108 protein-coding genes, 1 tRNA gene, 1 pseudogene and 1 riboswitch are annotated in these 109,097 nt (G+C 70.0%); of the genes and pseudogenes, 56 read left to right on the top strand and 54 right to left on the bottom strand.

Annotated elements, in window-relative coordinates:
• Nucleotides 1-29 precede the first annotated feature (29 nt).
• Both VFQ84_RS08730 and VFQ84_RS08725 read right to left on the bottom strand, forming a co-directional pair.
• Nucleotides 30-1,811, bottom strand: coding sequence for an acyl-CoA dehydrogenase C-terminal domain-containing protein (locus tag VFQ84_RS08730; RefSeq protein ID WP_325131241.1), 1,782 nt, complete (start codon nt 1,809-1,811; stop codon nt 30-32).
• A 176-nt stretch (nt 1,812-1,987) separates the two neighbouring features.
• Entirely contained in the window at nt 1,988-3,172 is a 1,185-nt protein-coding gene (locus VFQ84_RS08725; RefSeq protein WP_325131240.1) for an NAD(P)/FAD-dependent oxidoreductase, read from the bottom strand.
• A 110-nt stretch (nt 3,173-3,282) separates the two neighbouring features.
• On the opposite strand from VFQ84_RS08725, the gene VFQ84_RS08720 reads away from it, so the two are divergent.
• Nucleotides 3,283-4,089, top strand: a complete 807-nt coding sequence (locus tag VFQ84_RS08720) for a DUF4349 domain-containing protein (RefSeq protein WP_325131239.1) — start codon at nt 3,283-3,285, stop codon at nt 4,087-4,089.
• Between the two features lie 12 nt (nt 4,090-4,101).
• Nucleotides 4,102-4,758 (top strand): hypothetical protein, encoded by a 657-nt coding sequence (locus VFQ84_RS08715; RefSeq protein ID WP_325131238.1) that lies wholly within the window; start codon nt 4,102-4,104, stop codon nt 4,756-4,758.
• A 61-nt stretch (nt 4,759-4,819) separates the two neighbouring features.
• Here the strand turns inward: VFQ84_RS08715 and VFQ84_RS08710 are convergent, their stop codons facing one another.
• A complete protein-coding gene (locus VFQ84_RS08710) occupies nt 4,820-6,718 on the bottom strand; it encodes a DEAD/DEAH box helicase (protein ID WP_325131237.1) in 1,899 nt (632 codons plus the stop codon).
• A gap of 181 nt (nt 6,719-6,899) precedes the next feature.
• On the opposite strand from VFQ84_RS08710, the gene VFQ84_RS08705 reads away from it, so the two are divergent.
• Together VFQ84_RS08705 and VFQ84_RS08700 are read left to right on the top strand one after the other, a co-directional pair.
• On the top strand, nt 6,900-7,694 hold the full coding sequence (locus VFQ84_RS08705; RefSeq protein ID WP_325131236.1) for a M48 family metallopeptidase: 795 nt from the start codon (nt 6,900-6,902) through the stop codon (nt 7,692-7,694).
• Between the two features lie 57 nt (nt 7,695-7,751).
• Nucleotides 7,752-8,171, top strand: a complete 420-nt coding sequence (locus VFQ84_RS08700) for a CopD family protein (RefSeq protein ID WP_325131235.1) — start codon at nt 7,752-7,754, stop codon at nt 8,169-8,171.
• Nucleotides 8,172-8,174: 3 nt separating this feature from the next.
• Here the strand turns inward: VFQ84_RS08700 and VFQ84_RS08695 are convergent, their stop codons facing one another.
• A complete protein-coding gene (locus tag VFQ84_RS08695) occupies nt 8,175-9,245 on the bottom strand; it encodes a calcium/sodium antiporter (protein ID WP_325131234.1) in 1,071 nt (356 codons plus the stop codon).
• Nucleotides 9,246-9,367: 122 nt separating this feature from the next.
• On the opposite strand from VFQ84_RS08695, the gene VFQ84_RS08690 reads away from it, so the two are divergent.
• On the top strand, nt 9,368-10,642 hold the full coding sequence (locus tag VFQ84_RS08690) for a dicarboxylate/amino acid:cation symporter (RefSeq protein ID WP_325131233.1): 1,275 nt from the start codon (nt 9,368-9,370) through the stop codon (nt 10,640-10,642).
• The gene (locus VFQ84_RS08685) at nt 10,642-11,526 is read left to right on the top strand and encodes a DMT family transporter (RefSeq protein ID WP_325131232.1); all 885 of its coding nucleotides are present in this window, start codon (nt 10,642-10,644) and stop codon (nt 11,524-11,526) included. Before VFQ84_RS08690 ends, VFQ84_RS08685 begins: the two co-directional genes overlap by 1 nt.
• Here the strand turns inward: VFQ84_RS08685 and VFQ84_RS08680 are convergent.
• Together VFQ84_RS08680 and VFQ84_RS08675 are read right to left on the bottom strand one after the other, a co-directional pair.
• Nucleotides 11,480-11,872: a hypothetical protein gene (locus tag VFQ84_RS08680; RefSeq protein ID WP_325131231.1), complete on the bottom strand. Its 393-nt coding sequence runs from the start codon at nt 11,870-11,872 to the stop codon at nt 11,480-11,482. The two genes, VFQ84_RS08685 and VFQ84_RS08680, sit on opposite strands and share 47 nt — an antisense overlap.
• A gap of 246 nt (nt 11,873-12,118) precedes the next feature.
• Nucleotides 12,119-13,432, bottom strand: coding sequence for a DEAD/DEAH box helicase (locus VFQ84_RS08675; RefSeq protein WP_325131230.1), 1,314 nt, complete (start codon nt 13,430-13,432; stop codon nt 12,119-12,121).
• Nucleotides 13,433-13,796: 364 nt separating this feature from the next.
• On the opposite strand from VFQ84_RS08675, the gene VFQ84_RS08670 reads away from it, so the two are divergent.
• The 3 genes from VFQ84_RS08670 to VFQ84_RS08660 are packed head-to-tail and all read left to right on the top strand — an operon-like array spanning nt 13,797 to nt 15,201.
• Nucleotides 13,797-14,345: a YkvA family protein gene (locus VFQ84_RS08670; protein WP_325131229.1), complete on the top strand. Its 549-nt coding sequence runs from the start codon at nt 13,797-13,799 to the stop codon at nt 14,343-14,345.
• Nucleotides 14,342-14,827, top strand: a complete 486-nt coding sequence (locus tag VFQ84_RS08665; protein ID WP_325131228.1) for an acyl-CoA thioesterase — start codon at nt 14,342-14,344, stop codon at nt 14,825-14,827. Before VFQ84_RS08670 ends, VFQ84_RS08665 begins: the two co-directional genes overlap by 4 nt.
• A complete protein-coding gene (locus VFQ84_RS08660; protein WP_325131227.1) occupies nt 14,824-15,201 on the top strand; it encodes a YbaN family protein in 378 nt (125 codons plus the stop codon). Before VFQ84_RS08665 ends, VFQ84_RS08660 begins: the two co-directional genes overlap by 4 nt.
• Before the next feature lie 9 nt (nt 15,202-15,210).
• On the opposite strand, the gene VFQ84_RS08655 is transcribed toward VFQ84_RS08660, so the two are convergent.
• A complete protein-coding gene (locus VFQ84_RS08655) occupies nt 15,211-15,816 on the bottom strand; it encodes a C40 family peptidase (protein WP_414637022.1) in 606 nt (201 codons plus the stop codon).
• Nucleotides 15,817-15,853: 37 nt separating this feature from the next.
• Here VFQ84_RS08655 and VFQ84_RS08650 point away from each other — a divergent pair, with 37 nt between their 5' ends.
• The 4 genes from VFQ84_RS08650 to hutG all read left to right on the top strand — a co-directional run bounded on the left by VFQ84_RS08650 (nt 15,854) and on the right by hutG (nt 19,799).
• Nucleotides 15,854-16,333: a peptidylprolyl isomerase gene (locus tag VFQ84_RS08650; protein WP_325131226.1), complete on the top strand. Its 480-nt coding sequence runs from the start codon at nt 15,854-15,856 to the stop codon at nt 16,331-16,333.
• A 121-nt stretch (nt 16,334-16,454) separates the two neighbouring features.
• Nucleotides 16,455-17,702 (top strand): DUF418 domain-containing protein, encoded by a 1,248-nt coding sequence (locus VFQ84_RS08645; RefSeq protein WP_325131225.1) that lies wholly within the window; start codon nt 16,455-16,457, stop codon nt 17,700-17,702.
• 37 nt (nt 17,703-17,739) lie between these two features.
• On the top strand, nt 17,740-19,008 hold the full coding sequence (locus VFQ84_RS08640; protein ID WP_325131224.1) for an NAD(P)/FAD-dependent oxidoreductase: 1,269 nt from the start codon (nt 17,740-17,742) through the stop codon (nt 19,006-19,008).
• A complete protein-coding gene (gene hutG / locus VFQ84_RS08635) occupies nt 19,005-19,799 on the top strand; it encodes an N-formylglutamate deformylase (protein ID WP_325131223.1) in 795 nt (264 codons plus the stop codon). The genes VFQ84_RS08640 and hutG overlap by 4 nt, the downstream gene beginning before the upstream one ends.
• 58 nt (nt 19,800-19,857) lie before the next feature.
• Here the strand turns inward: hutG and VFQ84_RS08630 are convergent, their stop codons facing one another.
• The 7 genes from VFQ84_RS08630 to parE form a co-directional block, all read right to left on the bottom strand.
• Nucleotides 19,858-20,685, bottom strand: coding sequence for a hypothetical protein (locus VFQ84_RS08630; RefSeq protein WP_325131222.1), 828 nt, complete (start codon nt 20,683-20,685; stop codon nt 19,858-19,860).
• On the bottom strand, nt 20,682-22,628 hold the full coding sequence (locus VFQ84_RS08625; protein ID WP_325131221.1) for a carboxypeptidase-like regulatory domain-containing protein: 1,947 nt from the start codon (nt 22,626-22,628) through the stop codon (nt 20,682-20,684). Before VFQ84_RS08625 ends, VFQ84_RS08630 begins: the two co-directional genes overlap by 4 nt.
• Before the next feature lie 47 nt (nt 22,629-22,675).
• Complete coding sequence (locus VFQ84_RS08620; protein ID WP_325131220.1) at nt 22,676-23,470, bottom strand: hypothetical protein; 795 nt, start codon at nt 23,468-23,470, stop codon at nt 22,676-22,678.
• Complete coding sequence (locus VFQ84_RS08615) at nt 23,467-23,934, bottom strand: hypothetical protein (protein WP_325131219.1); 468 nt, start codon at nt 23,932-23,934, stop codon at nt 23,467-23,469. The genes VFQ84_RS08620 and VFQ84_RS08615 overlap by 4 nt, the downstream gene beginning before the upstream one ends.
• Nucleotides 23,931-24,572 (bottom strand): hypothetical protein, encoded by a 642-nt coding sequence (locus VFQ84_RS08610; protein WP_325131218.1) that lies wholly within the window; start codon nt 24,570-24,572, stop codon nt 23,931-23,933. Before VFQ84_RS08610 ends, VFQ84_RS08615 begins: the two co-directional genes overlap by 4 nt.
• Before the next feature lie 88 nt (nt 24,573-24,660).
• Nucleotides 24,661-25,233 (bottom strand): hypothetical protein, encoded by a 573-nt coding sequence (locus VFQ84_RS08605; RefSeq protein ID WP_325131217.1) that lies wholly within the window; start codon nt 25,231-25,233, stop codon nt 24,661-24,663.
• Between the two features lie 359 nt (nt 25,234-25,592).
• The gene (gene parE, locus VFQ84_RS08600) at nt 25,593-27,482 is read right to left on the bottom strand and encodes a DNA topoisomerase IV subunit B (protein ID WP_325131216.1); all 1,890 of its coding nucleotides are present in this window, start codon (nt 27,480-27,482) and stop codon (nt 25,593-25,595) included.
• Nucleotides 27,483-27,656: 174 nt separating this feature from the next.
• On the opposite strand from parE, the gene VFQ84_RS08595 reads away from it, so the two are divergent.
• The 8 genes from VFQ84_RS08595 to truD all read left to right on the top strand — a co-directional run bounded on the left by VFQ84_RS08595 (nt 27,657) and on the right by truD (nt 34,631).
• On the top strand, nt 27,657-29,378 hold the full coding sequence (locus tag VFQ84_RS08595; protein WP_325131215.1) for a CTP synthase: 1,722 nt from the start codon (nt 27,657-27,659) through the stop codon (nt 29,376-29,378).
• Nucleotides 29,378-30,214: a 3-deoxy-8-phosphooctulonate synthase gene (gene kdsA, locus VFQ84_RS08590; RefSeq protein WP_325131214.1), complete on the top strand. Its 837-nt coding sequence runs from the start codon at nt 29,378-29,380 to the stop codon at nt 30,212-30,214. The genes VFQ84_RS08595 and kdsA overlap by 1 nt, the downstream gene beginning before the upstream one ends.
• A 35-nt stretch (nt 30,215-30,249) precedes the next feature.
• A complete protein-coding gene (locus tag VFQ84_RS08585; RefSeq protein ID WP_325131213.1) occupies nt 30,250-30,603 on the top strand; it encodes a hypothetical protein in 354 nt (117 codons plus the stop codon).
• Between the two features lie 36 nt (nt 30,604-30,639).
• Nucleotides 30,640-31,926 (top strand): phosphopyruvate hydratase, encoded by a 1,287-nt coding sequence (eno, locus tag VFQ84_RS08580; RefSeq protein WP_325131212.1) that lies wholly within the window; start codon nt 30,640-30,642, stop codon nt 31,924-31,926.
• 13 nt (nt 31,927-31,939) lie between these two features.
• Entirely contained in the window at nt 31,940-32,266 is a 327-nt protein-coding gene (gene ftsB, locus VFQ84_RS08575) for a cell division protein FtsB (protein WP_414637021.1), read from the top strand.
• Nucleotides 32,263-32,958, top strand: a complete 696-nt coding sequence (gene ispD / locus VFQ84_RS08570) for a 2-C-methyl-D-erythritol 4-phosphate cytidylyltransferase (RefSeq protein ID WP_414637020.1) — start codon at nt 32,263-32,265, stop codon at nt 32,956-32,958. The genes ftsB and ispD overlap by 4 nt, the downstream gene beginning before the upstream one ends.
• Nucleotides 32,959-33,123: 165 nt before the next feature.
• Entirely contained in the window at nt 33,124-33,606 is a 483-nt protein-coding gene (gene ispF, locus VFQ84_RS08565) for a 2-C-methyl-D-erythritol 2,4-cyclodiphosphate synthase (protein WP_325131211.1), read from the top strand.
• Entirely contained in the window at nt 33,603-34,631 is a 1,029-nt protein-coding gene (truD, locus tag VFQ84_RS08560) for a tRNA pseudouridine(13) synthase TruD (protein WP_325131210.1), read from the top strand. The genes ispF and truD overlap by 4 nt, the downstream gene beginning before the upstream one ends.
• Before the next feature lie 4 nt (nt 34,632-34,635).
• On the opposite strand, the gene VFQ84_RS08555 is transcribed toward truD, so the two are convergent.
• Nucleotides 34,636-35,217: a Smr/MutS family protein gene (locus VFQ84_RS08555; protein WP_325131209.1), complete on the bottom strand. Its 582-nt coding sequence runs from the start codon at nt 35,215-35,217 to the stop codon at nt 34,636-34,638.
• A 90-nt stretch (nt 35,218-35,307) separates the two neighbouring features.
• On the opposite strand from VFQ84_RS08555, the gene surE reads away from it, so the two are divergent.
• From surE to VFQ84_RS08535, 4 genes are read left to right on the top strand one after another with little or no spacing between them, the layout of a single operon-like run.
• Nucleotides 35,308-36,087: a 5'/3'-nucleotidase SurE gene (gene surE, locus VFQ84_RS08550; protein ID WP_325131208.1), complete on the top strand. Its 780-nt coding sequence runs from the start codon at nt 35,308-35,310 to the stop codon at nt 36,085-36,087.
• Entirely contained in the window at nt 36,084-36,761 is a 678-nt protein-coding gene (locus VFQ84_RS08545) for a protein-L-isoaspartate(D-aspartate) O-methyltransferase (RefSeq protein ID WP_325131207.1), read from the top strand. Before surE ends, VFQ84_RS08545 begins: the two co-directional genes overlap by 4 nt.
• Entirely contained in the window at nt 36,762-37,346 is a 585-nt protein-coding gene (locus tag VFQ84_RS08540) for a YqaA family protein (RefSeq protein WP_325131206.1), read from the top strand.
• A complete protein-coding gene (locus tag VFQ84_RS08535) occupies nt 37,343-38,236 on the top strand; it encodes a peptidoglycan DD-metalloendopeptidase family protein (RefSeq protein WP_325131205.1) in 894 nt (297 codons plus the stop codon). The genes VFQ84_RS08540 and VFQ84_RS08535 overlap by 4 nt, the downstream gene beginning before the upstream one ends.
• Nucleotides 38,237-38,343: 107 nt before the next feature.
• Here the strand turns inward: VFQ84_RS08535 and VFQ84_RS08530 are convergent, their stop codons facing one another.
• Nucleotides 38,344-38,718 carry an Mth938-like domain-containing protein gene (locus VFQ84_RS08530; protein WP_325131204.1) on the bottom strand — a complete coding sequence of 125 codons (375 nt, stop codon included), beginning with the start codon at nt 38,716-38,718 and terminating at the stop codon, nt 38,344-38,346.
• 13 nt (nt 38,719-38,731) lie between these two features.
• Entirely contained in the window at nt 38,732-39,037 is a 306-nt protein-coding gene (yhbY, locus tag VFQ84_RS08525; RefSeq protein WP_325131203.1) for a ribosome assembly RNA-binding protein YhbY, read from the bottom strand.
• Nucleotides 39,038-39,118: 81 nt separating this feature from the next.
• Between yhbY and rlmE the strand changes: the two genes are divergently transcribed.
• The 3 genes from rlmE to folP all read left to right on the top strand — a co-directional run bounded on the left by rlmE (nt 39,119) and on the right by folP (nt 42,623).
• Nucleotides 39,119-39,751, top strand: a complete 633-nt coding sequence (rlmE, locus tag VFQ84_RS08520) for a 23S rRNA (uridine(2552)-2'-O)-methyltransferase RlmE (RefSeq protein WP_325131202.1) — start codon at nt 39,119-39,121, stop codon at nt 39,749-39,751.
• Nucleotides 39,748-41,637 (top strand): ATP-dependent zinc metalloprotease FtsH, encoded by a 1,890-nt coding sequence (gene ftsH / locus VFQ84_RS08515; RefSeq protein ID WP_325131201.1) that lies wholly within the window; start codon nt 39,748-39,750, stop codon nt 41,635-41,637. The genes rlmE and ftsH overlap by 4 nt, the downstream gene beginning before the upstream one ends.
• Before the next feature lie 89 nt (nt 41,638-41,726).
• Complete coding sequence (gene folP, locus VFQ84_RS08510) at nt 41,727-42,623, top strand: dihydropteroate synthase (RefSeq protein ID WP_325131200.1); 897 nt, start codon at nt 41,727-41,729, stop codon at nt 42,621-42,623.
• Nucleotides 42,624-42,743: 120 nt separating this feature from the next.
• On the opposite strand, the gene VFQ84_RS08505 is transcribed toward folP, so the two are convergent.
• Nucleotides 42,744-43,820: an alkane 1-monooxygenase gene (locus tag VFQ84_RS08505; RefSeq protein WP_325131199.1), complete on the bottom strand. Its 1,077-nt coding sequence runs from the start codon at nt 43,818-43,820 to the stop codon at nt 42,744-42,746.
• Nucleotides 43,821-43,949: 129 nt separating this feature from the next.
• On the opposite strand from VFQ84_RS08505, the gene miaA reads away from it, so the two are divergent.
• From miaA to VFQ84_RS08475, 6 genes are all read left to right on the top strand, one after another.
• Nucleotides 43,950-44,855, top strand: a complete 906-nt coding sequence (miaA, locus tag VFQ84_RS08500; protein WP_325131255.1) for a tRNA (adenosine(37)-N6)-dimethylallyltransferase MiaA — start codon at nt 43,950-43,952, stop codon at nt 44,853-44,855.
• 98 nt (nt 44,856-44,953) lie between these two features.
• Nucleotides 44,954-45,223: an RNA chaperone Hfq gene (hfq, locus tag VFQ84_RS08495; RefSeq protein WP_325131197.1), complete on the top strand. Its 270-nt coding sequence runs from the start codon at nt 44,954-44,956 to the stop codon at nt 45,221-45,223.
• Between the two features lie 27 nt (nt 45,224-45,250).
• Nucleotides 45,251-46,564: a ribosome rescue GTPase HflX gene (gene hflX, locus VFQ84_RS08490; protein ID WP_325131195.1), complete on the top strand. Its 1,314-nt coding sequence runs from the start codon at nt 45,251-45,253 to the stop codon at nt 46,562-46,564.
• A gap of 70 nt (nt 46,565-46,634) precedes the next feature.
• Nucleotides 46,635-47,756: an FtsH protease activity modulator HflK gene (gene hflK, locus VFQ84_RS08485; protein ID WP_325131193.1), complete on the top strand. Its 1,122-nt coding sequence runs from the start codon at nt 46,635-46,637 to the stop codon at nt 47,754-47,756.
• Between the two features lies 1 nt (nt 47,757).
• A complete protein-coding gene (gene hflC / locus VFQ84_RS08480) occupies nt 47,758-48,630 on the top strand; it encodes a protease modulator HflC (RefSeq protein ID WP_325131191.1) in 873 nt (290 codons plus the stop codon).
• A gap of 167 nt (nt 48,631-48,797) precedes the next feature.
• A complete protein-coding gene (locus VFQ84_RS08475; protein WP_325131190.1) occupies nt 48,798-50,090 on the top strand; it encodes an adenylosuccinate synthase in 1,293 nt (430 codons plus the stop codon).
• Nucleotides 50,091-50,142: 52 nt separating this feature from the next.
• Here the strand turns inward: VFQ84_RS08475 and VFQ84_RS08470 are convergent, their stop codons facing one another.
• From VFQ84_RS08470 to VFQ84_RS08460, 3 genes are all read right to left on the bottom strand, one after another.
• Nucleotides 50,143-50,613, bottom strand: coding sequence for a hypothetical protein (locus VFQ84_RS08470; RefSeq protein ID WP_325131188.1), 471 nt, complete (start codon nt 50,611-50,613; stop codon nt 50,143-50,145).
• A gap of 53 nt (nt 50,614-50,666) precedes the next feature.
• Complete coding sequence (locus tag VFQ84_RS08465) at nt 50,667-52,748, bottom strand: tetratricopeptide repeat-containing sulfotransferase family protein (protein ID WP_325131187.1); 2,082 nt, start codon at nt 52,746-52,748, stop codon at nt 50,667-50,669.
• Nucleotides 52,749-52,867: 119 nt separating this feature from the next.
• Nucleotides 52,868-52,952, bottom strand: a tRNA-Leu gene (locus tag VFQ84_RS08460).
• Between the two features lie 119 nt (nt 52,953-53,071).
• Here VFQ84_RS08460 and rnr point away from each other — a divergent pair.
• Genes rnr through VFQ84_RS08445 form a run of 3 tightly spaced genes read left to right on the top strand, consistent with a single transcriptional unit; the run spans nt 53,072 to nt 56,570 of the window.
• Nucleotides 53,072-55,528, top strand: coding sequence for a ribonuclease R (rnr, locus tag VFQ84_RS08455; protein ID WP_414637019.1), 2,457 nt, complete (start codon nt 53,072-53,074; stop codon nt 55,526-55,528).
• The gene (gene rlmB / locus VFQ84_RS08450) at nt 55,528-56,280 is read left to right on the top strand and encodes a 23S rRNA (guanosine(2251)-2'-O)-methyltransferase RlmB (protein ID WP_325131185.1); all 753 of its coding nucleotides are present in this window, start codon (nt 55,528-55,530) and stop codon (nt 56,278-56,280) included. Before rnr ends, rlmB begins: the two co-directional genes overlap by 1 nt.
• Nucleotides 56,277-56,570 carry a CBU_0592 family membrane protein gene (locus VFQ84_RS08445; RefSeq protein ID WP_325131183.1) on the top strand — a complete coding sequence of 98 codons (294 nt, stop codon included), beginning with the start codon at nt 56,277-56,279 and terminating at the stop codon, nt 56,568-56,570. The genes rlmB and VFQ84_RS08445 overlap by 4 nt, the downstream gene beginning before the upstream one ends.
• 216 nt (nt 56,571-56,786) lie before the next feature.
• On the opposite strand, the gene cysK is transcribed toward VFQ84_RS08445, so the two are convergent.
• The 11 genes from cysK to VFQ84_RS08390 form a co-directional block, all read right to left on the bottom strand.
• The gene (gene cysK, locus VFQ84_RS08440) at nt 56,787-57,740 is read right to left on the bottom strand and encodes a cysteine synthase A (protein WP_325131180.1); all 954 of its coding nucleotides are present in this window, start codon (nt 57,738-57,740) and stop codon (nt 56,787-56,789) included.
• Between the two features lie 26 nt (nt 57,741-57,766).
• Nucleotides 57,767-58,411, bottom strand: coding sequence for a ribonuclease T (rnt, locus tag VFQ84_RS08435; protein ID WP_325131178.1), 645 nt, complete (start codon nt 58,409-58,411; stop codon nt 57,767-57,769).
• A gap of 21 nt (nt 58,412-58,432) precedes the next feature.
• Nucleotides 58,433-58,558 carry a hypothetical protein gene (locus VFQ84_RS08430; protein ID WP_325131176.1) on the bottom strand — a complete coding sequence of 42 codons (126 nt, stop codon included), beginning with the start codon at nt 58,556-58,558 and terminating at the stop codon, nt 58,433-58,435.
• Nucleotides 58,559-58,564: 6 nt separating this feature from the next.
• On the bottom strand, nt 58,565-59,086 hold the full coding sequence (locus VFQ84_RS08425) for a DoxX family protein (RefSeq protein WP_325131174.1): 522 nt from the start codon (nt 59,084-59,086) through the stop codon (nt 58,565-58,567).
• Nucleotides 59,087-59,099: 13 nt separating this feature from the next.
• The gene (locus VFQ84_RS08420) at nt 59,100-59,858 is read right to left on the bottom strand and encodes a DNA-binding domain-containing protein (RefSeq protein ID WP_325131171.1); all 759 of its coding nucleotides are present in this window, start codon (nt 59,856-59,858) and stop codon (nt 59,100-59,102) included.
• Nucleotides 59,845-60,702 carry a DUF692 domain-containing protein gene (locus VFQ84_RS08415; protein WP_325131169.1) on the bottom strand — a complete coding sequence of 286 codons (858 nt, stop codon included), beginning with the start codon at nt 60,700-60,702 and terminating at the stop codon, nt 59,845-59,847. The genes VFQ84_RS08420 and VFQ84_RS08415 overlap by 14 nt, the downstream gene beginning before the upstream one ends.
• Before the next feature lie 7 nt (nt 60,703-60,709).
• Complete coding sequence (locus VFQ84_RS08410; RefSeq protein WP_325131166.1) at nt 60,710-61,105, bottom strand: hypothetical protein; 396 nt, start codon at nt 61,103-61,105, stop codon at nt 60,710-60,712.
• A gap of 45 nt (nt 61,106-61,150) precedes the next feature.
• Nucleotides 61,151-61,666, bottom strand: a complete 516-nt coding sequence (locus tag VFQ84_RS08405) for an RNA polymerase sigma factor (RefSeq protein ID WP_325131164.1) — start codon at nt 61,664-61,666, stop codon at nt 61,151-61,153.
• 119 nt (nt 61,667-61,785) lie between these two features.
• Nucleotides 61,786-63,006: an organoarsenical effux MFS transporter ArsJ gene (gene arsJ, locus VFQ84_RS08400; protein ID WP_325131162.1), complete on the bottom strand. Its 1,221-nt coding sequence runs from the start codon at nt 63,004-63,006 to the stop codon at nt 61,786-61,788.
• Nucleotides 63,003-64,004, bottom strand: a complete 1,002-nt coding sequence (locus tag VFQ84_RS08395; RefSeq protein WP_325131160.1) for an ArsJ-associated glyceraldehyde-3-phosphate dehydrogenase — start codon at nt 64,002-64,004, stop codon at nt 63,003-63,005. The genes arsJ and VFQ84_RS08395 overlap by 4 nt, the downstream gene beginning before the upstream one ends.
• A 28-nt stretch (nt 64,005-64,032) precedes the next feature.
• Nucleotides 64,033-64,362 carry a helix-turn-helix transcriptional regulator gene (locus VFQ84_RS08390; RefSeq protein WP_325131159.1) on the bottom strand — a complete coding sequence of 110 codons (330 nt, stop codon included), beginning with the start codon at nt 64,360-64,362 and terminating at the stop codon, nt 64,033-64,035.
• Nucleotides 64,363-64,678: 316 nt separating this feature from the next.
• Here VFQ84_RS08390 and VFQ84_RS08385 point away from each other — a divergent pair, with 316 nt between their 5' ends.
• Complete coding sequence (locus tag VFQ84_RS08385; protein ID WP_325131157.1) at nt 64,679-65,569, top strand: cation diffusion facilitator family transporter; 891 nt, start codon at nt 64,679-64,681, stop codon at nt 65,567-65,569.
• A 50-nt stretch (nt 65,570-65,619) separates the two neighbouring features.
• A complete protein-coding gene (gene chrA, locus VFQ84_RS08380; protein ID WP_325131156.1) occupies nt 65,620-66,795 on the top strand; it encodes a chromate efflux transporter in 1,176 nt (391 codons plus the stop codon).
• Nucleotides 66,796-66,828: 33 nt separating this feature from the next.
• On the opposite strand, the gene VFQ84_RS08375 is transcribed toward chrA, so the two are convergent.
• The 7 genes from VFQ84_RS08375 to pstS form a co-directional block, all read right to left on the bottom strand.
• Nucleotides 66,829-67,623: an alpha/beta hydrolase gene (locus VFQ84_RS08375; protein WP_325131154.1), complete on the bottom strand. Its 795-nt coding sequence runs from the start codon at nt 67,621-67,623 to the stop codon at nt 66,829-66,831.
• Nucleotides 67,624-67,640: 17 nt separating this feature from the next.
• A complete protein-coding gene (gene gcvP, locus VFQ84_RS08370; RefSeq protein WP_325131152.1) occupies nt 67,641-70,526 on the bottom strand; it encodes an aminomethyl-transferring glycine dehydrogenase in 2,886 nt (961 codons plus the stop codon).
• 44 nt (nt 70,527-70,570) lie between these two features.
• Nucleotides 70,571-70,668, bottom strand: a riboswitch (glycine riboswitch).
• A gap of 674 nt (nt 70,669-71,342) precedes the next feature.
• Nucleotides 71,343-72,032: a phosphate signaling complex protein PhoU gene (gene phoU, locus VFQ84_RS08365; RefSeq protein ID WP_325131150.1), complete on the bottom strand. Its 690-nt coding sequence runs from the start codon at nt 72,030-72,032 to the stop codon at nt 71,343-71,345.
• A gap of 15 nt (nt 72,033-72,047) precedes the next feature.
• Nucleotides 72,048-72,863 carry a phosphate ABC transporter ATP-binding protein PstB gene (gene pstB / locus VFQ84_RS08360; protein ID WP_325131148.1) on the bottom strand — a complete coding sequence of 272 codons (816 nt, stop codon included), beginning with the start codon at nt 72,861-72,863 and terminating at the stop codon, nt 72,048-72,050.
• A complete protein-coding gene (gene pstA, locus VFQ84_RS08355; RefSeq protein ID WP_325131146.1) occupies nt 72,856-73,719 on the bottom strand; it encodes a phosphate ABC transporter permease PstA in 864 nt (287 codons plus the stop codon). The genes pstB and pstA overlap by 8 nt, the downstream gene beginning before the upstream one ends.
• On the bottom strand, nt 73,719-74,684 hold the full coding sequence (gene pstC / locus VFQ84_RS08350) for a phosphate ABC transporter permease subunit PstC (RefSeq protein WP_325131145.1): 966 nt from the start codon (nt 74,682-74,684) through the stop codon (nt 73,719-73,721). Before pstC ends, pstA begins: the two co-directional genes overlap by 1 nt.
• 94 nt (nt 74,685-74,778) lie before the next feature.
• Entirely contained in the window at nt 74,779-75,795 is a 1,017-nt protein-coding gene (pstS, locus tag VFQ84_RS08345; RefSeq protein WP_325131142.1) for a phosphate ABC transporter substrate-binding protein PstS, read from the bottom strand.
• A 284-nt stretch (nt 75,796-76,079) separates the two neighbouring features.
• Here pstS and VFQ84_RS08340 point away from each other — a divergent pair, with 284 nt between their 5' ends.
• Nucleotides 76,080-77,390, top strand: coding sequence for an OprO/OprP family phosphate-selective porin (locus VFQ84_RS08340; protein ID WP_325131140.1), 1,311 nt, complete (start codon nt 76,080-76,082; stop codon nt 77,388-77,390).
• Between the two features lie 237 nt (nt 77,391-77,627).
• On the opposite strand, the gene nth is transcribed toward VFQ84_RS08340, so the two are convergent.
• From nth to VFQ84_RS08310, 6 genes are read right to left on the bottom strand one after another with little or no spacing between them, the layout of a single operon-like run.
• Nucleotides 77,628-78,269, bottom strand: a complete 642-nt coding sequence (gene nth / locus VFQ84_RS08335; RefSeq protein WP_325131138.1) for an endonuclease III — start codon at nt 78,267-78,269, stop codon at nt 77,628-77,630.
• Complete coding sequence (locus VFQ84_RS08330) at nt 78,269-78,907, bottom strand: electron transport complex subunit E (RefSeq protein ID WP_325131136.1); 639 nt, start codon at nt 78,905-78,907, stop codon at nt 78,269-78,271. The genes nth and VFQ84_RS08330 overlap by 1 nt, the downstream gene beginning before the upstream one ends.
• Nucleotides 78,904-79,575 carry an electron transport complex subunit RsxG gene (gene rsxG, locus VFQ84_RS08325; RefSeq protein WP_325131134.1) on the bottom strand — a complete coding sequence of 224 codons (672 nt, stop codon included), beginning with the start codon at nt 79,573-79,575 and terminating at the stop codon, nt 78,904-78,906. Before rsxG ends, VFQ84_RS08330 begins: the two co-directional genes overlap by 4 nt.
• Complete coding sequence (locus tag VFQ84_RS08320) at nt 79,572-80,618, bottom strand: RnfABCDGE type electron transport complex subunit D (RefSeq protein ID WP_325131132.1); 1,047 nt, start codon at nt 80,616-80,618, stop codon at nt 79,572-79,574. Before VFQ84_RS08320 ends, rsxG begins: the two co-directional genes overlap by 4 nt.
• A complete protein-coding gene (rsxC, locus tag VFQ84_RS08315) occupies nt 80,615-82,144 on the bottom strand; it encodes an electron transport complex subunit RsxC (protein ID WP_325131130.1) in 1,530 nt (509 codons plus the stop codon). Before rsxC ends, VFQ84_RS08320 begins: the two co-directional genes overlap by 4 nt.
• 15 nt (nt 82,145-82,159) lie before the next feature.
• Nucleotides 82,160-82,942: an enoyl-CoA hydratase/isomerase family protein gene (locus tag VFQ84_RS08310; RefSeq protein WP_325131128.1), complete on the bottom strand. Its 783-nt coding sequence runs from the start codon at nt 82,940-82,942 to the stop codon at nt 82,160-82,162.
• A gap of 161 nt (nt 82,943-83,103) precedes the next feature.
• On the opposite strand from VFQ84_RS08310, the gene VFQ84_RS08305 reads away from it, so the two are divergent.
• From VFQ84_RS08305 to VFQ84_RS08290, 3 genes and pseudogenes are all read left to right on the top strand, one after another.
• Nucleotides 83,104-83,826 (top strand): FKBP-type peptidyl-prolyl cis-trans isomerase N-terminal domain-containing protein, encoded by a 723-nt coding sequence (locus VFQ84_RS08305; protein WP_325131126.1) that lies wholly within the window; start codon nt 83,104-83,106, stop codon nt 83,824-83,826.
• A gap of 46 nt (nt 83,827-83,872) precedes the next feature.
• Nucleotides 83,873-84,675 (top strand): annotated as a pseudogene (locus VFQ84_RS08295) (CoA pyrophosphatase).
• Nucleotides 84,672-85,520: a sulfurtransferase gene (locus VFQ84_RS08290; RefSeq protein WP_414637018.1), complete on the top strand. Its 849-nt coding sequence runs from the start codon at nt 84,672-84,674 to the stop codon at nt 85,518-85,520. The pseudogene VFQ84_RS08295 and the gene VFQ84_RS08290 overlap by 4 nt, the downstream one beginning before the upstream one ends.
• A gap of 1 nt (nt 85,521) precedes the next feature.
• Here VFQ84_RS08290 and VFQ84_RS08285 read toward each other — a convergent pair whose 3' ends face one another.
• Genes VFQ84_RS08285 through VFQ84_RS08275 form a run of 3 tightly spaced genes read right to left on the bottom strand, consistent with a single transcriptional unit; the run spans nt 85,522 to nt 88,137 of the window.
• Nucleotides 85,522-85,899 carry a hypothetical protein gene (locus VFQ84_RS08285; RefSeq protein WP_325131120.1) on the bottom strand — a complete coding sequence of 126 codons (378 nt, stop codon included), beginning with the start codon at nt 85,897-85,899 and terminating at the stop codon, nt 85,522-85,524.
• 8 nt (nt 85,900-85,907) lie between these two features.
• Nucleotides 85,908-86,657, bottom strand: coding sequence for an enoyl-CoA hydratase/isomerase family protein (locus VFQ84_RS08280; RefSeq protein ID WP_325131118.1), 750 nt, complete (start codon nt 86,655-86,657; stop codon nt 85,908-85,910).
• A 10-nt stretch (nt 86,658-86,667) separates the two neighbouring features.
• Nucleotides 86,668-88,137 carry a DUF4139 domain-containing protein gene (locus tag VFQ84_RS08275; protein WP_325131115.1) on the bottom strand — a complete coding sequence of 490 codons (1,470 nt, stop codon included), beginning with the start codon at nt 88,135-88,137 and terminating at the stop codon, nt 86,668-86,670.
• Nucleotides 88,138-88,259: 122 nt separating this feature from the next.
• On the opposite strand from VFQ84_RS08275, the gene VFQ84_RS08270 reads away from it, so the two are divergent.
• Nucleotides 88,260-88,619 (top strand): copper chaperone PCu(A)C, encoded by a 360-nt coding sequence (locus tag VFQ84_RS08270; RefSeq protein ID WP_325131113.1) that lies wholly within the window; start codon nt 88,260-88,262, stop codon nt 88,617-88,619.
• Between the two features lie 3 nt (nt 88,620-88,622).
• Here the strand turns inward: VFQ84_RS08270 and VFQ84_RS08265 are convergent, their stop codons facing one another.
• Both VFQ84_RS08265 and uvrA read right to left on the bottom strand, forming a co-directional pair.
• Nucleotides 88,623-89,021, bottom strand: a complete 399-nt coding sequence (locus tag VFQ84_RS08265) for a thioesterase family protein (RefSeq protein WP_325131110.1) — start codon at nt 89,019-89,021, stop codon at nt 88,623-88,625.
• The gene (gene uvrA / locus VFQ84_RS08260; RefSeq protein ID WP_325131108.1) at nt 89,018-91,951 is read right to left on the bottom strand and encodes an excinuclease ABC subunit UvrA; all 2,934 of its coding nucleotides are present in this window, start codon (nt 91,949-91,951) and stop codon (nt 89,018-89,020) included. Before uvrA ends, VFQ84_RS08265 begins: the two co-directional genes overlap by 4 nt.
• A 244-nt stretch (nt 91,952-92,195) precedes the next feature.
• Between uvrA and rplU the strand changes: the two genes are divergently transcribed.
• From rplU to cgtA, 3 genes are all read left to right on the top strand, one after another.
• Nucleotides 92,196-92,507 carry a 50S ribosomal protein L21 gene (gene rplU, locus VFQ84_RS08255; protein WP_325131106.1) on the top strand — a complete coding sequence of 104 codons (312 nt, stop codon included), beginning with the start codon at nt 92,196-92,198 and terminating at the stop codon, nt 92,505-92,507.
• Between the two features lie 18 nt (nt 92,508-92,525).
• Nucleotides 92,526-92,786 (top strand): 50S ribosomal protein L27, encoded by a 261-nt coding sequence (rpmA, locus tag VFQ84_RS08250; RefSeq protein WP_034215066.1) that lies wholly within the window; start codon nt 92,526-92,528, stop codon nt 92,784-92,786.
• A gap of 148 nt (nt 92,787-92,934) precedes the next feature.
• Nucleotides 92,935-94,008, top strand: coding sequence for an Obg family GTPase CgtA (cgtA, locus tag VFQ84_RS08245; protein ID WP_325131103.1), 1,074 nt, complete (start codon nt 92,935-92,937; stop codon nt 94,006-94,008).
• Nucleotides 94,009-94,153: 145 nt separating this feature from the next.
• Here cgtA and rpsT read toward each other — a convergent pair whose 3' ends face one another.
• A complete protein-coding gene (rpsT, locus tag VFQ84_RS08240) occupies nt 94,154-94,423 on the bottom strand; it encodes a 30S ribosomal protein S20 (protein ID WP_034215061.1) in 270 nt (89 codons plus the stop codon).
• A gap of 152 nt (nt 94,424-94,575) precedes the next feature.
• On the opposite strand from rpsT, the gene murJ reads away from it, so the two are divergent.
• From murJ to ispH, 5 genes are read left to right on the top strand one after another with little or no spacing between them, the layout of a single operon-like run.
• A complete protein-coding gene (murJ, locus tag VFQ84_RS08235) occupies nt 94,576-96,138 on the top strand; it encodes a murein biosynthesis integral membrane protein MurJ (RefSeq protein ID WP_325131094.1) in 1,563 nt (520 codons plus the stop codon).
• A gap of 27 nt (nt 96,139-96,165) precedes the next feature.
• Nucleotides 96,166-97,122, top strand: coding sequence for a bifunctional riboflavin kinase/FAD synthetase (locus VFQ84_RS08230; RefSeq protein WP_325131093.1), 957 nt, complete (start codon nt 96,166-96,168; stop codon nt 97,120-97,122).
• Nucleotides 97,123-97,181: 59 nt separating this feature from the next.
• The gene (ileS, locus tag VFQ84_RS08225; RefSeq protein WP_325131252.1) at nt 97,182-99,959 is read left to right on the top strand and encodes an isoleucine--tRNA ligase; all 2,778 of its coding nucleotides are present in this window, start codon (nt 97,182-97,184) and stop codon (nt 99,957-99,959) included.
• Nucleotides 99,956-100,468: a signal peptidase II gene (gene lspA / locus VFQ84_RS08220; RefSeq protein WP_325131251.1), complete on the top strand. Its 513-nt coding sequence runs from the start codon at nt 99,956-99,958 to the stop codon at nt 100,466-100,468. Before ileS ends, lspA begins: the two co-directional genes overlap by 4 nt.
• Before the next feature lie 7 nt (nt 100,469-100,475).
• Nucleotides 100,476-101,426: a 4-hydroxy-3-methylbut-2-enyl diphosphate reductase gene (gene ispH, locus VFQ84_RS08215; protein ID WP_325131091.1), complete on the top strand. Its 951-nt coding sequence runs from the start codon at nt 100,476-100,478 to the stop codon at nt 101,424-101,426.
• Nucleotides 101,427-101,510: 84 nt separating this feature from the next.
• On the opposite strand, the gene VFQ84_RS08210 is transcribed toward ispH, so the two are convergent.
• Both VFQ84_RS08210 and VFQ84_RS08205 read right to left on the bottom strand, forming a co-directional pair.
• Entirely contained in the window at nt 101,511-102,386 is an 876-nt protein-coding gene (locus VFQ84_RS08210; protein WP_325131089.1) for a BON domain-containing protein, read from the bottom strand.
• Between the two features lie 87 nt (nt 102,387-102,473).
• Nucleotides 102,474-102,950: a PA2169 family four-helix-bundle protein gene (locus tag VFQ84_RS08205; protein ID WP_325131087.1), complete on the bottom strand. Its 477-nt coding sequence runs from the start codon at nt 102,948-102,950 to the stop codon at nt 102,474-102,476.
• Between the two features lie 445 nt (nt 102,951-103,395).
• On the opposite strand from VFQ84_RS08205, the gene VFQ84_RS08200 reads away from it, so the two are divergent.
• The 4 genes from VFQ84_RS08200 to VFQ84_RS08185 all read left to right on the top strand — a co-directional run bounded on the left by VFQ84_RS08200 (nt 103,396) and on the right by VFQ84_RS08185 (nt 108,328).
• Nucleotides 103,396-104,601, top strand: coding sequence for a site-specific integrase (locus tag VFQ84_RS08200; protein ID WP_325131085.1), 1,206 nt, complete (start codon nt 103,396-103,398; stop codon nt 104,599-104,601).
• A 308-nt stretch (nt 104,602-104,909) separates the two neighbouring features.
• Nucleotides 104,910-106,265, top strand: a complete 1,356-nt coding sequence (locus VFQ84_RS08195; RefSeq protein WP_325131084.1) for a hypothetical protein — start codon at nt 104,910-104,912, stop codon at nt 106,263-106,265.
• A gap of 40 nt (nt 106,266-106,305) precedes the next feature.
• Nucleotides 106,306-106,731 carry a GNAT family N-acetyltransferase gene (locus VFQ84_RS08190; protein WP_325131082.1) on the top strand — a complete coding sequence of 142 codons (426 nt, stop codon included), beginning with the start codon at nt 106,306-106,308 and terminating at the stop codon, nt 106,729-106,731.
• 811 nt (nt 106,732-107,542) lie between these two features.
• On the top strand, nt 107,543-108,328 hold the full coding sequence (locus VFQ84_RS08185) for a GIY-YIG nuclease family protein (RefSeq protein WP_325131080.1): 786 nt from the start codon (nt 107,543-107,545) through the stop codon (nt 108,326-108,328).
• A gap of 380 nt (nt 108,329-108,708) precedes the next feature.
• On the opposite strand, the gene VFQ84_RS08180 is transcribed toward VFQ84_RS08185, so the two are convergent.
• Nucleotides 108,709-109,097: hypothetical protein (locus VFQ84_RS08180; protein ID WP_325131078.1), on the bottom strand; the 389-nt coding region annotated here is incomplete at its 5' end.

The following is a 109,097-nucleotide window of genomic DNA, read 5'->3' as shown; positions in this document are numbered from 1 at the left end:
CCGCGGTTCGGGCCTGAAGGCCCGAAGCTTCAGAAGTCCTCGGCCGCCGTCGCCATCAGCGTCGCCGCGCCGGCCCGCGCCGCCAGGAACTGCTGCGCGGTTTCCGGCAGCAGCCACGCGTAGTAGAAGCGCGCCGTCGCCAGCTTGGTGGCGTGGAAGCGGTCGCCGCCCTTGTCGAGCGACACCGCCGCCATCCGCGCCCACATCCACGCGTAGGCCAGGTGGCCGATGATGCGCAGGTAGGGCACCGAAGCCGCGCCCACTTCGTCGGGATGGGACTGGGCGCGCGCGCCGATGTCCTTGGTCAGGGCGGCGGTGTCGGCCAGCAGCTTCGCCAGCGGGCCGGTGAATTCGGCCATCGCGGCGTTGCCGGCGTGCTCCTTGAGGAAGCCCTGGATCAGCGCGGCGAAGCGGCCGAACTTCTTGCCGCCGTCCATCAGCACCTTGCGGCCCAGCAGGTCGAGCGCCTGGATGCCGTTGGTGCCCTCGTAGATCATGTTGATGCGCGAGTCGCGCACGAACTGGTCCATGCCCCATTCGGCGATGTAGCCGTGGCCGCCGTAGACCTGCTGGCAAAGCGTGGTCGTTTCCCAGGCGTTGTCGGTGATGAAGGCCTTGACCACCGGCGTCAGCAGCGCCATCAGTTCGTCGGCTTCCTCGCGCACGGCCGGGTCCGGATGCGCGTGCTCGCGGTCGATCAGCAGCGCGGTCCAGGTGGTGAAGGCGCGGCCGGCCTCGGTGTAGGCGCGGCTGGTGAGCAGCATGCGGCGCACGTCCGGGTGCACGATGATCGGGTCGGCGGCCTTGTCCGGCTGCGCGGCGCCGGCCGGCGCGCGGCCCTGCAGGCGGTCCCGGGCGTAGGCCACGGCATTCTGGTGCGCGGCCTCGGCCTGGCCCAGCGACTGCATGCCGACGCCCAGGCGCGCCGAGTTCATCATCACGAACATCGCCGCCAGGCCCTTGTTCGGCTCGCCGATCAGCCAGCCGCGGGCGCCGTCCATGTTGATCACGCAGGTGGCGTTGCCGTGGATGCCCATCTTGTGTTCGATCGAGCCGGCCTGGATGGCATTGCGCTCGCCGGGCTGGCCATTGGCATCGGGGATGAACTTGGGCACCAGGAACAGCGAGATGCCCTTGGTGCCGGCGGGGGCGTCGGGCAGGCGGGCCAGCACCAGGTGCAGGATGTTCGGGGCCAGGTCGTGTTCGCCGGCGCTGATGAAGATCTTGGTGCCGCTGAGCGCGTAGCTGCCGTCGCCGTTCGGCTCGGCCTTGGTCTTGAGGATGCCCAGGTCGGTGCCGCAGTGCGGCTCGGTCAGGCACATGGTGCCGGTCCATTCGCCCGAGACGATCCGGGTCAGGTAGACCTGCTTCTGCTCGTCGGTGCCGAAGGCGTGCAGGCACTCGTAGGCGCTGTGCGACAAGCCCGGGTACATCAGCCAGGCCTGGTTGGCCGAATTCCACATCTCGTACAGGCGGTTATTGACGATGGCCGGCAGGCCCTGGCCGCCGAAGTCGGGGTCGCAGCTGACCGAAGGCCAGCCGGCCTCGACGAACTGCGCGTAGGCCGCCTTGAAGCCGGGCGGGGCGGTGACGACGCCGTCGCCGTGCCAGGTGCAACCCTCGCGGTCGCCGACCTGGTTGAGCGGCTGGATGACCTGGCTGGCGAACTTCGCGCCTTCCTCGAGCACCGCCTCGATGGTGTCCCGATCAACGTCGGCGTAGCGGGGGAGCGCCTTGAGCTCGTCCTCGACCTTGAGCAGGTCGAACAGGACGAAATGCATGTCGCGCAGCGGGGCGGTGTACTGGGGCATGGAGGCAGGCCGGCGTGGAAGGGAGCGCGGACTCTACCATACCGCTCCGTACGGGCCACGTGAGCAGCGGTACCGGGTTCATTTTCTTTCTCCAGTGAGACGGGCAGGGCGAAGGCCGCATCCGTCTCACTGGAGAAAGAAAATGAACCCGGTACCGCTTTAACGGGTTGACGCGTTCAGGCGGCAATGCCGGCGGCGTGGCCCGAAGCCCAGGCCCACTGGAAGTTGTAGCCGCCCAGCCAGCCGGTGACGTCGAGCACTTCGCCGACGAAGTACAGGCCCGGTGCGTGCCGGGACTCCAGGGTGGCGGACGACACCTCGCGGGTGTCCACGCCGCCCAGGGTCACTTCGGCGGTGCGGTAGCCCTCGGTGCCGCTGGCGACGATGGGCCAGTCGGCCAGCTGCCGGGCGATGTCGGGCAGTTCGCGGTGGGTGTACTGGCGCATCGGCTTGTTGACGAACCAGGCCTCGCACAGGCGCTGGGCGAAGCGCTGCGGGAAGGCTTCGGCCAGCACGGTCTTGAGCTCGGCCGCGGGCTTCGCGGCCTGGCGCTCGAGCAGCCAGGCCTCGGCGTCGCGGTCGGGCAGCAGGTCGAGCCGCAGGTCCTTGCCCGGTTCCCAGTGCGACGAGACCTGCAGGATGCTGGGGCCGCTCAGGCCCCGGTGGGTCACCAGCAGCGCGTTGTCGAAGCGGGCCTTGCCGCAGCGGGCCGACACCGGGAAGGACACGCCGGCCAGGTCGGCATAGCGTTCCTGGTGCTTGCCGCTGAGCGTCAGCGGCACCAGGCCCGCGCGGGTCGGCAGCACCGCGTGCCCGAACTGCCGCGCCAGCGCGTAGCCGAAGCCGGTGGCGCCCATGCTGGGGATCGACAGGCCGCCGGTGGCCACCACCAGCGACGGCGCCGTCAGCGGGCCCTGCGAGGTCTCCACCCGGTAGCCGCCGCCGGCCATCGCCGCCACCGAGGCCACCGCGCAGCCCACTTGCACCACGACGCCGGCCCGCGCGCATTCCTCGAGCAGCATCGCCACGATCTGCTTGGACGAGTCGTTGCAGAACAGCTGCCCCAGCTCCTTCTCGTGCCAGGCGATGCCGTGCGCGTCCACCATCGCGATGAAGTGCTCGGGCCGGTAGCGCGCCAGCGCCGACTTGCAGAAATGCGGGTTCGCCGAGATGAAGTTGGCGGGCGTGGTGCCGGTATTGGTGAAGTTGCAGCGGCCGCCGCCCGACATCAGGATCTTCTTGCCGCAGCGGTTGGTGTGCTCGATGACGTGCACGCGGCGCCCACGGCGGCCGGCCGTAAGCGCGCACATCAGTCCAGCGGCGCCGCCGCCGATCACGATCACGTCGGCGGAGGTGGTCACGACGGCAGGGGGCGGGCGGTCTTCATGTGGCGGGAATGATAGCGGCGCCGGGGCCCAACCGGCCGGTTTCGGATAATCTGGGGACCGGATTTCCCGAGCCAGGATGACGCATGCGCCTTTCCGCCCTTCCGTTGTTGCTGCTGCTCGCGCTAGGTGCCGGCGCATGCAGCAAGAATTCAGACCCGATGTCGGCGGCCACGGGAAGTGCCGACGCGTCCCGGGGCCTGGTCGGCCAGGCCAACGCGGAAGGCAGTTTCCTGGCCTATTCGCACGACGCCACCGTGCGCATACCGGGGCCGGACATCGCCGCGCGGGTTTCGGCGGTGCGCAGCGCCTGTATGGAAGCGCGCCATGGCAGCTGCACCGTGCTCGCCGAAGAGCAGAGCAGCGGCCAGTGGCCCGAAGGCAAGCTAAGGCTGCGAGCCGACCCGAAGGCCATCGAGCCGCTGGTCGCGATGGCCGCCGAGGGCGGCGAGCTTTTCCAGCGCAGCACCGAGGCCGAAGACCTCGCGGACGCCGTGCGCGACAACGGCCTGCGCCAGCAGCGCCTGCGCACCCAGCACCAGCGCCTGAGCGAATTCCTGGCGCGCCGGGATATCAAGGCCGAGGACCTCATCGCCCTGAGCAACCAGCTGGCCCAGATCGAGACCGAGCTTCAGGCCTCGGAGCAGGAGGCCGCCCAGCAGCAAAGGCGCATCCGCACCAACCTGCTGACGCTTCGGTTCACGTCGTCGCAGGTGACGGTGGCCAGCTCGGAGGTGGGCGAGGCGCTGCGCGACTCGCTTTCAACGCTCGACACCAGCGTCGCCGTGCTGCTGACCCTGGTGGTGGCCCTGCTGCCGTTCGCGTTGCTGCTGCTCGTAGTGGCGTGGGTGGTCCGGATGATGCTGCGCCGCCGCCGTCGTTCGGCGGACTGAGGAGGAAACGTTATGGCGGCGAAGAAGGTGCTGACCGGTTGCCTGGTCGTGGTGGTGGTGATGGTGATCGGCGCGGGCGCGGCCTGGTGGTTCCTGGTGCGGCCGATGTGGGGCGCCGGCGTGGACATGGTTTCCGACGCCAAGGACTGGGCGACGAGTCTGGACCTGGGCCAGGACATCACCAACCAGTCACCCTATGACGCGCCCGCCGACGGCCGCCTCACGCCCGCGCAGGTCGCGGCGCTGGTGAAGGTGCAGGAAGTGGTGGTTCGCGAGATGGGCTCGGATTTGCGCGTGCTGGCTGAGCGCGCCAGCGCTGCGCAGTCGGCGCGGGGTGCCGACCAGGCCCCGAGCCTGGAGGACATGGCCACCGCCTACCGCGAGACCACGGCGCTGCTGGGGCGGCTGAAGGCGGCCCAGGCCGCTGGGGTCAACGAGGCCGGGCTCTCCCGCGAGGAGTACGCCTTCGTGCGGCGGCAGGCGCTGGCCGCGCTGCCGCTGCTGGTAGACGTGGGGGAGATGCCCGGCCTGGCTGGCATCCCGGGCCTGCCGGCCGCCGCGCCCGAGGATGACGCCGGCCGCGAAGCCGCGCACCACAACGCCGAACTTCTGCGCCCGCACCTGCCGTTGCTGCAGCAGACCCTCGGCGCAGGCGCGTCGATGCGCTGACGCCGCAACGCGAAACGCCCGGCAGGGCCGGGCGTTCGCGGGGGTGCTGCAAGGACAGGGCTCAGTCGTTCGACGGACCCTTGCGGTGCGGCTTCTTGAACGGCGGCTTGTCGCCGCCGAACTTGCGCGGACCGAACTCCTTCTTGCCGCCGGCGAAGGGCTTCTTGCCGAAGCCCGGCTTGCCGGACGACTTGCCGGCGGTGTCCGGCGTTTCGCCGTCGCGCGTGATGCGCAGCTGCTGGCCGGCGCACCAGACCGTCTTGAGGTGCTGCATCACGTCGGCCGGCATGCCGTCGGGCAGGTCCAGCAGGGTGTGGTCCTCGAAGATCTCGATGCGGCCGATGTGCTTGGCGTCCAGGCCGGCCTCGTTGGCGATGGCGCCGACGATGTTGCCCGGCTTCACGCCGTGGTCGTAGCCGACCTCGATGCGGAAGGTGGACTTGCCCTCGTCGGGCGTGCGCGCCTCCCGCACTTTCTTGGCAAAGGCCGGGCGCTCCGGGCGCTCGGTGCGCGCCGGGCGCTCGCCGCGCTCGGGCTTGTCGAAGCGCGAGGGGCGGGCGAACTTGTCGGTGGCCGCGGCGACGTCGCGGTCGAAGGCGCGCTTCTTGGCCTCGAACTTCGGCGGCTCCATCAGCAGCGGCACGTCGCCGCGGGCCATCTTGGCCAGGGCGGCGGCGATCTCGATGGCGGGGATGTTCTTCTCGCGCTCGAAGTCCTCGATCAGCTTGCGGAACTCGACCAGCTCGCCGGCGGCCAGGGTGTCGCTGATCTGCTGCTTGAACTTGGTCTTGCGCACGTCGTTGACGTCGGCGATGGTCGGCAGCTCCATCGGCGTGATCGGCTGGCGGGTGGCGCGTTCGATCGCGCGCAGCAGGTTCCTTTCGCGCGGGGCGATGAACAGGATCGCCTCGCCGCTGCGGCCGGCGCGGCCGGTGCGGCCGATGCGGTGCACGTAGCTTTCGGTGTCGTGCGGCACGTCGTAGTTGAGCACGTGGCTGATGCGCTCGACGTCGAGGCCGCGGGCGGCCACGTCGGTGGCGACCAGGATGTCGATCTTGCCGTCCTTGAGCTGCTGGATGGTGCGCTCGCGCTGGGCCTGCACCACGTCGCCGTTGATGGCGGCGGCGGCGAAGCCCCGGGCCTGCAGCTTCTCGGCCAGCTCGTCGGTGGCCAGCTTGGTGCGCGCGAAGACGATCATGGCGTCGAAGGGCTCGGCCTCGAGGATCCGGGTGAGCGCGTCGAGCTTGTGCATGCCGCTGACTTCCCAGCTGCGCTGGCGGATGTTCTCGGCGGTGCGGGTCTTGGCCTCGATGGTGACTTCCACCGGGTCCTTGAGGTAGGTCTGGGCGATGCGGCGGATCGCGTGCGGCATGGTGGCCGAGAACAGCGCGGTCTGGCGCACGGCCGGCATCTTCTTCAGGATCGCCTCGACGTCGTCGATGAAGCCCATGCGCAGCATTTCGTCGGCTTCGTCCAGCACCAGGTTCCTGAGCAGCGACAGGTCCAGCGAGCCCTTGTCCAGGTGGTCGATGATGCGGCCCGGGGTGCCGACCACGACGTGCACGCCGCGGCGCAGCGCCTGCAGCTGCGGGCCATAGCTCTGGCCGCCGTAGATCGGCAGCACGTGGAAGCCCGGCATGTGGGTGGCGTAGCGCTGGAAGGCCTCGGCGACCTGGATGCCCAGTTCGCGGGTGGGCGCCAGCACCAGGGCCTGCGGCTTCGTCTGGGACAGGTCGATCTGCGACAGGATCGGCAGCGCGAACGCAGCGGTCTTGCCGGTGCCGGTCTGGGCCTGGCCCAGCACGTCACGGCCGGCCAGCAGGTGCGGGATGGTCGCGGCCTGGATCGGGGAGGGGGTCTCGTAGCCGAGCTCGCCCAGCACCTTGATCAGGGGCTCGCTGAGGGCGAGGTCGCGAAAAATCATCGGCGCGTTGGGCGCCTCGTTGGTCTGGGCGGTCATCAGGGTTCCGTAGGTCTGGGTCCGATCGGGTCGGGAAGACTTCGCATACCGGCACACCACGGCTGACGAAGAAGGCGCGGGATTGTACCCCAGCGGCGCTTCAGGGACCTGAACCGGGCCCCGCTTGCGGCCCCGGGACGAAGCGCCAATCATGTGGGCCCGGTCCGAGATGGAGAGCCCCATGCGCCTTCGCCCCCTGAAACTCGCCGCCCTGCTGGGCCTGGGCCTCGCCGCCGCCTGCACCACCACGCCCACCGGGCGATCGCAGCTGATCCTGGTCAGCGATGCCGACATGGACCGGATGGGCGCCACCGCCTTCACCCAGATCAAGACCAGCGGCAAGCTCGCCCGCGATCCGGCCGGGTCGCGCTACGTCAACTGCGTCGCCCGCGCCCTGATCGCCCAGCTGCCCGAGCCCGCGCGCAGCAAGCCGTGGGAAGTGGTGCTGATCGACGACGCCAGCGCCAACGCCTTCGCCCTGCCGGGCGGCAAGGTCGGCGTGCACACCGGCCTGCTGAAGGTCGCCGCCAACCAGGACCAGCTGGCCTCGGTGATCGGCCACGAGCTGGGCCACGTCATTTCGCGCCACGCCGCCGAACGCGTTTCCAACCAGTTCGCCACCGACACCGCGCTGCAGGTGCTCAACAGCGCCACCGGCGGCGAGCGCCAGCAGCTGATGGGCCTGCTGGGCCTCGGCGCGCAGGCCGGCATCGCGCTGCCGTTCTCGCGCCAGCACGAAACCGAGGCCGACGTGCTGGGCCAGCGCTACATGGCCAGCGCCGGCTTCGACCCGCGCGCGGCGTCGACGCTGTGGGAGAACATGCTCAAGCAGGCCGGCGGCAGCCGTCCGCCGGCCTGGCTGTCGACCCACCCGGACCCGCAGCGCCGCATCCAGACGCTCGCGGCCGCCGCGCCGGGCCTGATGCCCGTCTACGAGCAGGCGCGCGCCGCCGGTCGTCGCCCGAACTGCCGCTGAGCCGGCGCCGCCGACCGAACCCGATCCTTCCACCCCCGACCAGGACATCCCCGCCCCATGCCTTACCTCTGGACCAAGCTGCTGCACGTGCTGTTCGTGATTTCCTGGATGGCCACGGTGTTCTACCTGCCGCGCATCCTGGTGAACCTGGCCGAGGCCGGCACCGAGCCGGCCGTGCGGGCGCGGCTGGCGCTGATGGGCCGGCGGCTGTACCGCTTCGGCCACGTGATGTTCGGCCTCGCGCTGCTGTTCGGCCTGACCCTGTGGATGCACTTCGGCGTCGCCGGCGGCTGGCTGCACGCGAAGCTGACCCTGGTGCTGCTGATGCTGGGCCACTTCATCTTCACCGGCCGCTGGATCAAGAAGGCCGAGGCGGGCGGGCCGCTGCCGTCGCCCACGGCCCTGCGCTGGTTCAACGAAGTGCCGCTGGTGCTGCTGGTGCCGATCCTCTGGCTGGTCTACTTCAAGCCGTTCTGAGGCTCAGGCGCGGCGCCGGTGGCGCAGTTCCCGCATCGCCACCACGCCCAGCGTGATCACGGTGAGCGGGATCACCACCGAGCGCATCACCAGGCTGAACTCGTCCAGGGCGTCGTGCGCCTGCGCGTACAGCACCAGGTAGGTGGTGTAGGCGACGTAGTAGCCCAGGAACACCGCGCCTTCCCAGCGGGCGATCAGGTGGCCGGTGAACAGCACCGGCAGCAGGGCCACGGCCACCGCGATCATCACCGGCAGGTCGAAGGCGAGCAGGGCGGGCGGCACCACCAGGCCGTCGCCCGACACCATGGAGCTGATGCCCAGCACGCAGACGATGTTGAAGATGTTGCTGCCCAGCACGTTGCCGACCGCGATCTCGCGCTCGCCGCGCAGGGCCGCGATGACCGAGGTGGCGACCTCCGGCAGCGAGGTGCCCAGGGACACGATGGTCAGGCCGATCACCAGCGGGCTGACGCCCAGCGCGGTGGCGAACACGGTGGCGGAGTCCACCAGCCACTGCGAGCCCAGCACCAGCATGCCCAGGCCCACTGCGATCAGCAGCAGCTGCACGGGCAGCTTCGCCAGCCAGCCGGGCGCGGCGGGCAGCAGGTCGTCGGCCACCTCTTCAGGGGATGCGTTTCGGCCCTGGAAGTACAGCAACAGGACGTAACCGGCCATCACGCCCACCAGCACGCTGCCCTCGGCGAACGAGATCCGCAGGTCCATGGCCATCCAGCCCACCAGCAGGCTCAGTCCGATCAGGATCGGGACTTCCTGGCGGATCAGCCGGCGGTCCACGATCAGCGGCGCCAGCAGCGCCGAGATGCCCAGGATGAAAAGGACGTTGAGGATGTTGCTGCCGACCACGTTGCCCAGGGCGATGTCGGTCTGGCCATCGAGCGCACCCTTCACCGAGACCGCGAGCTCGGGGGCGCTGGTGCCGAAGGCGACGACCGTCAGGCCGACCACCAGCGGGGCGATGCCCAGCGAAAGCGAGAGGCGCGAGGCGCCGCGGACGAGGAGGTCGGCGCCGACGATCAGCAGCGCCAGGCCGGCGAGGAACAGGATCAGGGTCATGGGGTGCTCCGGGGACAGGCCGCCATTATCGCCTGCAACGCTGAGTTTCCGGGCGTGAAGAACCGGATGACCCGGTGCCGGCCTCCCGGTATCGTCCGTCCACGCGTCCCGAGGTCCTCCTGATGTCCCTGGTCTCCCGTTGGTTCCGCATTCCCTTCTGGCAGCGTGTCCTGGCCGGCTTCGTGCTGGGCGCCCTGGCCGGCTGGGCCCTGGGTGGACAGGCCGCGGCCTGGTTCCAGCCGTTGGGCACCCTGTACGTCACCCTGATCAAGATGATCGCCACGCCGCTGGTGTTCTTCGCGGTCATCAACGCCGTGGCCAGCCTGGCCGGGCAGCAGTCGGTGGCGGCCCTGGGCGGGCGCACCTTCGCCTGGTTCGCGGCCACGGCCGCGCTGGCGGTGGGCGTGGCGCTGGCGGTGGGCTGGGTGATGCAGCCGGGCCTGGGCCTGGGCGAGCTGGCGGTGGCGGAGAATTACGTCGAGAAGGTCGTGCCGGGCCCGGTCGCCGTGCTGCTGGACGTGGTGCCGGCCAACCCCTTCGCGGCGCTGGCCGAGGGCAAGATCCTGCAGGTGATCTTCTTCGCCGGCCTGGTCGGGTTCGCGCTGGTGAAGCTGGGCGAGAAGACCGCGAAGCTGCGCGCCCTGGCCGGCGAGGCCAGCGAGGTGATGATCCAGGTGACGCGCTTCGTGCTCGAGGTCACCCCGATCGGCACCTTCGGCCTGATCGCGGCGCTGGTGGGCAGCTACGGCTTCGAGCGGCTGCTGCCGCTGGGCGGTTTCGTGCTGGCGCTCTACCTGGCCTGCGCGCTGCACATCGTCTTCGTTTACGGCGGGCTGCTGCTGGCGCACGGGCTGAACCCGATGCGCTTCCTGCGCGGCGCGCTGCCGGCGATGCAGGTGGCGTTCGTGGCCTCGTCGAGCTTCGCCGCGCTGCCGGCCTCGCTGCGCGCGGCCACGCACGCGCTGGGCGTGAAGCAGGCGTACGCGGCGTTCGCGGTGCCGCTGGGCGCCAGCATCAAGATGGACGGCTGCGGCGCGATCTTCCCGACGCTGACCGCGATGTTCGTGGCGCAGTACTTCGGTATCGAGCTCAGCGCCTCTCAGTACTTCGTGATCCTGCTGGCCTCGGTGCTCGGCAGCTTCGGCACCGCCGGCGTGCCGGGCACGGCGATGGTGATGGCAACCGTGGTGCTCAGCTCGGCCGGCCTGCCGCTCGAGGGCATCGGCTACCTGGTCGCCATCGACCGCGTGCTGGACATGATGCGCACCATGACCAACGTCACCGGCCAGGTGCTGGTGCCGGTGCTGGTGGCCAAGGAAACCGGCCTGCTGGACCAGGCGGTGTATGACCGCGCCACCGGTGAGATCGGGCTGGACGACGCGGAGCCGCGGGCCTGATGACGCCGGCGCGCGCCACCGGGGCCGGGTTCGCGGCGGTGCTGCTGTGGTCGTCGCTGGCGGTGCTGACCGGCGCCACCGGCGCGGTGCCGCCGTTCCAGCTGCTGGCGATGGGCTTCGGCGTGGCCGGGCTGGCGGGCTGTGCGCTGTTGCTGCGGCCGGGCGGCCCGGGGCTGGCGGCGCTGCGGCAGCCGGTGGCGGCGGGGGCGCTGTGCGTGGCGGCACTGTTTGGCTACCACGCGCTGTACTTCATTGCCCTCAAGAACGCGCCGGCGGTCGAGGCGAACCTGATCAACTACCTGTGGCCGCTGCTGATCGTGGTGTTCGCGGCGCTGGTCGGCGGCGCCCGCGTCCGTCCGGCGCAGTGGCTGGGCACGATGCTGGGGCTGGCGGCCGCGGCGCTGCTGGTCACCCGCGGCGGGCGGGTACAGATCGATCCGGTGCACGTGCCCGGCTATGGCGCTGCGCTGGGCGCGGCGCTGGTGTGGTCGCTGTTCTCGGTGCTCAACCGCCGCTTCGACGCGGTGCCCAGCACGGCGATGGCCGGCGCCTGCCTGCTCGTCGCCATGCTGGGCGCGGTGGCCCACCTGGCGCTGGAAACCACGGTGTGGCCGACGCCGGGGCAGGGGCTGCTGATCCTGCTGCTGGGCCTGGGGCCGACCGGCATCGCGTTCTGGCTGTGGGACATCGGCACCAAGCGCGGCGACATCGCGGTGCTCGGCACCCTGTCCTACGCCGCGCCGCTCCTGTCCACCGGCCTGCTGCTCGCCTTCGGCCAGGCCCGGCCGCACTGGACCCAGGCCGTCGCCGTGGCGCTGCTGCTGACCGGCGCCTGGCTCAGCGTGCGAGGCGCCAGCCCAGCAGGGCGAACGGCAGCGGAATGACCAGGCCCGCCGCCACCATCCAGGCGGGATGCGGGATGACCGAGAAGTTCAGGGCCACCAGCGCAAGCATCACCAGTCCCACCACGATCGCGACGCCGCGCTTGTGCCCCACGCTGATGGTGGTGGCGGTGAACGCACCCAGGAACGTGCCGGACGCGTAGGCGACCAGCACTATGCCGAGGGCCATCTTCGGCATCTGCGAAATCAGCGCGATCATCGCCTCGTGGTTCGTGGGATCGATCCCCGGCGGCGGCGGGTACAGCGAATGCCCCAGCCACTGCACCGCCGCGACCATGATGCCCATGACCAGGATCCCCGCCAGCACCGCCAGCACGCTCCGCAACATGTCCGCTCTCCCCGTGGAATGGCCAAAGCTTCTGCCTGCCCCGGCCGGAACACAAGCCTTGGGGGTTCGCCGCAGGTGTTTTTTGGCCACGGATGAACACGGATAAACACGGATAGGGAAAAGCGTTGGAATGGAGTCGCCGAGCTCCAAGCCTAATCGCTTTATCCGTGTTCATCCGTGTTCATCCGTGGCCAAAGAAAAGGCCGCACAAGGCGGCCTTTTCTTTCTTAAGCCAGCGGGCTTGGATCAGCGCGCGGTGCGCGTCTCGTTGCCGCGGCCGCGGGCGCCGTCGCGCGGGCCCTTGGGGCCGGCGTGCGCGTGGCGCTCGCCGTTGTTCACGTGCGGACGGCGGGCGTGGCGCTGCGGGGGGCGCTGGCCACCGGCCGGACGGCCCGACGGAGCGTCGTTGCCCATGCGGATCGGGCGCTGCGGCGAGTAGCCTTCCACTTCCACCATCTCGATGTCGGCCTTGAGCACGCGCTGGATGGCGCGCAGCAGGCCGCCCTCGTCGTGCGAGACCAGCGAGATCGCCTCGCCCGAGGCGCCGGCGCGGCCGGTGCGGCCGATGCGGTGCACGTAGTCTTCCGCGACCATCGGCAGGTCGAAGTTGATGACCATCGGCAGCAGCGGGATGTCGAGGCCGCGGGCGGCGACGTCGGTGGCGACCAGCACGCGGGCCTTGCCGGACTTGAAGTCCTTCAGGGCCTTGAGGCGCTGGGCCTGGCTCTTGTTGCCGTGGATGGCGACCGAGTTGATGCCGGCCTTGTCCAGCTGCTCCGACAGGCGGTTGCAGCCGTGCTTGGTGCGGCCGAACACGAGCACCTGGTCCTGGTAGCGCTTGGACAGGATCTCGAGCAGCAGGTCGCGCTTACGGCTCGCGTCCACCGGATGCACGATGTGGGTGACGTTGGTGGCCACCGCGTTGCGCACCGACACCTGCACTTCCTTCGGGTCGCGCAGGAATTCCATCGCCAGCTTCTTGATCGCGTCCTCGAAGGTCGCGGAGAAGAGCAGGGTCTGGCGACGCGACGGGATCTTGGCCATCACGCGCTTGATCGCGGGCAGGAAGCCCATGTCGAGCATGCGGTCGGCTTCGTCCAGCACCAGGATCTCGACGTGCGAGAGGTCGACGCTGCGGCGCTCGAGATGGTCGAGCAGGCGGCCCGGCGTGGCCACCAGGATGTCGACGCCGCGACGCAGCGCGTCGATCTGCGGCTGCATGCCGGCGCCACCGTAGATGGTGGTGCTGTTCAGGCGCAGGTGCTTGCCGTAGGCGCGCAGGCTGTCGAACACCTGCACGGCCAGCTCGCGGGTCGGGACCAGCACCAGCGCGCGCGGCTTGCGCGGACCGGAGACCGGGCCGGCCTGGGCCAGGCGGTGCAGCAGGGGCAGCGAGAACGCGGCGGTCTTGCCGGTGCCGGTCTGGGCGCCGCCCATCAGGTCGTTGCCGGCCATGACCAGCGGGATCGCTTCGGCCTGGATCGGGGTCGGGTTGGCGTAGCCGAGTTCGGCCAGCGCACGGGTGATCTCGGGCGCAAGCCCAAGGGTTTCAAAAGACATGGTTGTACTCCGTTGCGTAACCCGGAGCGTTCCCTGAAACCGCGCTGCGAGCTGGTGAAGCTGGTTTTACGGCAGGGACCAAGGCGGTCCTGACGGGTTTGCGCAGCGAAAGGCGTGCGGAGTGGGGCCAGACGCAGGGCGAGCAGCGCTCGGGGCCTGGGTGGCGGGCATACCGGGGGAAAACGGTCAGCCGTGCAGCAAACGGGGCGGATGCTACGCGAAAGCGCGGGTTTCGGCCAGCGGGGCTGAACCCTGCGTTCATCCCCCCGCGGCGGGAGGGCCTTCGGGCCCGAAGCCTTTCGCCGGCCAGCATCGGGCCTGGAGGCCCTCCTACAACGGGCCGGCGGTGGCGTAGGATTGCAGCGTGAAGATCACCTTTGAACTCGAACCGAGCGACATCGAACGCTTCCACGAGGCCCTGGAACGGGCCGAGCGGCGGGTCGCCTGCGCCGACGAGTGCGACATCGTCGCGGCGGCCCGGCACGCGCTCGAGACCCTGCCGATCGCCTGCGCGCCGGGCTACATCCGCCGGACCCTTCGGCAGGTCGTCGGCCTGATCGACATGCTCGAGGACGAGGCCTGGTCGCTGCCGCAGGTCGAGCGCGCCGAGCTGCTGCGGCTGCTGGCCTATTTCAGCGACCCGGAGGACATGATCCCGGACGACGTCGCGGTGATCGGGCTGCTCGACGACGCCATCATGCTCGAGCTGCTGCTGGGCCGGATCCGCCACGTGCTCGAGGCCTACGCCGAGTTCTGCCGCCTGCGTGCGGCGCAGCCGGCGGCCGGCGACGCGGGCGGCCGCATCGACCTGGCCCGCGACCTGGCCGGGCACCGCGACCGACTGCATGAGACGATGCGCCAGCGCGCGGTGCGCGACGCCGTCGCCGGCGCCACCTCGGGAGCGACCGCATGAGCGGTGAACAGCGCGAATTGACCTTCCGTTTCCTGGCCGAACCCACCGACGTCAACTACGGTGGCAAGGTCCACGGCGGCGTGGTGATGAAATGGATCGACCAGGTCGGCTACGCCGCCGCGGTGGGCTGGAGCGGCCGCTACAGCGTCACGGTGGCGGTGGGCGGCATCCGCTTCGTCGCGCCGATCCGCACCTCGGACCTGGTGACGGTGACCGCCAAGCTGGTCTACACCGGCACGTCCAGCATGCATTTCGCCGTCGACGTGCGCGCCCGCGACCCGATGCAGGACGGCGGCGAGCGCCTGTGCACCCACTGCGTGATCGTGTTCGTGGCGCTCGATGGCGTGGAAGGCAAACCGTCGACGGTGCCGCCCTGGCGGCCGACCGACCCCGATGACCAGCGCCTGGCCGACTACGCGCTGAAAGTGATGGCGCTGAGCAAGGACATCGAACAGGCCGTGGCGGGCCTGCGCGGCGAATGAGCCTGGGCCATCGCGCCCGGCGCTGGCTGTGGCTGCTGCTGGCCTACCTGGCCCTGGGCTTGGGCATCGTCGGCATCTTCCTGCCGGGCCTGCCGACCACGCCCTTCGTGCTGCTGGCCGCCTACGCCGCCGCGCGCGGCTCCGACCGCCTGCACGCCTGGATGCTGGCGCACCGCCTGTACGGCCCGATGATCCGCGACTGGCAGGCCACCGGTTCGGTCAGCCGCCGCGCCAAGCAGTGGGCCATCGGCAGCATGGCCGTGTGCGCGCTGATCTTTTTCCTTACCGCGCCGAAATGGTGGATGGCCGCCATCGGCACCGGGATCATGGCCATCGTCGCCACCTGGCTTTGGCTGCGCCCCGAACCCCGATGACCCCTTTTTCTAATCCAGGACGCGGCGCGCGCCGTCGTAGTGGCGGCCCCAGTAGGGGCCGTCCAGACGGTCGAGGCGGACGGTGCCGCCGGTGCTGGGGGCGTGCACGAACCGGCCTTCGCCGACGTAGATCCCGACGTGGAACGTGGGTTTGCCGAACAGCACCAGGTCGCCCGGCGCCAGCCGGTCGCGCGGTGGCTTGTCGGCCCGGACCTCGGCGATCTCGCGGGTGGTGCGCGGCAGCGACAGCTGGGCGGCATCGCGGAAGACGAAGCCCACCAGGCCGCTGCAGTCGAAGCCGCCGGCCGGCGTGTTGCCGCCCCAGCGGTAGGGCGTGCCGACCAGGCCCAGGGCGCGCATCAGGACGTTGTTGGCGCGCAGCGGGTCGGCCGGGGCCACGTCGACCACGCGCAGTGACGGCGGGGCGGGGCGGGCCGCGGCGGATTCACGCCGGGGCGCGGAAGAGCAGGCCGCCAGTGCCAGCAGCACCAGCGCGGTCGCCGCCAGGCGCAGCGGTTGGCGCCAGGGACCGACCGGTCGCGCCCGGGGAACTGGCGCCGGGCAGGGGTGGCCGGGATAATGCGCGCTCGCTGTCACGGGCCGAGTGTGCCCCATCCCGCCGGTCGCGTCACCGGCCCAACCCGGAATCATCATGAAGATCGAGAAGAACCGCGTCGTCCGTTTCCACTACACCGTGTCCGAAGTCGGCCAGCCGCCGGCCGAGACGTCCAAGGATCGCGAGCCGCTGGCCGTGCTGATCGGCACCGGCAGCATCATCCCGGGCCTCGAGGCCGCGATGATGGACCACGTCGCCGGCGACACGTTCGAGACCACCGTCACCCCGGACCAGGCCTACGGCGATCGCCGCGAGGGCTTCGTGCAGCGCGTGCCCAAGAAGCACTTCCGCGAAACCCGCCTGCAGCCGGGCCAGCAGGTCCTGCTGGGCACCAATTCCGGCCCGCGCGCCGTCACCGTGGTCAAGGTCGGCGCCACCGTGGTCGACGTCGACCTCAACCACCCGATGGCCGGCAAGACCCTGGTCTTCCAGGTCGAGATCGTGGACGTGCGCGAGGCCCAGCAGGTCGAGATCGACCACGGCCACGTGCACGGCGACGGCGGCGTGCAGCACTGACGCCCGCGCCATCGGTGCACACGGGGGCCCGCTTCGGCGGGCCCTCGTCGTTTCCGGCGGCTTGCGGTCGGCGCGGGCGGGCCGGATGATCGCGGCTTCCCCCCAGGACGGAGTGCCGCCCATGTCCACGCCGGCCCCCTTGGCGCCCGTCGCCCCGCACGAACGCATCGAGGCCATGGACGTGCTGCGCGGCTTCGCGCTGCTGGGAATCCTGCTGATGAACATCGAGGGCATGGTCGGCCCGCTGCTGGGCGCGATGACCGGCATCGACCCGGCGCTGTCCGGCGCGGACCGCTGGGCCGACGCGCTGGTCTACGTGTTCGTGCAGGGCAAGTTCTACCCGCTGTTCTCGCTGCTGTTCGGCATGGGGTTCGCGGTGATGATGCAGCGGGCCGAAGCCGCCGGCCGCCCCTTCCTCGGCATCTACCTGCGGCGCATCCTCGCGCTGCTGGCGATCGGCCTGGCGCACGCGCTGCTGGTCTGGAGCGGCGACGTGCTGGTGTCCTACGCGCTGTTGGCGTTCCCGCTGATGCTCCTGTTCCGGCGCACGCCGGTCGACCGACTGCCGGCGTGGGGCATTGCCTTCATCCTGGCCCCGTCGCTGTTCTTCCTGCTGATGGGCGGGATGGTGTCGCTGGCGATGATGTCGCCCGGCGGCAGCGCCGAAATGGAAAAGGCCATGGCCGCGCAGGGCGCCGAGATGGCGGCCGTGCTCGAGGCGCAGCGCCAGGCCTTCGGCGCGGGCACCTGGGCCGAGGGCGTGGCCCAGCGCGGCGAGGACCTGGTGCACATGCTGGGGTACCTGGCGTTCTTCGGCTGGCAGATCCTGGGCCTGTTCCTGCTGGGCGCCTGGTTCGTGCGCAGCGGGGCGATGGCGCGGCCCGGCGAGTTCCCGATCCTGTATGCGCAGCTGCGCAAGGTCGGCTGGCCGGTCGGGCTGGCGATGGTGCTGGTGTCGTGCCTGATCGCGCCGAGCACCGACTTCAGCCGCTCGGACCTGCCGGCGACCGCGGCGATGGGGCTGTTCAACGTGGGCGGCACGCTGATGGCGCTGGGTTACCTGGCCTTGATCCAGCGCGGGCTGCAGTCGGCGGCCGCGGCCTCGCGCCTGCGCTGGCTGGCCCCGGCCGGCCGCATGGCGCTGACCAATTACCTGCTGCAGTCGTTGGTCTGCACCTGGATCTTCTCGGGCTGGGGACTGGGCTTCGCCGGGCAGCTGCCGCGGGCCTGGCAGCTGCCCTTCGTGCTGGTCTTCTTCCTGCTGCAGGTGCTGCTGAGCCAGGCCTGGCTGGCGCGGTTCCGGATCGGGCCGATGGAGTGGCTGTGGCGGTCCGCCACCTACCTTCGGTGGCCGCCGCTGCGGCGCTGACCCCGGCGCGGGGCGGCGGGCCGGCTAGAATACGGCCATGAACGAGAGCGGCGATGCGGATGTCCTGATCCTGGGCGGTGGCGTGATCGGCCTCGCCTGCGCGCACTACCTGCTGGCCGAGGGCCGGTCGGTGCGCATCCTCGAACAGGGGCGGGTGGGCGGCGCGGCGTCCTGGGGCAACTGCGGCACGCTCACGCCCAGCCACGCGCCGCCGCTGGCGGCGCCGGGCATGGTGGGGCAGGCGCTGCGCTGGATGCTCAGTCCGTCGGCGCCGCTTTACATCAAGCCGCGCTGGGACCCGGCGCTGATGCGCTGGCTGATGCGCGTCGCCGGCCGCTGCAACCCGGCCGACTGGCGCCAGGGGGGGCTGGCCAAGGGGGCGCTGCTCAATCTGTCCCGCGCGCTGACCGAGGACCTGGTCTATGGCCAGGGCCTGGACTGTGGCTTCGAGGCCAGCGGCTTCCACTACGTATTCCGCGGCCAGCGCGCGCTGGAGAAACAGCAGCGCGACCTGCCCCTGCTGGCCGAGCTGGGCATCCGTGCGCAGGTGCTCGACGGCGCGGCGCTGGCGGCCGACGAACCGGCGCTGCGTCCGGGCCTGGCCGGCGCCATCCATTTCCCCGGTGACGCCCAGCTGCGTCCGGACCGTTACACCGCCGAACTGGCGCGCATCGTCCGCGAGGCCGGCGGCGTGATCGAGGAGGGCGTGCTGGTGGGCGGCCTGGAGCGCGGCCGCAACGGCATCGATGCGGTCCAGACCAGCGAAGGCCGCCGCAGCGGCGGCAAGGTGCTGCTGGCGATGGGCGCCTGGTCGCCGCGCTTTGGCCAGATGCTGGGGCTCGATATCCCGGTGCAGCCCGGCAAGGGCTATTCGATCACCTACGATCGCCCCGCGGTGGTGCCGCGGCGGCCGCTGGTGCTCAAGGAGCGCAGCGTCTGCGTCACGGCCTGGGACGACGGGTTCCGGCTGGGCAGCACGATGGAGTTCAGCGGCTACGACGACCGGCTCAACGCCACCCGCCTGGCCGCGCTCGAGCGCGGGGCGGCGCAGTACCTGGCGTCGCCGCCGGGCGGCGAGAAGCGCGAGACCTGGTGCGGCTGGCGGCCGATGAGCGTCGACGATCTGCCGCTGCTGGGCCGTTCGCCCAAGCACAGCAACCTGTGGCTGGCCACGGGCCACGGCATGATGGGCGTGGGCATGGCGGCCGGCACCGGGCGGCTGATGGCGGACCTGATGGTGGGCCGGGCGCCGCAGATCGACCCTGCGCCCTACGCGCCGGCGCGGTTCCAGGGGCGCGGCGCGTGACCGTCTTCGACCTGCATCGCGGCGACGTGCCGCTGCTGGTGAGCCTGCCGCACGACGGCACCGCGCTGCCCGACGGCCTCGCCGCCCGGATGACCCCGGCCGCGCGCGCCGTGCCCGACACCGACTGGTTCGTCAGCCGGCTGTACGCGTTCGCGCGGGCGCTGGGCGCCTCGGTGCTGGTCCCGCGTTTCTCGCGCTACGTCGTCGACCTCAACCGCCCGCCCGACGATGTGTCGCTCTACCCGGGGCAGAACACCACCGGCTTGTGCCCGGCCGTTCGCTTCGACGGCGAACCGGTGTACCTGCCGGGGCAGGCGCCGTCGCCCGACGAGGTGCGGGCACGCGTCGATACCTACTGGCGGCCCTACCATGCCGCCTTGGCCGAAGAGCTGGCGCGCCTGCGCGCGCGCCACGGCGGCGTGCTGCTGTGGGAAGGCCATTCGATCCGCGGCACCGTGCCCTTCCTGTTCGAAGGCCGGCTGCCGGACCTCAACCTGGGCACCGCGGCCGGCGCCAGCTGCTCGCCGGCCCGGCAGGCGCGGCTCGAGGCGGTGCTGGCGGCGCAGCAGGACTATCGCTGGGTGGTGAACGGCCGCTTCAAGGGCGGCTACATCACCCGCCACTACGGCCAGCCGTCGCAGGGCGTCGATGCCGTGCAGCTGGAGCTGGCGCAGTCGACCTACATGGACGAAGACGCGGTGCGCTACGACGAGGCCCGCGCGGCGAAACTGCAGGTCCTGCTGGACGCGCTGCTGCGCGCCGGCCTCGATGCGGCGCCGGCCCGCGGCTAGCGCGTCGCAAGCCTCGACACACCGACGGACGCAGGCCGGGCCCGCGCTGGCGCCCGGATCAGGGCGCCGCGACCCGCGGCGGCGAGCGGCGTGCGCCGGCCGGGCGGTTGCGGGGGTCGAAGAAGCACAGCGCCTGCCGCGGCTTCACCTGGTCAGGCAGGTCGCAGCCGGCCAGGCGGGCCGTGCGGCCGTCGAGGCCCTGCAGGCCGATGGTGGCCTGTGCCCCGCGGCTGTCGTCGATCGACGCGTATTGCAGCGCGATCGCGTGGCTGTCGTGGTAGAGCACCGCCTGCGCGCGCAGCGGCTGGGTGCTGCGCAGCGCGGTGGCGCGCTCGAAGCGGTTCCATTCCACCACCGTGCAGGGCTCGGCGTCGCCGCTGGCGCTGGCGCGCGGGCAGGCGGGGAAGTACGCCTGGCGGATGGTGCCGCCGGGCTGGGCGCGCAGGTCGTCGTGGTAGACGTAGACGCGGTCCTGCACGGCGGCGCCGTTGTCGGCGCGCGCGGGCAGGCGGCAGTCGTTGCTGAAGTCGGCGCCATCGTCCTCGGCCAGCGAGCCGGCGGCCGCGAGGTAGCCATTGGAAGACACCACCAGGGCGTCGTTGGACAGCTGGTAGAACTCGAACGGCCGGGCCAGGGGCAGCACCGCGGCCAGGTCATCGCTGGCCGCGGCCGGGTGCCCCGGCTGCAGCGCCAGCACCTCGGCGTCCTCGCCCAGGTCGACGTAGTCGTAAGGGCAGGTCGGCCCCAGTTCGCTGTCGACCAGGGCATAGCCATACAGGTCGGCGCCGCCACTGGCGCGCTCGCGCGCCTGCAGGCCCACGGCGATGGCCGCGGCCAGCGCCAGGCCGACCAGCTTGAGCAGCAGCGAGGCCTTGTCCTGGTTCATCGCTGGCGCCTCGCGCCGATGTCGACGCGCTGCTGGTCGCGTACGTTCACCTCGACCGCACGACGGTCGAGCTCGTCGTCCACGAACCAGGGCAAGGGGAGGTTGTCCGGTACCGCCGTCACCACATGGGCACCGACGGCGACGCGCGGGAACGTGAACTCGCCGTTGCTGTCGGTGCGTACGGCGTAGAGGCCGTCGAGCAGCACGGTGACGTTGGCGGCCGGCTGCTCGGAGGCGGCGCGCTGGCCGTCGCCGTTGTCGTCGAGGAATACGCTGCCGGTGATGCTGCCAACCGCGCTGCCGGGTGGACCGCCCAAGACCCCCGAGGCGGTGCCGGCGCGGCTCTGGTAGCGCAGGCTCAGGAACAGCGAGCGGTCACGCGGGATGTCGATGAAGGTGTCCGGCGCCAGCGGGTCGAGGATGAAGGGCGATCGGCGTGCGCCGCGGTTCTCGTAGATGCTGCCGACCAGGGACCACTGGCGGGCGAAACGCCAGGCCAGATTGAGGTTGACGTCGGTGCCGCGGAATGCGCTGGGCCCGGTGCCGCGGCCATAGCGCGCACTGCCGTCCAGGCTCAGGCGCTGCGTGAGCTCCAGGCCGCCGTTGAGCGATACCGACGTGGTCCGGGTGGGGTCCTCGCCCGCGTAGGACAGCGAGCCGTGGTTGAGTGAAACAGAAAGCCGCTTTCCGGGCTTGAACGGCAGCGTGTGGTCGAGCTTGAGTTCCCAGCTGTCGCCGCCGGTGGGGCCGTTGTCGACGAAATCCCACTGGATGCGGGACTGGCCCCAACGGTTCACCTGGTCGACGAAGAGCTGGGTGCTGTAGGCCGTGCCCGCCTTGGCGTCGCGAACGTTCAGGCCGCCGCCGTAGCCCAGGCGCGCGCTCGCCTGGTAGCGGCCGTAGAAGTTGCCATACAGCCCTTCGAAACTGCTGCCGGACACGGATCGGATGTGGTCGATGCCGGCATTCCAGTTCCAGCGGGCGTAGGAATAGTTGAGCCGGTAGTAGGCGCCCTCGGCATCGTTGGCGATCGGCAGCGCGCCCCAGGCCAGCTCGGGCTCGAGTCGGAACAGGCCGTAGCGATGCTGGTAGCGGCCCCGGTCGGCGCGGCCGTCGAGCCAGGCGCCGAACGCATTGTCGGAATCGCCGCCGCTGGACTGCAGGTTCAGCGTCAGCGACTGGGTCGCGCTGCGCCAGCCATTGGACACCAGCAGCGCCCGGGTGCGGTTGTCCTCCACCAGCACACCGCCATCGCCCGCCGGGACCAGGCGGCCGTCGGTGGCCAGTGCGGTCGCGGCGCCGATCCAGCCAGGCGCCCATTGCCACTGGGCGCCCAGGCTGGCGACGTCGCCGTCGGAGCGTTCGAAGCCCACCACGCGGGCGCCGTCGAACACGCCGCCCCGGCCGTAGGAGCCCATCAGCTGCAGGCCGCGGCCGGCTTGCTGCCAATCCGTGGCGACGCCGGCGAACGGCACGCTGGGCAACAGGAAGCGGTATTGGTCCCGGCTGAGCGCGGGCAGTGCGGTGTTGAGCACGCCGACGCCGTTGTCGCCGCGCCAGCCGCCATCCATGAACAGTCCGCGCTGCCAGAGGGTCGCGGTGCCGCCCCAATTCGCGCCGTCGTCGCTGCCGTTGATGTCGCGGCGCTGGTTGGCGCGGAGCAGGGTCGCGTCCAGCGAGAAGCTGCCGTGGTCGAGTGTCTCCCAAAACCCGCCAACGGTCAGGCCAAGCTCGTTGAAGGTCTGGGTGCCGCGCTCGGTGCGACTGGCGAGCAACTGCAGGTCCAGTGAGCGGGGCAGGCCGTTCGCGTCGAAGGTCTCGCCCTCGTCCTCGGGCAGCGGGGCGAGCTGGTCGGAGGGGATGATGCGGTCCTGGTAGGCCGGCGCGGCGTCCTCGGACGCATCCTGCGGGGTCGCCCATGCCGCCGGTCCGGCAAGTGCCATCGAAACGCCGATGGCCAGTGCCAGCGGCGTCGTGGGAAGCGGGCGCCTCACGGCTTGGCCACGTCCGTGTCGATGTCCAGCCGCAGCGGCGGCGACTCCAGGCGGCCCTTCAGGCGAAGCGGGAAGCTGAGGACGGGAGCGGGATCGTCGGCCGACTCGGCGACCGGCAGCAGCGCGATGTCGCGGGTGACGCCCGGCAGGATCGGATCGGCCGACGGCAGCAGGGTGATGCGGCGGCCGTCCGCGCCAATGGCGTCGAGGAAGCCGGACAGGCGGGCGTGCGCATTCCCCGTGTTGCGGATACGGACGATCGGCAGGTCGCGGCCTTCCACCGGCTGCACCAGGGTGTCGACCAGGGTCAGCACCGGCGCACCGTCGCCAATCGTGAGGTAGACGATGATGGCGATGCGGCCGTTGACCTGCATGGAGCCGTCGGGCTTGATCTCGGGCTCGCCCTCGATCACCAGCGCGAACCTGCACTGGCCGTCCGGCGCATCGGCGGGCACCGAGACCTCGAAACGGAAGCGGCGGCGCGCATTGGGCGCGACCTGCAGGGTCGCCGCCTCGATCGCCACCCAGGGGCGGCAGCTGCCGGGGGCCAGCGCATCGGAGAACACGGCCGAGCCGTCGGGCGCCAGCGTCCAATCGGCGGTCTTGAGCCGGAAGCGGCCCTCGGCAGGGCTGCTGTTGGTGACCTCGATGACGTTGCGGTGCACGGTTCCCGGCTTGGCCGATTCCTCGAAGCGCGGCGGCGAGACCTGCACGGCGAAGCCCTGCGCCGCCACCGGCAGCGCACCGGCGAGGGCCAGCAGGGCAATCGCGGCGCAGGCGAGACGTTTCATTGCGGCGACTCCAGTTCTATCTCGAAGGTGAACTCAAGGCGGGCGTGGTCGGGCAGTCGATCGCCGTCCGCCTGCAGTGTGACGTGCAGGGTGTCCTCCAGCATCGGGGTCATGATCGGCCCCGAGTACACCAGGGTGCGTTCGCCATCCCGAAGCTGGCCGGGCTGCAGTACCCCGCGGCTGGTCCACTGCGCGCGCACCGGTGCCTGCACCTGCGGCGCCAGCTTCTTGTAGATGCGGCCGCTGCGGCCCAGCCAGGGCGACACGTCCAGCCGCACGACCACCGTCATCCGGCCGCTCATGGTGGAAGCCACGCCAGGCCGCGGCACCGGGTCGTCCCAGCGCATGCGAACGTTGCCATCCAGCACCTGGCTGGCGGAATCGTCCACCGGATAGGCCTGGGCAGCCACCGTGGCGGGCAGGCAGGCCAGGAGGAGGATGGCGATGACGAGGGTCCGGATCACGGCGCGGTCAAGGTGTAAGTGACGGTATTGGTGTAGCTGCCGGCGGCCACGACCTGGTCGTTGCCGTAGAAGAACGTGAGGCAGCTCTCGTTCCACTGGTTGCGGCCGAAGGTGGCGACCGTCTGGCCGCTGGTGGTGAAAGAACCGCTGGCGAAGGGCTGGAAGGTGCCGTCGCCGTTACCGCTGCTGACCCAACGGATCTGGGTCATGGGAATGGTGTCGCCGCCCGGGGTGGTCAGGTTGGGCGAGTAGTTGGCAGTGACGGTGGCGGTGTTGTTGCCGCCGCCGCCGGTCGGCCGCCTGAAGAAGGCGCCGATGTAGATCTGGCCGGGATTGCAGAACAGGAAATTGTCGAGGTGGCTGACGAGGTCGCCGTTGCCGGTCATCTGCAGGTCGGTGCCATTGCCGATCTGGCCGACCGGCACGTTCACCACGACGTTCTGGACGCCGGTGAAGTTGATCGGGCGTGCGCCCTGGTTGTAGCTGAAGCCGTCGAAATTCATCGCGCCGGTGCCAACGCGCAGGTAGAGCGCGCGCGAATCGGCGGTGATGTTGGCCTGGTAGGCCGCCGCGCCCTGGCATGCCAGCAGGGCGGCAAGCAGGAGCAGGCCTCCCGCGGACTTGCTGGTACGGTTCATGGATTCACTCCGGGGGGGAGGAAAGGGGCGGCGCGCTGCCGCCCCTCGTTTCAGCCCAACGTCGCGGACCGGAGCCCGCGGACACGGGTTACGGCATGGTCGCGGTGTAGACGACCTGGCCGGCGTAGGTGCCGGCGCCGTAGACGGCGGCGTTGTCGAACTCGTACGACCAGGTGGCGGTACGGTTGGTGACGCGGGTGCCGGAGGTGACCGCGACCGCGATCGGGGCGCTGGCGCCATCCACCAGGACCGGGGCGTTGATGGTGCCGGCATCGAGCGTGGTGGAGATGGCGCTGAACGGGATCGTGTCGGCGCCGCTGTTGAGCGGGTCGGCCGAGGTGTCGGCGCTCAGGGAGATGGCGCCGCCGTTGCCGCGCAGGGCCACGTCCACGGTGATGTCGCCGGCGACCGGGGCGGCCGGATTGCCGACGTCCGTGGCGGCCACGTCGAACACGACGGTGTCGATCACGGCATTGGCCGAGCCCACGCGGAACTCGAGGAAGCGCGGCACGTTCACCTGGAAGTTCAGGCGGGCATTGGCGACGGTCGGGGTGCCGGTGGTGACGAACTGCGACTCGGCGAAGGCCGGGGTGACAGCGATCAGGCCGAGGGACGCCAGGCTGGTGAGAGCGAGGCCTCGGATGCGACGGACGTTATTCATGTTTCGGTTTCCTTGGTTTGCGCCGGGAGGCGTTGGGTTTGGATGAGTCATCCGGGCCGGGGAGCCGACCAGGGGCGCGCATTTGCGGGCAAGGAGGTGGATGCAGGAAGCGTGCCAACCCGCCCCGGGGCCGGCGAAGGGCGGGCCCCGGGCTCCAAAATGAGCACTTCGTCACATTAGTGAAGGCGCGGCGGCGACGCAATCCGGTGCGTCGGCCGGCCATGGCCGCCCGTCGGCGCCGATGAACGGCGGCTTTTCGGGAACGAACGGGAGCGCAATGTGACGCAATGCGTCACATATCTGGAGACTCGGTCACGGTTTTGGGCGCGGCGGGCGTCGTGGCCGCCCGCCGCCCGGGGTCAGACCTCGAGCGAGGCCAGGTCGCCCTTGGCCTCCAGCCAGGCCTTGCGGTCCGAGGCCCGCTTCTTGGCCAGCAGCATGTCCATCAGCGAGCGGGTCTCTTCGGCGTCGTCCACCGTCAGCTGCACCAGGCGCCGGGTGTCGGGGTGGATGGTCGACTCGCGCAGCTGCACCGGGTTCATCTCGCCCAGGCCCTTGAAGCGGGTGACGTTGACCTGGCCGCGGATCTTCTCCTTCTCGATCCGGTCGAGCAGGATCCGCTTCTCCTCTTCGTCCAGGGCGTAGAAGACCTGCTTGCCCACGTCGACGCGGAACAGCGGCGGCATCGCCACGAAGATGTTCCCGGCCCGCACCAGCGCCGGGAAATGGCGCAGGAACAGCGCCGAGAGCAGGGTGGCGATGTGCAGGCCGTCGCTGTCGGCGTCGGCCAGGATGATGACCTTGCCGTAGCGCAGGCCCTCGATGTTCTCCACGCCGGGGTCGCAGCCGATGGCCACGGCCAGGTCGTGCACCTCGTTCGAGGCCAGCACGCCGCCGGACTCGACTTCCCAGGTATTCAGGATCTTGCCGCGCAGCGGCAGGATGGCCTGGAACTCCTTGTCGCGGGCCTGCTTGGCGCTACCGCCGGCCGAGTCGCCTTCGACCAGGAACAGTTCGGTGCGGCCCAGGTCCTGGCTGATGCAATCGGCCAGCTTGCCGGGCAGGGCCGGGCCCTGGGTGATCTTCTTGCGGGTGACCTGCTTCTCGGTCTTCAGGCGTGCCGAGGCGCGGTCGATGGCGAGCTGGGCGATCTGCAGGCCGGTCTCGACGTGCTGGTTGAGCCACAGCGAGAACGCATCGTGCGAGGCATTCTCGACGAAGGCCGCGGCCTGGCGCGAGCTCAGCCGCTCCTTGGTCTGCCCGCTGAACTGCGGGTCGGTCATCTTGATGCTGAGCACGTAGCTCACGCGGTCCCACACGTCCTCGGGCGCCAGCTTGACGCCGCGCGGCAGCAGGTTGCGGAAGTCGCAGAACTCGCGCAGTGCGTCCGTGAAGCCCGAGCGCAGGCCATTGACGTGGGTGCCGCCCTGCGCGGTCGGGATCAGGTTGACGTAGCTCTCCTGCACCAGCTCGCCTTCCGGCACCCAGGCCACGGCCCAGTCCACCACTTCGGTGTCCTTGGCCACGTGGCCGACGAACAGCTCGGCCGGCAGCAGGTCGCGGCCCACCAGTTCGCCGCGCAGGTAGTCGCGCAGGCCGTTCTCGTAGTGCCACTCGTTGCGCTCGCCGGTGGCTTCGTCGAACAGCTTCACGGTCAGGCCGGGGCAGAGCACGGCCTTGGCCCGCAGCAGGTGGCGCAGCGACTTGGCGTGGATCTTCGGGGTGTCGAAGTACTTCGGGTCCGGCCAGAAGCGCAGGCGGGTGCCGGTGTTGCGCTTGCCCACGGTGCCCACGACCTCCAGCGCCGAGCTGCGGTCGCCGTCGCGGAACTCCATGCGGTGCTCCTGGCCCTCGCGCCGGATGACCACCTCGACCCGCTTCGACAGCGCGTTCACCACGCTGACGCCGACGCCGTGCAGGCCGCCGGAGAAGGTGTAGTTCTTGCCGCTGAACTTACCGCCGGCGTGCAGGCGGGTCATGATCAGCTCGATGCCCGGGATCTTCTCCTCGGGGTGGATGTCGACCGGCATGCCGCGGCCGTCGTCGGTCACTTCGCAGCTGCCGTCGGCGAACAGGGTCACCTCGACCGTCTTCGCGTGCCCGCCCAGGGCCTCGTCCACCGAGTTGTCGATCACTTCCTGGGCCAGGTGGTTGGGCCGGGTGGTGTCGGTGTACATGCCGGGCCGGCGCTTGACCGGGTCCAGGCCCGAGAGGACTTCGATGTCGGCGGCGTTGTAGCGGGTGTTCATCCGGGGGTGGACTCGGTGGGGCAGGGCGGCGGGAGGCCCGCAGGATGGGCGTCGCGACCGGGCCGGTCAAGGCGGGGACGCCGGGCCGGGGATTCAAGTCATTGATGCAAAAAAGTTTCTCGCCCCGGGGCGGTCGAGCCGGTAGAATACGGTTTTCCAGCGCCCCCAATCCCCATGACTCGTCTTATCTTCGTTACCGGTGGCGTGGTGTCCTCGCTTGGCAAGGGCATCGCCGCGGCCTCCCTGGCCGCCATCCTGGAAGCGCGCGGGCTGCGCGTGACCATGATGAAGCTCGATCCCTACATCAACGTGGACCCGGGCACCATGAGCCCGTTCCAGCACGGCGAGGTCTACGTCACCGACGACGGCGCCGAGACCGACCTGGACCTGGGCCACTACGAGCGCTTCCTGCGCGTGCGCCTGAGCCGCAAGAACTCGGTCACCACCGGCCGCATCTACGAGAACGTGATCCGCAAGGAGCGCCGCGGCGACTACCTGGGCGGCACCGTGCAGGTGATCCCGCACATCACCGACGAGATCAAGCGCGCCATCTTCGAGGCGACCGACGGCTTCGACGTCGGCCTGGTCGAGATCGGCGGCACCGTCGGCGACATCGAGTCGCTGCCCTTCCTCGAGGCCATCCGCCAGATCCGCACCGAGCGCGGCCCCGACCAGGCGATCTTCATGCACCTGACCCTGGTGCCGTACATCGCGGCCGCGGGCGAGCTCAAGACCAAGCCCACCCAGCACTCGGTGAAGGAGCTGCGCTCGATCGGCATCCAGCCCGACATCCTGGTCTGCCGCAGCGAAAAGCCGCTGCCGGACTCCGAGCGCCGCAAGATCGCGCTGTTCACCAACGTGCACGAGAAGGCCGTCATCAGCTGCGTGGACGTGGACAACATCTACAAGCTGCCGCTGTGGCTGCACAGCCAGCAGCTCGACCAGATCGCGGTCGAGCGCCTGCGGCTGGAAGACAAGGCCAAGGTCGCCGACCTGTCCGAGTGGCAGGCGGTGGTGGACGCGGTCGAGCACCCGGTGGACGAAGTCACCGTGGCCGTGGTCGGCAAGTACATCGACCACCAGGACGCCTACAAGTCGCTGTCCGAGGCGCTCAAGCACGGCGGCCTGCGCCAGCGCACGCGCGTGAACCTGAAGTGGCTCGAATCCGAGCAGGTCGAGAAGGAAGGCGTGAAGGTACTGGCCGGCGTGGACGCCATCCTGGTGCCCGGCGGCTTCGGTGACCGCGGCTTTGAGGGCAAGGTGCTTACCGTCAAGCACGCCCGCGAGAACGGCATTCCGTACTTCGGCATCTGCTACGGCATGCAGGCCGCGGTGGTCGACTTCGCTCGCCACGTCGCCGGCCTGGCCGGCGCCAACAGCACCGAGAACGACCGCAACTGCGCCCACCCGGTCATCGGCCTGATCACCGAATGGCGCACCGCCAGCGGTGAGGTCGAGCGCCGCGACGAGAAGTCCGACCTCGGCGGCACCATGCGCCTGGGCCTGCAGGACCAGCGCCTCAAGCCCGGCACCAAGGCCCGCGAGATCTACGGCAAGGACGTGGTGGGCGAGCGCCACCGCCATCGCTACGAGTTCAACAACCGCTACCGCACCCAGCTCGAGGACGCCGGCCTGGTGATCAGCGCCAAGTCGATGGACGACCTGCTGGTGGAAATGATCGAGCTGCCGTCGCACCCGTGGTTCGTCGCCTGCCAGGCGCACCCCGAGTTCCTGTCCACCCCGCGCGATGGCCACCCGCTCTTCATCGGTTTCATCACTGCCGCCCGCGCCCACAAAGCCGCCACGACCCCTGTAGGAGCGCCTTCAGGCGCGAAGCTTTCCGGCGGAACCGTTGCGGCTGAAACCGCTCCTGCAGCCATGGGAGGAGTCAAGTAATGGATCTCTGCGGCTTCAAGGTCGGCCTCGACCAGCCCTTCTTCCTGATCGCCGGCCCCTGCGTGATCGAGTCCGAGCAGCTCCAGCTCGACGTCGCCGGCCAGCTCAAGGAAATCACCGGCAAGCTCGGCATCCACTTCATCTTCAAGTCCAGCTTCGACAAGGCCAACCGCACGTCGGGCACCAGCTTCCGCGGGCCCGGCATGGAAGCGGGCCTGAAGGTGCTGGCGGAAGTGAAGCGCCAGCTCGGCGTGCCGGTGCTCACCGACGTGCACGAATACACGCCGATGGACGAAGTGGCCTCGGTGGTGGACGTGCTTCAGACGCCGGCCTTCCTGTGCCGCCAGACCGACTTCATCCAGAAGGTCGCGCGCGCCGGCAAGCCGGTGAACATCAAGAAGGGCCAGTTCCTCTCGCCCTGGGAAATGAAGCACGTCACCGACAAGGCCCTGGCCACGGGCAACACGCAGATCATGGCCTGCGAGCGCGGCGTCAGCTTCGGCTACAACAACCTGGTCTCCGACATGCGCTCGCTGAGCGTGATGCGCGACACCGGCTGCCCGGTCGTGTTCGACGCCACGCATTCGGTGCAGCTGCCCGGTGGCATGGGCGGCAAGAGCGGCGGCCAGCGCGAGTTCGTGCCGGTGCTGTCGCGCGCGGCGGTGGCCGTGGGCATCAGCGGCCTCTTCATGGAAACCCACCCCGACCCGGACAAGGCCCTCAGCGACGGCCCCAACGCCTGGCCGCTGCCGAAGATGCAGGCCTTGCTCGAAACCTTGCTCGAGCTGGATCGCGTCACCAAGTCGTCCGGCTTCCTCGAGATGGCGGACCGCTGAACATTGAACCCAACCACACGCTTCCCGGAGACGGAATGAACGACCTGCAGACCCCCGCCGATGCACCCCTCAAGCACTCCGGTCCCGGCGTGGCTTCCTTCGTGCTGGTGGTGTTCTTCGGCCTGCTGTTGCTGGCCATGTTCGGCTATGCCGGCTACCTCGAGCTCAACACGCCGGGCGGCGTGGACGAAGAGTCGGTTGAGGCCATCGTTGCCGGGATGGTCATGATCTTCTCGATCGCGGCGATGTTCGTGGCCTTCGTGCTGGGCGTCATCGGCCTGTTCGTCGGTCGCCGCAAGCGTCTGTTCGCCTGGCTTGGCGCGGCCATGAGCGGCCTGCTGCTGCTGTTCACCTTCCTCATCTTCGCGCTGGGCATGGCCCAGGGCTGATTGCCCCACGCAAAACCGCAAGGACCGTATCCCGTCATGACCCAGATCGCCAAGATCCACGCCCGCGAGATCCTCGACAGCCGCGGCAATCCGACGCTCGAAGCCGAGGTCACCCTCGCCGACGGCAGCTTCGGCCGCGCGATGGTGCCCTCGGGCGCCTCCACCGGCACCAAGGAGGCCGTGGAGCTGCGCGATGGCGACAAGAGCCGCTACCTGGGCAAGGGCGTGCGCAAGGCCGTGGCCAACGTCAACACGACGATCGCCGAGGCGCTGAAGGGGTTTGACGGCGCCGACCAGGCGGGCCTGGACGCCAAGCTGATCAACCTCGACGGCACCGAGAACAAGGGCCGCCTGGGCGCGAACGCGCTGCTGGGCGTGTCGCTGGCCAACGCCCACGCCGTCGCTTCTTCGAAGAAGCTGCCGCTGTGGGCGCACCTGGCCGGCGGCCGCGAGGTCGCGCTGCCGGTGCCGATGATGAACATCATCAACGGCGGCGCGCACGCCGACAACAACGTCGACATGCAGGAATTCATGGTGCTGCCGGTCGGCTGCGAAAGCTTCGCCGAGGCGCTGCGCTGCGGCACCGAGATCTTCCATTCGCTCAAGGCCGTGCTCAAGGGCAAGGGCCTGGGCACCGCGGTCGGCGACGAGGGCGGCTTCGCGCCGGACCTGCGTTCGAACGAGGAAGCGATCGAGGTCATCCTCGAGGCGATCGGCAAGGCCGGCTACAAGGCCGGCGAAGACGTGCTGCTGGGCCTGGACGTGGCCAGCTCCGAGTTCTTCGAGAACGGCAAGTACAACCTGGTGGGCGAGGGCAAGCGCCTCACGCCCGAGCAGTTCGTCGACTTCCTGGCCGGCTGGAGCGCGCAGTACCCGATCATCACCATCGAGGACGGCATGGCCGAGAACGACTGGGCCGGCTGGAAGCTGCTGACCGAGCGGCTGTCGGGCAAGGTGCAGCTGGTGGGCGACGACCTGTTCGTGACCAACCCGAAGATCTTCAAGGACGGCATCGACCAGGGCGTGGCCAACGCCATCCTGATCAAGGTCAACCAGATCGGCACCCTCACCGAAACCCTGGAGGCGATCGCGATGGCCGACGCCAACCGCTACGCGTCGATCGTGTCGCACCGCTCGGGCGAGACCGAGGACACCACCATCGCCGACATCGCGGTCGCCACCACGGCCACCCAGATCAAGACCGGTTCGCTGTGCCGCAGCGACCGCGTGGCCAAGTACAACCAGTTGCTGCGGATCGAGGAAGCGTTGGGCGCCAAGGCCCGCTACGCCGGCCACGCCGCGTTCACCAGCCTCGCGCGCTGAGAGCCCGACGCCCTTGCGCCGCTGGTGGGCCCTTGCCGTGCTGCTGCTGCTCCTGGTCGGCCTGCAGTCCAAGCTGTGGTGGGGCGAGGGCGCGCTCGGCGAGGCGCGGGTGCTCGAGGAGCGCGTGGCCGAACAGCGGCGTGAGAATGCCCGGCTGCAGCAGCGCAACAACGACCTGTCGGCCGAGGTCCAGGACCTGAAGTCGGGCGAGGCCGCGGTCGAAGACCGCGCGCGCAGCGAGCTGGGCATGATCAAGCCGGGCGAGACCTTCTACCGCGTGGTCGACCCCGCCGGTCCGGTGCCGCCGCGCGAGGCGGTCGACGACGAGGCCGTCGAGTGACCTGGGCGATCGTGCCGGCCGCCGGCCGCGGCACGCGCTTCGGCGCCGCGCGGCCCAAGCAGTACCTGCCGCTGGCCGGCCGCACCGTGATCGAGCACAGCCTGCGCGCGGTGCTGTCGCACGACGACGTCGATGGCGTCGTGGTGGCGCTTTCGCCGGACGACGCCGACTGGCCCGGCTGGCGCGAGCTCGGCGGCAAGCCGGTGATCACCTGCGTCGGCGGCGCCGAGCGCGCCGACTCGGTGCTGGCCGGCCTGCAGGCGCTGCCGGGCTCGGTGGACGCCGACCAGTGGGTGCTGGTGCACGACGCCGCGCGCCCCTGCCTGCGCGCCGAAGACCTGGCGCGGCTGATCCGCATCGGTCAGGCCGATCCGGTCGGCGCGCTGCTGGCGGCGCCCGTGCGCGACACCCTCAAGCGCGCGGACGGCACCGGCAAGAGCCAGGCCACCGAGCCGCGCGACGGCCTGTGGCGCGCGCTGACACCCCAGCTGTTCCGCCGCGGCGGCCTGACCCGCGCCCTCGAAGCCGCCCTGCGCGCCGGCCTGCGCGTCACCGACGAAGCCATGGCCATGGAACGCCTCGGCCTGCGGCCCTGCCTGGTCGAGGGCCGCGAAGACAATCTCAAGATCACCACCCCGGCGGATCTCGCATTGGCCGAGTTCCTGCTCTCCGGTGGGGCGTCCACTGTTTGAACGCGGATCAGAGCGGAAACAGACGATAAGAGCGGATCAAGCGAAATCAGTTCAAAATGCCGGGGCAGGCGAAGACGGCATTCGTTCCCCGGCAGTGTCATCCCATTGAAAGGCTCTATCCGCTTTCATCGTCTTTTTCCGCTTTGATCCGCGTTAAAAATTAAAATGACTGACATCCGCGTGGGACAGGGTTACGACGTGCATGCCTTCGGCGAGGGCGACCACGTCGTGCTCGGGGGGGTGCGGATCGCGCACGGGCGCGGGGTGGTGGCGCATTCGGACGGTGACGTGGTGATCCATGCGCTGTGCGATGCGCTGCTGGGCGCGCTGGCGCTGGGCGATATCGGCGTTCATTTTCCGCCGAGCGACGCGCGCTGGAAGGATGCCGACAGCCGCCAGTTCCTGCGCCACTGCCGCGACCTGCTGGCGGCGCGCGGCTGGCGGCTGGGCAATGCCGACGTCACCGTGGTCTGCGAGCGGCCCAAGGTGGCGCCGCACGCCGCGGCGATGCGCGCGAACCTGGCCGCCGACCTCGGCGTCGACCTCGATGCCGTCAGCGTGAAGGCCACGACCTCCGAGAAGCTGGGCTTCACCGGCCGCGAAGAGGGCCTGGCGGCGATGGCCGTGGCGCTGCTGGTGCGCGCGTGAGCAGCCTGCCGCGCGCCCACGGCGCGCCGGTGCTCAGCGCCCGCTACCGGGTGCAGCCCGAGGACTTCCGGGTCGACGAGATCGACGGCTTCGAGCCGACCGGCGAGGGCGAGCACCTGCTGCTGACGGTGGAAAAGCGCGGCATGAACACCGCCTTCGCCGCCAAGCGCATCGCCCGCTGGGCCGGCATCCCCGAGATGGGCGTCGGCTACGCCGGCATGAAGGATCGGCACGCGGTGACCCGCCAGCGCTTCTCGGTGCACTTCCCCAAGCGCGTGGCGCCGCCCCTGGACGACCTGGTGTCGGACGACCTGCGCGTGCTGGCCTCGCACTGGCACAACCGCAAGCTGCCGCGCGGCGCGCTCAAGGGCAATGCCTTCGTGCTGGTGCTGCGCGACGTGGCCGGCGAACCCGCCGCGATCGACGCGCGGCTGCAGGCCATCGCCGCCCGGGGCCTGCCGAACTACTTCGGCGTGCAGCGGTTCGGGCGCGAGGGTGACAACGTCGAGGCGGCGCGGCGCATGTTCGCCGGCCAGCGGGTGCCGCGCGAGCAGCGTTCCATCTACCTCTCGGCGGCGCGCTCGGAAGTCTTCAACGCCGTGCTGGCGGCCCGCATCGCGGCCGGCAGCTGGGCCACCGGTGACGACGGCGAAGTCTGGATGCTGGACGGCAGCCAGAGCGTTTTCGGCCCCGAACCGATCGACGCCGCGACCCGCGACCGCGCGCTGGCCCAGGACATCCACCCGACCGGACCGCAGTGGGGGCTGGGCGAACTGCGCAGCCGCGACGCCGTGCGGGCGCTGGAGGAAAGCGCCTCGGCGCCGTTCGCCGACCTGCGCGCCGGGCTCGAGGCCGCCGGCCTGAAGCAGGAGCGGCGCGCCCTGCGCGTGCGCGTGCGCGACCTGGCCTGGCGCTGGCCGGCCGATGGCGTGCTGGCGCTGTCGTTCCGCCTGGCGCCCGGTGCCTACGCGACCGAACTGCTGGCCGAGCTGGGCGACGTGGCCGAGGCCAACGCCCGCGGCTGAAGCTTCAGCCGACGCCCAGGCGTTCGCCGGGCCGCTTCTTCGCCAGCAGCACCAGCACCGCGCCGGTGCCGCCCATGGCTTCGGGCGCCGAGGCGAAGGCCAGCACGTCGGCGCGCTGGCGAAGCATGCGGTCGACCAGGGCCTTGAGCACCGAGCCGCCCTCGGCCGTGCGCAGGCCCTTGCCGTGGATGATGCGCACGCAGGCGTGGCCCAGCGCCCGCGATTCGTGCAGGAAGGCGCGCAGCCAGCGCTCGGCCTCGACCGCGCGCAGCTGGTGCAGGTCGAGTTCGCCGCCCAGGCTGTACTGGCCGCGCTTGAGCGCCTTGAGCACTTTCTCCGGCACCTCGTCCCGGCGGTAGGCCAGGGCTTCGGCGGCGTCGATGGTCGCCTCGAGGTAGCTGGCGGTGCGCGACTGGGCCAGCGCCAGGGCTTCGTCCTGCGCCTGCATCCGCGGCACCGGCGCCGGCCGCGGGCGCTCGGGCGCCGGCGGCGGGGGCGCCAGCTCGCGCACCTCCCCGATCGCGTCGCGGAACAGCGCGACGTCTTCGGGCGCGACTTCGGGCGGACGGGGCGGCTTGCGCTTCATGCTTGAAGACTAACCCGTCGCACGGTGATGGCAAGGTGGCCGCGGGGCCCGGTGCATCCGCTATCATGTGGCCTTTCCGCGGGACCCCGAATGCGCGTACTGGTTAGCAATGATGATGGCGTGGAAGCCCCGGGCATCCGGGTGCTGGCCGAGGGCCTGAGGGCCGCCGGCCACGACGTGACCGTGGTGGCGCCCGACCGCGACCGCTCCGGCGCCAGCAACTCGCTGACCCTGGACGCGCCGATCCGGGTGAAGGACCTGGGAGGCCGCGTCTGGCGGGTCGGCGGCACGCCCACCGACTGCGTCCACCTGGCCCTGACCGGCCTGCTCGAGGACGACCCGGACATCGTGGTCAGCGGCATCAACTCCGCCGCCAACCTCGGCGACGACGTCATCTATTCGGGCACCGTCGCCGCGGCGATGGAAGGCCGCTTCCTGGGCCTGCCGGCGGTGGCGATGTCGCTGGTGACCAGCGAACAGTCGGCCCGCCACTACGACACCGCCGCCCGCGCCGCGCGCGAGATCACCGCGCGCCTGCTGGTCGATCCGCTGCCGGCCGACACCATCCTCAACGTCAACGTGCCCGACCTGCCCTGGGACCAGCTGCGTGGCTATGAAGTCACCCGCCTGGGCCACCGCCACCGCGCCGAGGCCTGCATCGAGCAGGTCGACCCGCGCGGCCGCCCGCTGTGGTGGATCGGCCCGGCCGGCCCGGAGCAGGACGCCGGCCCCGGCACCGATTTCCACGCGGTGCGCACCGGCCACATCTCGATCACGCCGATCCACGTCGACCTGACCCGCTACCAGGCCCTCGAGAAGGTCGCCAGCTGGGTCGGCGGCCTGGGCGAAGACATGAAGTCGAAGGCATGACCCCGCGATTCCACACCCAGCCGGCCGCCCATGGCCTGGGCATGACCTCGCCGCGCGCGCGTGATCGCATGATCGAACGCCTGCGCGCCGAGGGCGGCATCAGCGACGAGCGCGTGCTGACCGCGATGCGCACCGTGCCGCGCCACCTGTTCATCGACGAGGCGCTGGCCAGCCGCGCCTACGAGGACACCGCGCTGCCGATCGGCAACGGCCAGACCATTTCCCAGCCCTGGGTGGTGGCGCGCATGACCGCGGCGCTGATCGAGCACGGCCTGCCGTCCCGCGTCCTCGAGGTGGGCACCGGCTCCGGCTACCAGGCCGCGGTGCTGGCCACGCTGGGGCTCGAGACCTACAGCGTCGAGCGCATCGAGGAGCTGCTGCGGGTCGCCCGCCGCCGCTTCCGCAGCCTGGGCCTGAACATCCGCACCAAGCATGACGACGGCCGCGCCGGCTGGCCCGAGTACGCGCCGTTCCCGGGCATCATCGTCACCGCCGGCGCCGCCGCGCTGGAGCCGGCGCTGTTCGAACAGCTGCCCGAAGGCGGCACCCTGGTCGCGCCGATCGGCGGGGCCACCGGCCAGCGCCTGCTGCGCGTGCGTCGCATCGACGGCGAACTGGTGCAGGAAGACCTGGGCGGCGTCGTGTTCGTCCCCCTGCTGCCCGGAACCCTCTGAATGAAGCTGTTCGGTCCGCTCTACGACACCTGCCGCCGCTGGGCCGGGCACGAACACGCCCCCTGGTACCTGGGCTTCATCAGCACCATCGAGTCCATCTTCTTCCCGGTGCCCACCGACGTGATGCTGGCGCCGATGGCGCTGGCCCACCCCAGGCGCTGGTTCCGCTACGCCATGCTGGCGGCGGTCACCTCGGTCATCGGCGGCGTGATCGGCTACGCGCTGGGCTTTTACTTCATCGAAGCGGTGATGCCCTGGATCGAGCGCGTCGGCTACCTCGGGCACTACCAGTCGGTGCAGGACCAGTTCACCCGCTACGGCGTCTGGATCATGTTCGTGGCGGCGTTCACGCCGATCCCGTTCAAGGTCTTCACCATCGCCGGCGGCGCGGCGGCGATGCCGCTGCTGCCGTTCGCGGTGGCGTCGCTGGTCGGGCGCAGCCTGCGCTTCCTGCTGGTGGCCGGCCTGGTCGCCTGGGGCGGTCCCCGGATCGAGCCGCACCTGCGCCGCTACATCGAAACCGTGGGCTGGGTTGTGGCGGCAGTCATCCTTGGCGCCATCGTCTGGTTGAACATGCGGGGATGAAGACGACCGCCGCCCGCGCCCTGGTCCTGCTGTCCGCCGCCCTGTGGCTGGCGGCCTGCGGCCACTCGCGGGTGGTCAAGCGGGAAGGCCCGGCAAAGGCGCCGACCGCGCAGCGCACGGTCCAGGCCGCGCCGCGCGACGGCCAGTACCGGGTGCGCGCCGGCGACACGCTTTACGGCATCGCCTTCCGGCACGGGCTGGACTATCGCGAGGTCGCCGGCTGGAACCGCATCCCGGCGCCTTACACCATCTACCCGGGCCAGGTCCTGCGCCTGGCTCCCGCGGGTCGCCGGCCGACGCCCGGCGGCACCGTGACCGGCATGCCCGCCCCGCGGACGACGCCCCGGGACACGGGCTTCCAGACCGTCTCCACGCCGGACCGCCCGGCCACGCCAGCGCCCGCCAACCCGCCAGTGAAGCCGCCGGTGGCGGTGCCGCCGACGCCGGTGGCGGCCGGGACGGTGCAGGGCACGCCGGTGGTGGTGCCCTCGGCGCCGATCGTCCCGGCCGTGGTCAGCGCCGACGGCTGGCGCTGGCCCACCCGCGGCCAGCTCATCGGCCGCTTCGCCGCGGGCGATCCCAAGCGCCAGGGCATCGATATCGCCGGCACCGCCGGCCAGCCGGTGCTGGCCGCGGCCGACGGCGTGGTGGTGTATTCCGGCGCCGGCCTGGTCGGCTACGGCGAACTGATCATCGTCAAGCACAGCGACGAGTGGCTCTCGGCCTACGCCCACAACCGCCTGCGCCTGGTGGGCGAGGGCACGGCCGTCACCGCCGGCCAGCCGATCGCCGAACTCGGCCGCAGCGGCACCAGCCGCGACATGCTCCACTTCGAGATCCGCCGCAACGGCAAGCCGGTCGACCCCCTCACCATCCTGCCGCCCTTGTAGGAGGGCCTTCAGGCCCGAAGCTGTATGGCGAAGGGCTTCGCAAAAAAGGGGTCAGAGTACATATCCGATTGAAACGGATATGTACTCTGACCCCTTTTTCGTGGGGATTAGCCGGGGACGAGGAAGGCGGCGGCGACCTTGCGGCCTTCGGTGGCCAGGACGTTGAAGGTGCGGGCGGCGGCGGCGCTGTCCATGACCTCCAGGCCGATGCCGCGGGTAAGCAGGGCGGCCATCACGGCGGGCGCGGGGAAGCGCTGGCGCGGGCCGGTGCCCAGCAGCACCAGGCTGGGCTCCAGGGCCAGCAGGGCGGCCATGTCGGCGGGCTGCAGCTCGTCCACCGAGGCCGGGCGCCAGTCCGGCACCAGCTGGTGGGGCGTGAGCAGGAAGCTGGCGCGCAGGGTTTCCTGGTTCACCAGCACGCCCTCGGCGCTGATACCGCGCAGGACGTAGATGAAGTCCGGGTTTTCCTGGGACAGCTGCACGGTCGCGGGGCGATCAGGCCTTGGGCAGGACGATCAGCGGATTGTCCTGGCTGCGGCGGTAGAGCACGGCCATGTTGCCGATGCGGGCCACCAGGGCGGCGTCGGCGCGCGTGCACAGGTCGGCGATCCATTCGTCGCGCAGCTCGCGGTCGCCGGCGGCCACGTGCACCTTGATCAGCTCGTGGCGCTCGATGGCCAGGCCGGTCTCGGCGACGAGGTTGTCGGTGATGCCCTTGGCGCCGACCAGGATCACCGGCTTGAGGTCGTGGGCCAGGCCGCGCAGGTAACGCTTCTGGGGGTTGCTTAGGGCGGCGGCCATGACATTCCGGACGGGTTCGAAAGGGGGCGTAGGGTATCATGACGGCCACTTCCGCCTCGCCAGAGGCCGCCCGGTCATCCCATGGCACGCAGCAAAAGCAGCCCCCGCTGGCTCCAGGAACACTTCGCCGACCCCTTCGTGAAGAAGGCCCAGGCCGAAGGCATGCGCTCGCGCGCGGCCTACAAGCTCGAGGAGCTGATCGAACGGGACCGCCTGCTCAAGCCCGGCATGATCGTGGTCGACCTCGGCGCCGCCCCGGGCGGCTGGTCGCAGGTGGTGCGCCGGGACCTGGGCGACCGGGGCCGGGTGGTGGCCCTCGATATCCTGGACATGCCCCCGATCGCCGGCGTCGAATTCATTCACGGCGATTTCAGAGAGGACGGGCCATTGTCCCAGCTGGAGTCCCTGCTCGGCGGCAAACCGGTGGACCTTGTCCTTTCCGACATGGCCCCCAACATGACGGGTGTGGACACCGTGGACCAGGCCCGGGCGATGTACCTGTCCGAACTGGCCCGCGATTTCGCGGAAACCCACTTGAAGGTGGGCGGCAACTTCCTGATCAAGCTGTTCCAGGGCGAAGGCTTCGATGCCTACGTCAAGGACCTCAGGACCCGCTACGACAAGTTGGTCATCCGCAAGCCGGCGGCCTCGCGGCGCCGATCGAACGAAGTTTATGCGCTTGCCCTGGGCAAGCGCCGAGGAAGCAAAGCATGAATGACCTGGCCAAGAACCTCCTGCTGTGGCTCGTCGTCGCCATCGTGCTGATGGCGGTGTTCCAGAGCATGTCGGCGCCGACCAGCGCGCCGTCGAGCGAGCTGACCTACAACCAGTTCATCGACGAGGTGAAGTCCGACCGCGTGGCCAAGGTCAACATCGACGCCAACAACATCGGCATCGTCGGCGAGCGCAAGGACGGCAGCAAGTTCACCACCGCGAACCCGCGCGACCCGCTGCTGGTCGACACCCTGTTCGAGAACGACGTGGTCACCATCCAGGAGAAGCCGGCCGAGCGCTCGCTGTTCTGGAGCCTGGTCACCAGCTTCCTGCCGATCCTGCTGCTGATCGGCGTCTGGATCTACTTCATGCGCCAGATGCAGCAGGGCGGCGGCAAGGGCGCCATGAGCTTCGGCAAGTCGCGCGCCAAGATGCAGGGCGAGAACGAGGTCAAGGTCACCTTCGCCGACGTCGCCGGCTGCGACGAGGCCAAGGAGGAAGTGGGCGAGCTGGTCGAGTTCCTGCGCGACCCGGGCCGCTTCCAGAAGCTGGGCGGCAAGATCCCGCGCGGCGTGCTGATGGTGGGCCCGCCCGGCACCGGCAAGACCCTGCTGGCCAAGGCCATCGCCGGCGAGGCCAAGGTGCCGTTCTTCTCGATCTCGGGCTCCGACTTCGTCGAGATGTTCGTCGGCGTCGGCGCCAGCCGCGTGCGCGACATGTTCGAAACCGCCAAGAAGCACGCGCCCTGCATCATCTTCATCGACGAGATCGACGCCGTCGGCCGCCACCGCGGCTCCGGCATGGGCGGTGGCCACGACGAGCGCGAGCAGACCCTGAACCAGCTGCTGGTCGAGATGGACGGCTTCGAGGGCGGTGAAGGCGTGATCGTCATCGCCGCCACCAACCGCCCCGACGTGCTCGACAAGGCCCTGCTGCGCCCGGGCCGCTTCGACCGCCAGGTCATGGTGGGCCTGCCCGACATCAAGGGCCGCGAGCAGATCCTGCGCGTGCACATGCGCAAGGTGCCGCTGAGCGACAACGTGCGTGCCGACGTGCTGGCGCGCGGCACCCCGGGCCTGTCGGGCGCCGACCTGGCCAACCTGATCAACGAAGCCGCGCTGTTCGCCGCCCGCCGCAACAAGCAGCAGGTGGACATGCAGGACTTCGAGGACGCCAAGGACAAGATCTTCATGGGTCCCGAGCGCCGCAGCATGGTCATCCGCGACGAGGACCGCCGCAAGACCGCGTACCACGAGTCCGGCCACGCGGTGGTGGCGATGTCGCTGCCGGGCGCCGACCCGGTGCACAAGGTCACCATCATGCCGCGCGGCTGGGCCCTGGGCGTGACCTGGCAGCTGCCCGAGCACGACCACTTCAGCAAGTACAAGCACAAGATGCTCGAGGAGATCTCGATCCTGTTCGGCGGCCGCATCGCCGAGGAGATCTTCGTCGGCGAAGTGTCCACCGGTGCTTCCAACGACTTCGAGCGCGCGACCAAGCTCGCCCGCGGCATGGTCACCCGCTACGGCATGTCCGACGCGCTGGGCACCATGGTCTACGCCGACGGCGATGCCGGTTACGGCGTGCGCAACAAGACCATTTCCGAGGCGACCCAGCAGAAGGTCGACGCGGAGATCCGCCGCATCCTGGACGAGCAGTACCTGGTGGCGCGCCGCATCCTCGAGGAGAAGCGCGAGGTGGTCGAGGTGATGACCAATGCGCTGATGGAATGGGAAACCATCGACGCCGAGCAGGTGCAGGCGATCATGGAAGGCCGTCGCCCGAACCCGCCGCTGGACTGGGCCAAGACCGGTCGCCTGTCCAAGGACGATCCGAACGCCGGCACCCCGGCCGGTCCGCTCGGCGGCCCGATGCCCCAGACCTGATCCGCGTTACTGTAGGAGGGCCTTCAGGCCCGAAGCTCCTCGCCAAGGAGCTTCGGGCCTGAAGGCCCTCCTACATTCCGGGACACGCCATGTTCGACCTAACGCCGCAGCTCGACTGCGCCGGCCGCCTGCTCAAGCTCGATCGCCCGCGCGTGATGGGCATCGTCAACGTCACCCCCGATTCCTTCTCCGACGGCGGCGCCCACGACACCGTCGAGGCCGCCGTGGCCCACGGCCTGCGGCTGGCGGAGGAGGGCGCCGACCTGCTCGACATCGGCGGTGAGTCCACCCGCCCCGGCGCCGCGCCGGTATCGGTGGCGGACGAACTGCGGCGCGTCGTGCCCGTGATCGAGCGGCTGGTGCGCGCGACGACCCTGCCGATCTCGGTCGACACCTCCAAGCCCGAGGTCATGCGCGCCGCGGTCGCCGCCGGCGCCGGCATGATCAACGACGTCCGGGCCCTGCGCGCCGAGGGCGCGCTGGACGCCGCCGCCGCGCTCGGCGTGCCGGTGGTGCTGATGCACATGCAAGGGGAGCCCGGCGACATGCAGTCCGCGCCGGCCTACGACGACGTGGTGGGCGAGGTGCACCGCTTCCTCGCCGAGCGGATCTTCGCCTGCGAGATGGCCGGCATCCCCAAGGCGCGCCTGGTGCTCGATCCCGGCTACGGCTTCGGCAAGACCACCGCGCACAACTTCCTGCTGCTGCGCCAGCAGTCGCGCCTGCTCGACCTGGGCCTGCCGCTGCTGGCGGGACTGTCGCGCAAGCGCAGCCTGGGCGAGGTCACCGGCCGCGAGGTCGGCGAGCGCCTGCATGCTTCGGTGGCCGCCGCGGTGCTGGCCGCCGAGTACGGTGCGCGCATCCTGCGCGTGCACGACGTCGCCGCCACGGTCGATGCCATCAAGGTGTGGGTGGCCGTGGCCGCGCATCCGGCGCCCCGGCCCGCCGCCGCCAAGGCCGCGATTCGCTGGCCCGACGAGGACTGAGTCATCGGCTGGTCACAAACTGACCAACCCGGTTGACAGCCGCGCCCCGCGGGCCTCGCGTGAATCCGTCCACAGGACTTCTCCCACACTTGTCCACAGGCTGTGTGGACAGTCGCGGGCTCAGCCGGCGGCGGCCTGCCGGAAGGCCCGCACGCGCGGGTCGATGACGCGGTGCCACAGCGGCGGGACCAGCGCGAGCACGAACATCGCCGAATAGCCGCCGGGCAACTGCGGGCTGTCGGGGTGGTGGCGCAGGATGGCATAGCGGCGTTTCGGGAAGGCGTGGTGGTCGGAGTGGCGCTGGAGCTGGAACAGCAGCAGGTTCGACAGCGCGTAGTCCGAATTCCAGCTGTGCAGGTGGGTGGTGCGTTCGTAGCGGCCGTCCGCGCCGCGCTGGCGCTCCAGGCCGTAGTGCTCGATGTAGTTGATGATCTCCAGCGAACCGGCCGCGAACAGCCCCTGCAGCAGGAAGAACGCCAGCCCCACCGGCCCCAGCCACGCCGCGAACGCCGCCGCGAAGCCCAGCCAGACCAGGGTCCAGCCGATCATCTCGTTGCGCCAGTGCAGCACCGGCAGGCCCAGCCCGCGCAGCCGGCGTGCCTCCAGCCGCCAGGCGTTGAGCGTGTTGCGCCACATCGCCCGCGGCAGGAAATGCCACACCGACTGCCCGAAACGCGCGCTGGACGCGTCCTCGGGCGTGGAGACGTGGACGTGGTGCCCGCGCAAGTGCTCGATCTTGAAGCCGTGGTAGCCCACGCTGGCCAGCAGCATCCCGCCGGCGAAGGGCTCCAGCCGGCCGTCCTTGTGCACCAGTTCGTGCGCCGTGTTGATGGCCAGGATGCCGCCCACGATGCCCTGCGAGAGCAGCCAGCCGGCGACGCCGACGGGGCCGAAGCCGGCGGTCGCGAACCAGTGCGCCGACCAGGCCAGCAGCGCCAGCTGCACCGGCAGGCAGGCCAGGGTGAGGGCCTTGAACCAGGGCTGCAGCGCCAGCGCGCGCTCGCGCTCGGCCGGCACGTTCACCGGGTCGTGGCCCAGCGCGTAATCGGCCGCCGGCAGCAGCACGAACAGGAAGAACAGCGGGAACCAGGCCATGGCATCCGGCCGGCCGCTCGCGGTGCCCAGCCAGGCCGCGGCCGGCATCAGCGCCGGCACCAGGAACACGAGCAGGAATGCGATGGCCTTGGTGCGTGACATGGCGGTCCCCCGGGGATGGGGCCCAGCATAGGCCAGCGTCGGCCGCGGCGCACCGGGCAGGCTAAGCTTGCCGTCCCCGCCGCCGGAGCCCCGCGCTTGCACGATTCCCGCCCCCTCGCCATCGCCCTGATGGGCCCCACGGCCTCGGGCAAGACCGCGCTGGCGCTGGACTGGGCCCTGCGGCTGGATACCGAGGTGGTGAGCGTCGACTCGGCCCTGGTTTATCGCGGCCTGGACATCGGCGCGGCGAAGCCCACGCGCGAGGAGCTGGACCGGGTCCGCCACCACCTCATCGACGTGCGCGAGCCGCACGAGATCTTCTCGGCCGCCGATTTCGCCCGCGAGGCGCTGCCGCCGATGCAGGCCCTGGCCGCCCGCGGCCGGGTGCCGCTGCTGGTCGGCGGCACCGGCCTCTACTTCAGCGCCTTGCTCGACGGCCTGTCCGAGCTGCCCGCGGCCGACCCGGCCCTGCGCGCCGCGATCGCGGCCGAGGGCGCCGGGCGCGGCTGGGCGGCGCTGCACGCCGAAATGGCCGCCGTCGACCCCGCCGCCGGTCGCCGCATCCAGCCGCGCGATGTCCAGCGCATCAGCCGTGCGCTGGAGGTGTACCGGCTCACCGGCCGCCCCATCAGCGCCTGGCAGGCCGAGCACGCGCCGGCCCGGTTTCCGTTCCGCGTGCTGAAGCTGGTGCTGGCGCCGGCCGACCGCGCGGTGCTGCACGAACGCATCGCCCGCCGCTTCGACCTGATGCTCGCCGCCGGTTTCCTGGACGAAGTGCGCCGCCTCAAGGCCGACCCGCGCCTGCATCCCGACTTGCCGTCGATGCGCGCGGTGGGCTATCGCCAGGCCTGGCGCCACCTGGCGGGCGCGACCGATGCCGCCGGCTTCCGCGATGAGGCCATCGCCGCCACCCGCCAGCTGGCCAAGCGCCAGCTGACCTGGCTGCGCGGCCAGCTCGACGCCCGCTGGTTCGACCCGGCCCGCGACGCGACGGCCCTGCACGCGGCCATGGACGCGTTCATCGCCCGACGCTGACGGCAACTGCTGGTAGAATCCGGGCATTCGCGGCCTCGGACCCTTTTGGCCGCAAATCGCGCCAGCTGGCGCGCCACAACAAGAAGAACGGAGTCCACATGTCCAAAGGCCAATCCCTGCAGGATCCCTTCCTGAATGCCCTGCGCCGTGAGCGCATCCCGGTGTCCATCTACCTGGTCAACGGCATCAAGCTCCAGGGCACCATCGAAAGCTTCGACCAGTTCGTCGTGCTCCTGCGCAACACCGTCAGCCAGATGGTCTACAAGCATGCGATCTCCACCGTGGTGCCGGCGCGCAACGTGCGCGTGGGCCCGGGCGGCGCCGCCACGGCCGGCGGCGACGAGGACGAGGCGGGCCAGGACGATTGATCGCCCTGGCACCCTGCGTGACCGCTGATGTTTGAGCGCGCCCGGAAGGGCGAACGCGCCCTGCTGGTCCAGCCGTACGCGCCGGGCCAGCAGGACCCGGCCCTGCTCGAGGAATTCTCGGAACTGGCCCGTTCGGCCGGCGCCACCGTGGTCGGCACCCTGACCGCCCGGGTCGAGAAGCCCAACGCCGCGTACTACATCGGCACCGGCAAGCTCGACGAGGCGCTGTCGGCCTGCGAGGCCACCGGCGCCGACCTGGTGCTGGTCAACCACCTGCTCACGCCCGGCCAGGAGCGCAACCTCGAGCGCGCGCTCAAGCGCCGCGTGGTCGACCGCACCGGCCTGATCCTCGACATCTTCGCCCAGCGCGCCGCCACCCACGAGGGCAAGCTGCAGGTCGAACTGGCCCAGCTCAAGCACTGGGCCACGCGGCTCGTGCGCGGCTGGACCCACCTCGAACGCCAGCGCGGCGGTGCGATTGGCCTGCGCGGCCCCGGTGAAACCCAGCTCGAGCTCGACAAGCGCATGCTGCAGAAGCGGCTCGAGTCGCTGCAGGCGCGGCTGGACAAGGTCGAGGTCCAGCGCACCCAGATGCGGCGCGCGCGCACCCGCAACGAAGTGCCGCGCGTGGCCCTGGTCGGCTACACCAACGCCGGCAAGTCCACGCTGTTCAACGCGCTCACCGGCTCGGGCGTGTACGCCGACGACCGCCTGTTCGCCACGCTCGACCCGACCGTGCGCCGGGTCGAAGGCGTGGCGCCGCTGGTGCTTTCGGACACCGTTGGTTTCGTGCGCGACTTGCCGCACGAACTGGTCGCCGCGTTCCGCTCGACCCTGGCCGAGGCGCGCGAGGCCGACCTGCTGCTGCACGTCATCGACGCCGCCGACGAGCTGCGCGACGAGCGCATCGGCCAGGTCGACAAGGTGCTCGAGGAAATCGGCGCCGGCGACATCCCGCAGGTGCTGGTGTTCAACAAGATCGACCGGATCGAGGGCGCGACGCCGCGCCACGACCCGGAAGTGGAGGGGCGCGAGCGGCTCTGGCTGTCGGCCCGCACCGGCGACGGCCTCGGGCTGCTGCGCGACCTGCTGGCCCGGCGTTTCGTCGATCGCCGGCTGACCGGCGAACTGCGCCTGGGCCCGGCCGACGGCCGCCTTCGCGCGCGCCTGCACGCCCTGGGCGCGGTGAAATCCGAGCAGGGCGACGAATCGGGCTGGGTGCTGGCCTTGGACCTGCCGCTGGCCGCGGCCGAGCGGCTGGCGGACGAGTCCGGAGGCCATCCGCTTCACGCGCTCTTGCTTGTGGCCCCCGGCGCCCCTACCTACAATCCTGACGACTGACTAAAGCGCACCGCCCCGGACCTGGCCCTCGCCAGCCCCCCCGGCCCCGGCGGCACGCGACGGAGCAAGCATGGCCTGGAACCAGCCTGGAAAAGGCAACCAAGATCCCTGGAAGGGCAAGGACCCCGGCAACGAGGTCGAAGCCTTCCTGAATCGCCTCAAGGGCATGTTCGGCGGTGGCGGCGGCAGCGGCGGTGGCCGAGGTGGCCCGGCGGCCGGCGGCTTCAACCCGGTGCCCTGGGCCATCGGCCTGGTGGGTATCTGGCTGGTGTTCAACAGCTTCAAGCTGATGGACGAGCGCCAGCGCGGCGTGGTGCTGCGCTTCGGCGAGTTCAACCGCATCATGACCCCGGGCCCGAACTTCAAGTGGCCGTGGCCGATCGAAACCGTGGCCATCGTCGACGCGACCCAGGTGGTCGAGCTCAGCGACCAGGTGCGCGTGCTGACCCAGGACGAGAACCTGATCGACATCAAGTTCAACGCCCAGTACCGCCGCGACGATCCGCGCCTGTTCCTGTACGGCTCGGTGAATCCCGAGCAGACGCTGCAGGACGCCGCCGAGAGCGCCGTGCGCGAAGTGGTCGGCCGCAGCACCATGGACACCGTGCTGTTCGACCGCGCTGCGCTGGTGATCGCCGCGCAGGAGCGCCTGCAGGAATCGCTGAACTTCTACCAGACCGGCCTGACCGTCGTGAACTTCAACCTGCAGGACGCGCGTCCGCCGGAAGAGGTGAAGGAAGCCTTCGACGACGCCATCAGCGCCCGCGAGGACAAGAACCGCATCGAGAACGAAGCCCGCGCCTACGCCAGCAAGGTGCTGCCGGAAGCCCGCGGTGTCGCCGCGCGCCTGCGCACCGAGGCCGAGGGCTACCGGGTCGCCACCATCGCCCGCGCCGAGGGTGACGCCGAGCGCTTCAGCCTGCTGGCCGCGGAATACCGCCGGGCGCCCGAGGTCACGCGCAAGCGCCTCTACCTCGAGACCATGCAGCTGGTGATGGCCAGCAACCAGAAGGTCGTCGGCGGCAGCGACAACATCCTGTACCTGCCGATCGGCGGCACCCCGGCCCGCGCCGGCGTGCCGACGGAGGCCCCGGTGGTCCGCCTGCCGGCGACCCAGGCCGCGTCGACGACGCCGGAAGACGCCACCCCCTCGCGCGATGCCCGCGCCGATCGCCGCCCGGGAGGCCGCTGAGATGCGCAACGTCACCGTGATCGTATTCCTCGCCATCGCCGCCCTGCTCGCGGCCATGGGTTCGATGTTCGTGGTCAGCGAGTCCCAGACCGCGATCGTGCTCAACCTCGGCCGCGTGGTCCGCAGCGACCTGCAGCCGGGCCTGCACTTCAAGTGGCCGCTGGTGGAGGAGGTGCGTCGCTTCGACCAGCGCATCCTTTCGCTCGACGACGCCCCGGAGCGCTACCTCACGTCCGAGAAGAAGGACGTCAGCGTCGACTTCTTCGTCAAGTGGCGCATCAGCGACGTGGCCACCTACTACCGCGCCGCCAACGGCGGCAACGAGGACGCGGCCCGCCAGCGCCTGACGCCCATCGTCAAGAACGCCCTGCGCAACGAGATCAACCAGCGCACGCTGCAGGAAGTGGTGTCGGCCGGTCGCGCCGAGCTCTCCGGCAATTTCCTCGCGGCCGTCAACCGCGGCGCCGAGTCGCTGGGCATCGAGGTGGTGGACGTGCGCATCAAGCGCATCAACCTGCCCGACGACAGCAACATCCTGCGCACGGTCTACAGCCGCATGAGCACCGAGCGCACCCAGGTGGCCAACCAGCTGCGCGCCGAGGGCGTCGAGCAGAGCGAGACCATCCGCTCCGAGGCCGACCGCCAGCGCCAGGTGACCATCGCCGAGGCCGAGCGCGATGCCCAGAAGCTGCGAGGCGAGGGCGACGCCAAGGCCGCCGAGATCTACGCCGGCGCCTACGGCCAGGATGCTGAGTTCTACGGCTTCTACCGCAGCCTCGAGGCCTACCGCGAGTCGATGGCCGACGGCCAGACCGTGCTGGTGCTGGACCCGGATTCGGAGTTCCTGCGCCACTTCGGCACCGACAAGCGCTGAACCGGGGCGGCCCCCCGGGGCCGCCACGCGGGGCTGGCCCCGGCCCGCCATTCCGAGGATAATTTCGCAAAGCCGGGGCGACCTCCGGCTTTTTGCACGTCTGGGCCCCGCGAAGGCGCCCGGCGACCGTCGCCCCCGGATCTCAATTCACTCTTGGAGTCAGGGTCATGGGTCAGTCGGTGGTGGTGCTGGGCGCGCAGTGGGGCGACGAGGGCAAGGGCAAGATCGTCGACCTGCTGACCGAGGAGATCGGCGCGGTCGTGCGCTTCCAGGGCGGCCACAACGCCGGCCACACGCTTGTGATCGGCGGCAAGAAGACCGTGCTGCACCTGATCCCGTCCGGCATCCTGCGCGCCGACGCGCTGTGCCTGATCGGCAACGGCGTGGTGCTCAGCCCGGCGGCCCTGAAGAAGGAAATCGCCGAGCTCGAGGGCAACGGCGTCGAGGTGCGTTCGCGCCTGAAGATCAGCCCGGCCACGCCGCTGATCATGCCGTACCACATCGCCCTGGACCAGGCGCGCGAAAAGGCCGCCGGCGGCGCCGCCATCGGCACCACCGGCCGCGGCATCGGCCCGGCCTACGAGGACAAGGTCGCCCGCCGCGGCATCCGCGTCGCCGACCTGAACTACCCGAAGGAACTGGCCGAGAAGCTGCGCACCACGATGGACTACCACAACTTCGTGCTCACGAAGTACCTGGGCGTCGAGGCGGTGGACTTCCAGAAGACGCTGGACGAGGCGCTTGAGTTCGGCGCCTACGTCGATCCGATGAAGGCCGACGTCGCCGGCATCCTGCACGACCTGCGCAAGCAGGGTAAGCGCGTGATGTTCGAGGGCGCGCAGGGTTCGCTGCTCGACATCGACCACGGCACCTATCCCTACGTCACCTCGTCGAACACGACCGTGGGCGGCGCGATGGCCGGCACCGGCGTCGGCGCCGACGCCATCGACTACGTGCTGGGCATCGCCAAGGCCTATGCCACCCGCGTCGGCGGCGGTCCGTTCCCGACCGAGCTCAACGACGCCACCGGCGAGCTGATCCGCCAGAAGGGCGCCGAGTTCGGCGCCACCACCGGCCGCCCGCGCCGCTGCGGCTGGATGGACATCGTCGCGCTCAAGCGCGCCGTCGCCATCAACGGCATCACCGGCCTGTGCATCACCAAGCTCGACATCCTCGACGGGATGGAGAAGCTCAAGATCTGCATCGCCTACGAGTACCGCGGCAAGCGCACCGAGTACGCGCCGCTGGACGCCGCCGGCTGGGACGAGTGCACGCCGGTGTACCTCGAGTTCCCGGGCTGGGACGAGTCCACCGCGGGCGTCACCGAATGGGACAAGCTGCCGGCGGCGGCCCGCGCCTACCTGCGCGCGCTGGAAGAGCTGGCGGGCTGCCCGCTCGCCATCGTCTCCACCGGCCCGGGCCGCGAGTCGACCATCGTGCTGCAGGATCCGTTCGCCTGATACCGAAGCGCCGCCCTCGGGCGGCGCCTTCCCTTCGCGCCCGGGGCGAGGCTCAGTCCTCGCGCAGGCGCTGCGCGCCTTCCGACTGCCGGCGGCGCTGGGCCACGGTGAGGCAGACGCGGCGGGTGCGGTTGCTCCCCATCGTCGCCTCGCGCGTGCAGACGATGCGGCTGTCGTGGCGCGCGGTTTCCAGCATCTCGTTCACGTCCTCGGCGTCGGCCGCCAGCGCGTCGCGCTCGGCGTCGCTCATCGCCGCCAGGCTGCCGCTGGCTTCGAGCCGGGCGGCGATCGCGTCCAGCGAGGCCTGCAGGCTGCTGCGGCTGCTGCGGCTCATTTCCGAATACTGCTCGGGCTCGGCCAGGGCTTCATCGATCGCCGCGCGCTGCGCCTGGAAATCGGCGTGCGTGGTGGTGTCCGCCAGCGACAGGCCGACGTCCTCATCGCCGCGCTTGGCGTCGACGGTGGTGGCAGCCAGCAGCAGGCCGATGAAAAGCAGGCGCGTGGCGCCGATCGCAGTGCCCATGGGGATTCCTTCTCGAAGAAGGGACCGACTCTAGGCGGCGGATTGGCTTGGCGTCAAACCGGATCCGGCACGTCGTAGCCCTGTCGTCGCGCCTGCGCCGACAGGCTGGCCATCACCGGCGCCAGCCGCGTGCGGTAGCGCAGCCAGTGCGGCGCGACCGGGTCGGCCGGCGGGCGGCGGCCGTGCTCGAGGCGCGCGCGCGCCTGTGCCTGCCAGTCCGTGTCGAGGCCGATGCCGAGGAATTCGCAGGCGGTCGCCAGCACGTCCTCCGGCGCGGCGACCAGCTGCTCGTGGCGAAGCTCCAGCACGGGCAGGCGCAGGTGCGGCTGCAGCGCCTGCCAGGTGGCGGCGTGCGCTTCGAACAGGCCGGCGACGCCCTCGAGCGTCTGGAACGCGGGGAAGACCGCCGGCGTCGCCTGCGGCTCCATGAAGTTGCGCAGCACCACGTCCAGCGGGTGCCGGTGCGTGACCAGCAGCCTGGCCTTCGGGAACAGCGCCTGCACCAGCCCCGCGTGGGCCAGCCGCAGCGGCCCGATGTCGAGCACCGGCCGGCCTGCGGCCACGCCGGCGCGGTCGAGCGCGAGCCGGTACTTGCGGCGCAGGACGGCGCGGTCGCTGGCGTCGAGCGCGGCGATCGCGGCCGGATAAGCGCCGGGCAGGCCGGCCACGGTGCCCACCACGCCTTCGAGCGTGGGCTTGTCCTGGACGATGGCGAGGCCCGGATGGTCGCGCAGCAGCCGCTCGAGCAGGAACTGGCCGGTGCGCGGGAAACCCACGAGGAAGCAGAGGTCGGCGCCCTGGTCGGCGCCGGCGTCGGTGGCGTCGATGCCCGGCGCGCCCTGCTCGAGCCAGTGGCGGATGGCGGCCAGTTCGCGCACCAGGGCGTCCGGGCTGCGGTGCGGGCCGCGCACTTCGCGCTCGGCCAGGGCATTGGCCTGGGCGAAGCTGTCGAAGGCCTGGTCGCCGGCGGCGGCCTGGTCCAGCGACTTGCCGCTTTCGTAGTGGAAGCGCTGGCGCACCCGCGGCGGCAGCCGGCGGGCGTCGATGCCGCCCAGGCGCTGCAGCGCGGCGGCCGGCTTGCCGGCGCGGCGCTCGATCCGCGCGGCCTCGAGGTTGAGCAGGGCGTGGTGCGGTGACAGGGTCAGGCCGGTGTTCACCGCGATGGCCGCCTGCGTGGGGTCGCCGGCCTCTTCCGCGACCGCGGCCAGTGCGGCCCAGGCGTCCGGGCTGGAGGCGTGCAGCTTCAGGGCGCGCTGCAGCGCGGCCCGGGCCGCGGGCAGCTCGTGCTGTTCGTGCAGAAGGATGCCCAGGCAGTAATGCGCCCAGGCGTTGTCCGGCTCCAGCGCCAGCGCCTGTTCGAAGCGCTGCCGTGCCTTGGCGGGCGCCGCCAGCGACTGCAGGCACAGCGCGCTGTGCAGCAGGGCCTCGGCATTGTCGCGGTCATGGCGCAGCACGTCGTCGAAGGCCTCGAGGGCGTCCGCCGGGCGGTCCATCGCGAGCAGGGTGGCGCCCAGTCCCTGGCGCGCCGAGCGGTAGCCGGGCGCCACCCGCAGGGCGCGCTGCAGGGCATCGGCGGCGCGTTCGAGCTGGCCGGTGGCGCGCAGGGAGTGGCCCAGGTTGTGCCAGGCCTCCGGGTAGCCGGGATCGATGGCGACCGCGCGCTCGAACTCGGCGATGGCCGCCTGCGGATGGCCCAGGTTGTGCAGGGCCCGGGCCAGGTGGTTGTGGGCGGGCGCGTGGGCGGGCGCCAGCGCCAGCGCCTGGCGGCAGGCGGCGACGGCGCCAGCAAAGTCGCCGGCGACGTGGCGCTCGATCGCGGTGGCGACCAGGCCGCGCGGATCGGCGGGCTGGCGCGGCACGTGGCGGAGCAGGGCCAGGGCCTCGTCGTTGCGCCGCTGCCCGACCAGCAGCTCGCGGGCGCGCTCGTTGCACAGCGGGTCGTCGGGGAAGTCGGCCAGGGCGGCCAGCGCGCCGTCGCTGTTCCCCTGGCCCAGGCGCACCCGGGCCAGGTGCCAGGCGGCCATCGGGTCCCGGTCCTGGCGGGCCAGGTGGGCCAGCAGGGTGTCGGCCTCGTCGTGGCGGCCGGCGTCGGCCAGGGACAGCGCGTGGTCTATGCGGTGGGGATCCGAGGGCATCGCGAGGTCCGGCCGGCCAGTTCGCCCGATTGTAGGGCAGGCCAAGTGGCCGGCGGTCAACGGGCCGGCAAGGAACGGCGGACAAAGAAAAAGGCCCGCCGAAGCGGGCCTTTCTGATTTGGTGCCCAGGAGAGGACTCGAACCTCCACGGTTTTACCCGCTAGTACCTGAAACTAGTGCGTCTACCAATTCCGCCACCTGGGCAGGTGCTTCCCGGCGAAGCCGCGAGGAAGCCGCATAAGTTAATCGCGAGCACCGGCGTTGTCAATTGTTCCTTGCATCCGCGCGGTCCGGTACAGGTGGCCCGGTGTACCATGGCCGCCATGACACCCCCTGCCAAGAAGCGCGGCACCGGCGGCAAACTGCCGCCGTGGATGCCTGAAAGCGCAAGCACGTCCGCCCCGGGAAAGAAGCCGGCCGCGAAATCCACCGCCGGCAAGCCCGGCAAATCCGGCAAGCCGGCGGGCGCCAAGCCGCCGCGGGCCGGCAAGCCCGGCCCGGCGCCCGCGGGCCGCGGGCCCAAGCCGGCCAAGGCCGGCCGGCCGGGGGGGCGCAATCCCGGCGCCCACGCCGCCCACGCCGCGCATGATCCCTTCGCCGCCCGCGAGGCGCAGAAGTACGAACAGCCGATCACCAGCCGCGAGGCCATCGCCGACTTCCTCAGCGACAGCGACGGTCCGCTCACCGCCGAGGACCTGGCCCGCGCCCTGGGCCTGACCGCCCCGGACCGCTTCGAGGCGCTGTCGCGCCGGCTCAACGCCATGGTCCGCGACGGCCAGCTGCTGATGAACCGCCGCGGCGGCTATGCGGCCGCGCGCAAGCTCGACCTGATCGCCGGCACCGTGATCGCCAATCCCGACGGCTTCGGCTTCATGAAGGCCGACGACGGCGGCGAGGACCTGTTCCTGCCGCCGGCCGAGATGCGCAAGGCGCTGCACGGCGACCGCGTGCTGGCCAGCGTCACCAATGTCGACCGACGCGGCCGCCGCGAAGGCGCGATCGTCGAGGTGCTCGAGCATCGCCTGACGCGCCTCACCGGCCGCTATTCCGAGCGTTCGCGCATCGGCATGGTGGTGCCCGACGACCGCCGCGTGCTGACCGAGGTGCTGATCCCGCCGGAAGACCGCAACGAGGCCCGCGAGGGCCAGCTGGTGGTGGTGGAAGTGACCGCGCCGCCGGAAAAGGGCCGGCCGCCGATCGGCCGCATCCTGCTGGTGCTGGGCGACAAGCTGACGCCGTCGCTGGTGGTCGAGGCCGCCATCCACGGCCACGACCTGCCGCACGTGTTCCCGCGCGAAGCGCTGGCCGAGGCCGCCCAGGTGCCGGTGGAAGTGCCGGCCGCCGAGACCCGCGACCGCGTCGACCTGCGCAAGGTGCCGCTGGTCACCATCGACGGCGAGGACGCCAAGGACTTCGACGACGCGGTCTGGTGCGAACCCAACAAGCAGGGCTTCCGCCTGATCGTCGCCATCGCCGACGTCTCGCACTACGTGCGCCCGGGCACCGCCCTGGACGACGAGGCGATCAAGCGCGCCACCTCGGTCTACTTCCCCGGCTTCGTGGTGCCGATGCTGCCCGAGACGCTCTCGAACGGCATCTGCTCGCTGATGCCCAAGGTCGAGCGCATGTGCTTCGCCTGCGACATGCAGGTGGATTTCGAAGGCAACGTCACCTCGTCGAAGTTCTACGAGGCGGTGATGAAGTCGCACGCGCGCCTGACCTACACCCAGGTCTGGAAGGCGGTGGGCGAGGCCGACACCGAGGCGGGCGCCGAAGCCATCGCCCAGATCGGTTCGCTGATGCCGCAGGTCCAGCGCCTGCACCAGCTGTACAAGGTGCTGGCCAAGGCCCGCAGCCGCCGCGGCGCGATCGAGTTCGAGTCGGGCGAAGTGCGCTTCGTGCTCGACAACAGCGGCGAGGTGATCCAGGCCGGCATGCTCGAGCGCAACGACGCCCACAAGCTGATCGAGGAGTGCATGATCGCGGCCAATGTCGAAGCCGCGAAGTACGTCACCTCGAAGCAGATCCCGGCGCCGTTCCGCGTCCATCCGCGACCGCCGGAAGGCAAGTACGCCGACCTGCTGGAGTACCTGTCCGAGTTCGGCCTGAGCCTGCCGCCGTGGTCGAAGGTTCAGCCCAAGGACTTCACCCAGCTGCTGCGCAAGATCCGCGAGCGTCCCGACGCGCCGCTGCTCGAGACCGTGCTGCTGCGCTCGCAGAGCCTGGCCGTGTACCAGACCGAGAACCTGGGCCACTTCGGCCTGGCGCTGGAGGCCTACGGCCACTTCACCTCGCCGATCCGCCGCTACCCGGACCTGCTGCTGCACCGCTCGATCAAGCACGCGCTGCTCAAGGGCGACCCGGACGGCTACCGCTACTCGGCCAGCGAGATGTCGTCGCTGGCGCTGCACTGCTCGACCATGGAGCGGCGCGCCGACGAAGTGGAGCGCGAGGTCGACGAGCGCTACCGCGGCGCCTGGATGGAGAAGCACGTCGGCGACGAGTTCGACGGCGTGGTCAGCGGCGTCACCAACTTCGGCCTGTTCGTCGAGCTGGCCGGCTCCAAGGTCAACGGCCTGGTGCACGTGACCCAGCTGCCGCACGACTTCTACCACTTCGACCCGCTGCGCCGTTCGCTGGCCGGCGAGCGCCAGGGCCTGAAGTTCCGCCTCGGCGATCCGGTGCGGGTGCTGGTGCTCAAGGCCAGCGTCGAGGACAAGCGCATTGATTTCAAGCTGGTGGTGCCGGACGGCCCGCCGAAGAAGCGGAAGAGGGGCTGATGAGCAAGAAGGACAACTGGATCGCCGGCATCAATGCCGTCGCCTCGGCGCTCGAGCATGACCTCGAGCACGTGCGCGAAGTGCTGATCGAGGCGGGCGGCAAGAACGCACGGCTGACCGAGATCGAGGAGACCGCGCGCCGTCGCGATGTCTCGGTGCGGCGCATCCCGCTGCAGTCGCTCGAAGGCATCGTCGGCAACCTGCGCCACCAGGGCGTGATCGCCCGCTACGAGGCCGCCAAGCCGACCGACGAGAAAGAGCTGCCGGCACTGGTGGAAGCCGCCGCCGGCAAGGCGCTGGTGCTGGTGCTCGACGGCGTGCAGGACCCGCACAACCTCGGCGCCTGCCTGCGCAGCGCGGCTGCCGCCGGCGTCAACGCGGTGGTGATTCCGAAGGACAAGGCGGCGCCGATCAACGCCACCGTGCGCAAGACCTCGGCGGGCGCCGCCGACCGCATCCCGGTCGTCAGCGTCACCAACCTGGCGCGCACCCTGCGTGCGCTGCAGGAGCTGGGCGTGTGGATCTACGGCCTCGACGGCGCCGCCACCCAGGCCATCCACGCCATCGACTTCACCGGCAACGTCGCCATCGTGATGGGCGGCGAAGGCGAGGGCATGCGCCGCCTGACGCGCGAGCATTGCGACGGGCTGGTGAAGATCCCGATGCCCGGCGAAATGGAAAGCCTCAACGTCTCGGTCGCCACCGGCGTGGCGCTGTTCGAAGTGGTGCGCCAGCGGGGAGCGAAGGCATGAGCCTGCAGTGGTTCGACTTCGTGGGCCTGGCGGGCGTGGGCTTCGTGCTCGGCTCGTTCTTCCTGCTCCAGGCCGGCAGGCTGGCCAGCGATGCGCTGGGCTACCAGCTGGCGAACCTGTTCGGCGCGATCTTCATCCTGGTGTCGATCTTCGGGCCGTCGCCGGATTTCCGCGACGTGATCTCGACCACCATCATGCAGCTGGCCTGGATCGCCATCAGCTGCTACGGCCTCTGGCGCGGCATCAAGGCCCGCGCCGCCCGCTTCCGCAAGCCGCGGGATGGGGCGTAGTTGAGGAACTTGGCGCTGTAGGTTGGGTCGCGTGGCTTAACGCGGATCAGAGCGGAAACGTCGGATAAGGGCGGATCGAGCAAGACGAAGGGTGGTGTTTCGCGAGGTGTTTCAACTCGCGAAACACCACCCTTTTTTCTTTACCGCTCTTATCCGATGTTTCCGCTCTGATCCGCGTTCGGACAGCGGGCCCCACCTACAGCGCCAGCCGCCCCGCTACAGCGCCGCGGCCCAGTCGTCGTCGGAGCCCTCGTTGATGCCTTCGAAGAGGAAGGTGCTGAGGTAGCGTTCGCCGGTATCGGCGATCATGGCCAGCACCACGCTGCCCTGCTCGAGGGTCTTGGCCAGCTCCAGCGCCGCGGCGAAGCTGCCGCCGCCGGAGATGCCGCAGAAGATGCCCTCCTGCGTGGCCAGCTCGCGCGCAGTGTCGCGGGCCATCACGTCGGTCACGGGCACGATCAGGTCGTAGATGTCGCGGTTGAGCACGGTCGGGATGAAGTCCGGGGACCAGCCCTGGATCTTGTGCGGGGCCCAGGGCTTGCCCGACAGCAAGGCGGCGCCGTCGGGCTCGGTGACCGCGATCTTGAGGTCGGGGCGGGCCAGCTTCAGCATTTCGCCGGCGCCGGTGATGGTGCCGCCGGTGCCGTAGCCCGCCACGAACCAATCCAGCCGCTTCGCCGCGAAGTCGCGCAGGATCTCCGGCCCGGTGGTGCTGCGGTGGTAGGCCGGGTTGGCCTCGTTCTCGAACTGCCGCGACAGGAAGGCGCCGTGCCTGGCCGCGAATTCCTCCGCGCGCTTCACCATGCCGCTGCCGCGCTCGGCCGCCGGCGTCAGGATGACCTTGGCGCCCAGCGCCCGCATCAGCTTGCGGCGCTCGACCGAGAAGGTTTCGGTCATGAAGGCGACGAAGGGATAGCCGCGCGCCGCGCAGACCATGGCCAGCGCCACGCCGGTGTTGCCCGAGGTGGCCTCGACCACCATCTGGCCCGGCTGGAGTTCGCCGCGCTGTTCGGCGTCGAGGATGATGGCCAGCGCCAGCCGGTCCTTCACCGACGACATCGGATTGAAGAACTCGAGCTTGGCGTACATCGTGACGCCGGGCGGGGCGAGGCGGTTGATGCGGACGATGGGCGTGTCGCCCACGGTGCCGAGGATGCTGTCGTGGATCATGGCGTGACTCCCGGTGGGGGCGGCGATCAATCCTCTTGCGCGGCTTCCAGGTCCTTCTCGGCGAACTGGCGCCAGCGGTTGAGCACGGCGCAGAACAGCTGCGCGGTGCGCTCGGTGTCGTACACGGCCGAATGCGCCTGCTCGCCGTCCCAGGGCAGGCCGGCCGCCTGCACCGCGCGGCTGAGCACCGTCTGCCCATAGGCCATGCCGGCCAAGGTTACGGTGTCGAACGTGCTGAAGGGATGAAACGGGTTGCGCTTGTGGCCCACGCGCGCGACCGCGGCATTGAGGAAGCCGAGGTCGAAATGGGCGTTGTGGCCGACCAGGATCGCGCGCTGGCAGCCGTGGCGTTTGGCCGCGGCGCGCACCGGCGCGAAGATGTGGTCGAGCGCGGCGCGCTCTTCCAGTGCGCCGCGCAGCGGCGAGTCCAGGCGGATGCCGGTGATTTCCAGCGACTTGGGGTCGATCTCCGAGCCTTCGTAGGGTTCGACGTGGCTGCTGACCGTTTCACCCGGCACGTACCAGCCTTCGGCGTCGAGCTCGATCGGCACCGCGGCGATTTCCAGCAGCGCGTGGCGCGTGCAGTCGAAGCCGCCGGTCTCGACGTCCACCACCACGGGAAGGAAGCCGCGGAAGCGCTCGGCCATGCGCGGCAGGGAGTTGGATTCCATGCCGCGCAGGATAGCAGAGGGTCAGGCCAGCAACAGGCGATCCACGGCCACCAGCACGACGCCCGCCACCAGCAGCGCGATGCCCAACGACGGCACCAGCAGCGCCAGCGGCAGGCCCAGCACCCCGGCCGCCAGGCCCCAGGCCATCACGTCCTACACCGGGGCGCGCGGAGCGGTGCCGGCACGGGCCGCCAGCACGGCGTCGAGGCTGAACTTGCCGCCGCCCTGGAACACCAGCGGCAGCAGCATCAGCGCGAACAGCAGCGGCAGCTTGAAGTTGCCAAAGCCCTTGTCGCTGATCGCGTAGCCGCGCCAAAGCTCGGACACGCTGGCGTAGTCGGCCGGCCAGTGCACCGACACGGTCGCCACCGCCGTCAGCACCAGCAGTGCGAACGCGAAGAAGCGCGTGCCCAGCCCCAGCGCCAGCGCGACGGCGCCGATCAGTTCGGCCCAGGTCGCCAGGGTCCAGCTCAGGTCCACCGGCGCGAGGTTGAAGGGCACCGGGAACTTGTCCTGGATGCCGGTGAACCAATTCTCGCCGCGGAACTTCTGCATCCCGGCCTCCCAGAACTCCCAGGCCAGGATCAGGCGCAGGCCGAGGGGGGCGAGCCAGTGGCCGGTGCCGTCCAGCCGTTCGGTCAGGGCGACCCAGCGGTCGCCGAGGGAATGTCGCATCGTGGAGTCTCCGTCAGGAAGCGTGGATGCCGGGGACGATGCCCGCGGCCTGGAACTGTTCGAGCATGGCCCGGCCCTGGGCCAGGAACGCGTCGGTGTCGCCGGCGCCGGCTTCGGCCGCCAGGGCCAGCAGCTGTTGGCGGCCGGTCAGCGCCGGTTCGTCGGCCAGGCGCTGCAGCAGGCGGAAGCTGAGCGCCGTGAGTTCATTGAACCTGACCCGATGGTTGGCGCCGCGCTGCACCAGCAGGAAGGTCGGCTGCGCCGGCGCCTGGCGGGGCTGGTGCGCCGGCGAGATCCGGTGCACCGGCCACGCATAGGCGAGCGCCCAGGCCAGCGGCGACAGCAGTGGGCGTCCGGCCAGCAGGTCGCCGTCCGGGTCGTGCGGCGGCAATTCGGCGTCGCTGAGGTCCAGCGCCAGCTCCACCCATTCGTAGTGCGCCAGCTCCAGCAGCCACGGCGGGTCGCCCGCACGCACGCCGCGGGCCTGCAGGTACTGCAGGAACTCGCGCGGCAGCTCGGGGAACAGCGGCGTCGCGCAGCGGTGCTCGCGATAGAAGTCGCGCACCAGCGCGCGCCAGCGATCGCCGTCGAGCACCTGGCGGATCACCGGGAAATTGCCCGCCAGCAGCCCTTCGAGGCTGTTGAAGAACAGGTCGCGGTAAACCTGCAGGCGGCGATCCTCGAGCCCCGGCGGCGGGGCGGCGTGCGCCGGGTCGCGGATGTGCGCGGCCAGCGCGAACTGCTGCCGCCGCAGCGCCTCAGGCGCGGGCATGGCTGACCTCGGCGGGCGCATGGCGGCGCAGCGTGTCGCGCACGGTCGCCACTTCCGCCACCAGCTCGGCGTAGGGCGGGAAATTGAAGTCGCGCTCGAGCAGCGCCGGTCGCGGCCCGAAGCTGGCGCAGGCGGTGTCGAGCAGGTCCCACACGCCCGGTTTCACCGGCGCGCCGTGGGTGTCCACCTTCAGGTCGTCGGCTTCGTCGTAGTGGCCGGCGACGTGGTAGTAGGCGATGCGCGCGCCCGGCAGGCGGCGCAGGAAATCGTGGGCGTCGTAGCGGTGGTTCACCGCGTTGACGAAGATGTTGTTCACGTCCAGCAGCAGGTCGCAGTCGGCCTCGGCCAGCACGGCGTTGATGAAGTCGATCTCGGGCATCGCCTGGTAGGGCGCGGCGTAGTAGGAGATGTTCTCGACGGCGATGCGCCGGCCCAGCGCGTCCTGCACGTGGCGGATCCGGCCGGCGACGTGGTGCACGGCCTCTTCGGTGAACGGAATCGGCATCAGGTCGTAGAGCTGGCCGTCGTCGCTGCAGTAAGACAGGTGCTCGCTGTAGATCGGCACCCGGTGTTCGTCGAGGAAGCGGCGCAGCTTCAGCAGGTAGGTCTCGTCGAAGGGTTCGACCGCGCCGAGCGACAGCGACAGGCCGTGGCAGACCAGCGGATGCCGGGCGCTGAGCTCGCGCAGGCCTTCGCCGAAGCGACCGCCCACGCCGATCCAGTTGTCCGGCGCGCATTCGAGGAAATCGAAGTCTCCCGGCGCTGCGGCCTGCAGCGGACCCATGAGGGCCCGCCGCAGGCCGAGGCCGGCGGCCACCGGAGAGAGGGGAGGGATGGCCGTCATCGCGATCTCAGGCCTGGCCGCCGCACTTGCCTTCGCCTTCGGCCTTGTCGGCGCCGCACTTGCCTTCACCGCACTTGCCCTCGCCCTCGGCCTTGTCGGCGCCGCACTTGCCCTCACCGCACTTGCCTTCGCCCTCGGCCTTGGCCGCGCCGCAGTTGCCCTCGTGCTCGCCCTTCTCGGCGCCGCAATGGCCTTCGCCGCACTTGCCTTCGCCTTCGGCCTTGCTTTCGCCGCACTTGCCTTCGCCGCACTTGCCCTCGGTGTGGTCGCCGTGGTCGCTGGCGGCCAGCGCATAGCCCTGGCCCAGCGGGCTCATGGCGAACGCCGAATTGGCGAGGGCCATGCTGCCCAGCACCAGGGCGCCGGCGACCATCACGATGGACTTGGTGGATTTGTTCGACATGATCTATCTCTCTCTATGGATTGCGGGCGGGCCCGCGGGGTGGGTTCAGTCTTTCAGGTATTCGCGGGCGAGTGAACGCGCGCGGTGCAGGCGGGCCTTGGTGGCCTCGCGGGTCAGGTCCAGCCGCTGCGACAGCTCCTCGATCGTCAGGCCTTCGAGGTCACGCAGCAGCACGATTTCGCGGTAGTGGGCCGGCAGCGACTCCATCGCGGCGGCCAGGTCGCGGGCCAGGCCGCGGTGCTCGAGGGTGCAGACCGCGGCGATGTCCTCGGTGATCGGCTCCTGCATGAGCCGGCGCAGGCCGCGCTTCATGCGGTTGCATTCGCGCTTGACGATCCGGAACAGCCAGGAGGTGAAGCTTTCGAGCTGGCGCAGGTCCATCAGCCGGCGCGAGGCGGTGAACAGCGACTCCTGCACGGCGTCCTCGACGTCGTTCACCACGCAGTGGTGTTCGGCGTAGCGGCGCAGGTCCTGGCGGGACCGCCCCAGCACGCGCTCCAGCGCCGGCCGGTCGCCGGCGCGGGCTGCCTCGAGGTCGGTGGACCAAGCCAGGTCCTGCATCATCGCCATTCCTCCGTCGTGGTGAGCATGGCCCGGAATGGCCTTGCTGTCATACCCCCTGAAGAGCCCCGGGGCGGGCCGGGCGATGCGCGGCCGGAAGCGTCCCGTTTAACCCGCGTTTAGGTTGCAGGGGTCGCCGGGCGCGGCAGCGCCAGCACTACCGCGGCCGACAGCGCCAGGAAGCCGGCCGCGAACGCCAGGCAGGCGGCCAGCCCGAAGGCCTGGTAAACCGCGCCCGACAGCACCGTGCCCAGTAGCCGGCCGCCGGCGTTGGCCATGTAGTAGAAGCCGACGTCCAGCGAGACACCGTCCTCGCGGGCATGGGCCACGATCAGATAGCTGTGCAGGGCCGAATTGACCGCGAACACCGCCCCGAAGGCCAGCAGCCCGGCCACCAGCACCGGTTGCGCCGGCCAGCCCGCGGCCAGTGCCGCCGCCAGGCCCGCGGTCAGCAGCGCCAGCGCCAGCGCCCAGGCGAAGGCGGTGCCGCCGCCCGGGGGATGCCCGCCGCGCTGGCCGGTGAACGCAGGCGCCAGCGCCTGCACCGCGCCGTAGCCGATGATCCAGGTGGCGAGGAAGCCGCCGATCGCCGCGTTCGACCAGCCCAGCGTCGTGGCCAGGTAGACCGGCAGCGCCACCACGAACCAGACGTCGCGGGCGGCGAACAGCAGCAGCCGCGCCGCCGACAGCCGGTTGATGGCCGCGCTCTTGGACAGCATCTCCGTGAACCTGGGCTTGGCCTTGGCCCTGCCCAGGTCCTTCTGCAGCAGGGCCAGGCTGAGCAGCCAGACCGCGCCCAGCGCCACCGCCATTGCCAGCACCGCGCCGCCGAAGCCGAGCGCCGCCAGCAGCACGCCGCCCAGGAAGAATCCGACGCCCTTGAGCGCGTTCTTCGACCCCGTCAGCACCGCCACCCACCGATACAGGCGCGCCTGCTCGGCACCCGGCACCAGCAGCTTGATGCCTCCCTTGGCGCTCATCTTGTTGAGGTCCTTGGCGATGCCGCTCAGCGCCTGCGCGGCCATCACCCAGGGCACGGTCAGCATTGCCGCGGGGACCGCCAGCATCCCCAGCGCGCCGATCTGCAGGACCAGGCCGAGGTTCATCGTGCGGTTCAGCCCCAGGCGCGCGCCCAGCCAGCCGCCGACCAGGTTCGTGATCACGCCGAACACTTCGTAGAACAGGAACAGCATCGCCACCTGCAGCGGCGAGTAGCCCAGCTGGTGGAAATGCAGCACCACCAGCATGCGCAGCGCGCCGTCGGTGAGGGTGAAGGCCCAGTAGTTCCCGGTGATGACCAGGTACTGGCGCGCCATCGTCCGGGCGGCGGCCTCGCTCACGCGCGGCCCACCTTCAGCGCCAGCTCGGCGGTGCGGTGGGCGTAGCCCCATTCGTTGTCGTACCAGGCGAACACCTTCACCTGGGTGCCGTTCACCACCATCGTGAAGTCGGCATCGACGATGGCCGAGCGGGGATCCGTGCGGTAATCGATCGACACCAGCGGGCGCGTCTCGAAGCCGAGGATGCCCTTGAGCGGGCCTTCGGCGGCGGCCGCGAACAGCGCGTTCACCTCCTCGCGCGTGGTCGCACGCTCGACCTCGAACACCGCGTCGGTGAGCGAGGCGTTGGCCAGCGGCACCCGGACCGCGTGGCCGTTCAACCGGCCCTTCAGTGCCGGGAAGATCTCGGTGATCGCGGTGGCCGAGCCGGTGGTGGTCGGGATCAGGCTCATGCCGCAGGCGCGGGCGCGGCGCAGGTCCTTGTGCGGCTGGTCGAGGATGGACTGCGTGTTGGTGAGGTCGTGCACGGTGGTGATGCTGCCGTGGCGGATGCCGAGGGCCTCGTGGATCACCTTGACCACCGGTGCCAGGCAGTTGGTGGTGCACGAGGCCGCGGTGACGATGCGGTGCTTCGCCGGATCGAACAGGTGGTCGTTGACGCCCATCACCACGTTCAGCACGCCCGCTTCCTTCACTGGTGCGGTGACGACCACGCGCTTCACGCCCTGGTCCAGGTAGGCCTGCAGCACGGCGGTGGTCTTCATCTTGCCGCTGGCTTCGATCACCACGTCGCAGCCGGACCAGTCGGTGTCGGCGATGGCCTTGTTCCGGGTGACGGCGATGCGCTGGCCGTCGATCACGATCGCATCGTCCTCGTGCCCGGCGCTGTGCTGCCAGCGCCCGTGCACCGAGTCGAAGTTGAGCAGGTGGGCGAGGGTGGCGGCATCGCCGCCCGGATCGTTGATGCGCACGAACTGAACGCCAGGCCAGGCCCAGGCCGCGCGCAGGGCCAGGCGTCCGATGCGGCCGAAGCCGTTGATGCCGATCTTCAGGGTCATGTCGGGGGTCTCGAAGGGGGAGGCGAGGTCAGCAACCGCCGGACCGGCTGGCGACGGGCTCACAGAGGGAAGCGTTGCCGCCGCAGCAGTTGTCGGTGAGGTAGCCCAGCAGGCCGCGCACGGCGTCGAGGTCGGCGCGGTAGCGGATGTGTCGCCCCTGCGGTTCGGGCTGGATCAGGGCGCCCTGCTGCAGGGCCTTGAGGTGGAAGGACAGCGTGGTGCCCGGCAGGCCCAGGTGCTCGGCGATTTCCCCTGCAAAGGCCCCGTCCGGGCTGCGCTCGACCAGCCAGCGGAAGACGGCGAGGCGGTGGGGCTGGGCCAGGGCGGACAGGGCGGCGAGGGCGGTGTTCGTATCCATGGTTCCAGAATAGTCGAACAATGTGACGGATTCCTTTCCGTCGCCGGCGCCGGGTGCCCGGCACCAGGCCCCGGTCCTTGCGGCGCGGCTGCCGGCCAGGTCGGTGCCCGGCTTTGGTAAATTCCTTGCCATGGCCACCGCCCGCATCGCATCCATCGGCGTCTTCGGGCGCGACCGCTCGTCCTGGGTGTTCCCGTGCATGGGGCCGTGAACGCGGCCGGGGCGGCCGGTGCCGGCCCGGGCGACATGGCCGGCCTGATCCTGCCGGAGGCGGCGCCCTGTCAGCCGGCGGCTGCCGGAACGGGGGCGTAGCCCCGTGGCACACGACCACGCGCCGACCCTGCCCGCCACCGGGCGTGCCTTCGCGATCGGCATCGGCCTCAACCTTGGCTTCGTCGCGATCGAGGCCTGGTACGGCTGGCGCGCCGGCTCGCTGGCCCTGCTGGCCGATGCCGCCCACAACCTGGGCGACGTCGGCGGGCTGGTGCTGGCCTGGGGCGGGCTGGCCGCGGCCCGCCTGCCGCCGGACGAGCGCCACACCTACGGCTGGCGGCGCGGTTCCATCCTGGCCAGCTTCGCCAATGCCTTGCTCCTGCTGGTGGCCATGGGCTCGCTGGCCTGGGAGGCCATCGGTCGCATCGGGACGCCGTCGCCGCTGGACGGCCTGACGGTGATGGTCGTGGCCGCGGTGGGTGTCGTCATCAACTTCGCCACCGCCTGGCTGTTCGTGAGCGGACGCGAGGACCTCAATATCCGCGGCGCCTTCCTGCACATGGTCGCGGACGGACTGGTCTCGGTCGCCGTGGTGGTCACCGGCGCATTGGCGCTGTGGTTCGGCTGGGACTGGCTTGATCCCGTGGCCAGCCTGGGCGTGGCGGCCGTGGTCGTGGTCGGGACCTGGTCCCTGTTCCGGCAATCCCTGCACCTGCTGTTCGACGGCGTGCCGGAGGGCTTGGTGCTTACCGAGATCCGCGCATCGCTGCAGGGCGTGCCGGGCGTGCTGCAGGTCCATCACCTGCATGTATGGGCCCTGGCCACGTCGGAGAGCGCGCTGACCGCGCACCTCGTGCTGGCCGACGGCAGCGACCCCGACCAGGTCCTTTCGCAGGCGAACCACGTCCTGCGGCATGACCATGCGATTCGGCACGTGACCCTGCAGCTCGAGTCGGTGCGCTATGCCAAGGCCTGCGCTGAATCCGCGCACTGAGTCGTCGGGGCGCAACGCGCGGGCCGCAGGGCGCGGCTAGACTTCGCGTCATGTCGCTCACGATCTTCACCACTTTCCTGCGCCTCGGCCTCACGTCCTTCGGCGGCCCGATCGCGCACCTCGGCTACTTCCGCGAAGCATTCGTGGTGCGCCGGCGCTGGCTCACCGAGGCCGAGTTCGCCCAGCTGCTGGCGATCTGCCAGGCGCTGCCGGGGCCGGCCAGCAGCCAGCTCGGGTTCGCGGTGGGGCTGCTCAAGGGCGGGTGGCGCGGGGGCCTGTTGGCGTTCCTGGGGTTCACGCTGCCGTCGGCGCTGCTGATGTTCGGCTTGGCGCTGCTGGCGCCTCGATTGGATGGCGGGCTGGTGGCGGCCGGGCTGCACGGCCTGAAGCTGGTGGCGGTGGTGGTGGTGGCGCATGGCCTGGTCGGCATGGCGCGCAGCCTGGTGCCCGATGCGCCGCGCGCGCTGCTGGCCGCGCTGGCGCTGGCGGTGATGCTGGCCGGCGGGCCGGCGTGGCGGCAGCTGGCGGTGATCGCGGGCGGTGGCCTGCTGGGCCTGTGGCTGTGCCGCGGCGTGCCGGCGCTGCCGACGGCGGGCCTGGACGTTCGCCACGGCCGCGGCGCGGCCTGGGCGCTGCTGGGTCTGTTCCTGTCGGGACTGCTGGGCGCCCTGCTGCTGGCCAGCGGGACGGCGTCGCTCGCCTCCCTCGCGGCGGCGTTCTACGAGGCCGGTGCGCTGGTGTTCGGCGGCGGCCACGTCGTGCTGCCGCTGCTCGAGCAGTCGATGGTCGGCAGCGGCTGGCTCGGCGACGATGCCTTCCTGGCGGGCTACGGCGCGGCGCAGGCCATGCCGGGGCCGATGTTCGCGCTGTCGGCCTACCTCGGGGCGCTGGTGCCGACCGGCGCCTCGCCCGCGCTGGGTGCGACGATCGCACTGCTGGCGATGTTCCTGCCGGGGCTGGTGCTGGTGGCGGCCATGCTGCCGCTGTGGCGGTCGCTGGCGGGACGGCGCTGGGCGCCGCCGGCCATCGCCGGCATCAATGCGGCGGTGGTGGGCCTGCTGGCGGCGGCGCTATTGGGAACGGTGCTGCCCGCCGGCGTGCGCGGTCCGGCCGATGCGGTGATCGCCCTCGCGGGGCTGGCACTGATGCTGTGGGCGCGGGTGAACGTGCTGTGGGTCGTGGGCGCCGTGGTCGCGGCCAGCGTCGGCGTGGCGCAGCTGACGTAAGCGTGCGCCGGCGGGCATCGCACCCGCGGCGGATCAGTCCCGGAGGAAGCGGGTGATGGCGTCGGCCGCGTCGTCGTCGTTGAACACCGAGTCGTGGCTGGCTTCGGGCAGGACCAGCACCTGCGGTGCCTTCGGCAGGCCGTCGATCAAACGGTCGGTGTTCGCGGGCGGCACCACCCGGTCGCGGCCGGCGCGCACCACCAGCAGCGGCCCCGCATAGCCGGCCAGGTGTCGGTCCGATTCGTAGCGGTCCTTGAGCAGCCAGTGCGCCGGCAGCCACGGGTAATGGCCCTGGGCCACCGCGACCAGGCTGTCGAAGGGCGTCACCAGCACCAGCCGGTCCACCGGCCGCTGTCCGGCCACGTAGCTGGCCACGCCGCTGCCCAGGCTGCGGCCGACCACGGCGATGCGGCCCTCGCCGTGCGCGGCCTTCGCGTGGTCGAACAGCGCCAGTGCATCGTCGAACAGCAGGGCCTCTTCCGGCGCGCCGTCGCTGGCGCCGTAGCCGCGGTACGCCAGCAGGTACACGGTGCGGTCCGGGAACCAGGCCCGCAGCCGCGTCCGCATGCCCTCGACGGCCTCGGCATTGCCGCCGAAATAGAGCAGGGCATCCTCGCGGCCGGGATTGAGTACCCAGCCGCGCAGCACCGCGTCGCCGCGGTCGAGCTGGAAGTCGGTGTGGATGGCGTCCAGCCGCGTGCCCTGCGGGAAGTACATCAGCGCCCGCTGCTGCGAGTACATCAGGGCGCAGGCGCCGGCATAGGCCAGCAGCGCCAGCGCAAGCGCCGCCCAGAGCAACTTCAAGGCCGGATGGGCGGCGCGCGCCATGGTCGTCACCGGGGCCCTCAGGCCTCGGCTTCGTCCTTGTAGGCATCCACCGGGATGCAGGCGCACATGATGTTCTTGTCGCCGTAGACGTTGTCCACGCGCGCCACCGGCGGCCAGTACTTCACCTGCTTGAGCGAGGGCAGCGGGAACGCGGCCAGTTCGCGCGGGTAGGCGTGGGTCCACTCGCTGGCCGAGACCGCGGTGGCGGTATGCGGCGCGTTCTTGAGCGGGTTGTCCTCGCGGTCGAGCTTGCCTTCCTCGACGGCGCGGATCTCGTCGCGGATCTGGATCATGGCGTCGATGAAGCGGTCGAGCTCGTGCTGCGATTCGCTTTCCGTCGGCTCCACCATCAGCGTGCCCGAGACCGGGAAGCTGAGCGTGGGCGCGTGGAAGCCGAAGTCGATCAGGCGCTTGGCCACGTCCTCGGCGCCGATGCCGGTGGCATCCTTGAGCGGGCGCAGGTCGAGGATGCACTCGTGCGCCACCAGGCCGTTGCGGCCGGTGTAGAGCGTCTTGTAGTGCGGCGCCAGGCGGGTGGCGATGTAGTTGGCGTTGAGCAGCGCCACCTGGGTCGCGCGGCGCAGGCCTTCGGCGCCCATCATCACCACGTACATCCAGCTGATCGGCAGGATCGAGGCCGAGCCGAAGGTAGCGCCCGAGACCATGCCGACGTCGCCGGCGCCCAGGCCCTGCGAGCGCAGCGCGTGGGCGTCGAGGGCGCGCGGCAGGAACGGCGCCAGGTGCGACTTCACCGCACAGGGGCCGACGCCGGGGCCGCCGCCGCCGTGCGGAATGCAGAAGGTCTTGTGCAGGTTCAGGTGCGAGACGTCCGAGCCCCACTTGCCGGGCTTGGCGACGCCGACGAGCGCGTTCATGTTGGCGCCGTCGGTGTACACCTGGCCGCCGTGCTGGTGGATGATCTCGCAGATCTCGACGATGTCTTCCTCGAACACGCCGTGCGTGGACGGGTAGGTGACCATCAGCGCGGCAAGCCGGTCGGAATACTTCTCGGCGGCGCGGCGCAGGTCGGCCACGTCGACGTTGCCGTTGGCGTCGGTCTTGGTGACCACCACGGTCATGCCGCACATCTGGGCGCTGGCCGGGTTGGTGCCGTGGGCCGAGTCGGGGATCAGGCAGATGTCGCGATGCGCCTCGCCGCGGCTGCGGTGGTAGCCGCGGATCGCCAGCAGGCCGGCGTACTCGCCCTGCGCGCCGGAGTTCGGCTGCAGGCTGACGGCGTCGTAGCCGGTGCACTCGACCAGCATGGCCTCGAGCTCGGTGATCAGCTGGCGGTAGCCTTCGGCCTGTCCGGCCGGGGCCAGCGGGTGCAGGTTGCCGAACTCGGGCCAGGTCACCGGGATCATTTCGGCGGTGGCGTTGAGCTTCATGGTGCAGCTGCCCAGCGGGATCATGGTGCGGTCCATGGCCAGGTCCTTGTCGGACAGCTGGCGCATGTAGCGCAGCAGCTCGTGCTCGCTGTGGTGGGTGTTGAACACCGGGTGCTGCATGAACTTGCTGGTGCGGCCCAGCGCGGCAGGCAGCGCATCGGGCGTCGCGGCATCGAGCGCGTCGACGTCGGCCTGGACGTCGAACAGCGCGGCCAGCGCCACCACGTCCTCGCGGGTGCTGGTTTCATCGAGGCTGATGCCGACGCTGCCGGCGTCAATGCGGCGCAGGTTGATGCGCGCGGCCTCGGCCTTGGCGTGGATCGCGGCGGCGTCGACGCCGACCACGTGCAGGGTGTCGAAGAAATCCGGGCCGACGGTGATGCCGGCGCCGCGCAGCGCCGCCGCCAGCAGGCTGGCCAGGCGGTGGGTGCGGCGGGCGATGCGGGTGATGCCCTCGGGACCGTGGTAGACGGCGTACATCGAGGCCATCACCGCCAGCAGCACCTGGGCGGTGCAGATGTTGGACGTGGCCTTCTCGCGGCGGATGTGCTGCTCGCGGGTCTGCAGCGTCAGGCGGTAGGCCGGCTTGCCCTCGGCGTCGATCGACACGCCGATCAGGCGGCCCGGCATCGAGCGCTTGAAGGCGTCCTTGCAGGCCATGAAGGCCGCGTGCGGGCCGCCGAAGCCGAACGGCACGCCGAAGCGCTGGGTGTTGCCGACGACGATGTCGGCGCCCCACTCGCCCGGCGCCTTGACCAGGGCCAGGGCCAGCAGGTCGGTGGCGACCGCCACCAGGCCGCCGCGCGCGTGCACGGCGTCGGCCAGGGCCTGGTAGTCGTTGAGCTGGCCGAAGGTGTTCGGGTACTGCAGCAGCACGCCGAACACGTCGTGGTTGCCGGCGTCGGCGTCATCGCCGACCTTCAGCTCGATGCCCAGCGGCTCGGCGCGGGTGCGCAGCACTTCCAGGGTCTGCGGATGCACGCCGCTGGAAACGAAGAACAGGTTGGACTTGGACTTGCACGAACGCTTGGCCAGGGTCATGGCTTCGGCGGCGGCGGTCGACTCGTCGAGCAGGGACGCGTTGGCGATCTCCATGCCGGTGAGGTCGGCGCACAGGGTCTGGAAGTTGATCAGCGCTTCCATGCGGCCCTGGGAAATCTCGGCCTGGTAGGGGGTGTAGGCGGTGTACCAGGCCGGGTTCTCGAGGATGTTGCGCAGGATCACGTTCGGCGTGTGGGTGCCGTAGTAGCCCTGGCCGATGAAGCTGCGGAAGACCTGGTTCTTGCCGGCGATGGCGCGGATCTTGGCGATCGCCTCGACCTCGGTGACCGGGGCGGGCAGGGCCAGCGGGCCGGGCGACTTGATGCTGGCCGGGACGATGGCGTCGGTGAGGGCGTCCAGGCTGGGCTGGCCCACCACGCGCAGCATGTGGGCGATCTCGGCGTCGTTCGGGCCGATGTGGCGTTCGAGGAAGGCGTCGTGGTGCTCGAGGGAACGCAGGGATTCGCGGGTCATGGCAGGTCCGGACCGATAGGGGAGGGCCGCGCACGGATGCACGGGGGCGCCCCTCTGTCCTTTTGCCTGAGAGTTTTGGGCGCTTCCTGCGTCCCATGCCCCTTCGGCGCCGGTTGGTTCCGGTCTCTCCAGAGTTGCTCGCGCGGTACGGTTCCGGGTCCTGAGCGATTACGGGCGTTACGCCTTCGGCGGTGGCTTTCGCCACCCTCTCCCGCACCACGCATCGAGCCCGCGCATTCTACCGCACCTTCCTCAGGGCCGGGTGAACCCTGGTTGCGCTCCGTGCTGGCCTAAGTGGCTGTCTTGTCTTGGGAAATCCCTGGGCCGGGCTCGGCTGTCGCGAAGGTCCGCCGTACGCGCGGGTCCTTTCCCGGGCACGCCGTGAACCCATCCATGGGGGCTCATCGAAAACGTCCCTGTTTTCGATGTCCCGGGAAAGGACCCTCGCGCACGTCGGCCCGCGGGCCATCCGGGCCGGCGGATCGGGCTCGAAAGGCTCGCAAGCCCGGCGGTTCGCCTCGCAGGGGTGACGCAGACGGCAGGCGCACCAAGTGGCGGCCGCTGGGCGTGCAATCAGGGCTCACCGGCTTTTCTCTTGACCATTCATCCCGGCCCGGCGGGTCCGGCGCCCGTCGCATGAGGGGTCTCTTTTCCGGACCATCGAAAACATGGACGTTTTCGATGAGCCTCCATGGATGGATTCACGGCGTGTCCGGGAAAGAGACCCCTCGTGCGACGGGCGTTCGCCGCAAACGATCCCGGCGGAAAGAAGCCAGGAAAAAATTCGCGCCCGAAGGCTAGGGCACCGCGGCGGGCCTACTGCGAGGTCAGGTCGCGCTTCTCACGCTCGCCCTCGGGCTGCTCGCCGTGGACCAGGAACCAGGTGTTCTCGGCGATGTTGGTGGCGTGGTCGCCGATCCGCTCGATGTTCTTGGCCATGAACAGCAGGTGGGTGCAGGCCGTGATCTGGCGCGGGTCTTCCGCCATGTAGGTCAGCAGCTCCCGGAACAGGCTGGTGTACTGCGCGTCGAGCTCGGCGTCGCGGCTGCGCACGGCCATCGCGCGCTCCGCGTCGCGTTCGGTGTAGGCGGCCAGCGCCTCCCGGACCAGGGCGTTGGCCAGGTTGGCCAGCGCCGGCAGGCCACGGCCGACCGAGACCGGCGTGGTCTGGTTGAGCACGATGGTGCGCTTGGCGACGTTGGCGGCGTAGTCACCGATGCGCTCGATGTCGGCCGAGATGCGCAGCGCCGCGTAGACCTCGCGCAGGTCGCGCGCCATCGGCTGGCGCAGCGCCAGCAGGCGCAGCACGTCGTGGCTGACCTCGTGTTCGAGCGCGTCGATCGCCTCGTCGTTGGCCACCACCCGCATCGCGGCCTGGCTGTCGCGGCGCTGGAACACGTCCACGGCAGCGTCCAGCTGCGCGGTGGCGATCTCGCCCATGCGCTTGATCTCGCCGTCCAGGCGCTTGAGCTCGCTGTCGTAGCTCTTGACGATGTGGTCGTTCATGGCGGTGTCCTGTCCTTAGCCGAAACGGCCGGTGATGTAGTCTTCGGTCTGCTGCTTGGTCGGCTTGGTGAAGATGGTGGAAGTGACGCCGTGCTCGACCAGCTCGCCCAGGTACATGAAGGCGGTGTAGTCGGAGCAGCGCGCCGCCTGCTGCATGTTGTGGGTCACGATCAGGATCGTGAACTGCTGCTTGAGCTCCGAGATCAGCTGCTCGATCTTGCCGGTGGCGATCGGGTCGAGCGCCGAGGTCGGCTCGTCGAACAGGATCACCTCGGGCTTGAGCGCCACCGCGCGGGCGATGCACAGGCGCTGCTGCTGGCCGCCGGACAGGCCCAGGGCATTCTGCTTGAGCTTGTCCTTGACCTCGCCCCAGAGCGCGGCCTGGTTCAAGGCCTCTTCCACCCGCACGTCCATCTCGGCCCGCGAGAGCTTCTCGTAGTGGCCGATGCCGTAGGCGATGTTGTCGTAGATCGACATCGGGAACGGCACCGGCTTCTGGAACACCATGCCGATCTTGCTGCGCAGCTTGTTGAGCGGGTACTTCGGGTCGAGGATGTTCTCGCCGTCCAGGATCACCTCGCCGCTGGCCTTCTGGCCCGGGTAGATCGAATAGATCCGGTTGAAGATGCGCAACAGCGTGGACTTGCCGCAGCCGGACGGGCCGATCAGCGAGGTCACGCGCTTCTCGGGCACCACCAGGTTGATGTCCTTGAGCGCCGCGAAGTCGCCGTAGTGGAAGGCGAGGTTGCGCGCCTCGAGCTTGGCCGCGCGCGGCGCCAGCTCGTCGGCGACCTTCACGGCCGTGTTGAAGGCGATGGAAACGTCAGTCATGGCTCATCTTCTTGCGCAGCAGGAAATAGCGGGCGGTGAGGCTGACCAGCAGCACGAACACCGTGATCAGGAAGGCGCCGGCCCAGGCCAGCTGGTTCCAGTGCTCGAACGGGCTGAGCGCGAACTGGAAGATGGTGACGGGCAGGTTGGGCACCGCGCCGGCCAGGTCCATGCTCCAGTACTGGTTGTTGAAGGCGGTGAACAGCAGCGGCGCGGTCTCGCCGCTGATGCGCGCCAGCGCCAGCAGGATGCCGGTGATGATGCCGGGGGCGGCGGCGCGATAGAGGATCTGGGTGGTGACCTTCCACTGCGGGATGCCCAGCGACAGCGCGGCCTCGCGCATCTGGGTCGGCACCAGCCGCAGCATCTCGTCGGTGGTGCGCACCACCACCGGCAGCACGATGAAGGCCAGCGCGATGGCGCCGGCGAAGCCCGAGAAGCCGCCCGTGGTCCGCACCACCAGGGTGTAGACGAACAGGCCGAGCACGATCGAGGGCGCCGACAGCAGGATGTCGTTGACGAAGCGGATGACCTCGCCGAGCTTGCGGTGGTTGACGTACTCCGCCAGGTAGGTGCCCGCGGCGACGCCGATCGGCGCGCCCAGCAGCACGGCCAGGCCGCTGATCAGCAGGCTGCCGGCGATGGCGTTGAGCAGGCCGCCGGTGTCCTGCCCGGGCGGCGGGGTCATCTCGGTGAACAGCTGCAGGCTCATCGCGTCCACGCCCTTGGTGAACGTGGTCCACAGGATCCACACCAGCCAGAACAGGCCGAACAGCGTGGCCAGCCCGGACAGCACCAGGGAGGCGCCGTTGATGATGCGGCGCTTGAGGAACAGGCGGTCGGCGACGGCGGACATCAGTTGCCCTCCCGCTTCTTGAGCTGCATCAGCATGAGCTTGGCGATGGCCAGGACGATGAAGGTGACCGCGAACAGCAGGAAGCCCAGGGCGAGCAGCGCCGACTGGTACATCGAGGTGGTGGCTTCGGCGAACTCGTTGGCGATCGAGGCGGCGATCGAGTTGCCCGGCTCCAGCAGCGACGCCGAGATGCGGTGGGCATTGCCGAGCACGAAGGTGACGGCCATGGTCTCGCCCAGGGCGCGGCCCATGCCCAGGAAGATGCCGCCGATCACCGCCGAGCGGGTGTAGGGCAGCACGATGTCCCAGACCACCTCGGTGGTGGTGGAGCCCAGCGCGTAGGCCGACTCCTTCAGGCGGGTCGGGACGGTGAGGAAGACCTCGCGCATCACCGAGGAGATGAAGGGGATGACCATGATCGCCAGCACGATGCCGGCGGTGAGCATGCCGATGCCCAGCGGCGGGCCGGCGAACAGGAAGCCGAACACCGGCAGCGGGCCGATGTTCTCGTCCAACCAGGGGTAGACATGGTTGCCCAGGATCGGCGCGAGCACGAACAGGCCCCACATGCCGTAGATGATCGAGGGGATGCCGGCCAGCAGTTCGATGGCGGCGCCGAGCGGCTGCCGGATCCAGGCCGGCGCCACCTCGGTGAGGAAGAGGGCGATGCCGAAGCTCACCGGCACGGCGATGATCATCGCGATGGCGGTGGTGACGACGGTACCGTAGATGGCGACGAGCGCACCGTACTGCTCGGTGACCGGATTCCATTCGGTCGAGACCAGGAAGCCCCAGCCGAACTCCGAGAAGGCCTCGCGGCCGCCCCAGTACATGGACATGGCCGCCAGGAACAGCGTGATCAGCACGAACCAGCCGGCGATGGCGACGATGTTCCGGAAGATCCAGTCGCCGGCGCCGTCGATGAAGCGCGCGGGCGGAGCTGGCTTGGCGGTGGCGGTGGTCATTCGCGGCGGTCTCGTGGGAGGGGCACGGCGTGGCGGTGTCACTTACAGCGACGCGCGCGCCGGTGAGGGCGCGCGCGTCCGGGTCAGGCGGGGCTTACTTCAGCGAGCTGGCCCAGTAGGCCTTGATCTGCTCGACCAGCGGGGCCGGCAGCGGCACGTAGCCGAGGTCGGTGGCCTGCTGGGCGCCGTTGTCGTAGACCCAGGTGAAGAACTCGCGCGCCGCCTTGGCGTTCGCCGGGTTCTTGGGTTTCTTGGACATCAGCATGAAGTTGGTGGCGGTGATCGGCCAGGCCTGCTCGCCCGGGGCATTGGTCACGATCAGGAAGAAGTCCTGGGACTTGGTCCACTCGGCGCTGGCCGCGGCGGCCTGGATGGTGGCGTCGGACGGCTGCACGAAGTTGCCGGCGGCGTTCTGCAGCTGGCCGTAGGCGACCTTGTTGGTCAGCGCGTACGACAGCTCGATGTAGCCGATGGCGCCCTTGAGCTGCTTGACGTAGGCGGTCACGCCTTCGTTGCCCTTGCCGCCCACGCCGACCGGCCAGCGCACCGAGGTGCCTTCACCGACCTTGGTCTGCCACTCCGGGCTGACCTTGGCGAGGTAGTTGACGAAGTTGAAGGTGGTGCCCGAGCCGTCCGAGCGGTGCACGACGCGGATGGCCAGGTCCGGCAGCGACAGGCCCGGGTTCAGGGCGACGATGGCCGGGTCGTTCCACTTGGTGATCTTGCCCAGGTAGATGTCGGCCAGCAGCGGGCCCGTGAACTTCATCTGGCCCGGCTGCACGCCGGCCACGTTGACCACCGGCACGATGCCGCCCATCACGGACGGGAACTGGATCAGGTTCGAGGCGGCCAGGTCGGCCGGCTTGAGCGGGGCGTCGGTCGAGCCGAAGTCCACGGTGTTGGCCTTCATCTGGGCGATGCCGCCGCCCGAGCCGATCGACTGGTAGTTGATGCGGTGGCCGGTGGCGGCGTTGTAGTCGGCCGACCACTTGGACATCACCGGGAACACGAAGGACGCGCCGGCGCCCGTGATCTCGGCGGCCTGGGCGGCGGTGGTAAGGCTGGCGGCGAGGGCCAGGGTGGCCAGGCTGCGCTTGAAGTTCTTGAGCACGGTAACGACTCCTCGGGATGGTATGGACGGCGTCGGAGGGGGTCCCCCGATGGCGGCCATTACAGGTCGCTTGGGTGACAAGCCTGTTGCTCGAACATGACAGCCGTATGACAGTGTCGCCGGGGCCCGGACGGCGCCGTCATGGGACTGTCATGAAACGCACAAGTCAGCGTCACATCCCGGGAGCAGCCTGTGCACGCTTAACCGCCCCGTAACGGTCCGGGCAGGGGTCGTCGATCACGACGCTGCGCCGGACTGCACCTTACCTACCAGGAGTTACCGTCATGCGTCTGACCACCTTGGCTGCCGCCGTCGCCCTCGCGATCACTGGCCTCAGCACCGATACCGCCTTCGCCCAGGACACCGCGGCCAGCAACCAGGAAATCGCCGAACTGCGCGCCCAGGTCGCCGCCCTCATGACCCGCATCGACGACCTCGAGGCCCGCGACGACGCCCAGAGCGGCATCAACATCGACACCGCCGAGGCGCTCAAGGCCCAGGTCGCCACCCAGCCCAAGGTCGAGACCAAGGGCGGCCTGAAGGTCACCTCCGCCGACGGCAACTTCTCGATGAGCGTCGGCGGCCGCCTGCACTTCGACGGCTACGCCTTCGACGAGGACGTGGCCAGCGCCACCGGCACCACCGAGTTCCGCCGCGCCCGCCTCACCCTCGGCGGCAGCGCCTGGGGCTGGGAATACAAGATGGAGCAGGACTTCGCCGCCGGCAGCAACCTCGACGGCCTGCGTGACCTCTACATCGCCAAGCAGTTCGGCGCCGGCAAGCTGACCATCGGTCACTTCAAGCCCTACCGCTCGATGGAAGAGCTGACCAGCTCGAACGAGATCCTGATGATGGAGCGTCCGTTCGCCTCGGCCACCGGCCTGTTCAGCGGCCGCCAGTTCCAGCAGGGCGTGGGCTACCAGGTCGCGGGCAGCAACTACTCGATCGGCGGCACCGTGTTCAACCTGCGCGGCGCCGCCAGCCCGCGCAACGAGGGCATGGGCGCCTCCGGCCGCGCCACCTGGGCGCCGATCATGAGCGGCACCCAGACCCTGCACCTGGGCGGCTGGATCAGCCACGAGAACGCCAACGCCGGCTCGGCCAACCTGTCGGCCTCGGCCAACTACGCGGGCCGTCGCGGTCCGTCGCAGTCCATCGCCAGCACCACCGGCGCCAGCGGTGAGCAGGTCGACGCCTATGGCCTGGAGCTGGCCGGCCAGTTCGGCCCGCTGTTCTTCCAGTCCGAGTACGCCAACGCCTCGTTCGGCCAGCCGGTCGGCGCCGACCAGGACGTCGAGACCTACTACGTGCAGGGCAGCTGGATGCTCAACGGCGGCCAGAAGGTCTACAAGCCGGGCACCGGCGTGTTCGGTTCCCCGAAGGTGGGCGCCGATGGCCTGTGGGAGCTGACCGCCCGCTACGACCACATCGAGAACCAGGACCTGCTCAACCGCGAGGCCGAGTCGATGATCCTGGGCGTGAACTACTACATCAACTCCAACCTGCGGGTGATGTTCAACTACACCCAGGGCGAGAACGAAGTCACCGGCGACGAGACGGCGCAGTACGCGGTCCGGACCCAGTTCAACTTCTGATCCGCGTTGTTTAGCGGTGGGTTTTGGGAAGCCCCTGGCCTTGGCCGGGGGCTTCTTTTTTGACGCGGATTAACGCGGATGAACGCGGATAGAGCAAAAGCCATTAGATGGGAGGGTCGCGTCCCCGGATAGCCGCCGTCGCCTGATGCTTCAATTTATATTCTTTGTATTCGTTCTATTCGCTCTATCCGCTTTTATCCGCGTCCAAAAACGCTCTTCCCCCAACCACCCGACCAGCTACCCAGACGCAGGAGTCTTGTCGCGAAAGCGGCAGAGGTCGCGTATGACGCACTGCGGGCAGTCCGGCTTGCGGGCCTTGCAGACGTAGCGGCCGTGCAGGATCAGCCAGTGGTGGGCGTCCAGTCGGTATTCGGCCGGCACCGCCTTGAGCAGTTTGTCCTCGACCGCGCGCACGGTCTTGCCCGGCGCCAGGCCGGTGCGGTTCGAGACCCGGAAGATATGCGTGTCCACCGCGATGGTGGGCTCGCCGAAGGCGGTGTTGAGCACCACGTTGGCGGTCTTGCGGCCGACCCCCGGCAGGGCTTCGAGCGATTCGCGGTCGCGCGGCACTTCGCCGCCGTGCTGCTCGACCAGGATCCGGCAGGCAGCGATGACGTTGGCGGCCTTGGCGTTGAACAGGCCGATGGTGGCGATGTACTTCTTCAGGCCATCCTCGCCCAGCGCCAGGATCGCGGCGGGCGTGTTGGCCACCGGGAACAGCTTGCGGGTCGCCTTGTTCACGCCCACGTCGGTGGCCTGGGCCGACAGCGTCACCGCCACCAGCAGTTCGAACGGCGTCGTGTACTCGAGTTCGGTGGTGGGCCGGGGGTTGAGTTCCTTCAGGCGCGCGAACAGCTCGCGGCGCTGGTCGGCCTTCATCATCGCGCGGCCTCCGCCTGGCGCAGCCGCCAGGCCTGGCGGATCGCAATCAGACCGGCCAGCACCACGAACGCGCCGATCGGCAACACCGCCAGCAGGAAGCCCGGAAAGCCCGGTGCCGAGAATTCCAACGCGGGCACCCCGAGCAGCGGGCCGGCGCCCGCGAACAGGCTGCCTTCGCCGACCAGCTCGCGCACCGCGCCGATCGCCAGCAGCACCCACAGGAAGCCCAGGCCGATCGCGAAGCCGTCCAGCGCCGCCCGCCCGGGCGAATGCCGCGAGGCGAAGGCCTCGGCCCGGCCCATCAGCGCACAGTTGGTGACGATCAGCGGGATGAAGAGGCCCAGCACCGCGTGCAGTTCGGGCAGCCAGGCCCGCATCGCCAGTTCGATCGAGGTCACCACCGCGGCGATGATCATCACGAAGGCGGGGATGCGCACGTCGCGCCGCGTCAGCCGGCGCACGCTGGCGACGGCGGCATTGGTGCAGGTCAGGGCAAGGACCGTCGCCAGCCCCAGGCCCAGCGCGTTCACCGCGTTGTTCGACACCGCCAGCAGCGGGCACAGGCCCAGCAGCTGCACCAGGCCGGTGTTGCCGCTGGACAGGCCGTATTCGAGGATGGCGCGGGGCGTCGTCATCGGGCGGGCGCCGGGTCGGGGGCGGTGGGGATGCGCAGTGTATCGCCGGCCGGCGCCGCGCGGATCGCGTCGCCGTGCCGGGCGACGAAGCCGAGCGCGCGCTGCACCGCCCGCACCACCGCCCGCGGCGTCACCGTGGCGCCGGCGAACTGGTCGAAGTCGCCGCCGTCCTTGCGCACCGCCCAGCCGGCGGCCGGCGGGTCGCCCAGGGCGCGGCCGCGGAAGCGGGTGATCCAGTCGCTGCGCCCGGCCTCGATGTCGTCGCCCAGTCCCGGCGTCTCGCGGTGCGCGACCACGCGCACGCCCAGCACGGTGCCCGCGGGGTCCACCGCCACCAGCAGCCGGATCGGGCCGCCGTAACCGTCGGGCGCCACCGCCTCGAACACCAGCGCGCTCGGTTCGCCGCCGCGGCTGGCGCGGTAGACGGTCGTGGACTCACTGCCCAGCCAGGCCGGCGCCTGCACCTGGATCGCGTCGGCCAGCAGGTCGTTGTCGTAGCGGTCGGCGGGCAGCACGACTTCGAGCGCCTGCATCTGCGCGCGGTGTTCGGCGGCGACGATGCGGTCGCGGGTCAGCCAGGTGGTGCCGGCCAGCAGGGCGGTGGCCAGCAGCGCCGCCAGGCCCAGCTGCAGGCCGGCGCGGAAGGCTTCGCGCGGGGCTTCGCTCACGGCCGCGGGCCTTCACCGAAGATGCGCGGCCGGGAGTAGCGGTCCAGCCACGGCGCCGCGCAGTTCATCAGCAGCACCGCGAACGCGACGCCGTCGGGGAACGCGCCCCAGCGCCGGATCACCAGCGTCAGCACCGCCACGCCGGCGCCGAACAGCAGCCGCCCGCGCGGCGTGGTGCAGCCGCTGACCGGGTCGGTGGCGATGAAGAACGCCGCCAGCACCAGCGCGCCCGAGAACACGTGCTGCAGCGGGAAGGGATGCAGGTCCGGGTCGTACAGCCAGAACGGCAGCGTCAAGAGCACCGTCGCGCCCAGCGTCGCCACCGGCACCTGCCACGGGATCACGCGCTTCCACAGCAGGAACAGCCCGCCGAGCGCGTAGAAGTTCGCCACCCATTCCCAGCCGCGCCCGCCGAAGTCGCCGAACAGCGGCTGGCCGCGGATCTCGGCCAGGGTGGCGCCCTGGTGCGACAGGGTCCGCACGGTATCGAGCGGCGTCGCCTGCGCCAGCATGTCCCAGCCCCAGGGCGGCGGCAGCTCGCCGGTCAGGATAGCGCGCAGCGAATCCATGAGTCCGGGCACCGCCAGCGCCGGGTCCAGCCCGGCCGGCGGCAGCCACTGGGTGAAGGCGCGCGGGAAGCACAGCAGCACCACGGCCACGCCCACCATCGCCGGGTTGAACAGGTTGTGTCCCAGTCCGCCGTACAGGTGCTTGGCGAACACGATCGCCGCGAACGCGCCGATCGCCGCGAGCCACCACGGCGCCAGCGGCGGCATCGACAGGGCGAACAGCACCGCGGTCAACGGTGCGCTCAGGTCGCCGAGGAAGGGCTTGAGCGGTCGCCCGCGCAGCTTGAGCATCGCGGCCTCGAAGCCCAGCGCGAACAGAACCGCCAGCAGCACCTGCACCAGCACGCCGGGCCCGAAGAACCAGGCCTGCGCAGCCGTGCCCGGCACCAGCGCCAGCAGCACCAGGCCCATCACCGCGCGCACGCTGCGCGCGGCAGGCAGGTGCGGTGCGGCGGCCGTGTCGAAGGTCCTCATGGCGTGGTCCCGCCGTCGTCTTCGGTGGCGGGGCCTGCGTCGCCGTCGCCGGTCCTGCGCGCGCGCGCCCGCGCCAGCGCGGCGGCGACCGCTTCGGGCTGGGCAGCACCGGCGCGGCGTTCGGCCAGCCGCTGCTCGCGCTCGTCGGCCTCGCGCTGCAGGCGCTGCAGCCGCGATTCGTAGCGTTCGCGGGCGGCCTCCGCGCGCCCGGCCTCGGCGGCGCGCAGCCGCAGCGCCGACTTGCCGTGGCGGAAGTGCGCGGTCAGCGGGATGTGGCTGGGGCAGGCCAGGTCGCAGCAGCCGCATTCGATGCAGTCGAACAGGCCTTGGTCGCGGGCCTCGTCCAGGCGATCGGCGCGCACTTGCCACAGCAGCTGCTGCGGCAGCAGCCGGGCCGGGCAGGCGCTGGCGCAGTCGCCGCAGCGGATGCAGGGCATCTCGTCGCCCACGGGCCGCAGGTCGGCGTCACCCAGCACCAGCACGCAGTTGTCGGGCTTGCCGAGGGTGAACTGGTCGTGCGGCAGCGCCAGGCCCATCATCGGCCCGCCCAGCAGCAGCCGGCGCGCGGCGTCGGTGTAGCCGCCCGCCTGTGCCACCAGGTGCGCGACCGGCGTGCCCAGCGGCACGATGAAGTTGCCGGGCCGGGCGACGCCCGGCCCGGTGACGGTGACGATGCGCTCGAGCAGGGGCTCGCCGTGCGCCACCGCGCGCCAGGCGGCGCGCGCGGTCGCCACGTTCTGCACGATCACGCCGATGTCGCGGGGCAGTCCGGCGCGCGGCACTTCACGCCCGGTGAGCGTCCGGATCAACTGGCGTTCGCCGCCCTGCGGATAAATCGTCGGCACCGCGACCACGTCGATCCGGCCGTCGCCCTGCGCCTGGCAGGCGGCGCGGGCCGCGGCCAGGGCCTCGGGCATGCTGTCCTCTATCGCCAGCAGCACCCGGGCGGCGCCGACCACGCGGGCCATCACCCGGCCGCCGAGCACCACTTCGTCCGCGTGCTCTCGCAGCAGGGCATCGTCGCAGGCGATCCAGGGCTCGCACTCGGCGCCGTTGAGCACCAGCAGTTCGCGCCCTACCGACAGCTTCTCGGCAGTCGGGAAGCCGGCGCCGCCCAAACCGACCACGCCGGCGGCGCGGATGCGCTCGCGCAGCGCCTCGGGCGACGCGGTGTCGGGATCCAGCGCAGGCCAGCGCGGGGCCTCGGCCCCACCTTGCGGCACCAGCACGATGTGCGCGCCCTGGCGGCCGGGTGGGGCGGCCGGATCGCCCGGTTCGATCGCCTCGACGCGGCCGGCGCAGGGGGCATGCAGGTCGGCGCTCAGCTCGCCGTCGGCGCTGGCGATCCGCTGGCCGCGCGCCACCCGGTCGCCGGGCGCCACGCAGGGCAGGGCGGGTGGCCCGGCGTGCTGCTGCAGGGCCAGCCGCAGCCGCGCCGGCATTGTCACCGGCTGCAGGCCGCCCGCGGTCGAGACGGCCTTGTGGCCGGCCAGTCGCAGGCCACCGGGGAAGGAATGCAGGAGCACGCCCGGGACTCGTCCTCAGCGGCCGGTGAAGGTCGGGCTGCGGCGGGCCAGAAAGGCCGCGGTGCCTTCCTTCATGTCCTCGGTGCCGAAGGTGACCGCGAATACCTGGGTCTCGAAGGCCAGGCCGGCGTCGAGCGCGGCTTCGCCGCCCACCAGCACGGCGTCGAGGATCCCGCGCAGCGCCTGCGGGGCGGCCTGCGCCAGCTGGTGGGCCAGCTTCATCGTCTCGGCCTCCAGCTCGGCCGCCGGCACCACCCGGGTCACGATGCCGAGCGCCGCGGCGCGGGCGGCGTCGATCGGCTGGCCCAGCAGGCAAAGCTCCAGCGCCGCCGGGCGCCCGGCCAGGCGAAGCAGGCGCTGGGTGCCGCCGAAGCCCGGCACCAGGCCCAGGTTGATCTCGGGCTGGCCGACCTTGGCGGTGTCGGCGGCCAGGCGCAGGTGGCAGGCCATCGCCAGCTCCAGGCCACCGCCCAGCGCGAAGCCGTTGACCATCGCGATCACCGGCTTGCCCAGCTGCTCGATCCGGCTCATCAGCTGCTGGCCGTGGCGGGAGAAGTCACGGGCCTGGGCCGGCCCGAGGCCGTTCATCTCGGCGATGTCGGCGCCGGCCACGAAGGCCTTCGGCCCGGCGCCGGTGAGCACGACCACGCGGACGCCGTCGTCGGCGGCGGCGGCGGCGAACGCCTGGTGCAGTTCGGACAGGGTGTCGTGGTTGAGGGCGTTGAGCTTGTCGGGGCGGTTGAGCGTGATCCGGCGGACGGCGCCGGCGTCCTCGACGAGGAGATTGCGGAAGGTCATAGGGACTCCGTTCGGGCGGGGATTCAGGGAACTCTTGGCGTCCGCGTGGGTCGGACAGGGGCGCCTGGCCCGTGTCAGTAGCGGTTCAGCCGTGCGGGGGATATCCTAGCGCGGCCTTTGGGACGCCACAGCGCCCCCTTTTCACCACTGGAGATTTCCTGATGAAGTTGCGTCTGTTGGCTGCCTCCCTGGCGGCCCTTGGTCTCGGTGCCGGCGTTGCCGTTGCCCAGACCGCCCCGGCTCCCCAGCAGCAGGCCCCCGCGCCGGCGCCCCTGGACAAGGCCGTCCTTAGCTACGCGATCGGCTACGACCAGGGTTCGGGCCTGTCCCAGCTCGGCGCCGACGTCGACATCAACGCCGTCATCCGCGCGCTCCAGGACGGCTACGCCAAGAAGGCCCCGGCCTACCCGGCGCAGCAGATGGAAGCGCAGATCGCCGGCCTGCAGCAGCGCATGACCGCCAAGGTCCGCGCCGAGATCGAGACCGCCGCGCGCGAGAACCGCGCCAAGTCCGAGGCCTTCCTGGCCGCCAACCGCACCAAGTCCGGCGTCATCACCCTGCCGACCGGCGTGCAGTACCGCATCATCGAGACCGGCACCGGCGCCAAGCCGACCCTCGAGAGCACGGTGCAGGTGCACTACCGCGGCTCCGTGTCGACCGGCAAGGAGTTCTTCAGCACCTACGCGCAGGAAAATCCGGAGCCGTCGACCTTCAAGCTCGGCGATTTCCCGATCGAAGGCGCCCGCGACGTGATGCTGATGATGCCGGTCGGTTCGCGCTGGGAAGTCTTCGTGCCGCCGAGCAAGGCTTTCGGCGACAACCCGCGCCCGGTGGGCCCGGGCCAGGCCCTGGTGCTCGACATCAAGCTGGTCAGCGCCAAGTAATCCCGCAGGCCGCCGCGCCCCGGCGCGGCGGCCCTGCCTTGCCTGCATGCAAACCCCTTACCGCGCCGTCCTCAGCCCCTGCGTCGGGATCTGTTCCCTGGATGCCGAGGGCCTGTGCGAAGGCTGCCACCGCACCACCGCCGAGATCGCGCGCTGGTCGCAAATGAACGACGACGAGCGCCTGCAGCTGATGGACGTCGTCCTGCCGCGTCGCGAGGCGCAGCGGGTGTGAGCCCGCGGTCCGATCCGTTCGAACGCCTTCCCCGCGCGCTGCATCCGCTCGACCAGCCCCCGACCGGGCCTGCCTGGAACCACGCCGAACTCGCCGACCTGCTGCCGGCGGACGTACCGCTGCGCCTGGCCGCCGTGCTGGTGGCCCTGGTCGAACGCGAGGGCGGGCCGCGGGTGCTGCTGACCCGGCGCACCGAAGCGCTGCGCCTGCACGCCGGCCAGGTCAGTTTCCCGGGCGGCCGCATCGAGGCCGACGACGCCGACCCGGTGGCCGCGGCGCTGCGCGAGGCCGACGAGGAAGTCGGCCTGGCCGCCGCGCAGTCCTCGCCGCTGGGCTACCTGGATCCCTTCGTCACCATCACCGGCTTCCACGTTTACCCCGTGGTCGCGACCGTGGTGGCGGACTACCGGCCGCGGCTGGATCCGTCCGAAGTCGCCGAGGCCTTCGAGGTGCCGCTCGACTTCCTGCTCGATCCCGCCAACGTGCACGAGCTCGAAGTGGACTGGCACGGCCGCCGCCGCCGGCTGCTCGAGTACCGCTACGACGGCCACCGCATCTGGGGCGCGACCGCGGCGATGCTGGTCAATTTCCGCCAACGCCTGGACCTGGCCCGGTGAGTGGCGGCCCGCTGGTGTCGGTAGAGGCCCTGGCGCCCGCGCTGGCGCGGGGCGTGGTGCTGGTCGACTGCCGGTTTTCGCTGGCCGATGCCGGCGCGGGCGAACGCGCCTGGCGCGAAGCGCACCTGCCCGGCGCGGTGCATGCGGACCTGGATCGCGACCTGAGCGACCATCGCCAGCCGGCGGCCCTGGGCCGGCATCCGCTGCCGGCCGCCGGGGATTTCTGCGCGCGGCTCGCGCGCTGGGGCATCTCGCCCGATACCGAAGTGGTGGCCTACGACGCCGGCGACGGCGCGATGGCGGCGGCGCGGTTCTGGTGGCTGATGCGGCTGCTGGGGCACGCGCGCGTCGCCGTGCTCGACGGCGGCCTGGCGGCGTGGACGGCGCAGGGCTTGCCGCTCGAGTCGAAGCTGCCGTCGCCCGCGCCCGCACGCTATGAGGGCGCGTTCGACCTGCGCCAGGTGGTCGGTACCGACGAGGTGCTGGCCCGGCTGTCCGGGTCTCCGGGCTGGCTGGTCGACGCCCGCGCCGGCGAGCGCTTCCGCGGCGAGGTCGAGCCCCTGGATCCCGTCGCCGGGCACATCCCGGGCGCCGTGAACCGGCCGTACACCGCGAACCTGGCCCAGGGCCGCTTCAAGCCGGCCGAGGTGCTGGCCGCCGAGTTCGGCGAACTGCTGGCCGGTCGGTCGCCGGAGACGCTGGTGCTGTCCTGCGGCTCGGGCGTCACCGCCTGCCACCATGCGCTGGCGATGGCGCAGGCCGGCCTGCCGGGCGCCAGGCTCTATGCGCCCTCGTGGAGCGGCTGGACCAGCGATCGCGGCCGGCCGGTCGCCACCGGCGCCTGATTCAGAGCCGAAGCACTTCGCCCGGTTCGCCGGTGGGCACCACCGGCAGGATGTCGACCCGCGTGAGCTCCACCCCGTCCACGGTCATGCGCCAGCGGCCATCGACCTGGCGCGGCGGGTGGCTGACCTCGAAGTGGGCGCTGAGCAGGCCCACGCCGATCTTGAAGCCGTCCTCGGTGAAGGAATGGCAGGCACCTTCGATCGACAGCCGCGACTGGCCCGTCACCCGCTCGTAGTCGGCGTGGCCGTTGGCGCGGATCACCAGCAGGGTGCCGTCGCCGCGCCAGTGGCCGACGTAGTTCGCGTAGTCCACCGGCACCGGCTTCGCGCAGGCCACCAGCCAGAGGCAGGCGAGCAGCAGCAGCGCGCGCGGGACCATCGCGACACTCACTTCTTCAGCCGCGCCACCAGCGCCTGCAGCGCGGCCTGGGTGCCCGGGGCGTACCAGTCGTCGATGAAGCCGTCGAGCTGCGCATCGTCGAAACCGCGCAGCGCCGCGACCAGGTCGGCGCGGGCGATGCGGCGGGTGGCCAGCATCGACGCCGCCGGCAGCGCCAGCAGCTCTTCCAGCCAGTGCTGGGCGCGCACGACCACGTGCTCGGCCTCGGTGAGTTCATCGACCAGGCCGATGGCCTGGGCGGTCTCGGACTCGACCAGCGCGCCGGACACCAGCAGGCGTTCGGCGCGGTAGGGACCGACCACGCGGCGCATCAGGTGCTGGATCGCGTCGGGGGCGACCAGGCCCACCTGCACTTCGTTCAGGCCGATGCGGAAGGGTCCGCGGGCCATGATGCGGTAGTCGCAGCACAGCGCCAGCACGCAGCCGCCGGCGGGACTGTGGCCACCGATCGCGGCCACCACGGGCACGGGGCAATCGGCGATGGCGCGCGCGGCGGCGAACAGCGAGGCCCAGCCGGCCACCAGCGCGGCGCGGTCCAGGCCCATCAGGTGCGGCACGTCCATGCCGCCGGAAAACACCCGGCTGCCGCCGGTGAGGATGATGCCGCGGGCGCCGTCGGCCGGGGCCGCCTGCACGGCGGTGCGCAGCGCCGACAGCAGCTCCGGCGTCAGTGCATTGACCGGCGGGCGGGCCAGCCGGATTTCCTGGATGTGTCCGTGGCGGTGGAGTTCGATCATGGCCGGGCCTTCAGTCGATGCGTACGTCGGGGGCCCAACGATACCGCACCGTGTAGGTCAGGCGCGCCTCGCCGCCGGCCGGCACCGCCAGGTCGAAGCGCGCCGACTGTGCGTCGCGCTCGGCGGGCTGCACCGTGGCCGAGACGATCTCCCAGTCGCTCCAGCGCGGCATGGCCTCGTGGATGCGCACGGTGGCGGCCTCGTCCTTGGCGTTGCGCACGAGCACGCTGATGCGCTCCTCCATCTGGCGGCCGGCGCGGTCGACGCTGAAGGCTTCGCGCTTGCGCTCGGCGGTGAGGTCGAACACGGTGCCCAACGCGAGTTCGACCTCGGCGTTGGCCGGGGTATGGCCGAGCATCGCCTCGCCGAGCAGGTTGCCGCCGTCGAACACGCGGACGCGGCCGGCCGGCAGCGGCAGGCCGAGGCCGGCCTTCTTTGCATTGGTGAAGTCCAGGCCGGCGATCACCGGCTGCTCGCCTTCGACGGCATTGAAGTTGGCGTCGATCATCGGCTGCGGCGGGCGCCAGTCGCCGATCGCGGCGCGGGTGTCATAGCGGCGGCTGCAGTCGATGCCCCGTGCCGGCGCGACCAGCGGGATGCGCTGCAGGCTGCCCTGGGGCAGGTTGGCGCTGCCGGGGATGCGGTACGCGTGGTATTCGCCGGAGGCTTCGGCCTGCGGCGCCGGGGCGGCCATCGCGTCCATCATGATCTCGTTGCGATAGGCCTTGGCCATGCGCGGTCCCGAGGCCTGGGTGCGGTTGGGTTCGCCCGCCACCAGCACCAGGGCCACGTCGTTGAAGTCGGCGCCGGCGCGGTTGGCCACCATCGCCGCGCCCTCGAGGTCCATGCGGCAGGCGCGGGCGCCACCGGACAGATCCACCTGGTAATCGGCGCGCCAGGCCAGGCCGGCGGTGGCGTAGGCGAGGTCGAAGGACTGGCGGCCGGCGCGGCCGGCCGCGAGGGTCCAGCTGAGCGTCGGCTCGTTCACCAGGCCTGCGGGCAGGCGCGGCAGTTCGAAGTTCGAATAGTTGGCCAGCACCTTCACCCGGCCGTCGGGCAGGCGCAGGGTCAGGCCGCTGCCGGCCGCGAGCAGGACGCCGGTGTAGGACTGCCGGGTGTCGCCGACAGACTGCTCGACCGTGACGATCTGGCCGAGCGTGCGGCGCAGCAGGTCGTCCTGCCCGGCCAGGGCGAAGTCGAAGCGCTGGCCCTGCACGCGCGCATCGCCCTCCGGGCGCAGGCGCACCGTGCTGGCGTCGAGCGCGGCCGGCAGGCCGCCGAGCTGCACTTCGTTGCTGCCGCTGGCGAGGTCGAAGCCGATCGCCCGGCTGACCAGGGCGTAGCCGGGTCCACCGGGCATGGCCTCGGACTGGACCACGGCGTCGTAGTCGCCGCTGTAGAGGGTGAGGGTGGTGTCGGCGGCCTGGGCAGCGGTGGCGGTGGCCAGGGTGACGGCGGCGGCGAGCAGGGTGCGTTTCATCAACAACTCCTTGAGGCGCGTGGGATTATCATAGGCGCATGAACGCACTTCGCCTTGCCCTGGGGTTAACGCTCGTCCTGTCGGCTTCAGCCGCCGTTGGGGCACCTGTCGATTGCGCACCCGTGATCGAATCGCCGTGGGTGCGCGCCGCGCCGCCGGGCGCCGCCTCGCTGGCCGGCTACCTGGTGCTGCGCAATCGCTGCGCGGCGCCGGTGGAAGTGGCCGACGTCGAAAGCATGGACTTCGGCATGCCGATGATCCATCGCACGGTGGTCGAGGACGGCGTCAGCCGGATGCGGCCCGCCGGCAAGCTGGTGGTCGCGCCGGGCGGATCGCTTCGCTTCGAGCCCGGCGGCCTGCACCTGATGCTGATGCGTCCGCTGCAGCCACTGGCCGAAGGCGACGTTGCGCGCATCCGCCTGGTCCTGGCCGACGGTCGCCGCGTGTTCGCGACCTTCCCGGTGCGCCGCGAGGCGCCCTGAGGCTCAGCCGCCGCAGGCGGCGCGCACCTTGTCCGGCAGCGGCACCGACTGGCCGCTGCGCTCGATCCACACCAGCACGGTGTGGCCGTCGCAGTAGACGATGGACGGATCCGCCGCCGACAGGATGCGGTGGCCCAGGGTCAGGCTCTTGCCGCCGACGCGTTCGGCGAACAGCTCGATGCGCAGCGTCTCCGGCCAGTGCGCCGGGCGCCGGTAGTTCACCGTCACCGAGGCCATCACCGGCGCCGAGGTCTCGCCGGCCCAGTCGGTGGACAGCGACTTGAACCAGCGCACGCGCGCCTCCTCGATGTAGCCGAGGTAGCTGGCGTTGTTGACGTGGTTGAAGGCATCCATGTCGCGCCAGCGCGATTCGATGTCCAGGGTGTAGACGGTCGGGTTCATGCGGATTTCCTGGTCTTCTTCGCGGGCGCGGACTTCTTGTCGGCGGCCTTGGGCGGCAGCCCCGTGGCCTTGGGCTGGGCGGCCTTGCGGGTCGGCAGCACGGTGTCGGGCGCGAGCATCTTCGACAGGAAGCGGCCGGTGTGGGACGCGGCGACGGTGGCCAGGTGCTCGGGCGTGCCTTCGGCCAGGATCCGGCCGCCGCGGTGGCCGCCCTCGGGGCCGAGGTCGATGACCCAGTCGGCGGTCTTGATCACGTCCAGGTTGTGCTCGATCACCACGATGGTGTTGCCGTCGTCGCGCAGCTTGTGCAGCACGGCCAGCAGGTGCTCGATGTCGTGGAAGTGCAGGCCGGTGGTGGGCTCGTCGAGGATGTAGAGCGTGCGGCCGGTGTCGCGGCGGCTGAGCTCCTTCGACAGCTTCACGCGCTGCGCCTCGCCGCCCGAGAGCGTGGTCGCCGACTGGCCCAGCTTGATGTAGCTCAGGCCCACGTCGACCAGGGTCTCGAGCTTGCGGGCGAGGGTGGGCACCGGCTCGAACAGCTTCAGCGCGTCCTCGACCGTCATCTCCAGCACGTCGTGGATGGTGTAGCCCTTGTAGCGGATCTCGAGCGTCTCGCGGTTGTAGCGCTTGCCGTGGCAGACGTCGCAGGGCACGTAGACGTCGGGCAGGAAGTGCATCTCGACCTTGATCAGGCCGTCGCCCTGGCAGGCCTCGCAGCGGCCGCCGCGGACGTTGAAGCTGAAGCGGCCCGGCGAGTAGCCGCGGGCGCGCGCCTCGGGCACCTGCGCGAACAGCTCGCGCAGCGGCGTGAACAGGCCGGTGTAGGTGGCCGGGTTCGAGCGCGGCGTGCGGCCGATCGGCGACTGGTCGATGTCCACGACCTTGTCGAACAGGTCCATGCCCTGCAGCTCGCGGTAGGGCGCGGGCGTGTGCGAGGCGCCGTTGAGCTCGTTCGCGGCCAGGTGGTAGAGCGTGTCGTTGACCAGGGTCGACTTGCCGGAACCGGACACGCCGGTGATGCAGGTGAACAGGCCCGCCGGGATCGCCAGGTCGACGTCCTTGAGGTTGTTGCCGCTGGCGCCGAGCAGCCGCAGCATCATCTTCGGGTTGGGCTTGTGGCGCTGCTTCGGGATCTCGATGCGGCGGCGGCCGGAGAGGAAGGCGCCGGTGATCGAACGCGGGGCCTTGAGCACGTCCTCGTAGTTGCCCTGGGCGATCACCTCGCCGCCGTGCACGCCGGCGCCGGGGCCGATGTCGACGATGTGGTCGGCCAGGCGGATGGCGTCCTCGTCGTGCTCGACCACGATGACGGTGTTGCCCAGGTCGCGCAGGCGGGTGAGGGTGCCGAGCAGGCGCTCGTTGTCGCGCTGGTGCAGGCCGATCGAGGGCTCGTCGAGCACGTACATCACGCCCACCAGGCCGGCGCCGATCTGGCTGGCCAGGCGGATGCGCTGGGCTTCGCCGCCCGACAGCGAGTCGGCCTTGCGCTCGAGCGTGAGGTAGTCGAGGCCGACGTCGACCAGGAAGCGCAGGCGGTCGCGGATTTCCTTGACGATCTTGGCGGCGATCTCGCCGCGCCAGCCGGCCAGGCTCAGGTGCGAGAAGAAGGCCAGCGACTCGTCCACCGGCAGCTGGGTGAGCTGCGAGAGGTTGCGGTCGGCGACCAGCACGTTGCGGGCCGAGCGGTTCAGGCGCGCGCCGCCGCAGTCGGGGCAGGGGCGGTCGGAAATGAACTTGGCCAGCTCTTCCTTCACCACCTGCGATTCGGTCTCGCGGTAGCGGCGCTCGAGGTTGGGCACGATGCCCTCGAACACGTGCTTGCGCTGGGTGCGGCCGCCGGATTCGGTGAGGTAGGTGAAGGTGATGATGTCCTCGCCGCTGCCGTAGAGCACGGCCTGGCGCACCTGTTCGGTCAGCTCGTTCCAGTGGGTGTCGGGGTCGAAGCCGTAGTGCTTGGCCAGCGAGGCGATGAGCTGGAAATAGTAGGCGTTGCGGCGGTCCCAGCCGCGCACGGCGCCGGCGGCCAGGCTCAGCTCGGGGTGCACCACGACGCGGCCCGGGTCGAAGAACTGGGTGATGCCCAGGCCGTCGCAGGTGGGGCAGGCGCCCATGGGCGAGTTGAACGAGAACAGGCGCGGCTCGAGCTCGGGCAGGGCGTAGTCGCAGACCGGGCAGCTGAACTTGGACGAGAACAGCAGCGGCGCCGCCGCGGCGTCGTCGAGGTCCTGGACCTGGGCCAGGCCGTCGCCCAGCTTGAGCGCGGTTTCGAAGCTTTCCGCCAGCCGCTGCTTGATGTCGTCGCGCGGCTTGAAGCGGTCGATCACGGCCTCGATGGTGTGCTTCTGGCGCAGGGCCAGGGTGGGCACGGCGTCGAGCTCGTGCAGCACGCCGTTCACCCGCACCCGCACGAAGCCCTGGGCGCGCAGTTGGTCGAAGACCTGGGCGTGCTCGCCCTTGCGGTCGCGGATGACCGGCGCCAGCAGCATGTAGCGGCGGTCGGCGGGCAGGGCCAGCACCTGGTCGACCATCTGGCCGACGGTCTGGGCCTCGAGCGGGTAGTGGTGGTCCGGGCAGCGCGGGCTGCCCACGCGCGCGAACAGCAGGCGCAGGTAGTCGTAGATCTCGGTGATGGTGCCGACGGTCGAGCGCGGGTTGTGCGAGGTGGACTTCTGTTCGATCGAGATGGCCGGCGACAGGCCCTCGATGTGGTCCACGTCCGGCTTTTCCATCACGCTCAGGAACTGCCGGGCATAGGCCGACAGCGACTCGACGTAGCGGCGCTGGCCCTCGGCGTAGATGGTGTCGAAGGCCAGGGAGGACTTGCCGGACCCGGACAGGCCGGTGATGACGATCAGCTTGTCCCGGGGCAGGTCCAGGTCGATGTTCTTGAGATTGTGGGTGCGGGCACCGCGGATGCGGATCGTGTCCATGCGCCTGGGGGCGGCTCCGGAGGGAAGAACCCGGCAGTCTACCAGCCCGCTGTCGGCAGCCCGTGACTCCCCGTCACCCGCCCCCAACCCCCGCCACGTCAATGACTTACGACCAATCAAATGAACCAGGTTCATTTGATTGGTCGAACGGTTTGACTGGTAAGGGGTTTTTGGCGATAATTCCGCTCCTGTCCGTCGACCGCGGGCAGGCGTTGGTCAAAATAACTACAGAGGAATCCTGGTCATGTATGCAGTCATCGTTACCGGCGGCAAGCAATACCGCGTCATGCAGGGCGAGACCCTGAAGGTCGAGAAGATCGACCTGGAAGAAGGCAAGAGCTTCGACATCGACAGCGTCCTGATGGTGGGCAATGGTGACAAGGTCACCGTCGGCACCCCGAACGTCGCCGGCGCCAAGGTCACCGCGACCGTCAAGTCGCACGGCCGCCTCGACAAGGTCCGCATCGTCAAGTTCCGTCGCCGCAAGCACCATCGCAAGCAGATGGGCCACCGGCAGTACTTCACCGAAATCGAAATCACCGGCATCGCCGGCTAAGCCCGAGGAGATAACGTCATGGCACAGAAAAAAGGCGTAGGCTCGTCCCGCAACGGCCGCGACTCCAACCCGAAGTACCTGGGCGTCAAGATCTACGGCGGCCAGGCCATCGAAGCGGGCAACATCATCGTCCGCCAGCGTGGCACCGAGTTCCACCCCGGCATGGGCGTCGGCCTCGGCCGCGACCACACCCTGTTCGCCCTCGTGGACGGCGTGGTGGACTTCTCGGTCAAGGGTCCGAACAAGCGTCGCACCGTGAGCGTGGTCCCGGCGGCCTGAACCCCGCCCGGTACCGCCTGAAGGGCCCCGCTTCGGCGGGGCTTTTCGTTTCAGAATCCGGCTGGTCCCGGCCCGCGCCCTTCACGGCGCGGCGCGGACGGCCCACAATCGCGGCGAACGTCCCGTTCCGCCGCCCGGGAAGCACCCAGTGAAATTCGTAGATGAAGCCCAGATCCTGGTCATCGCCGGCGACGGCGGTAACGGCTGCATCAGCTTCCGGCGCGAGAAGTTCATCCCGCTCGGCGGTCCCGACGGCGGTGACGGCGGCAATGGCGGCAGCGTCTGGCTCGAGGCCGACGAGAACCTCAACACCCTGATCGACTTCCGCCACCAGCGCCAGTTCCGGGCCCAGCGCGGCCAGAACGGCATGGGCCGGCAGGCCTTCGGCAAGGCCGGCGAAGACGTGGTGATCCGCGTGCCGATCGGCACCGAGGTCATCAACGTCGAGACCGACGAGATCATCGGCGACCTCACCGACCACGGCGACCGGCTGCTGGTCGCGCAGGGCGGCGTCGGCGGCAAGGGCAACGTGCACTTCAAGAGTTCGGTGAACCGGGCGCCGCGCAAGGCTGGCACCGGCACCCCGGGCGAGGAGCGCGAGATCCGTCTGGAGCTCAAGCTGCTGGCCGACGTCGGCCTGCTGGGCTTCCCGAACGCCGGCAAGTCCACCTTCATCCGCGCCGTCTCGGCCGCGACCCCGAAGGTCGCCGATTACCCGTTCACCACCCTGTACCCGAACCTGGGCGTGGTCAGCGTCGAGATGGACCGCAGCTTCGTGATCGCCGACATCCCCGGCCTGATCGAGGGCGCCGCCGACGGCGCCGGCCTCGGCAGCCTGTTCCTGCGCCACGTGCAGCGCACCCGCGTGCTGCTGCACCTGGTGGACATGGCGCCGTTCGACGATGGCGTGGATCCGGTGCAGCAGGTGCGGGCGATCGAGAACGAGCTGCGCAAGTACGACCCGGGCATGCTGGAAAAGCCCCGCTGGCTGGTGCTCAACAAGTGCGACCTGATCCCCGAGGACGAGCGCCAGGCGCGCGCCGAGGCGGTGGTGGCGGCGCTGGACTGGAAGGAACCCTGGTTCATGGCCTCGGCCATCGGTCGCGACGGCACCTGGCCGATCGTGCTCAAGATCCAGCAGTTCTTCGACGACAAGAAGGCCGCCGAGCTGGAGGCCGCGGAGGACGCGGCGGCGCGCGCGGAGATGTCCCGCAATGCCTGAGTCCGGCGTGCAGCGTGCCGGCGCGGCCGGCGGGTTCCCGGGCCGGGCCGCGGTCCGCCGGATGCCTGGATCGCAGGCAGCAAAAAGGCCGGCTTTCGCCGGCCTTTTCTCGCCGATCGGCCGGGCGCCCGAGGGCGCCGCGGGATCAGGCCTGCTTCAGCGCCTTAATGTGGGCGCTGATGCGGCTCTTGTGGCGGGCGGCCTTGTTGCGGTGGATCAGGCCACGGGCCGAGTAGCGGTCCAGGATCGGCTGGGCGGTCGCGAAGGCGGCTTCGGCGCCGGCGGCGTCCTTGGCTTCCAGGGCCTTGATGACCTTCTTCACGGCGGTGCGCAGCATGGAGCGCTGGCTGGCATTGCGGGCGTTGCGGACGACGGTCTGCTTGGCGCGCTTCTTGGCGGACTTGATGTTGGCCACGGAGGGCTCCTGAAATCGATGATGGATAGCCGGATCGGTGCAAACCGGCGGGGAAAATGGGGGTCTTGCTGGGGTGGAGCTGGAAAGACCCGAAATTATGGGGGATTCAGTAGCTTGAGTCAATTCCCCCGCCGGACCCCGGGAGAGGGGGCATGAGCCGGGGCGGCCTGCTGCGGTCCACGGCGGTTTTCAGCGCCATGACCTTCCTGTCCCGCATCGCCGGGCTGGCCCGGGACCAGATCCAGGCCAACCTGTTCGGCACCGGCGCGGCGGTCAGCGCCTTCGTGGTGGCCTACCGCATCCCGAACTATCTTCGGCGGATCTTCGCCGAGGGCTCGTTCTCCTCGGCCTTCGTGCCGGTGCTGTCGGAACTGCACCAGCGCGGCGACCAGGCCGCGCTGAAGGACTTCCTGGACCACGTCGCCGGCGCCCTGCTGGCCGTGGTGCTGGCGATCACCGGGTTGGGCATGCTGTTCGCCCCGGTGATCGCCCGCCTGTTCCTGCTGTTCGCCGGCAAGGACTCCGAGCAGGTCGCGCTGACCGCAGACATGCTGCGCATCACCTTCCCCTACCTGGCCTTCATCTCGATGACGGCGATGGCTGGCGCGGTGCTCAACAGCCTTCGACGCTTCGGCCTGCCGGCCTTTACCCCGGTGCTGCACAACCTGGGCATGATCGCGGCAATGCTGGGCCTGGCGGCGTATTTCGAGATCCGCGAGTACGCCCTGGCCTGGGGCGTGTTCCTGGCGGGCCTGCTGCAGCTGCTGCTGCTCTGGCCGGCGCTGGGCCGGCTGGGCGTTGCGCCGCGCCTGCGCCTGGACTTCCGTCATGCCGGCGTGCGGCGGGTCTTCGGACTGATGCTGCCGACGATCTTCTCCTCCTCGGTGTCGCAGCTGAACCTGCTGGTCGGCACCATGTTCGCGTCCCTGTTGATCGTCAACGCGCAGGCCTGGCTCTACTACTCGGACCGGCTGGTCGAATTCCCGCTGGGCCTGTTCGGCGTCGCCATCGGCACCGTGATCCTCCCGCATCTGTCTCGCCGGTTCGCCGATACCGATGCCCAGGGGTATTCGCAGGCCATCGACTGGGGCCTGCGGCTGGTGGCCCTGGTCAGCGTGCCGGCGGCCCTGGGGCTGGCGCTGATGTCGGGGCCGCTGTGCGCCACGCTGTTCCAGTACGGCGCGTTCACCGAACACGACACCCGGATGGTGTCCGCCAGCGTCATGGCCATGAGCGTGGGCGTGCCCGCCTTCATGCTCAGCAAGGTGCTGCTGCCGGCCTTCTACGCCCGCCAGGACACGCGGACGCCGATGCGGGCGGCGGTGCTCACGGTGTTCGTGAACGTGCTGCTGACGGTGCTCCTGGTGACCCCGCTGTGGTACTGGGGATTCGGCGCCGCGCACGGCGGCATCGCCCTGGCCACGGCGCTGGCGGGCATCGTCAATGCCGGCCTGCTGTGGCGCTACCTGATCCGGCAGGGCGTCTACCGGGCACAGCGGGGCTGGGCCCGGCTGTTCCTGCAGATCGCCCTCGCGTCGGCGCTGATGTCGGCCGTCGTGCTGTACGCCTGCCGCCAGGTCGGGGACTGGGCCGACCTGGGACCGTGGTACCTGCGGGCCGCCTGGCTGGCGGCCGTGGTCGGCGCCGGCGCCCTGGCCTACGGGCTGGGCCTGCTGCTCGCCGGCGTGCGCCCGCGCCAGCTGCGTGAGGCCTGAGGTGCCGCAAACGCTATACTTTCGCGCATGAGCAAGCTGTTCCGCGACGTCGAGGGCCGGTCACCGTGCCCGCAGGGCAGCGTGGTCTGCATCGGTGCCTTCGACGGCCTCCACCTGGGGCATCGGGCGCTGGTCGGCCACGTGCGGGCGCGTGCGCGCGCGGCGGGGCTGGCCGCCGTGGCCCTGAGCTTCGAGCCGCTGCCGCGCGAATTCTTCGGCCGCGACCAGGCGCCGCCCCGGCTGTCGCTGCCGCGCGCGAAGTTCGAAGGCCTGCGTGGGCTGGGCATGGACGTGGTCGGCCTGCTGCGCTTCAACGCGGCGATGGCGGCGATGGCACCGGAAGCCTTCGTGCAGCGGGTGCTGGTCGAGCGCCTGGCCGCGCGCGAGGTCTGGGTCGGCCCGGAATTCCGCTTCGGCCATCGCCGCGCCGGCGACCTGGCCCTGCTGCAGGCCCTGGGTGAAGCCCACGGCTTCCGCGCCGGGGCGATCGCGCCGGTGGAGGCGGGCGGGGAGCGCGTGTCGAGCACGGCGCTGCGCCTGCAGCTGGCCGCGGGCGACCTGGACGGGGCCGCGCGCGAGCTCGGCCGGCGCTACGCGATCGCCGGCAAGGTGGTGCGCGGCAAGCAGCTGGGCCGCACCCTGGGCTACCCCACGGCCAACCTGCGCCTGGCCGGAAAGCGGCCCGCGCTGTCGGGCATCTACGCCACCTGGGTGCACGGCATCGGGCCGCGGCCGATGGCCAGCGTCTCGAGCCTGGGCACGCGGCCGACGGTGCAGGGCGTGGAGCCGCTGCTCGAGGCGCATGTGTTCGACTTCACCGGCGACCTGTACGGGCGCCGGCTCGAGGTGGAGTTCGTCGCCAAGCTGCGCGACGAGGAAAAATTCAACGACTTGCCCGCCCTGGTCCGGCAGATGGACCAGGATGCGGCGCAAGCCCGGCGCGTATTGCGCCACGACAGGCAGGAAAGCGGAGTGTTGGCGTGACCGATAACGGCGGCAAGGACTACAAGCACACCATCAGCCTGCCGGAGACGGCATTCCCCATGCGCGGCGACCTGCCCAAGCGCGAGCCGGGCATGCTGGCCGGCTGGCAGCAGCAGGGCCTGTACCAGCAGGTGCGCGCCAAGGCCAAGGGCCGGCCGCTGTTCGTGCTGCACGACGGCCCGCCGTATGCCAACGGCTCGATCCACATCGGCCATGCGGTGAACAAGGTCCTCAAGGACATGGTGGTGAAGTCGAAGCTGCTGTCGGGCTTCGACGCGCCCTACGTGCCGGGCTGGGACTGCCACGGCCTGCCGATCGAGCTGGTGGTCGAGAAGAAGCACGGCAAGGTCGGCGACAAGCTCGATGCCGGTGCCTTCCGCGCCAAGTGCCGCGAGTACGCCGCCGAGCAGATCGCCGGGCAGTCCAAGGACTTCCAGCGCCTGGGCATCCTGGGTGACTGGGACCATCCGTACCGCACCATGGACTTCGCCTTCGAGGCCGACATGCTGCGGTCGCTGGCGAAGATCATCGAGCGCGGCCACCTGAGCCGCGGCGTCAAGCCGGTGCACTGGTGCTTCGACTGCGGCTCGGCCCTGGCCGAGGCGGAGATCGAGTACGCCGACAAGGTCTCGCCGATGGTGGACGTGGCCTACGACGCGCTCGACCCGAAGGCGCTGGCCGCCAAGTTCGGCGTGGACGCCGGCGACGCCCTGGTCGGCGTGCCGATCTGGACCACCACGCCCTGGACGCTGCCGGCCAGCCTTGCGGTCACGCTGGGTGCGGAAATCGATTACGTGCTGGTCGAAGGCCCGGCGCGCGCCGGCCGCCGCCAGCTGCTGGTGCTGGCCGAGGCCCTGGCCGAGGGCGCGCTCCAGCGCTACGGCGTCGACACCGTCACCGTGCTGGGCCGCGCCGCCGGCGCCGCGCTCGAGGGCCTGCGCCTCCGGCATCCGTTCTACGACCGCGAAATCCCGCTGATCCTGGGCGAGCACGTCACCACCGACGCCGGTACCGGCGCCGTGCACACCGCGCCGGGCCACGGCCAGGAAGACTTCGTGGTCAGCGTGAAGTACGGCCTGATGGCGCAGTACTCGCCGGCCGAGATCAATCCGCTGGGCGGCAACGGCGTCTACCTGCCGGGCACGCCGCTGTTCGCCGGCCAGTTCATCTGGAAGGCCAACGACAGCATCACCGCGCTGCTGGCCGAGCGCGGCGTGCTGCTGGCTTCGGGCAAGCTCGAGCACAGCTATCCGCACTGCTGGCGCCACAAGTCGCCGGTGGCCTTCCGCGCCACGCCGCAGTGGTTCATCTCGATGGAGCAGGCCAACCTGCGCCGCGACGCGATGGCCGCGATCAAGCAGGTCGGCTGGGTGCCGGAGTGGGGCGAGGCCCGCATCGCCGGCATGATCGAAGGCCGCCCGGACTGGTGCATCAGCCGCCAGCGCACCTGGGGCGTGCCGATCGCGCTGTTCGTGCACAAGGTCAGCGGCGAGCCGCACCCGCGCTCGGTCGAATTCATGCGCCAGGTCGCCGACCGGGTGCAGCAGCACGGCACCGACGCCTGGTTCGCGCTCGATCCCGCCGGGTTCCTGGGCGCCGAAGCCGACGACTACTTCAAGGTCACCGACATCCTCGATGTCTGGTTCGACTCCGGCGTCACCCACGAGGGCGTGCTGGCCGCCCGCGCGGGCGATGGCCTGCGCAAGCCCGCCGACCTCTACCTCGAGGGCTCGGACCAGCACCGCGGCTGGTTCCAGAGCTCGCTGCTGACCGGCATCGCGATGGACGGGGCCGCGCCCTACCGCCAGGTGCTGACCCACGGCTTCACCGTGGATGCGCAGGGCCGCAAGATGTCCAAGTCGATCGGCAACGTGGTCGAGCCGCAGAAGGTCAACGACAGCCTGGGCGCCGACGTGCTGCGCCTGTGGGTGGCCTCGGCCGACTACCGCAACGAGATGTCGGTGTCCGACGACATCCTCAAGCGCACCGCCGACGCCTACCGCCGCATCCGCAACACCGCGCGTTTCCTGCTGGGCAACCTCAACGGCTTCGAACCGGCGGTGCGCCTGCTGCCCAACGACCGGCTGCTGCTGCTCGACCAGTGGGCGGTGCACAAGGCGCATGCGCTGCAGGAGGAGATCAAGGCCGCGTACGCGCGCTACGACTTCGCCGCCGTGGTGGCGATGGTGCAGAACTACTGCACCAACGACCTCGGCTCGGTGTACCTGGACGTGACCAAGGACCGGCTGTACACGATGCCGGTCGACAGCGTCGGCCGGCGTTCGGCGCAGAGCGCCATGTTCCGCATCGCCGAGGCGTTCGCGCGCTGGGTGGCGCCGTTCCTCAGCTTCACCGCGGACGAGATCTGGCGGCACCTGCCGGGGACGCGCGAGGACAACGTCCTGTTCTGCACCTGGTACGACGGGCTGGCGCCGATGCCGGCGGACGCGGCGCTGGCGCCGGCGGACTTCGACCGCCTGCTGGCCATGCGCGAGGCGGTCAGCAAGGTGCTCGAACCGATGCGTGCGGAAGGTGCGATCGGCGCCTCGCTGGAGGCGGAGGTCGAGGTGTTCGTGGAGGCGGAGCTGGTCGATCGCCTGGCGCCGATGGCGGACGAGCTGCGCTTCTTCTTCATCACCTCGCGCTTCGACCTCAAGCCGGTGCCGGTGCCGCCGCTCGAGGGCGGCTGGATCCACGCGAGCTCGACCACCCATGGCAAATGCGTGCGCTGCTGGCACTACCGCGCCGACGTCGGCCAGCACCCCGATGACCCGGGCCTGTGCGGCCGCTGCGTCGAGAACGTCAATGGTGCCGGCGAAACCCGGCGGTGGTTCTGATGTCGCGCCCGCGCCCGAACGCGCTTTCCTGGCTGGCCCTGTCGGCGGCGCTGCTGGCCTTCGACCAGTTCACCAAGTGGCTGGCGGTCACCCGGCTGGAATACCTCAAGCCGGTGCCGGTGATCGAAGGCTTCTGGAACTGGACGCTGGTGCACAACTACGGCGCCGCCTTCAGCTTCCTGTCGCAGGCGGGCGGCTGGCAGCGCTGGTTCTTCACCGGGCTGGCCTTCGTGATCAGCGCGGTGCTGGTGGCCTGGCTGGCGCGGACCCCGCGCGGCGACTGGCGGACGGCGCTGCCGTTCGCGCTGGTCATCGCCGGTGCGATCGGCAACGTCATCGACCGCATCCGCCACGGCTACGTCGTGGACTTCGTGGACTGGTACCTGGGTTTCACCGACCTGCCGCACTGGCCGGCCTTCAACGTGGCCGATGCCTGCATCGTCGGCGGCGCGGTCGGGCTGGTGCTGTTCAGCTTTTCGTCGCCCCGGTCGGCCAAGGGCAAGGGATAATCCGCGCATGGACATCCTGCTCGCCAATCCCCGAGGCTTCTGCGCCGGCGTCGACCGCGCGATCGAGATCGTCAAGCGCGCGATCGATTCGCTGGGCGCGCCGATCTACGTCCGGCACGAGGTCGTGCACAACCGCTTCGTGGTCGAGGACCTGCGCCAGCGCGGCGCGGTCTTCGTCGAGGAACTGGACGAAGTGCCCGCCGGCGCCACCGTGATCTTCAGCGCCCACGGCGTGTCCCAGGCCGTGCGCGCCGAGGCCGAGCGCCGCGGCCTGAAGGTGTTCGACGCAACCTGCCCGCTTGTGACCAAGGTGCACATCGAAGTGGCGCGCCACTGCCGCGCCGGCCGCGACGTGGTGCTGATCGGCCACGCCGGGCATCCGGAAGTGGAGGGCACGATGGGGCAGTGGCGCCGCGAGCACGGCGACAACCACATCCACCTGGTCGAGGACGTGGCCGGCGTCGCCACGCTCGCGCCCACCCAGCCCGACAACCTGGCCTACACCACCCAGACCACGCTGTCGGTGGACGACACCCGGGGAATCATCGCCGCACTGCAGGCCCGCTTCCCGGCCATCCAGGGCCCGAAGCACGACGACATCTGCTATGCCACCCAGAACCGCCAGGATGCCGTGCGCCTGCTGGCCGGCCGCTGCGAGGTGGTGCTGGTGGTCGGCTCGGTGAACTCCTCGAACTCCAACCGCCTGCGCGAGCTGGCCGAGAAGCAGGGCGCCCGCGCCTTCCTGATCGACGGCGCCGAGTGCATCGATCCGGCCTGGCTGGAAGGCGCCACCCGCGTCGGCCTCACCGCCGGCGCCTCCGCGCCCGAAGTCCTGGTGCAGGGCGTGGTGGCCCGGCTGCAGGAACTCGGCGCCGGCCAGGTCGAGCACCTCGAGGGCGAGCCGGAGAACGTCGTGTTCGCCCTGCCCAAGGAACTGCGCATCAACCTCGTGAACTGATCCCGGGGCGCACTGCAGCGGGAACGAAAACGGGCCCGGCTATCCGGGCCCGTCTGTTTTCCATCCAGGTCGATCACGCGACCGTCAGCGCTGGCTCAGGCTGTCCGTGGCCGGCGACAGCTTCAGGCCGCTGGCGTCCACGCGCTCCACGCCCCGGATGCCTTGGGCGATCTCGATGGCGAGCTCCTTCTCGTAGCCGCTCTCGACGGTGCCTTCGAGCGTGACCACGCCGTCCTTGGCTTCCACGTCGATGTCGGTGCCCTGGACGCCTTCGGTCCAGAGCAGCGTGGCGTTGGTCTTGGCCGCGATCCTGGTATCGCTCAGCGCATCGTCACCGTCGGCGGCCTCGGCCGTGGCGACCTGGCCCTTCTGGTCCGGGTCCAGCGTCAGCTGGTTGTTGACCAGGGTGGTGCCCGGCGTGGTGGCCGCGAGGCGGCCGGCCAGGGCGCGCGAGTGCGGCGTATCGGCCTGGCCGGTCAGGGTGACCACGCCGGCGTTGGTCATCACGTTGATGTCCAGGCCGTCGGTGTACTGGTTCCACAGCAGCTTGGAGTCGACCATGGCCTCGAGCGTGGCGTCGGCGACGTAGGTCGCATAGCCAGGCACCGGTTCGATCACCGTCACGACCAACTCGGGGTCGATCCTGAGCTCGTTCTTCACGGAGGCGATGCCGTCGGCGCGCAGGGCGATGCGTTCGGCCAGGCGTTTCTGGATGATCGACTCGACGTCGCCGGTCAGCGTCGCGCGGTCGCCTTCCACGTCAACCTGAAGATCGAGCGCGTCAAGGGCCGGGTTGGTCACGTAAGTGCCCCAGATCTGGCCCTCCCGGTAAGCATCCTTGGTCTCGGCGTTCCAGCCGCTCATGTCCATGCCGTCGGCGAGGGCGAGGCCGGGGGCGACCAGTGCCGCCAGCGCGGCGGCCAGCACCGTGCGTTTGGTTTTGATGGTTGGGTTAAGCATGTTTCCTCCCAGTTCTGAAATGTCCCCGGGGGGCGCCCGGCGACCGCGAACGGGCCGGGCGCGCGAAGTGTGGGTGGCGGGCGACGCTTAGTGGCGGGCTTCCATCGCCCACTTGCGGTCCCGCATGGCGTCGTGGTGCTGCTGCACCTTGGGCAGGTAGCTCAGCAGCGACTCCTTGACCGCCTTGGGCGCGTCGTCGCGCTTGATGACGTCGTGGAAGGCCGCCATCAGGCGATCCTCGCTCTTCTCGAGCTCCTTCACGTAGGCGTAGTCGCCGTGGTCGCGGGCCATCTCGGCGCGCAGCGTCGAGTAGAGCTGGTGCAGGGAGCCACGCAGGGTGCCGGACTGGGCCGGCTCGGCGGCCTCGGCGCGGACCTCGCGCGACATGCTGCCCACCAGCCCCTTCTTGGATTCGGCCAGCTCGCCGAACAGCGTGCTCAGGCCGGGGTTGGTGACGGCGTCCGCGGCGTCGGCGTAGAAGTTGGCGCTGTCGCGCGTCGCCTGGATCAGCTCGTTCAGGGTTTCGATCTTCTCCTTGCGGAGTTCGGTGTTGTTGGTCGTCATTGGATTTCTCCTTTGAAGCGGCCGGTGATCACGCTGCGGGGTGATCTCTTGTTGCGGCGATGATGTCTCCTGCAGCGGGGTCCACGTTACGAAAACGCGCCTGAATCTCGCGTTATATGGCCGGAAACCCGCCAATGGCGCGGCAAATTGACCACGAACGCGGCGCAGACTAGAATCCGCGCCTCACGCCGGAATAGCTCAGTTGGTAGAGCGGCGCATTCGTAATGCTGCTTTTCCCGGCCAAAAGGCTGCATTTTCTTGGTGCGTTGCACCGAAGCTCGTGACGTTGCCGAGCGCTTGATCCCCGATGACATGAACTGGCCTGGATCTCCCCGGCCAGCGCCTGCTGTGTCTGTTGCACCGTAATGCGGATGCTCCTCACCGGGCGCCGCTTTTTGGCCCGTCCTACTCTGCACTTACGGCCATTTACGGATGCAGACCCCCGATGCGGACTACCCTCACGAAGCGGATTGTCGCTACCAGTCCTCCCCAAGAGCGCCCCTACGAGATTCGGGACATGGCCATGAAAGGCCTGATCCTCCGGGTGCAACCGTCGGGCTACAAAGCTTTCATCGTCGAGTGGGCGCGTGGGAAGCGCAGGACGCTCGGAGCCGCCGCGCACTTATCCCTGGACGATGCGCGCGCTCAAACGCTTCAGGCGATGTCCGAGGCCCTCCAGCAGCGTCTTCCGGCCATCGCAGGGAAGCAGGTCTCTGCCATGCCCCTGGGCCAGTTCCTTAGTGCGCACTACGAAGGGTGGGCAGTGGCCGAGTTGAGGGGCGGCGCCCGCTACGTCGAGCGAATTCGTAAGTCCTTCCCGGACTGGCTGGGCCTGCCATTGGACGCCCTGGATACCGCGAAGGTCGAAGCCTGGTGGCGGGGCAGGGTGCATGCCCCGAAGGAAGGGGAGCGTCTGGTTACCAAGGCAACCGCCTCCCGAGACTTGGCTTGCCTGCGGTCCGCCCTGAGTAAGGCTGTCGAATGGAAGCTGCTCGAAGCCAATCCGTTGCTGGGCCTTCGGAATAAGACGGTCGCACCCCGGTCGGTCGTCCGATACCTGAGCCCGGCCGAGGAGAAGCGCCTGAGGGCGACGCTGGCCCGCCGGGATGCGTTCCTGATCGCGGGGCGCGAGTCTGCCAATCAGTGGCGTGACCAGCGGGACAGGCCGCTCTATCCGGTATTGCCCAGGGATGGCTACGGGGATCATCTGACCCCCCTGGTGCTGTTGGCGATGAACACGGGGCTGCGTCGTCGGGAGCTGCTGACCCTGCGCTGGGCCGACATCAACCTGGAAGCGAAGATACTCACGGTCCGGGCGGCGGTCGCCAAAAGCGGCAAGCAGCGGTTTATTCCGCTTAACGCTGATGCTCATCGTGCGCTGTCCAAGTGGGCTGCTCAGGGCGGGGCCGACGGCGAGGTCTTCGGCATCCGGGACGCGAAGACGGCCTGGCGGAACCTCCTTGAGGCCGCCGAAATTACGGACTTCCGGTTCCACGACCTACGCCATCACTTCGCCAGCCGTCTGGTCCGAGTCGGGGTAGACCTCAATACGGTCCGCGAGCTGCTGGGCCACGCAGACATCAAGATGACCCTCCGCTACGCGCACTTGTGCCCGGATACGCTAGCGGCTGCGGTGGCCAGGCTTTCCTGACTCTCGCCAGGCCTACGCCGTGGCAAATGAAGGTTGCCGCGGCCTGGGCTGAGCGGCGTCGAAGGGCTTCTATTGCCGCGACTATAATGTCGACGCGGAGGCCGATATCTGGCTGACCGCCATTCCCCTGAAGCACACCTCGCTCCTATCTGAGCCCCGTCTCGCCGGGGACCCGCGCCTACCGCTCAGCGGTCGCGCCGCGTCAATCCGCACGATCCAACCACTCAATTCTCACAGGCCGACCTGGCAGGCGTCCGCGCGCCTGCGCCGTGGCGACGGGAGGCCAGCACACTATCGGAGGCATCAGCATGAGTAACGAAAACGTAGCCAGTGACGAGGGGGCATTCTTTGCCGACCTTGAGGCCCTGCTAGAAGAAATGGATTCTGAACCCATGTCCCCAGCAACAAAGGCCCGATCCTCGAGCCAGGTCAGCGGCAAGGCCGTCGAAGCTGTATGCCGGAGTCTGGGCATGGAAGAGCCGCCGACGCCTCGTTGCACGCGAGATGCATGGTCTGCACGAATGCGGCTTAGCAACTCCCGGAACGTCCTGCGCTGGTGTGCCCAGCAGGTTGTTCAGCTTGAATGGGATGCCGGAGCAGCCCCGGGACCTATCTTGAGGAAAAAGGCGCCGTTTTCCCTTGTTATTAAGGGTTATTCAGAACCTACCCGGAACGATTCCAAAAAGGGAGAAGAGGACTTTTTTCCTCAAACTATCCCGGTGCAAAGGCTGGACGCCCTCGGGCCTGTCTGGCTCCCCAGCTGGAAGAATGTGGCTCGGGAGGAGCGCGAGATCCCCGGACTGGGAGAGTTGATCGCCGGCCTTCAAATCGCGTCGGTGATTCATGGCGAGAAGGCGAGCTTGGAGTCTTGGTGGTCCGGCCTGCCGGGAGACGATGCGTGTGCTTTGTCCATCGACCTCCGAGGGCGTCAAGCTCTCCGCTTCTACTCCGGAGAGGGAGATGGCCCCCGTAGCATGTTCCGTCGCTCCTTCCGCCGGCGCTTGGAACGTGTTCTTGGTGAGACGTCCATGGCTGCCGCCTGGGCGGATATCGGCAGCGAAAAGGTTCCTGGTGTGCGGCTCTTCCTGTTCCTGCGATCCCAATCCACGGGCAATGCGGTCGATCGGGAGGTTTGTGATCGAAGCGATCGTTACTTCAAGAGCTTGATCAAGCACGGGGTTCCGCTTCCCCCGGACGACATGCCCATTTGGATCAATGACCTGGACGACAAAGCGCGCTATTTCGGAATTTCGCGCGAAGAACTCGAGGACAGGGTGACCATGATGCCGGGTGAGGCGAGTCGTATCGGCTGGGTCGAAGAGCAGGAATTCACGCCGGAGGATGGTTTCGCCTCGGCTGCTGAGATTGAGGCCCGTGCCCGGCGCAGCCACGATCGTTGGAGGCGGATCACCGCCGATCATCGACTGCCTGTGTGGTTTGGAGAGAGGTTCACCTGGTGTCTGGCGCGCCACTTTGGTGTTTCGAAAGACGCGAAGCGTTTCTGTCGCCGCCTCCCCATGAGGATATATCGAGGTTCGCCGGCTTGCCTGGCCGCTGTCGTCATGCGCTCCGAACCCGTTTTTGGGAGGTATGTGGAATCCCGGCACAGGACGGCTGCGGCCTCGCTATACGGCGAACTGCGGGCGCTTGATCGTGGACATTGAGCGCCTAGCGACTTGCTCACGGGGGAGGGCCAGCTCTCGGTTGGCCTTCGCCGATGAAAAGGCGATCAGTCAGTTCCGTGGTGCCGGTCTTTGTGCTCGAACCCGTAGGTTCAGCCTGGAGTCCGACGGGCGAGTCGTCGGTTTTGCGGCTCTGAAGATGGACGGTGAGCATGACGATGAGCAACTTCGCGTCTTCTTCGAGTTGACCTATGTTTTCATCGCCCCGGAGCACCGAGGTAAGGGGCTGTCGAGGGTGTTGCTGTCCCTGGTCGCCAATAGCTGCCGGAGAACGACCTCACGCATGGTGAAGCAGCGAGCCGGGGAAAGGTCGGTGATTCTTCAGTCGGCCTCGCAGGCGGAATCAGCCGGGGGCGTGGTGTTCCTGTCTCGTTTGGATGCCGAAATGCGGCAGCTGGCGCATGAGCTCGAAGCCGAGTGGCGGGGTGGGGCGGGCGTCTATGACTAGAGCCCCTGGCACGCTGGGCATTGAGCAGCACCAGTGTGTCCCGGGCGCATCCTGGGCCCACCGGGAGATCGGGACATGCCGGGCTGCCCCGCTGCTCCGGTTGGCTCCTGGCGGCGCATGCTGGCTTCAGAAGTGGGGCCTGGGCGGCTTAAGGTGCGCTTAGGTCGCCATGTCCTCGCGCAGGGTTGGCTAAACCATTGTTCCATATGACTTTAATTGTTCATGTGGCCGAGGGTAGGCGCATGGCTACTGCCAGGGACGCTGGTTCAGCGAGATCGCATCGCAAATGAGGATGAGGATGGACGCGCCTCAATCCCGCGACCATAGTCATGCTTGTCGGGCCTAAATTTGTATAGCGGCGCGTCGTCCCAAGCGGGCCAACGTCATGCCAACCGCATGAAAAACGCATTCCCGGAGGTTGATTCGAAACCTTTTACTTCACGCGGGAGTCGAGAGCTTCAAGCTTGGCGGTCGATGTGTAAGGTGCCGAACCGGACGCTGGAGCGCATCCGCCCCAAAAAAAGTGATGGCTCAAAACTGATCCGCGGGTGGAAGTCCTAGAACGGAACCATGCCCGGCGTATGGGTCGAGCCGAAGTCAACGACGGTCTGGTCTGTCCTTATATTTCTGGCGGCCTCTGTCTGTGGCCTGATTGAGGCATGTCCCGGAAAATCGGGGGCAGGTCACTTGGTTCCGAGTGAGATTTTTTCTCACCCAGCCACGCATCCGCACGACGTGCTTAGATTGCAGCGTCTACGTCGGAGGATAGCCAGTGCGCCTGTTCGACCTACTCTCCCTATGGGAGCCCGCCTTGACCGCCACCAAGGCCAAGGTTCACCTGGGCCGCTACAACGGCAACGAGCGGCCCATTGATGAGTTCCTCGCGGGACGCTGGGACGAATGGCAGCGCTGGCAAACGGGGCGAAACTTCGAGCGCGAGTTTGTCGTGTCCTTGGTCCAGGACGGCCTTCCGACCCGCTGGCTGTTCGCCGGACTATTTCGCTCCCATGGCGCCGTCGAAGAGCAGGGCGAATATCGCGCCCTGCACTATTACAATCTTGAGCGGTTGCCATCAGCGGATGAATGGGTCGGCCGGCTCTACCTGACGAGCCCATACAAGTCTCGCTGGTCATACCTGAGAGGCGAGACGATAGCGCACAACATGGTGGTGTCCGAGCTTCTGCCCGAGCGCCGCAGCATCGGCCAGTTCCCGGGCTACAAGCACCTCGCCCTCCCCAAGACCCACCTGGACCTGGTGGTGCGCCAGAACCTGGAGTCCTGGCGTGCAGCCTTGTCCAGCGTGAAGGGCATCTACCTCATCACCGACACCGCCAAGGGCAAGCTCTACGTGGGTAAGGCCGACGGCTCCGAGGGTATCTGGGGCCGCTGGTGCGCGTATGCGAATACCGGGCACGGCGGCAACAAGGCCCTGCGCCAGGAGTTCGGCCTGGATGGCTCTGAGGAGCGCCTAGCCGCGCTGCGCTTCTCCATTCTCGAAGTCGCGGATCTGCACGCGACTAAGCAGGAAGTCCTCGACCGGGAAACGCATTGGAAAGCGGTGCTGCTGTCGAAGCAGCACGGGCACAATCGAAACTAGCCCCAAGCCACTGGGCTACTCGGGCCGCCCTATTTTCCGAAGCGCCGACACCAGGTGGCCGGCGGACATCGCCGCACCACTGGGATGGCCATGTGCGCAGGCCAGTCCCGCAATCAAGATGGCTTCGCAGGCCCGCTCTTTGGTCAACTCGCTATTCGTCCATCCCGCAGGCAGCCCTTGGATAGAGGCGATGGCTTCCTGGCCAGACAGATACTGGAGGGCAGTGAGAAAGGACCACGGAACGCCCATTGCCCCGCGAAGCGTTCGCCCTGCTTCGGTCTCGTCCATCTTATCCTGGTGAACCAGTAGGACGACGTGCGCTGATAACAAGGCCCGCTCCAACGGGGGCAGTTTGTTGCGACGTTTCGCGGTGGCGTATCTCATGAGTAATCAATGTCCACTCGTGGTGAATAGGACTCACCCCTGGCCGGCTTCGGCAGTTGCCACTTCGCTTTGGTCCCGGCCTCGTCCTTTTCCAGTCGGACAGTAGCCCAGCGCCCTTCAATTTTCTCCAAGGTGGCTTTTGCGACCCCCTCACCGAACCACTTGCGATGCAACGGCTTGGCAAGGGAGACCAGTTTGTGGCCTAGACCGATCCCTCGGTCAGTCTTCACATAGTAGTTGATGGTCTCCCACGCTGGGGTAGACCAAGAATGCATGGCACGCTTTGGCGACATACATTCAAGGCTACCTTCAGGCATCCACGCTCGAAACACATAACCGGACCCGGGATCGACTAAAGGGCCTGTTTGGGTCGGACCGCGGGATG

Source organism: Arenimonas sp. (assembly GCF_035721105.1).
Lineage (GTDB): Bacteria > Pseudomonadota > Gammaproteobacteria > Xanthomonadales > Xanthomonadaceae > Arenimonas.
Note: the sequence above shows the minus strand (reverse complement) of the source record. Positions and strands in the feature narration are given on the sequence as shown.

Coding starts and splice junctions, on each gene's coding strand:
- rlmE (WP_325131202.1), top strand. CDS start 39,119: ATGGCACGCAGCAAAAGCAGCCCCCGCTGGCTCCAGGAACACTTCGCC.
- VFQ84_RS08655 (WP_414637022.1), bottom strand. CDS start 15,816: ATGGGGCACACTCGGCCCGTGACAGCGAGCGCGCATTATCCCGGCCAC.
- VFQ84_RS08700 (WP_325131235.1), top strand. CDS start 7,752: ATGCCTTACCTCTGGACCAAGCTGCTGCACGTGCTGTTCGTGATTTCC.
- VFQ84_RS08610 (WP_325131218.1), bottom strand. CDS start 24,572: ATGAACCGTACCAGCAAGTCCGCGGGAGGCCTGCTCCTGCTTGCCGCC.
- VFQ84_RS08680 (WP_325131231.1), bottom strand. CDS start 11,872: ATGTTGCGGAGCGTGCTGGCGGTGCTGGCGGGGATCCTGGTCATGGGC.
- phoU (WP_325131150.1), bottom strand. CDS start 72,032: ATGAACGACCACATCGTCAAGAGCTACGACAGCGAGCTCAAGCGCCTG.
- VFQ84_RS08415 (WP_325131169.1), bottom strand. CDS start 60,702: ATGACGGCCATCCCTCCCCTCTCTCCGGTGGCCGCCGGCCTCGGCCTG.
- yhbY (WP_325131203.1), bottom strand. CDS start 39,037: ATGGCCGCCGCCCTAAGCAACCCCCAGAAGCGTTACCTGCGCGGCCTG.
- murJ (WP_325131094.1), top strand. CDS start 94,576: ATGAGCCGGGGCGGCCTGCTGCGGTCCACGGCGGTTTTCAGCGCCATG.
- VFQ84_RS08605 (WP_325131217.1), bottom strand. CDS start 25,233: ATGAATAACGTCCGTCGCATCCGAGGCCTCGCTCTCACCAGCCTGGCG.
- VFQ84_RS08730 (WP_325131241.1), bottom strand. CDS start 1,811: ATGCCCCAGTACACCGCCCCGCTGCGCGACATGCATTTCGTCCTGTTC.
- gcvP (WP_325131152.1), bottom strand. CDS start 70,526: ATGACCCGCGAATCCCTGCGTTCCCTCGAGCACCACGACGCCTTCCTC.
- VFQ84_RS08410 (WP_325131166.1), bottom strand. CDS start 61,105: ATGTCGAACAAATCCACCAAGTCCATCGTGATGGTCGCCGGCGCCCTG.
- VFQ84_RS08685 (WP_325131232.1), top strand. CDS start 10,642: ATGACGCCGGCGCGCGCCACCGGGGCCGGGTTCGCGGCGGTGCTGCTG.
- VFQ84_RS08640 (WP_325131224.1), top strand. CDS start 17,740: ATGAACGAGAGCGGCGATGCGGATGTCCTGATCCTGGGCGGTGGCGTG.
- ispH (WP_325131091.1), top strand. CDS start 100,476: ATGGACATCCTGCTCGCCAATCCCCGAGGCTTCTGCGCCGGCGTCGAC.
- cysK (WP_325131180.1), bottom strand. CDS start 57,740: ATGATCCACGACAGCATCCTCGGCACCGTGGGCGACACGCCCATCGTC.
- VFQ84_RS08340 (WP_325131140.1), top strand. CDS start 76,080: ATGCGTCTGACCACCTTGGCTGCCGCCGTCGCCCTCGCGATCACTGGC.
- ileS (WP_325131252.1), top strand. CDS start 97,182: ATGCGCGGCGACCTGCCCAAGCGCGAGCCGGGCATGCTGGCCGGCTGG.
- VFQ84_RS08695 (WP_325131234.1), bottom strand. CDS start 9,245: ATGACCCTGATCCTGTTCCTCGCCGGCCTGGCGCTGCTGATCGTCGGC.
- VFQ84_RS08275 (WP_325131115.1), bottom strand. CDS start 88,137: ATGAAACGCACCCTGCTCGCCGCCGCCGTCACCCTGGCCACCGCCACC.
- VFQ84_RS08650 (WP_325131226.1), top strand. CDS start 15,854: ATGAAGATCGAGAAGAACCGCGTCGTCCGTTTCCACTACACCGTGTCC.
- VFQ84_RS08465 (WP_325131187.1), bottom strand. CDS start 52,748: ATGCCCTCGGATCCCCACCGCATAGACCACGCGCTGTCCCTGGCCGAC.
- VFQ84_RS08505 (WP_325131199.1), bottom strand. CDS start 43,820: ATGTCACGCACCAAGGCCATCGCATTCCTGCTCGTGTTCCTGGTGCCG.
- VFQ84_RS08545 (WP_325131207.1), top strand. CDS start 36,084: ATGACCCCGCGATTCCACACCCAGCCGGCCGCCCATGGCCTGGGCATG.
- kdsA (WP_325131214.1), top strand. CDS start 29,378: ATGGATCTCTGCGGCTTCAAGGTCGGCCTCGACCAGCCCTTCTTCCTG.
- VFQ84_RS08425 (WP_325131174.1), bottom strand. CDS start 59,086: ATGCGACATTCCCTCGGCGACCGCTGGGTCGCCCTGACCGAACGGCTG.
- VFQ84_RS08280 (WP_325131118.1), bottom strand. CDS start 86,657: ATGATCGAACTCCACCGCCACGGACACATCCAGGAAATCCGGCTGGCC.
- pstA (WP_325131146.1), bottom strand. CDS start 73,719: ATGTCCGCCGTCGCCGACCGCCTGTTCCTCAAGCGCCGCATCATCAAC.
- VFQ84_RS08430 (WP_325131176.1), bottom strand. CDS start 58,558: ATGGCCTGGGGCCTGGCGGCCGGGGTGCTGGGCCTGCCGCTGGCGCTG.
- rnr (WP_414637019.1), top strand. CDS start 53,072: ATGACACCCCCTGCCAAGAAGCGCGGCACCGGCGGCAAACTGCCGCCG.
- VFQ84_RS08540 (WP_325131206.1), top strand. CDS start 36,762: ATGAAGCTGTTCGGTCCGCTCTACGACACCTGCCGCCGCTGGGCCGGG.
- VFQ84_RS08285 (WP_325131120.1), bottom strand. CDS start 85,899: ATGGTCCCGCGCGCGCTGCTGCTGCTCGCCTGCCTCTGGCTGGTGGCC.
- VFQ84_RS08585 (WP_325131213.1), top strand. CDS start 30,250: ATGAACGACCTGCAGACCCCCGCCGATGCACCCCTCAAGCACTCCGGT.
- VFQ84_RS08390 (WP_325131159.1), bottom strand. CDS start 64,362: ATGGATACGAACACCGCCCTCGCCGCCCTGTCCGCCCTGGCCCAGCCC.
- hfq (WP_325131197.1), top strand. CDS start 44,954: ATGTCCAAAGGCCAATCCCTGCAGGATCCCTTCCTGAATGCCCTGCGC.
- VFQ84_RS08330 (WP_325131136.1), bottom strand. CDS start 78,907: ATGACGACGCCCCGCGCCATCCTCGAATACGGCCTGTCCAGCGGCAAC.
- ispF (WP_325131211.1), top strand. CDS start 33,124: ATGACTGACATCCGCGTGGGACAGGGTTACGACGTGCATGCCTTCGGC.
- pstC (WP_325131145.1), bottom strand. CDS start 74,684: ATGACCACCGCCACCGCCAAGCCAGCTCCGCCCGCGCGCTTCATCGAC.
- hflK (WP_325131193.1), top strand. CDS start 46,635: ATGGCCTGGAACCAGCCTGGAAAAGGCAACCAAGATCCCTGGAAGGGC.
- VFQ84_RS08265 (WP_325131110.1), bottom strand. CDS start 89,021: ATGAACCCGACCGTCTACACCCTGGACATCGAATCGCGCTGGCGCGAC.
- VFQ84_RS08230 (WP_325131093.1), top strand. CDS start 96,166: ATGAGCAAGCTGTTCCGCGACGTCGAGGGCCGGTCACCGTGCCCGCAG.
- miaA (WP_325131255.1), top strand. CDS start 43,950: ATGGGCCCCACGGCCTCGGGCAAGACCGCGCTGGCGCTGGACTGGGCC.
- pstB (WP_325131148.1), bottom strand. CDS start 72,863: ATGACTGACGTTTCCATCGCCTTCAACACGGCCGTGAAGGTCGCCGAC.
- rpmA (WP_034215066.1), top strand. CDS start 92,526: ATGGCACAGAAAAAAGGCGTAGGCTCGTCCCGCAACGGCCGCGACTCC.
- VFQ84_RS08470 (WP_325131188.1), bottom strand. CDS start 50,613: ATGGGCACTGCGATCGGCGCCACGCGCCTGCTTTTCATCGGCCTGCTG.
- VFQ84_RS08620 (WP_325131220.1), bottom strand. CDS start 23,470: ATGAAACGTCTCGCCTGCGCCGCGATTGCCCTGCTGGCCCTCGCCGGT.
- parE (WP_325131216.1), bottom strand. CDS start 27,482: ATGAACACCCGCTACAACGCCGCCGACATCGAAGTCCTCTCGGGCCTG.
- VFQ84_RS08205 (WP_325131087.1), bottom strand. CDS start 102,950: ATGACGACCAACAACACCGAACTCCGCAAGGAGAAGATCGAAACCCTG.
- VFQ84_RS08645 (WP_325131225.1), top strand. CDS start 16,455: ATGTCCACGCCGGCCCCCTTGGCGCCCGTCGCCCCGCACGAACGCATC.
- VFQ84_RS08475 (WP_325131190.1), top strand. CDS start 48,798: ATGGGTCAGTCGGTGGTGGTGCTGGGCGCGCAGTGGGGCGACGAGGGC.
- VFQ84_RS08555 (WP_325131209.1), bottom strand. CDS start 35,217: ATGAAGCGCAAGCCGCCCCGTCCGCCCGAAGTCGCGCCCGAAGACGTC.
- VFQ84_RS08720 (WP_325131239.1), top strand. CDS start 3,283: ATGCGCCTTTCCGCCCTTCCGTTGTTGCTGCTGCTCGCGCTAGGTGCC.
- VFQ84_RS08310 (WP_325131128.1), bottom strand. CDS start 82,942: ATGACCTTCCGCAATCTCCTCGTCGAGGACGCCGGCGCCGTCCGCCGG.
- rnt (WP_325131178.1), bottom strand. CDS start 58,411: ATGGAATCCAACTCCCTGCCGCGCATGGCCGAGCGCTTCCGCGGCTTC.
- hflX (WP_325131195.1), top strand. CDS start 45,251: ATGTTTGAGCGCGCCCGGAAGGGCGAACGCGCCCTGCTGGTCCAGCCG.
- hflC (WP_325131191.1), top strand. CDS start 47,758: ATGCGCAACGTCACCGTGATCGTATTCCTCGCCATCGCCGCCCTGCTC.
- VFQ84_RS08705 (WP_325131236.1), top strand. CDS start 6,900: ATGCGCCTTCGCCCCCTGAAACTCGCCGCCCTGCTGGGCCTGGGCCTC.
- VFQ84_RS08210 (WP_325131089.1), bottom strand. CDS start 102,386: ATGCTTAACCCAACCATCAAAACCAAACGCACGGTGCTGGCCGCCGCG.
- VFQ84_RS08305 (WP_325131126.1), top strand. CDS start 83,104: ATGAAGTTGCGTCTGTTGGCTGCCTCCCTGGCGGCCCTTGGTCTCGGT.
- VFQ84_RS08375 (WP_325131154.1), bottom strand. CDS start 67,623: ATGGCGCGCGCCGCCCATCCGGCCTTGAAGTTGCTCTGGGCGGCGCTT.
- VFQ84_RS08630 (WP_325131222.1), bottom strand. CDS start 20,685: ATGAACCAGGACAAGGCCTCGCTGCTGCTCAAGCTGGTCGGCCTGGCG.
- VFQ84_RS08715 (WP_325131238.1), top strand. CDS start 4,102: ATGGCGGCGAAGAAGGTGCTGACCGGTTGCCTGGTCGTGGTGGTGGTG.
- VFQ84_RS08690 (WP_325131233.1), top strand. CDS start 9,368: ATGTCCCTGGTCTCCCGTTGGTTCCGCATTCCCTTCTGGCAGCGTGTC.
- VFQ84_RS08625 (WP_325131221.1), bottom strand. CDS start 22,628: ATGGCACTTGCCGGACCGGCGGCATGGGCGACCCCGCAGGATGCGTCC.
- VFQ84_RS08420 (WP_325131171.1), bottom strand. CDS start 59,858: ATGCCCGCGCCTGAGGCGCTGCGGCGGCAGCAGTTCGCGCTGGCCGCG.
- rlmB (WP_325131185.1), top strand. CDS start 55,528: ATGAGCAAGAAGGACAACTGGATCGCCGGCATCAATGCCGTCGCCTCG.
- eno (WP_325131212.1), top strand. CDS start 30,640: ATGACCCAGATCGCCAAGATCCACGCCCGCGAGATCCTCGACAGCCGC.
- rplU (WP_325131106.1), top strand. CDS start 92,196: ATGTATGCAGTCATCGTTACCGGCGGCAAGCAATACCGCGTCATGCAG.
- VFQ84_RS08710 (WP_325131237.1), bottom strand. CDS start 6,718: ATGACCGCCCAGACCAACGAGGCGCCCAACGCGCCGATGATTTTTCGC.
- folP (WP_325131200.1), top strand. CDS start 41,727: ATGTTCGACCTAACGCCGCAGCTCGACTGCGCCGGCCGCCTGCTCAAG.
- chrA (WP_325131156.1), top strand. CDS start 65,620: ATGTCGCTCACGATCTTCACCACTTTCCTGCGCCTCGGCCTCACGTCC.
- VFQ84_RS08200 (WP_325131085.1), top strand. CDS start 103,396: ATGCGGACTACCCTCACGAAGCGGATTGTCGCTACCAGTCCTCCCCAA.
- VFQ84_RS08195 (WP_325131084.1), top strand. CDS start 104,910: ATGAGTAACGAAAACGTAGCCAGTGACGAGGGGGCATTCTTTGCCGAC.
- VFQ84_RS08675 (WP_325131230.1), bottom strand. CDS start 13,432: ATGTCTTTTGAAACCCTTGGGCTTGCGCCCGAGATCACCCGTGCGCTG.
- VFQ84_RS08595 (WP_325131215.1), top strand. CDS start 27,657: ATGACTCGTCTTATCTTCGTTACCGGTGGCGTGGTGTCCTCGCTTGGC.
- VFQ84_RS08535 (WP_325131205.1), top strand. CDS start 37,343: ATGAAGACGACCGCCGCCCGCGCCCTGGTCCTGCTGTCCGCCGCCCTG.
- VFQ84_RS08320 (WP_325131132.1), bottom strand. CDS start 80,618: ATGAGGACCTTCGACACGGCCGCCGCACCGCACCTGCCTGCCGCGCGC.
- ftsH (WP_325131201.1), top strand. CDS start 39,748: ATGAATGACCTGGCCAAGAACCTCCTGCTGTGGCTCGTCGTCGCCATC.
- VFQ84_RS08395 (WP_325131160.1), bottom strand. CDS start 64,004: ATGACCCTGAAGATCGGCATCAACGGCTTCGGCCGCATCGGACGCCTG.
- nth (WP_325131138.1), bottom strand. CDS start 78,269: ATGAAGGCCGACCAGCGCCGCGAGCTGTTCGCGCGCCTGAAGGAACTC.
- VFQ84_RS08665 (WP_325131228.1), top strand. CDS start 14,342: ATGAGCGGTGAACAGCGCGAATTGACCTTCCGTTTCCTGGCCGAACCC.
- surE (WP_325131208.1), top strand. CDS start 35,308: ATGCGCGTACTGGTTAGCAATGATGATGGCGTGGAAGCCCCGGGCATC.
- VFQ84_RS08445 (WP_325131183.1), top strand. CDS start 56,277: ATGAGCCTGCAGTGGTTCGACTTCGTGGGCCTGGCGGGCGTGGGCTTC.
- VFQ84_RS08660 (WP_325131227.1), top strand. CDS start 14,824: ATGAGCCTGGGCCATCGCGCCCGGCGCTGGCTGTGGCTGCTGCTGGCC.
- uvrA (WP_325131108.1), bottom strand. CDS start 91,951: ATGGACACGATCCGCATCCGCGGTGCCCGCACCCACAATCTCAAGAAC.
- VFQ84_RS08405 (WP_325131164.1), bottom strand. CDS start 61,666: ATGCAGGACCTGGCTTGGTCCACCGACCTCGAGGCAGCCCGCGCCGGC.